This is a genomic window from Corynebacterium sp. TAE3-ERU16 (assembly GCF_019209935.1).
Taxonomy (GTDB): domain Bacteria; phylum Actinomycetota; class Actinomycetes; order Mycobacteriales; family Mycobacteriaceae; genus Corynebacterium; species Corynebacterium antarcticum.
Genome location: NZ_JAHUTN010000006.1, coordinates 1 through 115,343, shown reverse-complemented (window position 1 = coordinate 115,343; position 115,343 = coordinate 1). Strand labels below are relative to the sequence as shown.

Here is a 115,343-nt window from a genome sequence, read left to right as displayed (position 1 = left end):
GCCATCTGCGCGGTGTCGGGCAGGTCGGGGCCGTGGGCGGGCAGCAGGTGGATGCCGTCGCCCTCCTTCTCCAGCATGTGGAGGGTGTCGAGGTAGAGGCCGAGGTCACCGTCGGTCTCCGAGATCATGGTGGTGTGTCGGCCGGCGATCGTGTCACCGGTGACGATGCCCTCCAGGGTCGATTCATGGGGGACGCCGCTCCAGATGAAGAAGCAGGCGGAATCCGAGGTGTGCCCCGGGGTGTGGCGGACCTCGATCTGCGGGGTCACACCTTCGAGAGAGATGACCTCCCGGTCCTCCAGCGGCTCACCCTCGCGGCAGTAGGTCTTGTCGAAGGCCCGGACGGGCGCGCCGGTGAGCTGGCGGAAACGGCCGGTGGAGTCGGCGTGGTCGTGGTGCCGGTGGGTGATCAGGATGAGCGCGACCTCACTGGCCTTGCTGTTGAGGACATTGAGGTGGCCCTCATCCTCCGGCCCCGGGTCGATGACGATGCTCCGTGGATCGCCCTCCGCCCGGATCACCCAGGAATTTGTTCCCTCCAGGGAGGCGTAGGACGGGTTCGGACTGAGGACAACTGCAGCTGACGGTGTTACCGGACGCAGCTGGCTGTAGGCGGGGTGCTCCATGCCCACCAGCTTAACCGTCGACGGCATCCGCGCACGGCGTTACTCCTTGATTTCCACCACAATCTCCACCTCAACGGGTGAGTCGAGGGGAAGTTCGTACACGCCGACGGCGGATCGGGCGTGCCGTCCGGCGTCCCCGAAGATCTCGGCGAGGGCGTCGGATGCGCCGTTGAGGACCGCAGCCTGGGCGTTGAATCCTTCGGCGGAGGCGACGAAGCCGGTGACCTTGAGGACACGGGAGACACTGTCGATGCCGACGAGGGAGTCGACCGCGGCGAGTGCGTTGAGTGCGCAGGTGCGGGCCAGCTGCGCGGCGGTGTCGACGCTGACGTCCGCGCCGACCTTGCCGGTCGCGGCGAGCGCCCCGTCGACGAGCGGCAGCTGGCCGGAGGTCCACACCTGGTCACCGACCCGGATGGCCGGCTGGTAGGACCCTGCGGGGGCGGCGACGGCGGGCAGTGTGATCCCGAGTTCGCGGAGGCGTTGCGAGTTTCCCATTTCAGTCCTTCGGGCGCTTCATGTAGGCGACGACGTTCTCGGGATTGGGGCCCGGAACGACGGTGACCAGCTCCCAGCCGTCCTCACCCCAGGTGTCGAGGATCTGCTTGGTGGCGTGTGTGAGCAGTGGCACGGTGGCGTATTCCCAGGTGGTGTTAGTCATGCCTCACACTTTATGCGAGTCCGGGCGACCCGGCACCAACGAGTGCCCGGGAACGGATCGTGTGCGGTGGGTCGGCGGGGGCGTGTCCAACCCCGGGGTGGGGCAGAGGACGGGTCTGCACCACGCTGCGACGGTGTGGTGCCGTTCCCCGCGGGACCCGGAACCCGGTTCTTCGCGGCTCGTCGGGGACGTTGCCCAGCGGCGGCACGCGGGGGCTGCTCCGCGCTCCACGGGAGGTACCTGTGTGTCGCGGCGGCAGCCGGCTCGATCGGGTCCGCGACGTATCCCGCACCGCGGAAAACCGTTGCGCGTCACGGTCACTGCCGGCTGGGTAGGACGAGCGCAATGATCCCGTGGCCGGGCGCCGGATGGAGGAGCCCGCGCCGACGCTGCCGACGGGCGCGTCCGGGCGCGACGCGGTCGACGTCCGCGCCCCGGTCACCCGGTCACGGGCGTTCCCCATCGACCCCCTGTCCCGGGGACGGGAGCGCCGACCGTTGGCCTGCCGTCGGCTAGATGCCGATCAGTTCGCCGCCGGAGGCGAGGTACTCGGCCCAGTTGCTGATGTGGGGGTTCTTGCGCAGCAGTGCGCGACGCTGCCGTTCGGTGAGACCACCCCACACGCCGAACTCGACCCGGTTGTCCAGGGCGTCGGCACGGCATTCGGTGAGCACCGGGCAGCGGCGGCAGATCACCGCAGCCTTGCGCTGGGCGGCACCGCGGACGAAGAGCGCGTCCGGGTCGCCTTCGCGGCACTTGGCCCGGGTCACCCACTCACCGCGACCCGGAGGGGTTTCGACGGTGGAGGTGTTGCGTGAGTTGCGGGCAAAGTAGGGGTTCGTACGTGGATCCTGGATAAGTGATGCGGTCATCGCTGATCTCTCCTACTGCATGCCTTCATTGACGCATGTAAGTGTATTCACACCATGCACCATATGTCGAATGCGTCACACCTGCGGGTGGAGCCAACTGTTTCCGGGGCGTGGATTTGTTACGTAGGGTAAAGGGGTGTCTCTCGTAAAATCCCTGTCCAAGACCGCCGGCGCCATCGTCGCCGTCGGAGTTCTCGGCGCGGCGGTCGTCGCCCCGGTGGCCGGAATCTCCGGGCTCGCCGTCGCACGGACGCAGGAAGCGATGGAATCCAACCTCGCCGACCTCACCGACGGCGAGGCACCCGGGGTGACCACGATCCTGGACGCCCACGGCAACCCCATGGCCTGGTTGTACAAGCAGCGCAGGTTCGAGGTCACCGGTGACCAGATCTCCCCCGCGATGAAGCAGGCCATCATCAGCGTGGAGGACCGGCGCTTCTACGAGCATGACGGAGTCGACTGGCAGGGCACCATCCGTGCCATGGCGACGAACATCTTCTCCGGTTCGGTTCAGCAGGGTGCGTCCACCCTCGACCAGCAGTACGTGAAGAATTACCTCCTGCTGGTCGACGCGGAGGATGAGTCGGAACAGGCCGCGGCCACCGAGACCAGCTACGCCCGCAAGCTCCGCGAGATGCGGATGGCCTCGGATCTGGAGCAGTTGCTGACCAAGGACGAGATCCTCACCCGCTACCTGAACATCGTGCCGTTCGGAAACGGGGCCTACGGCATCGAGGCCGCGGCCCGTACCTACTTCGGTATTCCGGCGATCGAGCTGAACGTGGCACAGGCCGCGATGCTCGCCGGGATCGTCCAGTCCTCCTCCATACTCAACCCGTACACCAACGAGGCCGGGGTCACACAGCGCCGGAACACCGTGCTGGACACGATGGTCGCGACCGGATCGATCACCCCGGAGGAGGCCGCGGCCGTCAAGCAGCAGCCTCTCGGCGTTCTCCCGGCACCCGATGAGCTGCCCCGCGGCTGCATCGCCGCGGGCAACCGTGGCTTCTTCTGCGACCACGTCCTGCGCTACCTGGAAGACAAGGGCGTCAGTCTCGACCGACTCGAGACCGGCGCGTACACGGTGGAGACGACCCTGGATCCGGTCATCCAGGACATCGCCCACGATTCGGTCACGGCGCAGGTCGACCCCATGGCACCGGGTGTCGCCGAGGTCATGGACGTCATCGAGCCGGGCAGGGAGGATCGCCCCATCAGGGCGATGGTGTCCTCACGCAACTACGGCCTGAACCTCGAGGCTGGCGAGACGGTTCTGCCCCAGACCTCGACGAGGGTCGGAAGCGGCGCCGGCTCGGTCTTCAAGATCTTCACCGCTGCCGCGGCCCTCGAGAAGGGCATGGGCGTGGACACGATGCTCGACGTTCCCACCCGCTACGAGGCGAAGAACCTCGGCACCGGCGGAGCGAGGAACTGTCCACCGAACACGTACTGCGTCGAGAACGCCGGCGTCTATAAGCCGAAGATGACACTCAAGGATGCGCTCGCGCACTCACCCAACACGACCTTCGTCAAGCTCATCGAGACCATCGGGGTGAAACCGACCGTCGACATGGCCGTGAAACTCGGGCTAAGGGACTACGCAGAGCCGGGGAGTTTCGACGGGGAGTCCTCGATCGCGCAGTACATGAAGGACCACAATCTCGGTTCCTTCACGCTCGGCCCGACGGCGGTCAACCCACTGGAGCTCACGAATGTCGCGGCGACGGTCGCCTCCGGTGGAATCTGGTGCGAGCCGAACCCGATCGTGCGGGTCACCGACCGCCACGGCCGACCCGTTTCCCTGGACCAGCCCGACTGCGAACGGGTCCTCGACGAGGGTGTCGCCTACGCCCTCGAGAACGGTCTGTCACAGGACGTCGTGTCAGGCACGGCGGCGGACGCGGCACGGGCCGCGGGCTGGTCCGCTCCCACTGCCGCGAAAACGGGGACGACGGAGTCCCACCAGTCCGCCGCGTTCATGGGCTTCAACAGCGGGTTCGCCGCGGCCCCGTACATCTACAACGACGGCACCACGGTGTCCCCCCTGTGCACCAGCCCGCTCCGGCAGTGCCCCGAGGGAAACCTCTACGGCGGCATGGAGGCGGCGCGCACCTGGTTCGGTGCGGCCAACAGGATTCCGGCCGCCACCGGCGGCAAGCTCGGTCCGTTCGACGACCGCTTCAAGCAGGGCACCGCTGTCGCGAACCTGCCGCAGGTGTCCGGCATGAGCGAGGATGACGCCCGCAAGAAGATCACGGAAGCGGGCTACACGGTGCGCAGCCAGTACGTGTCCGGGAACGGAATCCCGCTCGGACGTGCGGTGAGCGTGGTAGCCGCGAAACAGCCGCTGCTCAAGGGCGATGAGGTCATCCTTCAGCTGTCCGATGGTTCCAGCCCGGCCCCCATGCCGTCGGTTCCGGACCAGAGGACGACCCCGGATCGGGCGCGGAGGCAGGCCCCGGACCCGGTGGACACCGTGGAGGACCTGCAGAACGCGCTCAACGACATTCTGCGCGAGAACGGTTTCTGATCCCTGCGCCGGTCAGGCGCGCTGCAGTCGCTCCCTGACCGCGGTGGAGATCCGCTTGCCGTCGGCGCGGCCCGCGGCGGCGGCCCGGGCGGCTTTCATGACCTGCCCCATCTGCTTCATCGTCACCGGAGCGCCGGTTTCCCCCGCGACCTCGGCCACCGCCCTGTCGACGACCGCGGCCAGGTCGGCGTCATCCAGCTGGGTGGGCTGGTAGCGCGCCAGAATGTCGGCCTCGGTCTCCTCGGCGGCGGCGAGCTCCCCTCGTCCCGCCTCCCGGTAGATCTCCGCCGACTCGCGGCGTTTCTTTATCTCGCGGGCGATCAGCCGGAGGACATCCTCGTCCCCCACCTCGTGCTTGGCGCCGCTGACGGCCTCGGTCTGGATGGCGGCGAGAAGACTGCGCAACGTGCGCTTGGTGTCCTCGTCGCGGGCCTTCATGGCTGCGGTCAGATCCGCACGGACGGCATCAGTCAACGTACTCATGCCGTCCACGATACGCTGGACAGGTGCGATTGAACATGAATCTGATCCGCCGGGCCACCCTGACCGCCACCGGTACCGCCCTCGCCGGGGGCGCCGCTCTCACGGCGTGGGGGAACCGGGAGCTCGAGAACTTCCGGCTCCACGAGGTCACCATCCCGCTGCTTCCGTCGGGAACACTGCGCGGCGAGAGCACTGACTTCCGGATCCTGCATCTCAGCGATCTGCACATGCTGCCCGGGCAGGACGCGAAGTGCGAGTGGGTTTCCTCCCTCATCGACACCGACCCGGATCTCGTGGTCAACACCGGGGACAATCTCGGGGACGCGAAAACCGTTCCCGACGTCCTCCGGGCCCTCGGCCCACTGTTGAGCCGCCCGGGGCTCTTCGTCTTCGGCAGCAACGACTACTGGGCACCCCGTCCGGTCAATCCCCTCGGTTACCTCGTCGGGCGGAAACGGCCGGTCAGCGACGTAGAACTACCGTGGCGCGACCTGCGTGCCGCTTTCGTCGAGCGCGGCTGGCACGACGCCACACACGCCCGGCGCGAGTTCAAGGCGGGCCACGTACGGATCGCCGCGGCGGGGGTCGACGATCCGCACCATGACCTGGACGACTACGCCACCATCGCCGGCCCACCGCACAGGGACTGCGATCTCGCGATCGCGCTCTCACACGCCCCGGAGCCCCGGATCCTGCAGCGGTTCGCCGACGACGGTTATCAGCTGGCCCTGTGCGGACACACACACGGCGGGCAGATCTGCCTGCCCGGTGGGCGTGCGCTGGTCACCAACTGCGGCATCAACGCACGCAGGGCCAGCGGACTCAGCCGCACCGGGCCGATGCACGTCCACGTCTCGGAGGGACTCGGCACCTCCCGCTACGCACCGGTACGCCTGTTCTGCCCGCCCGCGGCGACACTCCTGCGGATCACGGAACTACCCTCCCGATGACTATCAAACACCGTTCCAGCTGCGGTTTTGCCCGGCACAGTCCCGTAAGCTAGAGTATTCCGGGTAGCAGGCGATGCCTGCACACCGGGATATGGCGCAGCTTGGTAGCGTGCCTCGTTCGGGACGAGGAGGTCGCAGGTTCAAATCCTGTTATCCCGACCATCACCCGGTGCGGTGGACCCAATTGAGTCCGCCGCACCGGGTTTTCTTCTTCCCCGGACTTTTCCACCCGGACTACCGTTCCGGGGGAACGTCGGTCACCGCGGGGATCGTCGCGGTGGGGTCATCCGAGGGCCGGTGCCCGGCGACCATTGATGCACTGCCGTCCCGGTCCCCGACCGGATCCCCCGGAACCGGTTCGGGGGGACAGTCCACGGTCGGGGCGAAGCGCCCGACGAGGACCCCCAGTACGACCAGGGCACCGAGTACGGCGACGGCCGTCCACAGGACCGGGCCGCTTCCACCGGTGCCGAACCCGGCCAGTGCCCCGGCCGGGTACGCCGCGGGCATCACCGCCGTGAGCAACCGCCAGAAGGCCGTCGGTTCCTCCCCCACGGAAACACCGGAGAAAACGTGGCCGAGCACACCGACCTGGGCGATCAGCCCCAGAACCAGAGCGATTCGTCCGGCGGTCCCGCCGAGGAGACCGATCACCGCACGTCCGGACACTGCGGCGGCGACGGCGGTCAACGCAACCACGAGGATCGCCCCGGTGAGCGCGACGGAGCCCGCGGGCCTGGCGACGGTGGCCACGAACACCGCACCGACAGCCGCGATTCCGGCGACCGCGAGACCCGGTGCGCCGAACGTCCGCGAGCGGGCACCCCCCGGTTCAGCGGAGGGGCGGCTGAGCAGCCACAGGGAGGTCCCCGCGAGCCAGACGAGAAGCGCCGCGAACAGTGCGCCCATCGGTCCGACCCCGACGCCGGTGTCCAGCTGCGCGGATGCCTGTTCCACGGCTCCCGGAGCAGCACCGGCGGCTCCCCTTGCCGGCAGGCCCGCCTGGATAGCGTCGATCTTCTTCTCGTTGGCCTCCGCCATCGAGCGGACGCGTTCGGCACCGTCACGGATCTCGTCGACTCCGCTCTGCAGCGCCTGTGCGCCCTCATCCAGTTCGCGGAGACCGCTGGTCAGGGAGCGGGAACCGGCGGCGGCGCTGTAGACGCCGTCGTGGAAGGGTTGCCCCGGTGTGGAGAGCTGGTTCGCGACCTCACGGGAACCGTCCCGTAGCTCATTGAGTTGGCCGAGCATCTCGGGGGCGATGCGGAAGTTGACCACCTCGACACGGAGATTGACCAGTTCCATCCGTAGCTTCGGCGCCTCCGGGTGGTCTGATTTCGCGAGGGTGGCGTCGACGTCATCGAGGATCCTGAGCAGCTCGTCCCGGGCTCCCGGCAGAGCCTCGATCTGTTCCACCGCCCGGGAGACTCCGTCGGCGACCCGGGTGGCGCCGTCCCCCAGCTGGCCGGTACCGGCCTGGAGCTGGATCAGCCCATCGGTGAGCTGCTGCGAACCGTTGACCGCGTCCGTGGCTCCCTCGGAGAGCCTCCGGCTCCCGTCGGCGAGCTCCCCGGCCCCATCACTGAGTTCGCCGGTACCGGCGACGAGAAACCCCGCCTGGGTTTCGGCCTCGCCCGCGGCGCGCCGTGCCGCAACGAGATCACCACCACCCCGGACCTCCCGGCGCGCCTCACCGGACGCGGCGGTGTCGTCCCCCTCATTTCCCACCGACGTGGACATGAGATCCGTCCCACTGACGACCGTGCAGACCGCACCCACCATCACCGGCAGGAACAGCAGCAGGGCCAGCAGGACGCGGGTGACGGTTACTCCGGTTCGGCTCATACCGTGAAATCTAGCGTCGATGCCGGGGAAGGTGATGAGCCACACCGAATGAACCACCGGAAGGTGGGCGAATCAGGGGGGCTCTGAGGACCGGAAGATTCGGACCGCGTCCGCCTGCGGCGGTCCACCGGCCGCGTCGGGTGGTCGTGACCGGCTGGTATCGTCTACAAGGGTATGTCTGACCGCAGCATGATACGAATCTCCCCTCGACACTCATCAAGGAACGCAGGTGTGATGCCCAAGTGACGCTGTTCATCGTCCTCGCGTTGGCGGCGCTCGCCCTCGGGCTCGCCCCCTTCACGGTCCGTCTGTTCGACCGTCGTGCCGGCTGGCCCCTGGCGGTGATCTTCCTGATCGCCGCAGGCCTCCTGGCGCGACACATCCCCAGACTGATGGACGGGGAGGTGATCACCTACCGGCACGTCTGGGCACGGGACTTCATCGCCCCCGGGCAGGACGCCGGCTTCGCTCTCCGGGGCGACCCGTTGAGCGTGTTCTTCGCACTGCTCGCCCTCGTCATCGGCGCGATCGTCTTCATCTATTCGGCGTCCTACCTGCACAACAAGCAGTCCAACGGCAGTTTCTACGTCATCATGTCCGCGTTCATGCTCGCGGTCCTGCTGCTGGTCCTCTCCGACGACGTCGTGCTGATGTTCATCGCGTGGGAACTCGTGTCCATCGGGTCGTTCCTGCTCATCGCGCGGGCCGGCTCAGCTGGTGAGGCGGGGTCGGTCCGCACCCTGATCCTGACGTTCACCGGTGGTCTGACGCTCCTCGCGGCCCTGACCATCGCCGCGACCCAGGCCGGCACCACCGACCTCACCGACATCCTCGCCTCCGACTTCTGGACCGAAGATCCACGGTTGGGAACGGCGGTGGGTGTGCTGATCGCCATCTCCGCATTCACGAAGTCCGCGCAGTTCCCCTTCCACTTCTGGCTCCCGGAGGCGATGGCCGCCGCGACCCCGGTGTCCGCGTTCCTGCACGCCGCCGCCGTGGTCAAGGCCGGCATCTACCTGCTGCTGCGCTTCTCCACCGTGATGCACGACAACCACGTGTGGAACCTCCTGCTCATCACCGTCGGCATGTTCACCGCGGTGATGGCGTCCCTGTTCGCGATCCAGAAGACCGACCTGAAGCGCCTGACGGCGTACTCGACGGTGTCCCACCTGGGCTGGATCGTCGCGACCATCGGCATCGGCACGCCCTTCGCGCTGGCCGCCGCCGTCCTCCACACACTGACCCACGCCCTGTTCAAGTCCTCACTGTTCATGCTCATCGGGGTCGTGGACCACGAGGCGGGTTCCCGCGACGTACGCCGCCTCGGTCCGCTGTGGAACCGGATGCCGTTCACCTTCACCGGCGTGCTCGTCGGTTCCCTGTCCATGGCGGCCGTCCCACCGCTGATGGGCTTCATCTCCAAGGAGAGCATGCTGGAGGCGTTCACCGAGGCACCCCTGGACACCGCCGGTGTGTGGCTGCTGCTCGGGGCCGCCGGCGTGGGCGCGGTCTTCACGTTCACCTACTCGGCCCGACTGGTGCTCGGCGCCTTCGTCGACGGCCCGCGCGACATGTCGGAGGTCCACGAGGCCCCGGTCCAGCTGTGGCTGCCCGCCGCACTGCCCGGCCTGGCCTCGCTGCCGCTGGCGTTCGTCGCCGCATCCCTCGACGAACCGCTCGACGCCGTCGTGGGATCGGTCACCACCGCCCCGCACCTGCACCTCGGGCTCTGGCACGGCCTGACCGTTCCGCTCGGGATCTCCGTCCTGGTGCTGGTCGTCGGTGTGCTCGGCGTACTCGCGCGCAGGCGGATCCTCCCGTCCTTCGACGGGCGTGCCCTGCTGCCGTTCACGGGCAACATCGCGCTGCGCCGTTTCGTCGAACTGTGCGGGCGATGGGGCCGTACCGCCGGCCGGATGGCGGACTCCTACTCCCCTGCCCGCCACCTGCTGTACCCGCTGCTGGTGCTGATCGGTTTCGCGGCGATCGTGCTGTTCATGCCCGGCATCGACGGAGTCACCCCCGGGGCCCGGGTCGAGGGCATCGACGATCCGATCGACCTCATCCCGCTGCTCATCGTCGTGGTGTCGGTCTTCGGTCTCACCCGGGCGCGCACCCGACTGGCGGGCGCGGTCCTGCTCGGCACCACGGGCGTGGGCGTCACCCTGCAGATCCTGGCGCTCGGCGCCCCGGACGTGGCGCTGACGCAGTTCCTCGTGGAGACCCTCGTCGTCGTCATCATCATGATGGTGATCCGGCAGCAGCCGGAGGAGTTCCACAAGACCTCCGGACGCCGACGCACCTCCTCCGCGATCCTCGGTATCGCGACCGGTACCGCGGCATTCGCCGCCGTCATGGGCCTGCTGGGCCGGCACGAGCGCCCAGACATCGCCCTGTACTACCTCAGCAACGGCCCGGAGATCACCGGTGGTGACAACGTGGTCAACACGATCCTCGTCGAGTTCCGCGCCTTCGATACCCTGGGTGAGCTCTCCGTCCTGGGTATGGCCGGTGTCGTCATCGCCGCGGTCGTCGGATCCGTTCCGAGGCACCCGTTCCAACGGGGTACCCGACCGCTGTTCCTCCCGGATTCGATCCGGAACGCACTCCCCCTGGAGCAGCTGCGGAGATACCTCCTGCCGGTGCTCGGAATCCTGTCCTTCCTCATTTTCATGCGCGGACACAACTCCCCCGGCGGCGGCTTCATCGCCGCCCTGGTCGCGGGTGGTGCGATCATGGTCGTCTACCTCGCGTACGGCACCGACAAGCCCGTCGTCCGCCCGAACACCCCGTTCCTGCTCACCGGTACCGGCGTGCTGACCGCGGTCGGGTCCGGATTCCTCGGTTTCTTCGAGGGGTCCTTCCTCTACCCGCTGCACGGCCACATCGGCCCGGAGCACGTCAGCACCTCGATGATCTTCGACGTCGGCGTGTTCCTCGCGGTCCTCGGCATGCTCACCCTCGCGATCAACGCACTCGGCGGGTACCTGCGGCCCGGCGCCGACAGGAGACTCCTGCCGTTCCACCGCGGCGGTGAACACCCGCTGCCGGACATTCCCGATGTGCAACCCGACCCGAAGCTCGACGATCCACGCCAACCGGAGACGGCACCGGTCGGAGCCGGTCGCGTCGACGGCGACGACGACCCCTCCGCCGCGGACACCGCAGAGGCCACCGGGGAGCAGAAGGGAGAGAAGCAGTGATCATCGCACTGACCATCGCGTTCCTGCTCGGCGGCGGTGTCTACCTGATCATGCAGCGGGGCATGGTGCGCATCGTGTTCGGCATGGGTCTGGTGAGCCATGCCGCGAACCTCATCATCCTCGCGACCGGCATCGGCGCCTGGCGCGGCGAACCGTTCGGTGGGCGCACCCCTCTCGATGGGGCGGCCGACCCCCTGCCGCAGGCGTTCGTCCTGACCGCCATCGTCATCACCATGGCGACCACCGCCTTCATGCTGGCGCTCGCCGCACTGGGCCGGTCCGACGACACCCGCTCCGCGGAGGACCCCGACGAGGAGTCCCCGCTGGAGACCCGTGGCCGGACAGCTGCCCCGGTCCGCCCCGGTTCCCATCGTGCGGCCCGGGTCGCCGACCGGCTGGCCAAGGAGGAGAAGTAGACAGTGAACAACGATCTTTCCTGGGTTCTCCCTCTCTTCGTCGCCGTGCCTCTGGCGGCCGCCGCGGTCGCGGTGATCGTGCCGTGGCGCGTCGTCCGTGACTTCCTCATGGTCCTTGTCCCCGGGGCCGGGATCATCGCGGGTGGGTGGCTGTTCGCCCGCACCGAGGTAACCGGCACCGTGGCGCACTCGGTCGGACTCTACGACGGTGGTGTCGCGATTCCGTTCGCCGCGGATCCGTTCGCCGCGGTGATGATCCTGACCACGTGCATCGTGGCGCTCGCCTCCAATCTGTTCGCCCTCGTCGCCGGTGAGACCCGGGCCCGGTTCTACTCCGGGCTCGCGCTGATGCTCACCGCCGGCGTCAACGGTGCTCTGCTCACCGCCGACCTGTTCAACCTCTTCGTGTTCATCGAGGTCATGCTCCTGCCGTCCTACGGTCTGATCGCCATGACCGGAACCTGGTCTCGCCTCGCGGGTGGCCGGATGTTCGTCCTGGTGAACCTGACCACCTCCACGGTCCTGCTCATCGGTGTGGCTCTCGTCTACGGCGTGGCGGGCACCGTGAACATGGCGGCACTCGCCGGCGCGGCGGCGGGCAACGGCCCCCTCACCGTGGCGATGGGTGTCGTCGTGATCGCGCTGTGCGTGAAAGCCGGTGTCTTCCCGGTGCACACCTGGCTGCCACGGACCTATCCGGGAACCTCCCCGGCGGTGATGGGCCTGTTCTCCGGCCTGCACACGAAGGTCGCGGTGTACGCGCTGTTCCGCATCTACACCGTCATCTTCGCCCTGGATGAACGCTGGTCCTGGCTCATCGCCGTCGTCTGCATGATCTCCATGCTGGTGGGTGGCTTCGCGGGCCTCGCCGAGCACACCATGCGCCGCGTCATCGCCTACCAGATGGTCAACGGTATGCCGTTCATCCTGGTCGTGCTGGCGTTCGCGACGCTCGACCCGGTCCGCGCTCTCGCGGCCGGCATCCTCTACGCCCTGCACCACATGATCACGGTCGGTTCGCTGGTGCTCACGGTGGGTGCCGTGGAGGAGACCTACGGCACGGGCATGCTGACCCGCCTGTCCGGTCTGATGCGCCGCGAACCGCTCGTGTCCGCGGTGTTCGTCATGGGCGCATTCTCGGTCGTCGGATTCCCCCCGTTCTCCGGTGTGTGGGGCAAGCTCTACGTCACCCTCGCCGTCGCCCGGGAGGGTGACCTGAAGGCGTGGCTGGTCATCGCCGTGATCATCATCGCGAGCTTCGGTGCCCTGCTGTCCATGCTGCGGCTGTGGCGTGCGGTGTTCTGGGGGAAGGACATGAAGGAGAAGGAGTTCCCGGCGACGCTGCTGGTCTCCGGATCGAAACTGGTCCCCGGCGCAGCCCTCGCCGTACTCAGCGTCGCGATGTTCTTCGGGGCCGGGGTCCTCACATCCGTGACCACGACCGCCGCGGAGGGGCTGCTCGACATCGACGGCTACCGGCAGGCCGTCCTCGGCGACTTCTCGACCGCGGTGGGGGTCGTCGACACCGGAGACGTGCCCCTGCCGAGCACTGACGTCCCAGAGGAGGTCCGCTGATGTTCCACGTGATCCGGTTCGGGGTCTGGCTGATCGGTCAGGTGTTCGCGGGAGCGCTCACCGTCGCCCGCGACGTGGTGCGCCGGCACTCACACATGCACCCCATCGTGGTGGCCTACCCACTGCGGGTGACCAAGGATTGGCAGATCGCCGCCCTGTCGACCTGCATCACCATGACCCCGGGGACCCTGTCCGTCGGGCTGCGTCCTGACGCCGACGGGGACGGTCCCGAGATCCTCCTCGTGCAGGCCGTCTACGGGGCGGAGCCGGCCGAGGTGTTCGCCGGCCTGGCGGACATGGAGGAACGGATGGTGCCCTCCGTCAGGGGCATCGACCACGGTGCGCCCGGTCAGGGCGCCGGAGAGGAGAACCGATGAGTGCACTGACCATCATCGTCGTGGTGTGCATCGTGATGATGTCCCTGGCACTGATGTCCAGCCTGGCGCTGCTGCTGAAGGACGGCGGGGACGCGACCCGGGCGGTACTCGCGGACAAGGTCTTCTACACGATGATCGCGATCTTCGTGACGTGGACGATCATCAACCCGACGTCGATCTCCTACGAGATCCCGCTGCTCGCCGGCCTGCTCGGTCTGCTGACCACCGTGTCCTTTGCCCGGATCCTGTCGAAGGGACGACGATAATGACCTTCACCGAGATCATCATCAGCCTGGTCCTCCTGTTCGCCGCGTCGATGACGCTGGTCACCGCCGCCGCGCTGTGGCGTGCCCCGGACGCCCTGACGCGGGCGAATCTCCTGGGCCCGACCATCGGTGTCGCGCTGCCGCTGATCATCGCCGCACACCTGCTGCACGACTGGTCGACGAGCGGTTTCGTCGCCACGGATCTGCTGCGAGCCTGTGTCGCGATCACCGGACTGCTCGTCATCGCCAGCGTGTCCACGTTCTACATGGGACGTTCCATCTTCGCCGTGGAGGACCCGGAGGTGATCACCGTCGAGGCACTGCGCACGGGTGACCACGGAAAGCGGGGGACGGATCCCGCCGGAACTGACGGGGATTCCCCGGATCCATCGGCCTAGGACGACGAAAGAAGGCTCCCCCACCAGGGTTTTCCGGTGGGGGAGTCTCGCGTTGTTCCGGTGGTTGCGGTCAGATCGTGGACAGCTCCGCGGCACCGAACGCCGAGCTGAAGCGCTCGCACCAGATGACCACGCTGTTCGCCGTACCCAGGTCGAGATCGGCCGGGATGGCGTAGTTCTGGTTGCCGTGCGTGGCCTTGAGCGCCCCGAGGGTCACGTATCCCGCATCCCCCAGAGCGGAGTAGTCACCGGAGGCCGGGGTGAGGACGACCTTGAGGTCCGGACCGTCGAGACTCGCCAGATCCTCCAGTCGCAGGACACGGGAGCCGTCCGGGAGCTCCGCGATGAGAGCGGTACCGGAGGTGTCGTGATCCACGGAAATGAACTGTCCCCGCTTCACCTCGACCGGTTGAGCGGGTTCCGCCGTGTCCGCGTCGGTCGGATCCATGTCTTTCCCGGTGGTGGCCGTCTCGTCCCGGGAGGCGGTGGCGACGGTTCCTCCGGGGGCCGGGAACGCCTCATCGACACTGGATGAGGTGAAGGCACGCCACGGCTGGGTGAGTGCCAGGGCGACGCCTATGGCGATCACGAGAATCAGGGCAATTAGGGTGATGTAGACGGGTTTTCTGTCGGAACTATTTTTCAGGGGCATATCCACTGCAACCATAGATGACGCGTCCACATTCCCGGATGCGCAGGTTTTCTTTCCCCCTCACGGGGAACGGCCCCGCGACCGGGGTCGTGGGGCCGTTCCCCGATACGCCAAAACTAGCTGGAGGCGTCGGAACGCAACTCACGCACGCGATTGCCGAGCCATCCGTCGACATTGGTCCAGTACTCGTAGACCTGCTTCTCCACCTCGCTGGTGATGCCGTCCATCGTGCGGGCGATGTTGCCCGCGAGACGCTCACGGGCGGCGTCGTCCATGACCTCGCGGACGAGGGTGCCGGCCTGGATGAAGTCGTCGTCCTCGGGATGCCGGACGTAGGCGCCACGGGTGAAGTCGGTGCCGTGGGTGCTGTCCCACAGGCCGAGGTCACCTGCGGTTCCGACGGTGACACCCGAACCGGAGGTCTCCCCACCGTCGTCCAGATACCCTGCCTGCCGCTCCGTCTGGTTCGGGCTGTAGACGGGCTGCTCCGGAGCGTCGAACTCGTAGGTCATCGCGCCGTCCTTGGAGTAGCTGTTGACCGGGCAGACGGGCCGGTTGACCGGCAGCTGCTCACTGTTCGCACCGACGCGGTAACGGTGGGCGTCCGCGTAGGCGAAGCCGCGGGCGATGAGCATCTTGTCCGGGGAGAACCCGATGCCGCGGACCAGGTTGGAGGGGGCGAATGCGGCCTGCTCGATCTGCGCGAAGAAGTTGCGCGGGTTGCGGTTGAGCGTGAAGTGGCCGACGTGGATCAGTGGATAATCCTTCTGGGACCACGTCTTGGTCAGATCGAAGGGGTTGAAGCGGTAGCTCTCCGCCTCATCGACCGGCATGATCTGCACCTTGACGTCCCAGGTCGGGTAGTCGCCGTTCTCGATCGCGTTGTAGAGGTCCTCGCGGGAGGAGTCCGGGTTGGCGGCGACGGTCTCCGCCGCCTCTGCGTCGGTGAGGGTCTCCCATCCCTGCCGGGTCTTGAAGTGGTACTTCACCCAGAAGCGCTCGCCGGCCTCGTTGACCCACTGGTAGGTGTGGGAACCGAATCCGTCCATGTGCCGGAAGTCCTTCGGGATACCGCGGTCACCCATCAGGTAGGTGACCTGGTGGGCGGATTCCGGGGTGCGGGTCCAGAAGTCCCATCGCATGTTCCAGTCCTGCAGGCCGCTGCCGGGCATGCGCTTCTGGGAGTGGATGAAGTCGGGGAACTTGATGCCGTCGCGGATGAAGAAGACGGGGGTGTTGTTTCCGACGAGGTCGTAGTTGCCCTCGGTGGTGTAGAACTTCAGCGAGAATCCGCGGACGTCGCGCAGTGCGTCGGCGGAACCCTGCTCGCCCGCGACCGTCGAGAAACGGGCCAGCATCGGGGTGACGGTACCGGGCTGGAAGAGGGCGGCGCAGGTGTACTTCGAGACGTCCTCGGTGACGGTGAGCTCACCGAAGGCGCCGGATCCCTTGGCGTGGACGACGCGCTCCGGGACGCGCTCACGGTTGAAGTGGGCGAGCTTCTCCACGAGGTGGAAGTCGCGCAGGTCGATGCTCCCCTGTCGTCCCTGGGTCACGGAGTGGTTCTCGCTGGGCACGGGGGCTCCGGCGAGGCTCGTCGTGGAACCGTGGGCGACCGGGCACTGTCCGGCGGACACGATGTCGTCGACGGTCGGCTCGGGGGTGTTGCCGTTCTGGTTGGTCATGCGGGTGTGTCTCCTCGACTGGGCTGGGGTGAGGGGTAGGTCAAGCAACCCTTAGATTTACCTATCGGTCACTTCTGACTCAAAGTCTATGCCATTTAATTACGGTGCGCCAGAGATATGACCAAATACCAACTTTCGGAGGATGCACGCTTCCGCCACACTCGATCGGGTCGCCCGGAGACATGGAGACGCACCTGTGCGCTGGTATATTCCGGGATGTGAAGTCATCAGGTGAGAGCGATCGGGCGCAGCGGGACGCGCAGGTCACCGAGCTGGCCCTCAGGGCCGGCCGCGGCGACCGCACCGCCCTGGCCGAGTTCGTCTCCGCCACCCAGGGCGACGTCTGGCGCCTGCTCGCACACCTCGGCGGCCCCGACATCGCCGACGATCTCACCCAGGAGACCTATCTCCGTGTCATGGGCGCACTCCCCCGGTTCGCCGCGCGGTCCTCGGCCCGTACCTGGATCCTCTCTCTGGCGCGTCGCGTCTGGGTGGACAACATCCGCCACGACATGGCCCGCCCCCGGAAGTCCGCGGTCGAGTACCAGGACGCGGCCGCGGGGGCGGCGAGCTCTGATTCATGGACCGAGTGGGTCGACGCGCGCATGCTGATCGACGCCCTCCCCGAGGACCGCCGCGAGGCTCTGATCCTAACCCAGGTGCTCGGCTACACCTACGAGGAGGCCGCGAAGATCGCCGGCGTCCGTACGGGCACGATCCGTTCCCGGGTCGCTCGGGCGCGCGCGGACATAGCCGCTGCGGTGCTGGATGACGATGATTCGGCCACGGTCACCGAGCACGTGAACTGACCGTCACCACCGGCGTACCGATGCTGCGACCGCCGATGGAGCGACCGCGCAAGTACGTCCGATGGGATGTGCCCGCGCGGTCGATTGACCGGTGAGTCCGCGGGGGACTCACCCACCTATTCTCCGGAGGTCCGCCTGCGGCGGAGCAGGAAGAAACCGAGGACCATCGACAGGATACCGATCAACGAAATCGACAGAACGTCCGCTCCGGTGTTGGGGAGATAACTCGCGATACCTTTCGACGGGCCCGTCTCCTCCACCACGGGGCCGCCACCGGGCTCCGTGGTGGAGGAGGGGCCGTCGGAGGAGGTGTCGGTGCTGCCGGACGATGAACCTCCGTGGCCGGGAACGGGGATCGGTACGGGGATGGGGATGATCCCACCGGACGAACTTCCTGACGAACCCGGAATCGGCTCGTGGGGCTTGTTCTTCGGCGTGATGGTGACCTCGTAGGCCCAGGAACTGCCCTCCGCATCCGCGACCGGAAGCGTGATGAGGAACGGCGCCGAGATCCGGAATTCCTTCGACGGATCGGCGGGTGGCGTCTCCCGTACCCGATAGAGCCCCTGGGGGAGATCGCTGAATACGGCGTTCCCGTCGGTGTCCGTCACAGCGGAGAAACGGTCGAGAACCTCCGCGGACTCTGTGTCTTCGACACTGAGCGTCCTGAAACTGTCCCACACCAGCGGGTCTCCCAGTGAGTAGCCGCCGAGGCGTTCCAGGGTGAAGGTGGCTCCGGCGACTCCGCCCGGTGGGAGCTCTCCGGGGGGAACATCGTCGAACGGGTTGGGGGCCGCCTTGTGGATGGTCAGCTGGACGGAGCGTCCGGCCTGGATGCCGTCAACCGACAGTCCCGCGTCGTTGCCGGTGACGACCTCAGCGTGCGCCGAGGGGACCATTGCCGCCGACAGTGTCGCAGCCAGGAGTACGGCGGCCGTGCGTGTTTTCATCGTCGATGCAGATTTCACTGTTTCACCGGTTCTCTGTCGTCATTACGTGAAGCGGCGTGCCTACCGCGGGTCGTGGCCCTCGAGCCGAACACTGCCCTCCAGAGCCAGACGAAGAGGAAGATCAACGCGAGCGCTGCTGCGGCGATGGCCGCGATCATCCACCACTGCCACACGATGCCTCCGGTCTCCCGGAAGGCTTCCTGCTCCTCGGCCGGATCAAGGGGGACCCGTGTCCCGCGGACCAGGAGGCGGTGCGAGTTGATCCCGTAGGGGGTGCAGGTGACCAGGGTGACGAGATCCCGGCCCGGAACCGCGCGCAGATCGTCGACCTCCTCCGGCAGAACGACCTTGATCTGGTCCACCTGGTATTTCATCCGCTCACCGAAGGTATTCAGGTAGAAGGCGTCCCCTTCCTTCAGCCTGGTGAGGTTGTCGAAGAGGGTGGCGTTGGTCAATCCGGTGTGGCCGGTGAGAACCGCGTGGGTCCCCTCTCCCCCGACGGGCAGGGCGGAACCGAAGAGGTGCCCCACTCCCTTCTCGAGGGTCCGGTCGTCGGAACCGTGATAGACCGGAAGATTGATCTCGGCTTTGGGGACGACGATCTGCGCCATCGCGAAATCTGTGTTCAACTGATCCAGATATTCCTGATACGCAGCGTTGTCTTCACTCACGCGGGCGAGCCAGGGATCCAGGATCGGCCCGTTGATGTGCTCGTTGTTGTACTGGCGGGCACGCTCAACCTGTTCGCTGAGTTTCTCGGGGCTCTGCTCCTGGATGACCTCCGAGTAGCGTCTCGCGACGTCCGCCTGGCGGTAGTTGTTCCATTGTGTGGACACGACCGGGTAGATCAGGATGGCCACACCCGCGATGACCAGGAGAATCGGGAGCAGGATCGCGGAGAGTTTCCTCCCGGGCTTGTCCGCGGAGTTCTCTCCGGCCGAGACTTCGGTAAGTACTTCTTGCGCCATCAACTACTCCAGATCAGTGAACCAACTAAAAGTGGTGGGGATCAGAGGCTCCCCACGAGCCTTCTCCCGTGGGTACGGCGAGGTAGCCGTACCCACGGGCCCTCGGTTCCACCGGGACCGGCGGAACCGAGGGTTCAGTGACGCAGGGTCACTGGGACTTGCGGGACGCGCGCTTCGCGGCGAACGCACCGAGTCCGAGGATCGAGGCACCGAGTGCCATCAGCAGGCCCACACCGGCGCCACCGGTGGAGGGCAGCTTCGAGGACGTGGACTTGAGGTTGGTGATGTTCACGTCGACGGCGGTTGCGTCCTCCCCGATGGTCCTGACGTCCACGACGACCGGCTCAACGAGCAGTTCGTAACCCTTGGGTGCCTTGACCTCTTCAAGGCAGTAATTGAAGTCATCGCCTTCGCCGGGGACGATGACGGACTTTATTGTGGCCACTCCGGCATCGGTGGTCCAGCTGTCTTCGTCACCGACGGTGAGTGCCTCAGACACGTAGTGGTCCTTGTCCGTGCAACGGTAGATCTTGAATTCTGCACCGGAGAGGTTCTTGCTGGAACCCTCGCCGGTCTTGTTGATCTTGATGTTCGCCCAGCGGCTCTTAACCGCGGGGCTTTCACCGGATGTAGTGCCCGTGGGCTTCTCCGGGGTTTCGGTGGGGGTCTTGCCAGCGGGGTCCTCCGAGGCATTACCAGACGTCTTTTTCTTCAGCTCGTAATTGGCACTACCGACGTTAGCTGCTTTACCGTCTCGCCCTGCTTCGATCTTCTGAACCTCGACGGGGAGAACGGCACTTACGATGGCGTTATCGTCAGCATCCCGAAGTTTGACGAGGCCGCCGTTGGTGAAGTTGATCGCGACGTCCTCGTTCCCGCCCTCTCTGTCATTCGATTTTGTAACGACGTAATCGTCACCCTCCGTCAGAGTCTGATCGCCGATCTTGACGATGACCTTGTGGTCTTCTTCGTTCTTGAGGCGAAGCTCATCGGGGAGGGAATCCTCGAAATTGAAGAAGGTCAGGTAGGAGCGCTCCTTGTCGAACGGGGGGCGATTCGTCTTCAGGGTGTACTCGAGGACGTCACCGGCGTTGGCGTCCTCGCCACCGGAGATTTCCTTGGTCACGGTCATCTTGGTGTTCTTGGGGTAGGCGACGACATCGTAGTTCCATCCGGTGCCCTCCGGGTCAGTCATCGGCAGGAATACGATGAAATCGTCGCCCTTGACGACACCCTCGGGTACGTCGGTTTCCTCGACGAGGTACGCGCCGGGGGTGATGGCGTCCTCATCCGTGGAGAACGTCACGGAACCACTACCATCGCTGGTGGTCTTGGTGTGGACAGGGCCGACCAACAACTCTTGTTTCTTCTCCGGGGAGGTCAGCGCGTCCGGGGTCAGCGCGGCAGCGGCCTGGAAGCCCTCCTTGGTGGTGATGTCCTTGTTGATCTTCTGAATGGAGAACGTCACGCCTCCGAGCGCCGTACCGTTGACCTTGGGATCTTCCTTACCGTTGGGGTCGTTGGTGGTGTTGGCGTTGAGCCGCTTGTTGATTGTCAGGCTAACCTTGTGGTTTGCGTCGATTCCGCTGCTGTAGGCGCCGGTGCTGGCCTCGGGAGCCGGGGGGGTGTTCGTCTCGGACGACACCCCACCGGGGCCTTCCGCGAATGCGGCGGGGGCGCCGATGGATGCGGTGGCGAAAGCCAGCGCGATGACGGTGGCCTGGGTCGCAGCGCGGAGCGTGCGGGTGTTGTTCTTCATGATATTGCCTTTCTGTGCCCCTGCGGGGCCTGCCCAAGTGGGCTGGGTTTGTGCGATCGTTTCGCTCGTGTCTTGCTGGACCGGTCTTGTACCACCGGGCCGGATGAATCTACCTGAACTCGAATGCGGTTCCGGCAACAGCTGGTCCTGCACGTTGCCTGAAGAATACGGGTGCGTTCACGGGATCAGGCCTTTCGCTGTCGGCGGGATATGAACAGTGCTCCGGCGAACAGGATCAGTGCGCCCAAACCGAACGGGGCGATGCCGAGACCTCCGGATTTCGGCAGTTTTCCGTCGAGGGACTTCAGTTGGATGGCCCAGGCGGAGTCGGAGGCCTGGATGTCGCCGATGAAGTCCTGCCGGAATGTCGCGTTCACGGTGGCGGTGTCCACGTGGTAGCTGTCATCGTTGTACCTCATGGCGGACGGGTTCGAGGCATTCCACCAGCAGGTGATGGACTCACCTCGACCGAGAGCTGCTGCAGGACTGACGGCGGCTTCGGGTCCGCTGACGTTCACGGTTGCGTTCTTATCGCACTGCATTTCTCCGATATTCATGCGTTCACCGCTGTCCGCGTTCTCGCCGTACCGGTCGCTGACGATGAAGCTCGCGATGTCACCATTTCCATCGTTGGTAACCCGGTAGGAGATTTTCACGGTCGGCGCACCGGGGATGACTGCCGCGGCTGTCTCCTTCGAGTCAGCCTCTTCGTCGTTGATGAGTTTCTCTACCTTTACAGAGGAGGACGGGAACCTCACCCATGCCTTATCCGATTCCTCCGGTCCGGTCACGGTCATCTCATCCGAGTCATCGTTGGACGGTATTTCACCCGGAGTCTGCCCGACGTTGAGTCTGTAGGTCGGTGTGACGACGACCTCGTCACCGTGGACCCCACCGTAGACGTGTGATCCGAGGTTCTGCAGATGCACCGTTCCGGTACAGGTCACGGATTCACCTGCGGGGAGCGCGGGATCGAAGGTGACGGTGTCGCTATCGGCGTCGTATGTTCCGCGCGCCTTCGTCGAATCGTTTCCGCTGCAGGCGAGTTCCTGAACATTGACTTTGTCGCCGGTCCGGACGCCTGCATCGTCCAGGGCGTAATCTTCCAGCTTGACGGACACGATATCCGAGGGTGGAAGATCCGCATTCGGACGGTCGGCAGAGTACTTCCGACCGCTTCGACTGTCGTTCCGGATCACGTAGGAGACGCTGAAGCTGTCCTTATTCTCGGGGTTGTCGACGGTCTTGCCAGCCTTCTGTTCGGTGACCCCGTCCGCGGGGTTGACCGGGTCCCCTGCACCGTTGATCTTCTTGATCACGGATGTATCGGCGCGAAGGACCGAGTAACACACATCTCGGGTGTCACCCGCAACCGGCGTGAGGCCGCTTCCGGTCTCCACATCCAGTGTGTTGTTCAGTCCGGTGCCGTTGTTCGCACTGCCACGGACCTTCTTGCAGATGTACTTCTCCGATTCCTTACCCTGGAGAACTCTCTCCACCTCGTAGGTGACCCGGAGTCTGAGCTGTCCCTTGGATCTGGGCTTGAACGGAAGGAGATCTCCGGAAGCCAACTTCCAGGAGTTGCCGCTTTCATGTGTCAGGTTGGCGGAACCACCCCGGATGACTTCCTGCTGCGCGGACAGATTTCCGCTCGAGTTTCTATCTATTTCCCTGTCAAAAGCGGTCATTGACACGATTCTCAGACCGGGGGCCGGTTTGGGTGTGTCGATGATCGCGGGGAAACTACCCTCCACGTAGGAGTTGTTTGTGAGGATTATGTTGTAGTCGGCGGTGAACTGCTGTCCGACCTTTCCTGTGATCGTACGCGGTGTACCGGGGTTGTAGCTCTTGAAGATCTGGAGATCCGGCTGCGACTTAGCCCACGCTGCGTCCTTGACCGTCGTCGCCTGAGTGGATTGAGCGCTGGTTTTAGCTGTGACAGTTGCCTCATCACCGAAGAATTTATCCGGAGCCGTGGGGTTGTCGACGTTTCTGAATGTCACGCTGCCGATGTCGAGGGTCTGGGTGCACCTGACGCTCTGGTTTTCGGACACGGGATTATTCGGTGTGATCCTCGCGGTTTTCTTGTCGGAGGACAGGTTCACCTCGGCGCCAGAACAGGTAAGCCCGTCGAGCGACAGTGAATCATCCTCGGAAGAAGGTACCTCCAACTGTCTATCGGTGAGTTCAAAGTATCCGATGGGCGAGACACCCTTGTTGGTGACCACGAAATCCTGACTAAAGCTACCGTGGTCGTTATCGTTACGTAGATCCAGCGCATCTTTTTTGCTGTCCGCTTCCACGGCATCGGTATTCCACGCTTTGACGTACTTCTCAAAAGAGATCTTGGGAGCGGGAGGATTGACCTGGCAGCCTTCAGTCAACTTCTTCAGTTTTACGGCGAGCGCTCCAAACTCATCGATGACTGTGGCTTTTCCGTCACGCGACAGTGATCCAGCAATAAGAGATGGCTGTGACTTACCTTTCGTGAATACGTCTTTCTTTCTTCCGTCGACATCAATTGTGCACGAACCGTTGTGATACAGAATGCCATATCCCGGAACATTATATGTTTCCCGAGAGTTGCAATCAACATTAGCAAGCTCAGATTCTGACAGTGACGGAGCAAAAGCGCTCATCTTTGTCACATCCGAGTACTCCACGCCACGCGGGCGTTGAGTTTTATCGACAAACGAAGCGATGTTCTTTGGTAATCCAATTATAAAACCGACCTGAGTACAAATATTCTTTTCATTTACAACTCTACAATAAGGTAGGTTAACTTCCCGCCTGTCATCATTACCGATAAATATCGGAAATACACTGGTGTATTTACCACCACTCCGCCTATCCGTTATTCTGTCTGCCACCTCCTGAGCCTTTCGCAAGGAAAAACCATTCGGTATTTGAAGGCCACCGCCATTACCATTTGGGGGTGCGTTGGGAACACCATCAGTAATGAAGATTACAGAATCAAAATTCTCACCTTCTACCTGGCGCAATCCCTCATACCAGTTTGTTATGTTGTAACGCTCCCCCGAACCAGTGGTCAGACGATCTACCGCTTGTTTCGCCTGCCTGGCATTTTCAGGGGTCATTACCTGCGGTTCGTATTTCGCGGAAGGCACGGGGTTCGCGTCCGTCGCGAAATTGTAGAGACCGAGAGTGGTCGACGTCCCGCTCAGCTGATCAATCGCTGCCTTAGTGGCGTCTTTTATCTTCTGCAGCCCGTTCGGATCGTTTTCGTTGATACTCGAGGTGACATCGGTGATGATCGCAATCTTCAGACCACATTCCTTGGAAGGGTCGTGAGACGGACCGTTGCCCGCTGCCCGCACGTCGAATCTCTGCACCACGGGCGTACCTTCACGAATGAGCCGCTTCACATCGATTAACTCAAGCTCATCCGGGTGTGCGAGATAGTATTCGCGGAATTCCGAGGCCTCATCCGCCGGCCAGTTCGCCAATGCGTCCTCGTACTCCTGCGGGAGGCGCTCGGCGGGCTTCGGTGTCTGCAGCTCCGGCGCGTTGAGTTCGGTCGCGGTGTCGATGACCGACGGTTCATCCTTGGGGAGATTGCCTGTCTCTGTTCCAACTTCCCCATCATCGGCCTGCGGTACGTCAGACACGTCGATCCCCCCGGAAGCCGGAGCCGACCCATCGGACTCAACGTCCGCGGCCGCCGACTCGGACGGGTGAGAGGCCTGAGCCTCATCCGCGGAGGCGTTCCGGGGGGACATCTGCACTGCCACGATAGCGACCAGCAGAGCCACCACAGAAACCAGCACCAGGGCTCGTTTCATCATGAAGGTGACCCCGTCCGCGAAAAAGTTGCGGTCCTGTTGCTCACTCAAAGTTTCTGTGCCTTTCGACGTGTCCGCCGATGTTGTCTGGCGGCCCGATTGCTTTCGTTCAATTGTCCCTCGCTCTCCGGACGGAGAGAGTCCGTCGGGAAGTGTTTGTTCCGCTATTTGTTTTGCATGGCGGACATTATTGCTGTGCTACACATAATGTGCAGCCGGGGAACATGACACGAAATTATATGTTTAATCATAGCTTTAATCCCGCTCAGGGCCAAGATGTTACATCGAACCGGAGACAACGGACCATTTCCCTCCGGCGAAGATATCGAAACGACACCATATTAATTCGCTTAACCTGCACGTTTAGGAATGCAACAAAAGGACCACCCGTTGAACACGTCAATGACAACGAGTCCGCCCTTCGCCGGCAAGCTTAATAGTCACATTAAGATGCAGCTAAGAATAATGCGCCGAATCATGAAGGATCCACCCCACGGATCGCCATTGTCAGCTGTATCCAATTAAATGCCGCGAAAAAGCGCCGCTCCGGTCAGGAACGGCGCTAAGGGCAAAATGCCGGTCAGACCAGCAGCTCCGCGATCTGGACGGTATTCAGGGCCGCACCCTTACGCAGGTTGTCGCCGGAGACGACGAGCACCAGGCCCCGGTTGTCGTCGACGGTCTGATCCTGACGGATCCGACCGACGAGGGAGTCGTCGCCACCTGTGGCGGCGAGCGGGGTGGGCACGTCGACGACCGTGACTCCGGGTGCACCCTCGAGAAGACGGGTCGCTTCCTCGGGGGTGATGGACCGGTCGAACTCGGCGTGGATGGTCAGGGTGTGTCCGGTGAATACCGGGACACGGATGCAGGTACCGGAGACCTTCAGCTCGGGGATGCCCAGGATCTTCCGGGACTCGTTGCGCAGCTTCTGCTCCTCGTCGGTCTCACCACTGCCGTCGTCGACGTAGTTGCCGGCGAGGGCCACCACGTTGAACGCGATCGGGGCGACGTAGGGGGCGGTGTCCGCGGGGGCGACGGCCGAGGGGTCGAGGGCCAGGGAGGTGGAACGGGAGCCGACCTCCGCGACCTGGTTCGCCAGAGCCTCCACCCCGGCGATACCGGAACCCGAGACAGCCTGGTACGAGGAGACGTGCAGCCGGTTCAGGCCCGCGGCGTCGTGCAGCGGCTTGAGCACCGGCATGGCGGCCATCGTGGTGCAGTTCGGGTTCGCGATGATTCCCTTGACCACGTTCTCCTTGGCCTCCGGATTCACCTCGGAGACGATCAGCGGGACCTCGTCGTCCTTGCGCCACGCGGAGGAGTTGTCCACCACGGTGACGCCTGCCGCGGCGAACACCGGGGCGTACTTCTTCGAGGTGGATCCGCCCGCGGAGAAGAGCGCGATGTCGATCCCCTTCAGGGACTCCTCTGTCACTTCGGCGAGGTCCTCGACCTCGATCTCCTCGCCACGGAACGGCAGCTTGGTGCCGGCGGAGCGGGCGGAGGCGAAGAAACGTACGTTGTCCAGCGGGAAGTCGCGCTCCTCGAGGATGGCGCGCATGACGCGGCCGACCTGTCCGGTTGCGCCGACGACGGCGACGGTGGTCATGGGATCAGAAACTCCTTAGTGCTACATGGTGACGGCCGGTCCGGGGAGACCCTCGGTGGCCGGTGAAGCGGATATTTTTCAGCGCCCGGTACCGGCGTAGACGGTGGCTTCGGTGTCGCCGCCCAGTTCGAACGCGTCGTGGAGGGCGCGTGCCGCGGTCTCGACGTCGGTCTCGCGGATGAGCACCGAGATGCGGATCTCCGAGGTGGAGATGAGCTCCAGGTTGACGCCGGAGTCGCGCAGCGCCTCACAGAACACGGCGGTGACGCCGGGGTGGGACTTCATCCCTGCACCGACGAGGGAGACCTTGCCGATCTGGTCGTCGTACAGGACGTTCTCGCAGGCGCCCTCGGACTGGAGCTTCTTCAGCAGCTCCATCGCCCGCGGCCCGTCGGCGCGCGGGCAGGTGAAGGTGATGTCGGTGCGGTTGTCCTCCAGGGAGGAGATGTTCTGCAGCACCATGTCGATGTTGATCTCGGCGTCCGCCAGAACCCGGAACACACGGGCGGCCTCGCCCGGGGAGTCGGGGATTCCGAGAACGGTGACCTTTGCCTCGGAGAGGTCGGTTGCGACGCCGGTGAGAACTGCTTCTTCCACGGGAATATCCTCCATTGAGCCGGTCACGAGCGTGCCGGGGTCGTTGCTGTAGGACGAGCGTACCCGGATCGGGACGCCGAATGCACGGGCGTACTCGACGCTGCGCAGCACGAGGATCTTGGATCCCACCGCCGCGAGTTCGAGCATCTCCTCGAAGCACAGCCGATCGAGTTTGCGGGCGTTCTTCACGATGCGGGGATCCGCGGTGTAGACACCGTCGACATCCGAATAGATCTCGCAGACGTCGGCACCCAGGGCCGCTGCGAGTGCGACGGCGGTCGTGTCCGAGCCACCCCGCCCGAGGGTGGTCACGTCGCGGGTGTCCTTGTTCACACCCTGGAAACCGGCGACGAGACAGATCCAGCCCTCGTCGAGGGCCTCGCGGACACGGTCGGGCGTGACGTCGACGATGCGGGCGTTACCGTGGCGCTCCGTCGTGAGCACACCGGCCTGCGACCCGGTGAAGGACTGCGCCTTCGCGCCGAAGGACTCGATGGCCATGGCCACCAGCGCGTTCGAGATACGCTCGCCGGCCGTGAGCAGCATGTCCATCTCCCGAGCGGGAGGAACGGGATTGACCTGTGCGGCCAGATCCAGGAACTCATCCGTGGTGTCGCCCATCGCGGAGCAGACCACGACGACGTCGTTTCCCTGCTTCTTCGTGGCGACGATCCGTTCAGCCACGCGCCGGATGCGCTCGGCGCTCTCCAGCGAGGACCCACCATATTTCTGGACGATCAGTGCCACCGCGTCACCTCTCGGGTTTGAAGTCTGTTCCGGCAATAGTAAACACCATCGTACAAGGCGGTACCGCAGCAGCCCGCCACCGGCGTACCGCCGCGCCGCTCGGACGACTGACGCGACCGGTGTGTTCCGGGCGGGATACGGGCGCCCGTGGACGCATCCGCTAGCGTGTAACGGGTGCAGAGCAACGTCATCGCCGTGTTGTTCGCCCTCGCCTCCGCACTGACCATCGCCTGGGGAACCGTCATCCGGCACCGGATCGCTGAGGAGGCCCCGGGCGACGGCACCAGTCTCCGGAGTGCCCCGATCCTCGCGGTCATCGGGCGACCGATGTGGTGGGCGGGTACCTTCGCGGCACTGCTCGGTTACGCGCTCCAGATCGCGGCACTCGGGTTCGGTACGTTGCTCGTCGTGCAGCCGGTTCTCGTCCTCTCCCTCATGTTCACGTTCCCGATGTCCGCGGTGTACGACGGTCGCCGGATCAGCAAGGCCGAGACCTTCTGGTCGCTGATTCTCACCGCGGCCGTGGCGGTCCTGGTCATTCTCGGCAGGCCGAGCCCGGGACTGCTCGAGCCGCCCCTCAACCGGTGGCTTCCGGCGCTCGCCGTGGGCGGTGGACTCCTGTTTCTCATCGACCGGCTCGCCTACACCCGAATCCGGCGCCAGAAGGCGCTCCTCCTCGGCATGGTGACCGGTGGCGTGATGGGTTATGTGGCGGTGCTGTCCAAGGCGTTCGTCGACATCTTCGTCCACCGGGGCTTCACCGGAATCCTGCTGAGCTGGGAATCATACGCACTGCTCGGCGGCGCAATTCTCGGGACCGCGGTCCAGCAGTCCTCGTTCAACGCCGGGGCCTTACGCCAGTCGCTCCCGGCGATGACGGTCACGGAACCGATCTTCGCGTTCGTCCTGGGTTACGCGGTCCTCGGGGAGAAGTTCGCGGTGAGCGGATTCAGCTGGACGTGGATGGCGCTGGCGTTGCTCGCGATGATCGTCTCGACGTTCCTGCTGTCCCGCAAGGGCATCGGGTAGAAGCTCCGTTCCCCCGCCGGACCGCACGGTGACGGTGGGATCGGGACGTCACCACGGTCCGGGCCGTCGGGCGGAATCCGACCGCGTCCGGTACGCGCCCCCGGACCCGGCGAGTCCCCGGGAGAACCATGCTCATCATCCCGGTACCCCTCCCCTTCGTCGTCGAGGGACGCCGTGACACCGGGTCCGTCGGGCACCGACGCCTACGTGGCGTTCGTTGACTGGATCCGGGCCGCGGTCGGCTCCGCGTAACCTACCGGGCCACACCCGTGGATCCCGTTCCCGGGGACCCGGGAGTGGAATCCTTCCCGTCACCGGCGGCCCTCGGATTATCGCTGAATTACCCCCGTTCCCCCGCCGGTTGAATCCGTCCCGGGACTCGGGTGTCGGTGCGGAAAGCGGCGGCCCCCTCACCGCGGAATTTGTGCGGATACACAAATGAAGAGCGTTCCACCTGCAGGTTCGGGGAAAATCCCGCACGATTCCGACGATCCGGGATGACCCCGGCCATGGCTCGGCCGTGATTCCCGCCCACATCACCGATTTCCCACATGATGAGAACCCTTTCCCACCACACGATTATTTTCGATAGACTCCGCCCCATGCAGCGAGCACTTCTCCTTAGCCGCCGCGGCGGGTGGAACAAGGTCTGACACGACCGGCACCCCGTCGCGGAGTAGAGCTCTGCCGCCGGTCGTGACTTCTCCACCACACACCCGACCGGCCCTGTGCAAGGGCCCAGCAAAGGACTGAACCTCTCATGGCCCCCTCTGACGCATTCATTGCAGCGCCCGCTGACATCAACACCCCCTCCGGCCCCCGTGCCGAGGGCCAGGCCCCGTGGAACATGCAGCGCGCCTCCGACATGCCGATCCACCGTTACCAGCCGTTCCACGAGGAAGTGGAACCGATCGAGCTGCCGGACCGCACGTGGCCCAACAAGCGCATCACCCGTGCGCCGCAGTGGTGCGCGGTGGATCTCCGCGACGGTAACCAGGCACTGATCGACCCGATGAGCCCCGAGCGCAAGCGCCGCATGTTCGAGCTGCTGGTCCAGATGGGATTCAAGGAGATCGAGGTCGGTTTCCCCTCCGCGTCCCAGACCGACTTCGACTTCGTCCGCGACATCATCGAGAACGACCGCATCCCGGACGACGTCACCATCCAGGTGCTGGTGCAGGCCCGCGAGCACCTGATCCGGCGCACGTTCGAGGCGTGCGAGGGCGCGAAGAACGTCATCGTGCACTTCTACAACTCCACCTCGAAGCTCCAGCGCCGCGTGGTGTTCCGCAAGGATCAGGATCAGATCAAGAAGCTGGCCACCGATGCCGCGGAGCTGGTCAAGTCCCTGGCCGCGGACTACCCGGGCACCAACTGGCGCTGGGAGTACTCCCCGGAGTCCTTCTCCGGCACCGAGGTCGCATACGCCAAGGAGGTCTGCGACGCGGTGGTCGACGTCCTGGAGGGGACCCCGGAGAACCCGGTGATCCTGAACCTGCCCTCCACCGTCGAGATGATCACCCCGAACGTGTACGCCGATTCCATCGAGTGGATGCACCGCAATCTGGCGAAACGTGACTCCGTCATCCTCTCCCTGCACCCGCACAACGACCGCGGCACCGGCGTCGCGGCCGCCGAGCTGGGGTACCTGGCCGGCGCCGACCGTATCGAGGGCTGCCTGTTCGGCAACGGTGAGCGCACCGGCAACGTCTGCCTGGTCACCCTGGGGCTGAACATGTTCACCCAGGGCGTCGATCCGCAGATCGATTTCTCGGACATCGACCGGATCCGCCGCACGGTGGAGTACTGCAACCAGCTGCGTGTCCCCGAGCGCCACCCCTACGGCGGCGACCTGGTGTTCACCGCGTTCTCCGGCTCCCACCAGGACGCCATCAACAAGGGCCTGGATGCCATGGCCGCCGGCGTCCGCGAGGGTGCCACGCACACCGACGTCTCCCCCGAGGAACTGCGTGGTTCCGTCTGGGAGGTGCCGTACCTGCCCATCGATCCCCGCGACGTCGGCCGCACCTACGAAGCGGTCATCCGCGTCAACAGCCAGTCCGGCAAGGGCGGTGTCGCCTACATCATGAAGACCGACCACGGTATCGCGCTGCCACGCCCCATGCAGGTCGAGTTCTCCGCCACCGTGCAGGCCGTCACCGACTCCGAGGGCGGCGAGGTCAACTCCAAGAACATGTGGGACATCTTCGCCGGCGAGTACCTGGACCGGAGGGCACCGCTGGAGCAGGTCTCCGTCCGCGTCGACGCCGCCGAGACCGAGAACGACCAGGCCACCGTCACCGCGCACGTCATCCACAACGGTGAGGAGCAGACCGTCACCGGGCACGGCAACGGTCCCGTCGCGGCGTACGCCAACGCCCTCGAGACCCTGGGAATCGACGTCGAGGTCCAGGACTACAGTCAGCACGCCCGCACCGCCGGTGACGACGCCGAGGCCGCGGCCTACGTCTACGCCGACGTCAACGGCACCCGCGTCTGGGGCGTCGGCATCGCCGGCTCCATCACCTACGCATCCCTCAAGGCCATCACCTCGGCCGTCAACCGGGCGAACGCGAAGAACCCCGCCTTCACCGGAGCGTAATCGCTGCCCGCGGAGCCCGACGGCGCCACCCACACGCCACGAAACGCCCCGCCCCGGCCATCAGCCGGGAGCGGGGCGTCGCCCATTCCACAGGTTCAGTGCCCCTACACCTCCGGTCGCCGTTCCTCCAGACCGGCGATGATGAAGTCGAGCTTCGCATCCAGGAAGCCCCTGCCGATCCACGACTCCTGGGGTTTGAAGGCGTCATCCTCCCGCGCGTCGGCGACGACCTGCTCGAAACCGGTCCGTCCGTCCTCGCCCTGGTTGCGGAGCGCGGAGATGCTGAGGTGGGTGGAGATGACCGTGTCCCCGATGAAGTCCAGGGCGAACAGGGCCTGGGGTTCGGTGAACCCGAACCCACGCAGGGATTCGATCAGCGATCGCGCCACGCCCTGGACGTGCCGGAACGCGCCGGGGAAGGTGAACAGCACCTCATCGAGACCCGGGTACCGTTCGCACACCTCCCATGAGCTCTCGGCCCACTCGCGCAGCACCTCCTGCCAGGATTCGGAGTTGCCGTTCGGCCACTCCATCGACGCCGCCCCGCGGGCGAGGCAGGCGTGCACGAGATCGTCCCTGCTGTCGAACAACCGGTAGACCGCGGAGGTGGACACCCCTATCCGTTTCGCGACCCGGGCGAGTGTGAACCGCGCGATACCGATCTCCAGGGCGGCGTCGACGACATCATCAACCGTGAAACTCGGCTTCGGGCCGGTTTTACGACCGATCCGGCGTACCGGTCGGCGGGCGGGGCTCGTCGGGGTCATGGCATCCAGATTAGCCGCGAATGACGGCCACCCGCGCGGCCCCACCACCGATCAGCTTAAGATGGAGGTGATGACAACGACGAGGCCAGAGACCCCAGACACTGCGGACGAGCGCTCCCGCGGCAACCGGGACCGCGAACAGCGCATGCGCGACCGCGCGGCGGAGATCTCCGCCGCCCCCTACGTCGCCGCAGCGATCCAGTCCACGGGTATCCATCCCAGCACCGCACGCCTCGTCGCCGTCGATCTCGTCACCTATTCACCGACCGGCGAGGAGGTCGACACCTACCACGCGGTCCTCAACCCGGGTACAGATCCCGGCCCGCCCCACCTCCACGGACTGAGCCCCGCTGAGATCCACGCCGGCCAGCGCTTCGACAACGTGCTGCGCTCGGTGACCAGACTCATCGACGGGCGCACCCTCCTGGTGCACAACGCCCCCCGGGTGTGGGGATTCATCGTCTCCGAGTCCCGGCGCGCCATCCGGAACAACACCAACAGGTCCGGCCGCGGACGGCGGGCCCGTGGCCGGAAACGGAGGCCCGGGCACGTTCCCAGGCCCACGGCGATCATCGACACGCTCGCGACCGCACGCCGGCGGTCCGTCCGACTCGACGACACCCGGATCCGCGGTGTCGCCCGCACCCTCGGTCTCGACGCGCCCACACCGGTGGCCTCCGTGGAACGGGCGGACGTCCGCGAATCCGAGCACACCCGCACCGACAACAGGCTCATCGCGCAGCTCTTCTTCGACGCCTACGGTGGCCCCGCGGCACTCGACGAGAAGCTGCCCTTCGCGCTCCTGGATCCCGGTAACCTGCACGGCGACCGTTTCGGCCTGCAGCGCAGCCACCTCCGGGTCGACGCCGCCGACGCGGAACGTCGCTTCGTCAACCCCGGCCCCTGGCAGCGCGGCAGGCCGTTGACCGAGGGCATGGAGATCGTGGTCTCGCCTGAGATCGCGGCGGATCCGGACGAGATCATCGCCGCGGCCGTCGGCGCGAACCTCAACTACTCCGAGAAGCTGACCCGGGCCACGAGCCTCGTGGTGTGCAACCAGACCGTCGAGCTCTCCGGTAAAGCGATGCACGCCGCGCGCAAGGGTATCCCGCTGATCAGCGACTCCGCGTTCCTTGAGGTCGTCGCCGGCGACATCGTGCCGGGCACTCGGGAGTGAGTTGTGCCGGGCGGTAGACTCGGCAGAATGAAACTCAACCTCCCAGCACCCGTGAAACGGTTGCGCACCAACCTCGCCACCTGCGCGGCGACGGTGGCGACGGTGGCGTCACGGGCCACCGGGCGCGGTGCAGGCGGCATGATCGGCGGTCTCGTCGCCGGTGCCATCGATCCCGCGATCATGGAGGGACTCGGTAAAGGCCGTCCCGTCGCCCTGATCACCGGCACCAACGGCAAATCCACCACCACCCGCATGCTCGTCGCCGCCCTCCGCACCCGGTTCGACGTGGTCACCAACGAGGGTGGCGACAACATGGACGCCGGCATCATCTCCGCACTGCTCAACGGACGGGGTGCGAGCCACATCGTCCTCGAGTGCGACGAGCTGCATGTTCCGGGGGTCACGCGCAGACTCCGTACCGACTGCCTCGTCCTCCTGAACCTGACCCGTGACCAGCTGGACCGCGTCGGGGAGATCAACTCCATCGAGCGCGCCCTGCGGCAGTGTGTCACCGACAATCCGCACATGACCGTCATCGCGAACTGCGATGACGTGCTGATGACCTCCGTGGCCTATGACGCGGAGAACGTCGTCTGGGTCGCCGCCGGCAACGGCTGGCACGGTGACTCGGTCTCCTGCCCGCGCACCGGCGGGCACATCGTCCGTGACGGCGACGACTGGTACGCCGTCAAGCCGCTGGCCGACGGTCGGGAGTTCCGCCGCCCCACACCGACGTGGACGATCACCGATGACGGCCTCACGGGCCCGGACGGTGAGACGCTGCCGGTGAACCTCACCCTGCCGGGTACCGCGAACCGGGGTAACGCCGCTCAGGCCATCGCCGCGGCCGCGGAACGCTACGGTGTCCCCGTCGCGGAGGCACTGCCAGCCGTGGAGGCCGTGGACAATGTCGCGGGCCGCTACTCCACGATCCGCTTCGAGGGCCGTGACGTACACATGCTGCTGGCGAAGAACCCCGCCGGCTGGCAGGAGGCGCTGAGCATGGTCGACCGCTCCGCGGACGGTCTCGTCATCGCCGTCAACGGCCAGGTCGCCGACGGCGAGGATCTCTCCTGGATCTGGGACGTCCGGTTCGAGGACTTCGGGGGACTCTCCGTCGTCGCCGCCGGTGAACGCGGCACCGACCTCGCGGTCCGGCTCACCTACGCCGACATCGACCACACCCTGGTCAAGAACACCATCGACGCGATCCGCGCCTGTCCCGAGGGGCGGGTCGAGGTGCTGGCGAACTACACCGCCTTCCGCGACCTGCGCCGCGCCCTGACCAGACTCACGGAGGACCCGAAATGACCCAGCTGACCATCGGCCTCATCCTCCCCGAGGTTCTGGGCACCTACGGCGACGACGGCAACGCCCTCGTCCTCCGTCAGCGTGCCCGCATGCGCGGCATCCCCGCGGAGATCCACACCATCTCCCTCGGCACGCCCGTGCCGGAGAGCCTCGACGTGTACTGCCTCGGCGGCGGCGAGGACACCGCCCAGATCCTGGCGGCTGAGCACCTCATCAGCGACGGCGGCCTGCGCCGCGCCGCCGACGCCGGCCGACCGATCCTCGCCATCTGCGCGGGACTGCAGGTCCTGGGCACGTCCTTCCGCGCGGCGGGGCGCACCGTCGACGGCGTCGGTCTCCTGGACGCGACGACATCTTCGCTGGCGAAACGCACCATCGGTGAGGTCGCGTCCACCCCCACCGGAGCGGGTTTCACTGCGGCCCTCGACCGGCCGCTCACCGGATTCGAGAACCACATGGGCGCCACCATCCTGGGGCCCGACGCCCGACCCCTGGGAACCGTCACCCGGGGCGTGGGCAACTGCGACGCGGCGGGTGCCGCGGGCACGGGGAACCCCGACGCGCAGACCGGCGCGGAGGGCGCCGTGCAGGGCAGCGTCATCGCCACCTACATGCACGGCCCGGCGCTCGCCAGGAACCCGCAGCTCGCCGACCTCATTCTCGCCCGGGCTCTCGGGATCGGGCTCACCGACCTCGCGCCGCTGGACCTCGGCATCGTCGACAAGCTGCGTGCGGAACGGCTCCGTTAGAGCGTCAACCGGCCGCTGAGCGCCCGGGACAACGTCAGTTCGTCGACGAACTCCAGGTCCCCACCCAGCGGCATGCCCGAAGCCAGTCGCGAGACCGTCAGTCCCGGGAAGTCGCGGAGCAGGCGTGCCAGGTAGGAGGCGGTAGCCTCCCCCTCGGTGTTCGGGTCGGTCGCGAGGATCACCTCGGTGATCTCCGGGGAATCGTCGAACTGCGGCTCCTCCGGGGTCGAATCCGCCAGCTCCCGGTCCGGTAGCACCCCGCCGATGCGTTGCAGCAGCGGGGAGATGTTCAGGTTCTTCGGCCCGATGTTCGCCAACGGGTCCAGTGCACCGCCCAGCACGTGGTACCGCCCGTTGTACTCGCCGGTGCGCTCGATGACCTGGATGTCCTTCGGCTCCTCCACCACACAGATCAGCCCCCGGTCGCGGCCCGAATCCGCGCAGATCCGGCACACCGCCTCCCGGGAGATGTTGCAGCAGATCCGGCAGAACGCCACCCCGTCACGCACGGCCCCCAACGCGTTCTGCAGCCGGGTGACGTCCTCGGGGTCGACGGTGAGCAGGTGGAACGCGATCCGCTGCGCCGATTTCGGCCCCACCCCGGGGAGCCGGGACAGCTCATCGATGAGGTCCTGGAGCGGTCCTTCAAACACCGGCGCGTCTCTTTCCTACTCGGAGGCCATGGACAGGGACCGGCCCGGTTGCGGGTCGGCCGCCCCGCTCAGACTACGGCCGTCGCGGGCGGGGGCCAAAGCACGCGGACCCGGCGCGTGGCCGGGCCCGGACGGTAAACGACACCCGCGCCCCGGTCGCTGTGGGATGCGTGGGTGTCGGGTGAAGCGTGGACCGTCAGCCCATCAGGCCGCCGAAGTCACCGCCGCCGAGGCCCTGGGACAGCGGCCCCATCTTCTCTTCGGCGATCTGCGCGACCTTGCGGTGGGCGTCATCGTAGGCCCCGACGATGAGGTCCTGGAGGGTGTCGATGTCCTCGGGGTCGACGACCTTGGGGTCGATGGTGACGGCGGTGACCTGGCCGTTTCCGGTCATGGTGGCCTTCACCAGGCCGTTGCCGGCCTCGCCGACGACGCTGGAGGCGAGGATCTCCTGCTGGGCGGCTTCGAGCTTGGCCTGCATCTCCTGGGCCTGCTGGAGAATCTGGTTCATGTCGGGCTGAGTCATTGACTGACCTTCCTGGTGTGTTCGTCGGTGTGCGGCGCTGCGCACGCTTTCCCGGGCCCCGGTGAGATCCGGCGACCGTCCGTGGGCAGTCTACCCGCCGGGAGCGGACCCCCTCTAGAGCTGGCGGGCGCCGAGCTCCCCGGCGAGAAGATCCATCGCTACGTCCCTCGCGGTCCGCCGGTCGAGGGTGCCGGGCCCGGTGGCAGCCTCACGGAGCATGTCCTCCTCCTCCTCGTCGGTTGCGTTCCCGGACGGGGTCGGGGCGGATCTCGGCGCATCCGCCGGCGCGGGCGTAGGCTCCCGTGGCTGACCGGAGGGTCCTGACCCCGGCATCCCCTCATCCTCGGGGTAGCCGTAGGGATCATCGGGTGTCGGCGGATCCTCGTCGAAGGGCTCGGGGGGCAACGGTACGCCGCCGGTGAAGCTGTCGGCGTTCCGTCGTGGTTCGGGACGCCGTCCCTGCCTCTGGCTCACCCTGTTGAGCACCTGCTCCCAGGGCCGTTCCCCGGTGTCCGGCTGCGGTCGTCGGACCGGTTCAGCGGGTTTCGGCTCCGGGTCGCGGTCGGTGCCGGTGGCTTCCGGTTTCGGACCGCCGAGCGGAGCCGGCGTCCCCCATCCACCGGTATCGGTGCCGTCCCGGGGTGACGGCTTCTCCGGCCGGTCACCGCCGGATCGTCGGGTCGGGGACTCCGGTGCCGTCGTCGGCTCCGAGGGCTCCCGGGGCGCCGGGTTCTGCCGCGGCGACGGGTCCGAACCGGAGGAATCAGACTGAGTCTGCACGGGGTTCGGGGTAGAGGTGTTCCGCGGGGCCGGGGGCACCGGGTCAAAAGGGGCGGTCCCCACCTCGCATTCGACCTCGAGATCGAGCTGGAGCTCGTTCTTCAGCGCGGCGACGATCGCGCCGTTGTTTCCCGGGGCGTTGAGGCGCGAGGCGAGCGCCCCGGTGTTGTGCCCGATGACGAGGGTCCCTCCGCGGACACCGAGGACCCTGGCCTCGGTCAGCATGATCTCGGCGACCTTGTTGCTCGCGCCGATGGCGGCGCGTAGCTGCGCCCAGTTGCGGCGCACGAGGTCGGCGGGATCCCCGGACGGGGCGGGGGCCGGGGTCTCCACGCCCGCGTCGGAGTCGTCGTGTCCGGGAGCATCGGCGGGCGTGCTCTCGGTGGCGGGCGTGGAGTGCTCCGAATGCGGGGGCGACACCTCCCGTGCGGGTCGTGCGGTCTGCCGTGGCCCCGACCCGGTCCGCTGCTCCGGCTGACGATCCTGTTTCTCCTGCGCGGATCCGGGACGGGAGTCGGATTCAGGCCGCGGTTCCTTCGGTCGGGACTGTTCCGCCCCGGGGCCGGCGTCGGGGCGGGTCCCCCGCCGCCGTTCCGCGCCCTGCCCGACGTCCGCATCAGTTCCGGGACCGGTCTCCGGTTTCGGCGGAGTGGCTGCCGGAGTGTCATCGGCCCGGGGATCGGGCTTCCTTCCCGGCGCCGGCTCAGCGGCCGGCGCCGGATTCGGTTGCGGGGCCTGCCGCTGCTGCCGTTCGGCGCCTCGCCGGGCCAGACGCTCAGCTGCTTCGCGGGCACGACGGGCGCCTTCGCTGACCGACGCCGGGGCCTGATCCTGCGCAGGTGCGTCGGCGGAACCGGGGGCCTCGGACTGCTGCCGACTCTGTTCCTGATTGACGGCCGCGAGTGCCGCGGCCCGGGTCGCGGGCGGGGCGTCGGGAAGCTGGTTCAGTCCCTGCTCGACGAGCTCAAGCCGTTGGCTGACCCCGGCGATGCTGTCGGTGCCCGCGGGCAGCAGCATGCGGGCGCAGAGGATCTCCAGGAGGAGCCGGGGAGCGGTGGCCCCCCGCATCTCGTCGAGTCCGTCGTTGGCGAGGGACGCGAGACGTGCCAGCGCCGACCCCCCGAAGGCCGAGGCCTGCTCGGTGATCACCGGCACCTGTGCAGCCGGAACGTCGACGAGCCCCATGTCGATGGCGTCCGGCACCGCCTGCAGGACCATGAGATCACGGAGCCGGTCGAGGAGATCGGAGGTGAAACGGCGCGGATCGTGCCCTGCCTCTATGACGTCGGCGACGGTGCGGAACATCGTCGCCCGGTCGCCTTCGGCGAGGGCGTTGACGGCGGCGTCGATGAGCGAGGAGTCGGTGACCCCGAGCAGGGGCACGGCCATGTCGTAGGTGAGGCCGTCGGGACCGGCACCGGCGAGCAGCTGATCCATCACCGACAGGGAGTCACGCGGGGAGCCACCACCGGCACGGATGACCAGCGGGTAGACGGCGTCCTCGACCTCGACGCCCTCCGCGGCGCAGGTGCGCTCGAGCAGGCTGCGCATGGCGGGCGGGGTGAGGAGCCGGAACGGGTAGTGGTGGGTCCGGGACCGGATGGTACCGAGGACCTTCTCGGGCTCAGTGGTGGCGAAGATGAACACGAGGTGCGCCGGGGGTTCCTCGACGATCTTCAGCAGGGCGTTGGCACCCGCGGTGGTGATCATGTGCGCCTCGTCGATGATGAACACCCGGTAGCGGGACTCGGCCGGCGCGTAGAGCGCCCGGTCGCGCAGTTCCCGCATGTCGTCGACGCCGTTGTGGCTGGCGGCGTCGAGCTCGGTGACGTCGAGGTTGCCGGGACCGCCCGGCGCGAGGGACACGCATGAGTTGCAGGTGCCGCACGGTGTGGATGTCGGCCCCTCGGCGCAGTTCAATGACCGGGCCATGATCCGCGCGGAGGACGTCTTTCCGCAACCCCGCGGGCCGGAGAAGAGGTAGGCGTGGTTGATTCGACCGGAGTCGAGGGCCACGCTCAGCGGATCGGTGACGTGCTCCTGGCCGATGACCTCGGAGAACGTTGCGGGACGGTACTTGCGATAGAGAGCCACTCCTCCAGCCTACCGGCGGAGGGATGGCTCAGTTCAGCGCCCCAGATCGAGCAGGTTGACGCCCTGTTCCACCATCGCCTGCTGCAGTGCGGGAATGCCGTAGGTCCGGGCGTGGGAGAATTCCTCGTCCGTGAGAAGGACGAGCTGCAGCAGGACGGTGAGCCGGGCGTTCGCGGGCTGTGTGGCCGAATCACCGTCGGTTCCCACCTCCCCGGCCTTCTCCATCATGCGGGGCACGCCCTTCGCCCACACGTAGGGGACGACGAGGAGTCCGTGACGCATGGTGACGCCCGGTTCCGCGACGAGCCCACCGAGCACCCCGACGCCGGGCAGCAGCTGCCCGGGGGCTGCGGGGATCCGCCCTGCGGAATCCCGCAGAAGCGTGGCGGCCGCGGCGACGACGCGGTCCAGGCAGTCGTAGCTGCCGGCCGCGACCGCGAACACCTCGCTACGGACGTCGACGGGCCGGGCGTCCAGATCCCCGGGCTCCGTCGGGACATCATCGGTCGCCGATTCGACGATGCTGTCCATGTCGGTGACCAGCCCGGTGTCCACCCGCCCGAAGTCGAGGGTGGTGGCGAGACGTTCGCCGGAGTCGAGGACCCCGGAGCCGATGTGGAAGTCGCCGATCCGGCACACCCCGAGGGACCCCGGAATGAGATCGTTGATCCAGTAGGTCGTCTCCCTGAGGTCCACCGTGCCCATTCCTTCCCGTCTCACCGTCACATGTCGGTGAGACGAGTATAGGGGGCGGTTAGCCGGCGAACTTCTCGGCCGCCGCCAGCAGCACGCAGGTTGCGACGCCGTCCATCGCCACCTCGAGTTCCTCGACCGGCGGCAGCGAGGGGGCGAGCCGGATGTTCCGGTTGTCGGGGTCCTTGTGCAGCGGGAACGAGGAACCGGCACCGGTCAGCGCGATTCCGGCCTCCTTCGCGAGCTGGACCACACGCGAGGCGGTTCCGTCGACGACGTCGAGGGAGATGAAGTAGCCACCCTCGGGCTTCGTCCAGGTGGCGACGCCGTGCTCACCGAGCCGGGACTCGAGGATGTCGAGGACGGTCGCGAACTTCGGTGCCAGTGAGGCCGCGTGCCTCCGCATGAGCGCGCGGACGCCGTCGGCGTCGCCGAAGTAGCGGGCGTGGGCGAGCTGGTTGACCTTGTTCGGCCCGATACCGCGGACACCCGCGTGCGAGCCGTACCAGTCGAGGTTCTCCTTCGATGATGCGAAGAAGGCCACGCCGGCACCCGCGAAGGTGATCTTGGAGGTCGACGTCATGAACCAGAAGCGGTTCGGGTTTCCGGCCTTCTCCGCGAGGTCGAGCACATTGTGGATGACGGGGAACTCGTCGGTGAGGGTGTGGATCGCGTAGGCGTTGTCCCACACGATGCGGAAGTCCTTCGCCGCGGTCTCCATCTCGGCGAGTTCACGGCAGACCTTCCCGGAGAAGGTGATGCCGGTCGGGTTACCGAACACCGGCACGGTCCACATGCCCTTGACCGACGGGTCCTTGACCAGTTCCCGGACGGCGTCCATGTCGGGGCCCTCGTCGGTCATGGGGACGGTGACCATCTCGAAGCCGAGGTGCTCGGTGATCGTGAAGTGGCGGTCGTAGCCGGGGACGGGGCAGATCCAGCGGACCTTGTCGAGGTCCTTCCACGGGGTGTCCGAGTCGTTGTTGCCCCAGACGTAGGACGCGAGGATCAGGTCGAACATGATGTTGAGGGACGAGGCGTCACCGGCCCAGATCTGATCCACCGGGATGCCGAGGAGATCGGAGTAGATCGAACGGATGTCGGTGATCCCGATCAGTCCACCGTAGTTGCGGACGTCGATGCCGTCGGCGGTGGTGTGCTCCCCCGCACCGGGCTGGCCGAGGAGCTCCTCGGAGAAGTCGAGCTGCTCCGCCGACGGCTTACCGCGGGTCAGATCCAGCTTCAGGTTCCGGGCCTTGAGTTCCTCGTACTTCGCCGAGATCTCCCCGGTGAAGTCGGCGAGAGCCTTCGCATCGAGATCCTGCAACGTCATGGGTGCCACCTTCCGCGGTGAATGGATGTGAAACGTTCCGGACACCGGCCCCGGGGTTTCTCCCCTCACGGGCGGTGTCTCCGGGGTCCACTGTAGCCGCCGGTGCCGAGGCGCACCACGGCTGGAGCACCGTCCGCGAAGGGGGCGGGAGACAAAAAGATGCACCGCCCGGCGTGGAGCGGTGCATCGCGACATCTGAGTTTGAGGGGACCCCGCGCACCCGTCAGAGCTCGCTGACCCTTGCTGCATTCCTGCCCTGGGGGAGTTCACGAGGTGTACGCCGCACGGGGTCCTGACCACAGGGTAGCCCACGATTGACCGGAGACCCAAGCCGGGTCCGGGTTTTGTCCGGAGCGGAGGTTTGGGTATAGTACACCGCAGACATGACGGCGAGAACCGTCGTGCTCTTTCTGGAGGATTCGACTAGCGGCCTATGTCGCACGCCTGGAACGCGTGTTGGGAGCAATCCCTCAGGGGTTCAAATCCCCTATCCTCCGCAGTAGAGACGCCCGTGCCGGGAATTTCCCCGGCACGGGCGTCTCCGCATTTTACGGCAGAGCCGTCCGTTCAGGCCCATTGTCCCCATCCGCGGCCTCCCGGACGCCTGCGACACAGGCCCCGGAAATCCGTCCCGGATTTCCGGGGCCACCACCGAAAGGGACCACGATGTCCGCACCACAGACCCGCACCACACCGAGCCCGACCACGGAAGAGCCGACGGTGAAGGAGCTCCGCCACCGTGCGGAATGGCCTCTGGTCATTCTCGGCCTCACCCTGACAGCCATCGTGACCGTCTCCGCGATCGTGATACTCGTCAGCGGGGATGCCCCCTCCGAATGGGCGATGGGGATTCTGCTGGGGCTGGTGACACCTGTCGTCGCGCTCGTGTTCATCCGCGTGACCTACTGGAAGACAGCGGCCAACAGCATCGAACTCACGGAGAAGCAGCTCCCCGAGCTCTACGCCGTCTACACCGGGCTCGGTGAGCGGATGGGCTTCAACCGCCCGGGCGGACCGGATCTGCCGAAGCTCTACCTGCACAACGGCAACGGCGTGATGAATGCCTACGCGACGAAGTGCCGGGTACACGCCGCCTACATAGTCGTGAACTCCGACATCGTCGACCTCGCCTATGTGCACGGTGATTTCGCGGCACTCCGGTTCATCATGGCCCACGAGCTGGGGCACGTGAAGTGCCGGCACATCTCCCTCTGGAGACTGATCTACACACCCGTCATGACACTGCTCTTCCTGGGCAAGTCGACGACCCGCGCACAGGAGTACACCGCCGACCGGGTCGCCGCGTACTACGCGCCAGAGGATGTGCTGACCATGGTCACCCTGTTCGCCGGCAAGAACCTCGGCCACCGCATCGACGTCGACGAGTACTTCCGCACCAACGCCGCCCACGGCGAGAGCCTCTGGCTGCGCTTCGCCAACTTCCGGGCCGACCACGCCGTCGGTTTCCGTCGCATGGACGCTCTGCGCCGGACGCTCACCGAGGGGTGGAACGTCCACGGGAAGATGCTCTGACGCCGCACACGACCGGCGCCGGTACGGGATATCAGTCCTCGGACAGCCAGGCGGCCAGCTCATCGGCGGCCTGGCGGGTCTGGTGGATCGCCATCCCGAGCTGGGTGTCCTCCGCCGACACACAGAGCAGCAGGTTCCCCACCGGCTCGTAGACGATGCTCACCACGATGAGGATCTCCCCGGGCATGGTCACCGCGACGACGGTCTCCCCGCCGACGGAATCCGGGTGGCCCATCAACTGCACCTGGGCCCCCGCGACACCGAACATCGACGAGTTGAGGGCCGACAGTCGCGCCGCGTCCTCCGGTCCCCCCATACCGAGTGAGCAGACGTGGATGCCGTCACCGGTACCGAGAACGATGGCGCGTACGCCACTGACCTCCTCGCGGATCGTCGAGAGGTACGGCAGCGCCGCTCGGGCGATCTCATTGGCACCGAGTTCCCGGCCGCGGATCCGGCGGTGCCGGGGCCCGGTGGTCCGATCGTGTCCAGCCATCAGTGCTCCTCCGTCAGTCGGATGGCGGCGGTGACGAGCCGAACCATGTCCTCCGGATTCCGTGGATCGGCTTCGACGACCGGCATGGAACCGTATCCCAGCCCGGCGAGCGAGGCGCGCGCCCGTTCGACGGCACCGGGTGCGGTGAAGTTCAGGGCGACCATCATCCGCTCCGCGACGGTCGGTCCGCCTGCTGCGGCGATCCAGTGCTCGAGGGCGTCATCGAGGTCCCCCCGGTCGCCGAACAACCAGACGACCACCCCCGCATCGGGGTTGTGCAGGGGTGCCCGACTGTGGCTGAAACGGTCCTGCCCGGCGGTGCCGAACAGCCCGACGAGGGTGCCGTCACCGCGCTCCCAGATCCCGTAGTCGATACCGACGGTGGTGGTCAGTTTGGAGGTACCCGCGAACGCTGCCGCACCATCGACCATGAGAACCTCCGTGGTGACGGGGGCGGCGCTCGACAGGGTGGTGACGGCGGTGGTCTTCCCGACGCCGGGGGGACCGATGAACACGACCTCCGAGTCCGACGGTGAACCGATGATCGCGTCGTCCGGTATCGCGTTTTCCGGGGTGCCGGATCTCTCGCGGGAATGGGTCACGGGGGCTCCTGAAATGGCGGACAGGGTACAGCTGCAGTTATGATTTTTCAAGCGTTCGGTGATCAGCATAGGTCATGGCAACGGCCACCACGAGAACTGATACCCGGACGCGCTACCATCAGAATAAACAATCCCCCTTTGGAAGGATCACCATGTCCCGTCAGGAAGACCTGAACAACCTCATCGCCAACATCTCCGATGATCTGGACGGCTTCATCGGTGCCTCCGTCGTCGACCTCGACACCGGCATGTCGCTCGCCAGCGCCTCCAAGATGGCGAACTTCGATCTCGACGTCGCGTCCGCCTACAACAGTGAGATGGTCAAGGCCAAGTACAAGACCATCAAGGCTCTCGGCCTCGACACCGGCCTCGAGGACATGCTCCTCACCCTCGACGACCAGCTGCACCTCATCCGGATGCTCGACGACCAGTCCTTCATCTACGTGGCCGTCGACCGGCACTCCTCCAACCTCGCGCTGCTGCGCACCTCCGTGAAGCGACGGGTCGCCGAGATAGCTTGAAGCACCCTGGGCATCCGGGCCGGACTCACGTCTGAGGTGGCCGACCCCCCGGGGGACGGAACCCGGAACCGGGTCTCCGGGGCTGCCGCGGACGCCGCGGCGGAGGATCCGGACATGGAGACAGCATCCGATTCTCCGGCACCGGAGAGCACCGGTTCCGACGCCACGGATCTTCCGGCTGTCCCGGAAGATACCCCTCCCCCGGAGCCGGCGTCCCCGCCGGAACCCGAACCGGAGCCGGACCGGGGACTCGCGAAGCGCGTCTGGCGCCGTTTTCTCGGACGCTGAGAAAGAGACACCGCATTCGGTGTCTCTTTTTTCGTCCGGGTACCACCGGCACAGCGCACGGTGGACGTCGACGGTGTTTCCCGGGGTCCACGTACGGGGCGGCCCCGGCAACGATTCAGCTCCCCCGCTGATCCGGTGCCACCCACACCACATCATCACCGGGGAGGGCAGCGGGATCGAAGCGCTCCAGTAGGCCGGGCATGTCGGAGACCCCGTCGACTCCCACCGACCGGGCTATCCGGCCGCGGATCGCATCGATCGACTCTTTGTCGAGCATCTGCCGCAGAGTCACCGCTCCATCCCGCTTCGCCAGCCGTCTCCCCTCCGACCCCAGCACCAGCGGCACGTGCACGTACCCCACCTCCGGATAACCGAGCAGATGCGCCAGATACGCCTGGCGGGGCGCCGACGACAACAGATCCCGCCCGCGCACGACCTGGTCGACGCCCTGCGCGGCGTCATCGACCGTGACCGCGAGGTTGTACGCCCAGTCCGGGCAACCGCCCCCGCGACGCAACACCAGATCATCGACCTCACCGGTGTACTCACCGGCGTAGTGGTCGTGCACCGTCCATTCCGTGACCTCCGCACGGAGCCGGAGCGCCGGGACACGGTTGTCCGCGGCGAGTTCCGCGCGGCGTCGTTCCCGCGTCACCTCATCCAGATCCCGGCACGTGCCGGGATAGCAGCCGGGGAGAACGTGCGGGGCACCGGACGCCTCCCGGATCTCCCGGCGCGAGCAGTAGCACTCGTAGACGAGTCCGCGGGCACGCAGTCCGTCGACCACGTCCGCGTAGGCGGGATACCGGTCCCGCTGGGACCACACCTCACCGTCGAAGTCGAGTCCCAGCGTGACCAGGTCCTCGATCTGCCGTTCCGCGGACTCTGTCGATGACCGCTGCGTGTCGATGTCCTCCACGCGCAACAGGAAACGACGGCCCGATCGCCGGGCGAACAGCCACGCGAGCACCGCCGTCCGCAGGTTGCCGAAGTGCAGGTCACCACTGGGTGAGGGCGCGTAGCGACCGGCGCCGGACGAGGAATCTGACATGGGACCATGCTAACGGCCGCGGTGATGCGGGCTGCGGTGGGTGACACCGGTAGCCCCTGTGGCACGATGTTCGCCATGACAACACACTCCGAGATCCCGTCTGGGCAGGGCGCTGCCGACACCTCCGCAGCGTCCGCGAACGCCCGTTTCATCCCCGTCCAGCGCTCCTACTACCCCGTGCTGCTGGCACTGTTCGTCTCCGTGTTCGTGATCTCGAACATCACCGCCACCAAGGGGGTGACGCTCGGACCGATCATCACCGACGGCGCCTTCTTCCTCTTCCCCCTCGCCTACATCATCGGCGACGTCCTGGCGGAGTGCTACGGCTTCCGCGCCACCCGCCGCGCCATCTGGACCGGGTTCGCCGCCATGCTCCTCGCCGTCGCCGCGTTCACCGTCGCCATCGCGCTACCCGCCGCAGACTTCTACGACGGCCAGGATTCGTTCGCCAGCGTCCTCGGCGTGGTTCCCCGCATCGTCATCGCCTCGCTCGTCGGCTATCTCGCCGGCCAGCTGCTCAACTCCTACGTCCTCGTCGCCATCAAGAGACGCACCGGCGAGAAAACCCTGTGGGCCCGCCTCATCGGCTCCACGATCGTCGGCGAATTCGGCGACACCCTGCTGTTCTGCCTCATCGCCGCACCCGTCATCGGCATCACCACCGTCGGCGACACCGTCAACTACACTCTCGTCGGATTCCTCTGGAAGACCGCGATCGAGGTCATCATGATGCCGCTGACGTACGCGGCCATCGCCTGGGTGAAGAAACGCGAGAACTACTGATCAACGCCCGCCCACAGGGCTGTCACCGACGACGGCCCCGGTAGGGCCCGACACCGCCCGACCGGAACCACCTACCGTTTCGACGCGTAGTAGCGGCCCATGAACTCGTCCCGGTACACCTCGTAGTCCCCCGACTCGATGGCGTCCCGGATCCCGTCGACGAGACGGATCATGAAGTGGAGGTTGTGCATCGTGCACAGCGTGCCCGCCAGGAACTCCTTCGCCTTGAGCAGGTGGTGGATGTAGGCGCGGGAGTAGTTCTCGCTGACGTAGCCGCCGAGCTCCTCGTCGATGCCCGCGAAATCGCGCTTGAAGCGCGCCCCGGTCAGCGTCATGCGCCCGTCGAGGGTGTAGACGCCGCCGCGGCGGCCGAGGCGCGTGGGCGCGACGCAGTCGAAGGTGTCGGCGCCGGCCTCGATGGCGGTGAACAGGTCATCCGGCTCGGAGATACCCAGCAGGTGCCGGGGCGCGTCGACGGGCAGTTCATCGCACACCCAGCCGACGATGGTGCCGAGACGTTCCTTCTCCAGGGCGCCGCCGATGCCGTAGCCACCGAAACCGCGTTTCCCCTCCGCACGGAACTCCTCCGAGAGCGCCACCAGACCCCGGGTGGCCTGCCTGCGCAGGTCCTCGTACTGTGCCCCCTGCACGACCCCCCACAGGGACTGCAGCGGCTTGCCGACGCGCTGTTCCGTCAGCCGGTTGTGTTCCTCGAGGCAACGGCGGGCCCAGCGGTGGGTCCGCTCGACGGAGGCGTCCTGGTACTCGCGGGTGTCCATGAGGGTGGTCAGCTCGTCGAAGGCGAACATGATGTCGGCCCCGAGCTGGTGCTGGATCTGCATGGACACCTCCGGGGTGAAGCGGTGCTTCGACCCGTCGATGACGCTGCGGAAGTCCACACCGTCCTCGTCGACGTGCGCGAAGCGGTCCTTGCTTCGGGCCTTCACGTCGGCGGCGGTCAGGTTCGTGGTGTCCATTGCCAGGACCTTCTTGAAGCCGACACCGAGGCTCATGACCTGGAATCCCCCGGAGTCGGTGTAGGTGGGTCCGTGCCAGTTCTCGAAGGCGGCGACCCCTCCGGCGGTGTCGACGATGTCGGGGCCCGGCTGGAGGTAGAGGTGGTAGGCGTTGGAGAGGATCGCCTGCGCACCGGTCTGCCGGATCTGCTCCGGGGTGAGGGTCTTCACCGTGGCCTTGGTCGCCACCGGGATGAACGCCGGGGTGGCGATGTCGCCGTGCGGGGTGTGGATCACCCCGGTGCGCCCGTGGGGGCTGGACTCCAGGCGGGTGCCGAGGGTGAAGGTGGTGTCAGTCATGACTGTCACTGTAGTGCCGGTGCGGCCGGGTGTCGGTCAGCGGCGTGTGCCTGCACCCGCCGGGGCGGGTTCATCCGTGGCGGGTGCGCTTTCCTCGAACTGTTCCTCCAGCACGGCACCCTCGATGTCCAGGGTCGGCAGGACGCGATCCAGCCACTTCGGCATCCACCAGGTCGCGCGGCCCAGCAGGAACATCGCCGCGGGCACGAGGCCCATGCGGATGAAGAAGGCGTCGAAGAGGACACCCGCGCCGAGGGCGAAGCCGAAGATCTTGATGAATGGCAGCGGCTGGTCGATGAACGCGGCGAACACGGCGATCATGATGAGCGCCGCCGAGGTGACCACGCGGGCCCCCATGCTGAACCCCTCGATGACGGATTCCTCGACGGCGTTGTAGCGCGATCCCCCGGAACGCTTCCCGCCGGTGGCTATCCAGTGCTCACGCATGCGGGTCACCAGGAACATCTGGTAGTCCATCGCGAGACCGAAGGTGACGCCGATGAGGAAGATCGGCATGAACGAGATGATCGGGGCCGGCGTGTCGACGATGCCCCACAGCCCCTCCTGCCAGAACAGGACGGTGACACCGAAGGCGGCTCCGACCGACAGCAGGAACCCGAGACCCGCGATGACGGGCACCATGATGGAGCGGAACACCACGAGCAGGAGCACGATGGCGAGTCCGACGACGACGGCGAGGTAGATGGGCATCGCCTCGGCGAGCTTCTTCGTCACGTCCCGCTGGATCGGGGTGAGGCCGGTGACGCCGATGTCGATGCCGGTGGCCTCCTCGATCTCGCGGTCGCTCGCACGCAGCGAGCCGAGCAGCTGGGAGGTCACGGTATCGGCGGGGCCGCTGCGCGGGGTGATCAGGAGCTGGGCGGCCCGCGTGTCCTCGGAGAGCCCGATGATCTGGACGTGCTTGATGTCCGGATTCGTGTTGTAGCGCTGCGCGACGTAGGCGTACGAGGCCATCGCCGCCGCGGTCCCGGGATTGAATTCCTCGGGATCTGTCTCACGCTGGGCATCGACGAGGGGGCGGAGGATCTGGGCATCGGGGTCGACGTCATGGGCGTCGATGATCATGAGGAACGGGGAGTTGATTCCCGCACCGAAGCCCTCGGCCAGCAGATCCGCGGATTTCCGTTGCGTGGAGCTCTTGCTGAATGTGCTGTCCGACGGCAGCGCCATCTGCAGGTTGAGGACCGGATAGGACAGCGCGGACAGCCCGAGGACGACGACGGTCAGCACGAGTGCGGGTGCCCGGTGCACGAACGTCACCCAGGTACGGCCCATGGAACGTTTCCGTGGTCCTTCCCCGTCCGCGGATTCGTCCCGTCCCCGACGGTGGCGTGACCCGAGGCCCGGAACCCGGCCCGCGAACGCGAACCGCCCGAACAACCCGAGCAGCGCAGGCAGGAGGGTGAGCGCGACGGCGACCGCGACCGCGACGGTGAATGCGGCGGAGACGCCCATCCAGGAGAGGAAGGGGATGCGGACCATCGTCAGGGCGACCAGGGCGATGATGACGGTGAGGCCGGCGAACACGACTGCGGAACCCGCGGTGCCGACGGCCATGCCCGCGGCGTGTTCCGCGGAGTCTCGCCCGCGCCCGTGCCCCCGTTCGGCGCGGTAGCGGGACAGGATGAACAGGGTGTAGTCCACACCGACGGCGAGACCGAGCATCACAGCCAGAACCGGTGTGACGTTATTCAGGGGCGCGAAGTGGGTGGCGATGAGGATCGCGGAGGAGCCCACGGATATGCCGGTGACGGCGGTGATCAGCGGCAGACCTGCGGCGACGAAGGAACCGAACGTGAACAGCAGCACGAGGAACGCGACGCCCAGGCCGATCATCTCGCTCGTCGATTTGATCACCAGGGGGTCGCCGAAGGCGGGGCCTCCGGTCTCCACCCGGAGTCCGGCCTCGCGGCCGATGTCCATGGCGTGGCGGATGGCGGTACGCTGTTCGTCCGTGACATCGGCGGGAAGGGGCACATCGAGGCTGAAACTGGTGTAGCCGATCCGTCCGTCATCACTGACGAGGGAGAGGTTCTTCGCGTCCGCCTCAGCGGTCTCCTCCGGGAGTCCCGCGGAGACGGACTGCTCGATGACCGCCTTCTGCAGCTGCGGGTTGAGCCTGACAGGGTTGCCGAAACGGTCGCGGTCGATCACACCGGGTACGTGCTCGTCGATGTCGGCGATGACCCGGTCCATGGCCTCCGTGTAGCGGGGCTCGTCGAGCCGTTGCCCCTCCGGGGCGGCGAAGACCATGGTCACGCCCGTGGAGGTCAGCGGGTTGCGCTGGTCCGGGAAGTTCCGGACCAGGGAGTCAGCGGCCGCCTCAGAGGCGGTACCGGGGATGTTGAAGATGTCGTTGAACCCCCGCTGGAGGGCCCCCGCACTGCCGCCGACACCCGCGATGATGATCACCCACGCGACGAGGACGACCCATTTCCGCCGGAAGGACCAGCGTCCGAGTTTATACAGCAGCTTGGCCACAGGTGTTTCTCCTCTGTCACGGCGGGATTCGTCGGCATATCTCAGGATACGGAACCCGCGTGGTCCGTCGCACCACCGCGGCGCGGTACCCGTGCCACTGTAATGGACACCGCGCACCGGCGCGTGGAGCGCCCGAATACACCCGAAACAGAAAAGAGACCCCCGGAACTCCGGGGGTCTCTTCGACTGGCGGTGGCGGGGGGATTTGAACCCCCGGTTGGGGATTACCCAACACTCGCTTTCGAGGCGAGCACCTTCGGCCGCTCGGACACGCCACCGCCGACCAGCCTAACCGCACGGGGCGTCGGGCAACAAATTCCCATGCCAGCCGCGAGGTCGCGGTCTACTTCCTACTTCTTGTCGAAGATGTCCTTGACCTTGTCGGCGGCGTCACGGACGGCCTCCTCGGCCTTCTCGACGCCTTCCTTGATGTCGGACTTGACCTGGTCGGCGCGGCCCTCGTTGGCCAGCTTCTCGTTGTCGGTGGCCTCGCCGACGCCTTCCTTGATCTTGCCGCCGAGGTCATTGGCCTTGCTCTCGAAACCCATGATGAAATCTCCTTTGTCAGTCGGTCGATCGGAAGCCCCATACTAGGTGCGTTCCGCAGATCCGGCACGTTCGGGCGGCAACTTTATCCGGAATGTTATCTGGCACAGCCGTCAAAAAGTATCACTTGAACGGTAGTTCAGGTGCCCCACAGGATCCCCATAGAAATGTGCGCTGAAGTGGGACAACAGTTTTTCCCGACAGGGTTCCGGAAGAGGACTCCGAGAGTCACGGGGAAAACGTCATATGACCAATCACCACGGTTGAGAAAACCCCGGATGTCACCGGAGCCGACCGAAGAAACCGGTCATGAGTTCGGCGCACAGCCCACCCAGGATCCCCCCGCGGACTTCGGGCCAACGCATCGTCCCGGGCGGTCGGAGAACGTCGTGGACACTGCCGCACGCCCCGGTCCTGGGCTCGTGGGCCCCGAAGATGATCTCGTCGACGCGGGCATCCAGGAGCGCTCCGGCACACATCGTGCACGGTTCCAGAGTCACGACGAGGGTGCATCCGGACAGCCTCCACCCGTCGCCGTGGAGTGCCGCGGCACGCCGGATCGCGAGGATCTCCGCGTGCGCGGTGGGGTCACCGTCAGCCTCCCGGCGGTTGGTCGCCACGGCGAGTTCCCGGCCCGAGGAATCGATGACGACCGCCCCGACCGGCACGTCTCCGGGCGGGGTCGTCCGGGCAACCTCGATCGCCCGGTGCATGAGTGTCTCCGCGCGGATCAGCCCTTCCGGGGCGGGTAGGACCGGCATCCGGGCGACCGTCAGTCGATGTCGAGGTCGACGGCGTCCGCGAGCTCGGACTCGAAGCCGAGTTCCGCCGCGATCCGCAGCAGTTGCTCGGAGGCCCACAACTCCGAGTCATCGCAGATGACGGTCATCACCTGTTCACTGACACCCAGATCGGCGAGGATGTCGATGTCCCCCTCCGCCCAGGGATCGACCTTGTCCAGCTCATCGGAGTCCAGTTCCGGAATGTCCGCACCGATCTCCTCCAGCGCACCGGCCGCGAGATCGTCACCGACCGCCATCGTCGCGTCCGACAGCAGCAGCCGGACCCCGCCCGGCGCGGGCCGGAGGATGAGGAAGTACTCGTCATCGACGCAGAGCATCGCGAACGAGGCGCTCTCGCTGCGCAGGCGCCCGACCGCGGCGACGGCATCGTCGATAGAATCGAAGCAGTCGTCGATCTCGCGGACGTCCCACTCCCCGCCAGCCCGGGAAACGGTCACGGCGAAGCAGAGATCATCGTCATGGTCATCGGTGTCGCCGTCGAAGCCGTCAAAGCCATTGGAATCCATACCGGTAACCGTAGTCGCGATATGGGAGGATTGTCAGATGACCACCACCGTAATTTCCCGGCCCGTCTGTGTCCTCGGACTCGGCCTGATCGGCGGCTCCCTGCTGCGCGATCTCGCCGCCTCCGGCCACCCCGTGTTCGGATACAACCGCTCCCCTTCCGCAGCCCACGCCGCAGCCGATGCCGGCTACGACGTGACCGACTCCCTCACCGACGTTCTGAAGAAGGCACAGGAGTGCGGTGCCCTGATCGTGATGGCGACCCCGATGCCCGCGATTCCCACGCTCCTCGAGGCCATCGACAACCACGCCCCCGACTGCGGATTCACCGATGTGGTGAGCGTGAAGGCGAAGGTACTGGAGCTCGTGCGCGAGCGCGGGATGGCCGACCGCTACGTGGGCGGACACCCGATGGCGGGTACGGCGGACAGCGGCTGGACCGCCAGCCAACGGGACCTGTTCAAGGGTGCGGCCTGGGTGGTCACCTTCGACCGCGCCCTCGACGACACTCCCCCGCCGGAGCAGTGGGTGTCCCTCTGGATCGACGTCGTGCACATGGCGACCCGGGTCGGTGCCGAGGTCATCCCGGCACAGGTCGATAACCACGATGCCGCGGTCGCCCGCATCTCCCATCTGCCGCACCTGCTCGCCGAGTCTCTCGCGATCGTCGGCGACAACGGAGGGGCGCTCGCCCTGTCGCTCGCCGCTGGCAGCTTCCGCGACGGCACCCGCGTCGCGGGTAGTGCTCCTTCACTGGTCCGCGCCATGTGCGAAACGAACAACGAGGCACTCCTCGACGCCCTGGATGAGACGCTCGCCCTGCTCAACGATGCCCGCGCGAACCTCACGGACAGGCGCCCCAGCATCGAGGAGCTCGTCGATTCCGGATACCGGTCCCGGATCCGGTATGAGGCACGCTCCGGGATGCACACCGACAACGGCGGCCTCCTCGCCTCTCCACGCCCCGTGATCCGGTTCCAGCCCGGTACGCCCGGCTGGATCAACCAGCTTGCCCACGCGGAGATGCTCGGCGCCCGCATCGAGGTGTACTGATCCGGACACACGCAGAGGCCCGGTACCACTTGGTCACGGTACCGGGCCTCCCACATCTGGTGCGCCCGGAGGGATTCGAACCCCCAACCTTCTGATCCGTAGTCAGATGCTCTATCCGTTGAGCTACGGGCGCATGCCGCCTTGGGGCGTATCAGCCCCGGCAACGAGGTACTACATTACACCCGGCGCGGAAGACTCAACAAATATGCAGGTGAAAGCCCATATCCGACAAAACGAGACGGTCCCACCCGCCATCGGGGTGGGACCGTCTCGTTTTCTGTCTCAACACAGAGTGCGCCCGGAGGGATTCGAACCCCCAACCTTCTGATCCGTAGTCAGATGCTCTATCCGTTGAGCTACGGGCGCTTATTCAGTTGACCCTTGCGGGCGGCGGAGGCGAGAGGATTTGAACCTCCGGTCCTCTGTTAGGAAGACAACTCATTAGCAGTGAGTCCCATTCGGCCGCTCTGGCACGCCTCCATCGACCTCACGAACATCGCACGGATGCAGATGACGTGAAACCAGCGCTGATGTTACCCTGAGCCTCGCTGTCACGGCAAAACCACAGGCCACACACTCCAGATCTACCCGGTTGTAGTGTTGAACGTATGATCCGTAACGATGTCTCCGCCATTCCCGCCTATGTTCCGGGGCGTGCAGCACCGGACGCCCTGAAGCTGTCCAGCAACGAGGCCGCCCACCCGCCACTGCCGAGTGCCGTCGAGGCGATGACCGAGGCCGCCCGCACCGCGAACCGGTACCCGGACATGGGGGTCGTCACACTGAAAGCGGAGCTCGCGGACACCCTGGGGCTCACCCCGGAACGGATCGCCGTGGGCTGCGGATCCTCGGCGCTCTGCCAGCAGATCGTCCAGGCCACCTGCCAAGCCGGGGATGAGGTCATCTTCGCCTGGCCCAGCTTCGAGGCATACCCCCTCTTCTGTCTCGTCGTGGGTGCCAGGCCCGTGATGATCCCCCTCGACGACAACCACAGGCACGACCTCGACGCGATGGTGGCCGCCGTGTCCGACCGGACCCGTCTCATCTTCGTCTGCAACCCGAACAACCCGACCGGCACCAACCTCACCGAAGACGAGTTCACCGAATTCATGGACCGGGTCCCCGATGACATCGTCGTTGTTCTCGATGAGGCGTACATCGAGTACGTCCGCGACGAGAACAACCCGGTCTCCACGGAACTCCTCGACCGGTATCCGAACCTCATCGGCATGCGCACCTTCTCGAAGGCCTACGGCCTCGCCGGCGTGCGCATCGGCTACGCCTTCGGCGGGCCGCAGATCATCGATGCCGTGAATCGCATGGCGCTCCCGTTCAGCGTGAATGCCGTCGGCCAGGCCGGGGCACTCGCGTCCCTGGCCGCAGCGGATGAACTGCTCCGCAGGACAGACGAAGCCGTCGAGCAGCGCGAGGCGTTGGTCGCCCGGATCCCGGAGGCCGTCGACTCGCAGACGAACTTCGTCTGGATCCCCACCACCCGCGCCCGGGAGGTGGCTGAGGCCCTCGCCGAACGCGGAGTCCTCATCCGGGCCTTCGACGAAGGCATCCGCGTCACCGTGACCACCGGTGAAGAACTCGATCAGTTCCTCACCGCATGGGACGACGTCCAGTAGCAGATCACGGTGGTGGAGAGGGGAAGGGCCACCACGATCATGTGGTGCACCCTACCCCTTATCTCGTGTGACCGGTCCCGGCGTCAGACGAATGCCGGTACCGGTCACGCGATCCGGACGCTAGGCCCGTCGCCTACGCCACCGGAGAGACCGACCCCGAGGATGAGGGGCATCAGGCCCGCGAGAACGTCGAACAGAACGTTTGCTGCGGTGTTCGCCAGCAGCTGCACGTTCTCTGACGTAGCTTGCCTGTCTGCGGCTGCCGGACGTCCATCTGAACCTGCGCCTGCTCCTGCCGGGGCTGCGACCGGGTAACGGAGGTCGGGGTCGGAGCCACCGCCGGCGTCGCCCGACACCCCGCGCAGCCCTCCCCGACATGCAGAAGACCCCCCGCGGTGCAGGGGGTCTTCCCGGCGGAAGTAGAGGGATTTGAACCCCCGGTCCGTTTCAAGGGACGCTCGCTTTCAAGGCGAGTGCATTCGGCCGCTCTGCCATACTTCCTTGACCGCGACCGATTCTAGCGGATCACCGCGACGTGGCACCAGCGCGCCCCGGACCACGGTGGTACACCCCGGATCGCCGGACGCGACCGCCGGTTTCCCCTACCCTGGACAGTATGAAGGCAATCACACTGGCAAACCCGGACGACAAGACCTCACTCACCTGGAGCGAGGCACCTACACCCGAACTCAGAACCGGAGAGGTCCTGGTCGAGGTGAAGGCCGTGGGTGTCAACCGCGCGGATCTGCTGCAGGCCGCCGGCCACTACCCTCCGCCGCCCGGAGTGTCCGAGACCATAGGCCTCGAGTGCGCGGGAGTGATCGCGGATCCGGGTGACACCGGCCGGGAGAAGGGCGAACGGGTCGCGTGCCTGCTGGCCGGTGGCGCATACGCGGAGTACGTTGCGGTCCCCGCCGGGCAGCTGCTGCCGATCCCGGAGAGCTTCTCCTTCGCGGAGGCCGCATCTGTCGTGGAGGTGGCGTGCACCCTCTGGTCGAACCTGGTCATGGTCGCGGGACTGCACGCGGGGCAGACGGTTCTCCTGCACGGCGGCGCCGGTGGAATCGGCACCTTCGGCATCCAGCTGGCCAAGCAACTGGGATGCACGGTCGCGGTGACCGCCGGATCCGCGGAGAAGCTCGATACCTGCCGCGAACTGGGCGCGGACATCCTGGTGAACTACCGGGAGGAGGACTTCGCGGAGGTGCTGAAGAACCGCGCCGACGTGATCCTCGACATCATGGGGGCGAAGTACCTCGACCCGAACCTCCGCGCGTTGGCGGTGGACGGGCATCTCGTGATCATCGGCATGCAGGGCGGGGTGAAGGGCGAGCTGAACATCGGGCGCCTGCTGTCGAAGCGTGGATCGATCTCGGCGACCGGTCTGCGCGGCCGGGATCCGGAGGACAAGGCGGGGATCGTGGCGGAGGTCGTCGAACACGTGTGGCCGATGCTCGAGGACGGTCGGATCAGGGTCAGCATCCACCGCACCCTCCCGATCGACCGGGCCGCGGAGGCGCACCACCTCCTCGACTCAGGTGAGGTGACCGGCAAGCTCGTGCTCACCGTCGACTGACGGGAGCACGCGTCACGTCAGCCGAAGGAGGCGACAGCGCGGGTCAACTGGTCGATGTCGGCGGTCGTGTTGAACGGGCCGAGGGACACCGTCACGGAGCCGCCGGCTTCCCCGGCCCCCATCTGCTCCAGGAGCGGATCAGGTGGGCTGACCGTGGTGATGAGCCGGTTGTCCAGCAGTCGCCGGTGGACGACCTGCGCGTCGACCCCGGGGACGACGAGACTGACTCTCGGTATCCGGTCCTGGCGGTAGACGTCGCCAGCGGTCTCGCCCGTGATTCCGAGCAGGTGGAGACCCCCGAGCCACTGGAGAGAGTCGATCAGGTGGAGCGAGAGGAAGTGCATGTAGTCCTCCAGCTCCCCGGCAGATTCGACGAGCCGGTTCCGGCGGCTGCCACGGGCTTCCTCCTTCAACCCCGCCAGGTGATCCACCGCGGGGGCGACACCCCCGATGAGCCCGGTCGGCAGAGGGCCGAGCTCGAGCTTGGTCGCCAGGTGGCCGGGCGCGCCCTCCCAGGCGCCGTCGAGCCGCGGGAACATCGTCGTGTCACGGAACACGAGTGCGGAGACCTGCGGACCGCCGAAGGCCGCGCAGTCCACGAGGACGATGTCCGCGCCCCAGTCGTCCATGTCGATACCCCGGTACAGGGCGATGGCGGAGGCGTCGACGAGGACCCACGCGCGTGACCGGTTGTGCACGATCTCCGCGATCTCCCGGACGGGCGCCACGGTGCCGAGGAGCCGGTGTGCCGCATTGACCACGACGAACCGGGTGGAGCCGTCGACGAGCTCGCGGTACTGCCAGGCGGGCCATTCCCCGGTTCCGAGATCAGGTTCGGCCCACCGGACGGCTACTCCGTCGAGCGCGTCTAGTGCGGTGAACGGACTGTTCAGGGAGGGATCGGCGCACCGCCCCAGAATGACCGAGCCACCTCGGCGCAGCCGTGGGTGGAGGGAATCCGCCAGGGTCCGCAGCAGCGTCTCCCTGTTGGGGCCGAGGACCACCCGGTCCGCGGATGCACCGACGAGATCGGCGATGGCGCGTCGTGCCGATTCGGTGTGCATGTCACCGCGCCGCCCGCCCCCGGGGGCGGTGAGGCCGTGGGTACCGGTGGCGACCTGATTCGAGGTGGCCGATGCGGAGGTCCGAAACGCCGTCGCGACGCCCGAGGCGACCCGCTCCGGGATCTGTGGAAGCTCATGTGCGTTGAGATACGTCCAACCGTCACTCAACGACACGTAGAGTCCGCGCACGCGAGCCACGTCAAGGGCCATGTCGCCTCCTCATTCCGTCCGGTGATCACTCGCCAGTATGCCCGCCTGCCGCGCGCAGCGCACATGGGCCGCTAGGGTGTTCATTGTGTCAGATAGCCATTCAACCAAAGACCTGTCCGGGGACATAGCGCGGCTGGTCCGGGCCGAGGACCCCGGCGAGTGCCGCTCCCGGTCGACCACGTTCGCCGCAGCGTGGTCCGATCTCGTCCGCGGGTTTCTCCAGCATGAGCTGTGGCTTCAGCTTGGCTGGCAGGACATCAAGCAGCGGTACCGCCGCTCCGTCCTCGGCCCGTTGTGGATCACCATCGCCACCGGCGTCATGGCCGTGGCCCTCGGTCTGCTCTACTCCGTGCTCTTCCGGATCCCGGTCGCGGAGTTCCTGCCGCACGTCACCGTCGGTCTCATCATGTGGAACTTCATCTCGGGTGCGATCAAGGACGGATCCGACATCTTCATCGAGAACGAGGGGCTGATCAAACAGCTGCCGAGCGCCCTATCGGTCCACGTCTACCGGCTGGTGTGGCGGCAGCTGCTGTTCCTCGCACACAACATGGTGATCTGGCTCGTCCTGATGATGGTCTTCCCCCGACCACTCGGAATGGAGGGCTTCCTCGCGATTCCCGCGCTGTTCCTGCTGGTACTCAACGGGGTCTGGGTGTCGATGTTCTTCGGCATCATCGCCACCCGCTACCGCGACGTCTCCCCGCTGCTCGAGGCACTGGTGCAGCTGCTGTTCTACATCACGCCCATCGTGTGGACCACCACCACCCTGAAGGATCAGGGTGGGGAGATCTCGGAGCGGGCGAAACTCGCCCAGCTCAACCCGCTGTACCACTACATGGAGGTGCTCCGCGCACCGCTGATCGGCGCGGATCTGCCCGTCTACCACTGGTGGGTCGTCATCGGCTGTACCGTCGCCGGCCTGTGCCTGGCACTGCTGGCGATGAAGCAGTGGCGATTCCGCGTCAGCTACTGGGTGTAAGGAGAACTCACCACATGGTTTCCATCGACACCTACAACGCCTGCGTCGATTTCCCGATCTTCGACGCCAAGTCGCGTTCCATGAAGAAGGCCTTCCTGGGGGCCGCCGGCGGTGCCATCGGCCGGAACTCCGACAACGTCGTCGTGGTCGAGGCACTGAAGGACATCAACCTGCACCTCCGTGAGGGCGATCGGGTCGGTCTCGTCGGACACAACGGTGCCGGCAAGTCGACACTGCTGCGACTGCTGTCCGGGATCTACGAGCCGACCCGGGGCAGCGCCCACATCCGCGGTCGCGTGGCCCCGGTCTTCGACCTGGGCGTCGGCATGGACCCGGAGATCTCCGGGTACGAGAACATCATCATCCGCGGCCTGTTCCTCGGTCAGACCCGGAAGCAGATGAAGGACAAGATGGAGGAGATCGCGGACTTCTCCGAGCTAGGCGAGTACCTGGCGATGCCGTTGCGCACCTACTCGACCGGCATGCGGATCCGTCTCGCACTCGGGGTCGTCACGTCGATCGAACCGGAGATCCTGCTGCTCGACGAGGGGATCGGCGCGGTTGATGCGGCGTTCATGGCGAAGGCCCGGGCCCGACTCGAGGAGCTGGTCGCCCGGTCCGGCATCCTCGTGTTCGCCTCGCACTCCAACGACTTCCTCGCCCAACTCTGTGACACGGCACTGTGGGTCGACCACGGTCAGATCCGACAGGCCGGACACGTCGACGACGTGGTCGAGGCCTACGAGGGCAAGGGGGCCGCGGACCACGTGCGCAACCTGATCCGGCGCATGCAGGATGAGAACACGGGCATCCACGGTCGGGGTCCCGTCCCCGAATGACGGTCCCGGGACGCTGACGGCTCACCGGTTGTCGAGGATGGTCTCCAGCGGAAGATAGTGGTCGCAGACGGCCCGCTCGTAGGCGCGTACGTCGCCCGCCATCGCGGCCTCGAGCATGTCCCCGTGGGCGTGTGCGGTCTGCACCAGCCCCTCGTGCACGGCGAGGCCGAGGGTGGGGACCACCGCCTGGTGGATCCGCCAGAACGAGCTGACGAGTTGTCGGACGACCTCGTTGCCGGCGAGAGCCAGCAGCCCGTCGTGGAACGCCAGATCGGCGTCCGTGAATGTCTCGCCCTTCTCCGCGCTGTCAACCATCGAGTGCACCAGGGCCGTCAGTCCCGGCTGGCTCGTACCGCGCAGCCGACCGCAGAGCGCCTCCGACATGCCTAGGTCGAGGAAGCGGCGCACCTGGATGACCTCCCGCAGTGTGGCGAGGTCGCCCCCGGCGGACAGCGTCGTCCTGAACACGAGCGCCTCCACCAGCGGAGACATCGACAATGCCCCGACGAAGGAGCCCGATCCCCGTCGGACGACGACGATGTCGAGCGCCTCCAACCTGCGCAGCGCCTCCCGGACGGAGGAACGTGAGACATCCAGGGTCTCGGCGAGGCTGGTCTCCCCGGGCAGCGGGTCCCCCGGCCGCAGTCGGTTGTCCAGGATGAACCGCTTGATCGCTTCGCTGGTCGCGTCCTTGCGGTTTCGGGCCGGCTGCGGCCGGGGCGACGCCTGCCCCGCCGACGGGCCTGCCGCCGTATCTGTTCCGGGGTCTCCGGCGCGCATCTTGCTCATGCAGCCAAAGTTATCACGGTTGTCCGACAGGAATGCGTCGATTACCCTCTCTGTGAGTTCCGTCGAGAAGTAGTTCCGGATGTGATTGCGACAATATTGTTGATACGCAGCCGTTTGCTTCACACCACGCATCCATCAGGCAGAATGTCGATAGCACCCCCTTTGAGGGGTGGGCTCCGGAATCAAAAGCACATGTCAGGTATCCAGCATGCACGTTTCGTTATCTTCCGTTTTCGATTTCATTGAGTGGAGTTCACACACCCCGTATCATCGAAACCGTAAGATGTCTGACAACTTCCCGTGCACCCCAATGAGGAGCCCCCAATGCGAGCACCCACTTCACAGCGCACCCTCGCGCGCATGGCCGGTCTGGCCGCAGTCGCCGCTCTCGGTCTGACCGCGTGCGGCGGTGGAACCACCACCGGTGACACCACCGCTGACGGCGGCTCCGGCGGTGGCGACGGCGCGAAGATCATCACCGCCGCCGTCGGCTACGACACCGACAACTACGACCCCGGTACGACCACCTCCGCCCTCGCGCTCGCCGCGAACTGGCACACCATGGAGGGACTCACCGAACTCGACCCGGCCACCCGCGAGGTCTACCCGGCCCTCGCCGCGGAACTGCCCACCAAGGTGGACGACACCACCTACGAGGTCACCCTGCGTGACGGCGCGAAGTTCTCCGACGGCACCGACGTGACCCCGGCCGACGTCGTCGCCGCGTTCAACCGAACCATGAACGGCTTCTACGCCCCCATGCTCGGCTTCATCGACTCCGTCGAGGCCAACGGCGACAACGCCGTGACCATCAGGACTAAGTACCCCTTCTCCCTGGTCAACGAGCGAATCTCCCTGGTCAAGGTCGTCCCCGCGGGACAGACCGACGATGAGCTGAAGTCCGCACCGATCGGCACCGGCCCCTACAAGATGACCGAGGCAGTCAAGTCCAAGCACGTCAAGTTCGCCAAGAACGAGAACTACAACGGCGACCGCCCCGCCGGCGCCGATGAGATGCGCTGGGACATCCTGGTCGACGACACCGCGCGCGTGACCGCCATGAGCGAAGGCTCCGTCGTCGCCATGGAGAACGTCCCCTCGGTGAGCAGAAGCCTGCTCGAGGGCAAGGTCGAGATGGAGTCCGAGCAGGGCTTCAACCTCCCCTTCGTCATGTTCAACACCAGGAAGGCCCCCTTCAACGACGCGAAGGTCCGCCAGGCTGTGCTCTACGGCATCAACGCCCAGGAGCTGATCGACAACACCCTCGACGGCAACGCGAAGGCGGCCACCTCCTTCCTCCCGGAGTCGCACCCGAACTACCACAAGGCATCCCAGGTCTACACCTACGACCCCGAGAAGTCGAAGGAACTGCTGAAGGAGGCCGGTGTCGAGGACCTGCACTTCACCCTCAACACCACCGACCACGGCTGGATCGCCAACATGGCGCCGCTGATCCAGCAGCAGCTGGGTGAGGCCGGCATCACCGTCGACACCATCGACACGCAGGCCTCAGGGGCGATGTACTCGAACGTCACCGATGTCGACGACCCGCAGTTCGACGTGGTCCTCGCCCCCGGTGACCCCTCGGTCTTCGGCAACGACCCCGACCTGCTGATGAACTGGTGGTACGGCGACAACGCCTGGACCCAGAAGCGCTCCGGCTGGAAGGGCTCCGAGGGCTACACCAAGCTCCACGAGCTCATGGACAAGGCCGTCCGCGCGACCGGCGACGAGCAGCAGGATCTGTGGAACCAGTCCTACGACGTCATCGCCGAAGAGGTCCCGATCTACCCGCTGTTCCACCGCAGCGTCACCTCCGCGTGGAACGACGACAAGATCGAGGGTTTCCAGCCGATCGCCCTGACCGGCATCTCCTTCCTCGACGTCAACGTCAAGTAATCCCCTCCCCGGACCATCCCCGTGGCCCCTGCCCCGCACGGTGCGGGGGCCACAGGGGTGCCGGATGGCCCCCGCATTCCGGAGCGCCGTCCGGGACAACTATCTGAAGGTACCCAAGTGTCCAACCTGATCAGGCTCATCGGGCGCCGCCTCCTGGCACTCCCCGTGATGATCCTGGGCATCACGTTCCTCGTGTTCTTCGTGATGTCCTTCAACCCGGTCGACCCGGCGTACGGAGCCCTCGGTGAGGGCGCTTCCGCCGCACAGATCGAGGCGTACCACGAGGAATACGGCCTGAATGATCCGCTCTTCGTCCGCTACTTCGCCTTCCTCGGCGGTCTCCTCCACGGTGATCTCGGAAGCTACACCTCCCAGCGGCTCCCCGTCTCCGGACGTATCGCGGAGGCCTTCCCCGTCACCATCTCCCTGACCTTCTACGGGCTGATCATCGCCGTGGTCATGGCCCTCATCTTCGGTGTTCTCGCCGCCCTGTACCGCGACTCCTGGATCGACCAGGTCATCCGCGTGTTCTCGATCATCTTCGTCGCGACGCCGTCCTTCTGGCTCGCGGTCCTGCTGATCCAGGCGTTCACCATCAACAACGACATTCTTCCGGCGTCCGGCCCCCTGATCGCCTTCGAGTCCGATCCGAAGGCCTACATGATGCGGATGCTCATGCCCGCCTTCGCGCTGGGAATCCCGGTCGCGGGCTCACTGATCCGCGTGGTCCGTACCTCGATGGTGGAGGAACTCGACAAGGACTACGTGCGCACCGCACTCGGTGCCGGCATCCCCAAGCACATCGTCGTGGCCCGCAACGTCCTGCGCAACGCGCTGATCACACCGGTGACCGTCCTCGGTCTCCGCATCGGCTACCTCATGGGTGGTGCCGTGATCATCGAGGTCATCTTCGCCCTCCCCGGCATGGGACAGGCGATCCTCGAGGGCATCCAGTCGAACTACGCGGACCTCGTCCAGGGCGTGACGCTGACGGTGGCGCTCGCGTTCGTGGTCGTCAACATCGTCGTCGACATGCTCTACATCCTCATCAACCCGCGTATCAGGACGGTGTGACATGCGCAGAGAACTCACCACCAAGCTTTCCGGGCCCGGACTGAGGTTCGGCCGCTGGCGGGCGATGTCGGTGCCGTCGCGCATCAGCGTCATCCTGCTCGCCGCGATCATCGTCATCGCCGTGTTCGCACCGGTTTTCGCGACCCACGATCCACTGCTGATCACCCGACCGAACGCGGCACCGGACTCCGAGTACTGGTTCGGTACCGACTACCTCGGCCGTGACGTCTACTCGCGCATGGTCTACGGCGCCCGGATCTCCCTGACCATCGGCATCTGCGCCACACTGTTCGCACTCGGGTGCGCGGCCGTCCTCGGTTCGATCGCGGCGGTCAGTTCGCGCTGGGTCTCCGAGACCCTGATGCGCGTGCTCGACATCATCATGTCCTTCCCGGGGATCGCCCTCGCGGCGGTGTTCATCGCGGTGTTCGGCAACTCGATCCCGATCCTGATCTTCTCCATCGGCTTCCTCTACATCCCCCAGCTGACCCGCGTCGTGCGCGCCAACGTACTCGACCAGTGGGGCGAAGACTACGTCAACGCGGTCGTGGTCTCCGGTGCGGCCCGTACCTGGATCCTCATCAAGCACGTCGCCCGCAACTGCGTCGCGCCGATCCTCGTGTTCGCCACGGTCCTCGTCGCCGATGCGATCGTCTTCGAGGCGTCCCTGTCGTTCATCAACGCGGGCGTCCCGGAGCCCGACCCCTCCTGGGGTTCGATCATCGCCTCCGCCCGTCAGGGTGTGCTCACCGGATTCTGGTGGGCCGCGATGTTCCCCGGTCTCGCCATCATGATCACGGTGCTCGCGCTGAACGTCCTCGCCGAGGGAATCACCGACGCACTGGTCGCGGCCCCGGGTGCCACCAAGATCAACCCGCAGGACACCGACGGCAAGCGGGAGGCGGATCGCCTGGCCTCCGACCCGGTCGCCGCGTACAAGGTCCAGGAGGAGGACCTGAACAGGCGGCTCGCCGAGCTGCGCGAGGTGGAGTCCCGTCGCACGGACCGCTTCATCCCCGACTACTCCGTCCCACCGCTGCTGGAGGTCAGGGATCTCTGTCTCCGGTTCCCGCGGCACGGTGACGTCGACGTCGTCGACCACGTCAGCTTCGAGGTCCGCCCCGGGCAGACGATGGCGCTCGTCGGTGAGTCCGGCTGCGGCAAGTCGATCACGGCACTGACCATCATGGGTCTTCTCGACAGCAGGGCGACGATCAACGGTGAGATCATCTACGACGGCACCGACCTGCTGAAGCTCTCGACGAAGCAGCACGCGGCGCTCCGCGGCCACGAGATCGCGATGATCTACCAGGACGCGCTCTCCTCCCTGAACCCGTCCATGCTCATCAAGGCCCAACTGAAGCAGCTGACCAAGCGCGGCGGGACCCGCAGCGCGGAAGAGCTCCTCGAGCTGGTGGGGCTCGATCCGAAGCGCACCCTGGAGTCCTACCCGCACGAACTGTCCGGTGGCCAGCGTCAGCGCGTGCTGATCGCCATGGCGCTGACCCGCGACCCGAAGCTGATCATCGCCGACGAGCCGACCACCGCGCTCGACGTGACGGTGCAGAAGCAGGTCATCGAGCTGCTCAACGACCTGCAGGACAAGCTCGGCTTCGCGATGATCTTCGTCTCCCACGATCTCGCGCTCGTCGCGGAGGTCGCGCACTCCATCACCGTCATGTACGCCGGCCAGGTGGTCGAACAGGCCCCCACCGTCGAGTTGATGACCGACCCCCGGCACGAGTACACCCGCGGGCTCCTCGGCTCGGTGCTGTCCATCGAGGCCGGATCCGGCCGCCTGCACCAGGTGCCCGGCGTCGTCCCCAGCCCACGGGACTTCCCCCGTGGTGACCGCTTCGCGCCCCGCTCCTCGCACCCGACCGTCGGACTCGACACCCGCCCGGTGCTCACCCGCGCCGCTGGCGAGCACCACTTCTACGCCGTGCAACCCGAACTCGCCGAGAGCGGAAAGTGAGCAATCCGATGTCCAACGACAACGAGCGGGACACCAACGAGGTCGCCCGCACCGAGACAGAATCCGCCCTCGACTCCTTCCAGCAGGAAACCGTCGAGTCCGCGCCGGAACACCCGGACGCAACGGTGCGCGCGCGCCAGGTGGACTCCACCGGACGCGTCGCGGCCAACGACGACGGCACGACGCCCATCATCGAGCTCCGGGACGTCTCCGTGACGTTCCGGTCCCGGTCGGGCGGCATCTTCAAGCCCCACCTGGTGCACGCCGTCCGCGGCGTCACCATGAAGCTGAACGCCGGTGAGACCCTCGGTCTGGTCGGCGAATCCGGCTGCGGCAAGTCCACGACCGCCCGCGTGATGTGCGGCCTGCAGGACCCCACCGAGGGCGAGGTGTACTTCCAGGGCAGGAAGGTGACCAAGCGCTCCGGGAAGGACCGCAGGCAGATCGGGCGCGTGGTCTCCGTCGTCTTCCAGGACCCGGCGACCGCCCTGAACGCCCGCATGATCGTCGCCGAGCAGCTGCTCGATCCGATGGTCGTGCACAAGATCAACAACAAGAGCTACCGCGAGGAGCGGATCCGCGAGCTCATCCACCTGGTGGGCCTCCCGGAGAGCGTGCTCCGGGCCCTGCCCGGCCAGTTGTCCGGTGGCCAGCGGCAGCGCGTCGCCATCGCCCGCGCCCTGTCGCTGAACCCGGACGCGATCATCGCCGACGAGCCGACCTCGGCGCTCGACGTCTCGGTCCGCGCCCAGATCCTCAACCTGTTGTCGGATCTGAAGGACGATCTCAACCTCGGCATGGTGTTCATCTCGCACGACATCCAGACCGTGCGCTACGTGTCCGACCGGATCGCCGTGATGAACGCCGGCACCGTCGTCGAGGAGGGACCCGCCCGACAGATCCTGGAGAACCCCCGGGACGAGTACACGCGTACCCTGCTCGGTGCGGCACCGTCTCTGCTGCACCCCGCGAAGTCCGCCTTCGCCAACTGACGGCCGGTCCGCCGTACCACCCATCTGAGAATCAACTAGGAGCCCACAGTGGAATCCCCCTTCACCGGTGTCATCCCGCCGGTAGTCACCCCCCTCGACGACGCCGGAAACTTCGACCGTGCCAGTTTCGACCGGGTGGTCAACCGCATGATCGACGCCGGGGTGCACGGCCTGTTCTTCCTCGGTTCATCGGGGGAGGTCGTCTTCTCCACCGATGAACGCCGCCGGGAGATCATCGCCGCCGCGGTCGAGACCGTCGCCGGGCGCGTGCCCGTCCTGGTCGGCTGCATCGACACGGAGACGAACCGAGTCATCGAGCACGCCCACGCCGCCGCCGAACTCGGGGCCGACGCCATCGTCGCCACCGCGCCGTTCTACGCGCTCGGCGGGGTCAACGAGATCGAACGGCACTTCCGGAAGATCCACGAGGCTGTCGACCTGCCCCTGTTCGCCTACGACATCCCCGTCTGCGTACACGTGAAGCTTCCCGGTGATCTGCTGGTCAGGCTGGGCGTCGACGGGGTTCTGGCGGGAGTCAAGGACTCCTCCGGCGATGACGTGTCCTTCCGTTTCCTCGCCCGCGACAACACCGCGGCCGGGCGCCCCCTCACCCTGCTCACCGGCCACGAGGTCGTCGTCGACGGCGCATACATGTCCGGTGCCGACGGGTGTGTCCCGGGGCTCGGCAACGTCGACCCGGCCGCCTACGTCCGCCAGTGGAACGCCTACCGTGCCGGCGACTGGGCAACGGTCCGCGCCGAGCAGGACCACCTCACCGAGCTCATGCGCATCGTGCTGGTCACCACCGGGGCCGTGGGCTTCGGCGCGGGGGTCGGCGCCTTCAAGACCGCGCTCATGCTTCTGGGCGTGTTCTCGACGAACCGCATGCCGGAGCCCGTCGCCGCCCTGACCGGTGAGAACCTCACCGCCATCGCGGAGGTGCTGAGGTCGTGCGGCCTGGAGCCGACGGTCGACCCGGGCTCCGTCCGTATCCCCCCCTTCGCCTCCTGATCCACCGGATCACAGCCGCACGCAACGAGAGGACGGTACCCGTGACCACCGACAGTGACGCCGACCGCGTTCTCGCGGTCGACATCGGCGGAACGAAGATCAACGTGGCCCTCGTCGATTCGGACAACACCGTCACGGGGCTGTCCACAGCGGCGACCCCGAGCCGCGAGGACGGTGCCGCCGTCGTCCGCCAGGTGCTGCGGGTCGCGCGCCGCGTGCTCGACTCCGCGCGCGGCCCGGCACCCACGCTGGTGGGCATCGGCAGCGCGGGTGTCGTCAGCCCGGACGGGCGACGCATCACCTCCGCGACGGACGCCATCCGCGGATGGGCGGGAACCGAGCTCGCCGCCGGGGTCGAGGAGGAACTGGGCATCCCCTGTTCCGTGCTCAACGACGTCCACGCACACGCTCTCGGTGAACTGGCCGGTGGTGCCGGTCATGGGCATGATTCGATGCTGATGGTCGCGGTCGGCACCGGCATCGGCGGCGCCGTGATCGTCAACGGCGGACTCGTGCCCGGCGCACACGGCGTGGCCGGGCACATCGGGCAGATCCGGGTCACCACCACCGGCCGGGAGAACTGCGCCGGTTTCACCGACACCCTGGAGAATCTCGCCTCGGGGCCGGGCATGACCCGCTTCTACACGCAGCTCGGCGGGCGGGGAGTGGGCAACGGACACCAGCTCCAGGCGGCCGCCCGAACCGATGCCCTAGCCGCGGACGTGATCATCTCCGCGGGAGCGGTCACCGGACACACGATCGCCTCCCTCGTCAACACGCTCGATCCGGAGCTGGTCGTCATCGGCGGTGGTGTCACCCGGATGGGCGAACTCTGGTGGCGGCCGCTCGAGGAGGCCTACGCTGAAACACTGATGACGCCACTGCGGGGTACTCCCCTGGTCGCCGCCGAACTCGGCGATGACGCCGCCCTCGTCGGAGCGGCGCACCACGCCCGTGCACGTCTGAAACCCCTGAAGTAAGGAGCCCCACCCATGAGTGACATGAGCATCGACGCCCTCCTCGACCGTCTCCGCGGCGGACTTGTGGTGTCCTGCCAGGCCTACCCCGGCGAGCCGCTGCGCCGAGCGGAGATCACCGCCGCGATGGCCCAGGCCGTCGTCGAGGGGGGTGCTCGCGCCGTCCGCGTCCAGGGCGTCGCCGACATCGCCGCAACCCGACAGGCCGTCGAGGTTCCCGTCATCGGGCTGATCAAGCACGGCCACGACGGCGTGTACATCACACCCTCCGTCGCGCACGCCCGGGCGTGTGCACTGGCGGGCGCGGATGTCGTCGCCATCGACGCCACCCTCCGCGAGCGGGGCAACGGTGAATCCTTCGCCGACGCCGTCACCGCGATCCACGCCGAGTTCCCGGGTGTCGCGGTGATGGCCGACTGCGCCTCCGTCCCCGATGCGGTGGCCGCCGCGGAGGCGGGTGCGGACATCATCGGCACTACCCTGGCGGGCTACACCCCCGGCTACGGGCACGCCCGGGAGAAGACCCCCGGCCCGGACCACGACTTCATCGACGAGGTCCTCGCCGCGGTGGACCGGCCCGTCCTCGTGGAGGGACGCCTGCACCGGCCCGAGGATGTCGCCGGGGTCCTCGCACGCGGCGCCTTCGCGGCGTGCGTCGGCACCGCCATCACGCATCCGACGACGATCACCAGCTGGTTCGTGCCGGAGAACTGACCGACTGTCCCCCGGCCCCGCCCAGGACCCGGACCTCACGCGCCGACCCCGGATTTCCACCGCCGGTCGGCGCGTGACGGCGTCGTAGGGGCGTGCCCCTGTGCGACAATGGGCGTATGGCTCTCACCACCTCGGACCGCGTCGCAGCGGTCATCGTCACCCACCGCCGCGCCGACCTCCTGCGCGCCTCCCTCGAGGTCGTCACCGCCCAGTCGGCGCCCGTGGAGTGGATCATCGTGGTGGACAACGGCTGCGAGCGGGCCGTGTCGGACGCGGTTGCGGAGATCGCCGGAGACCGGGGCGTCTACCTGCCGTCCCGCACGAATCTCGGCGGTGCGGGCGGTTTCGCCTACGGGTTCCTCACCGCCCTCGCCCTCGGCGCGGACGCCGTGTGGTGCGCCGACGACGACGGTCGCCCCGAGGGAGCGGAGGTCCTCGCCACGCTGCAGGAGTGCGCGCAGCGGCACGCCCTGGACGAGGTCTCACCGGTGGTGTGCAACCTCGACGAACCGGATCTCCTCGCCTTCCCGCTCCGACGGGGGCTGGAGTGGCGGCGCAGGCGCGGCGAGCTCATCGACCCGGCGAACCCGGACGATGATCTCCTGCCCGGCATCGCCTCCCTGTTCAACGGCGCGCTGATCTCCGCGGCGGCGATGGAACGCATCGGTGTGCCGGATCTCCGGCTGTTCATCCGGGGCGACGAGGTCGAGTACCACCGCAGGCTGACGCGTTCCGGTCTGAAGTTCGGCACCTGCCTGCGCTGCGCCTACCTGCACCCGGACGGGTCGGACGAGTTCAAGCCGATCCTCGGCGGACGGATGCACACCCAGTACCCGGACAACGAGGGCAAGCGGTTCTTCACCTACCGCAACCGCGGCTACCTGATGAACCAGCCGGGTATGCGCCACCTGCTCCCCCAGGAGTACGCCCGCTTCGGCTGGTTCTTCCTGGTCAAGCAGCGCGATCCAGCCGGATTCCGGGACTGGCTGCGCCTGCACCGGATGGGGCGCCGGGAACGCTTCGAACGCCCCTGAGATCCGGGACGACGGCCACGGTCAGCGGACCTTGAAGATCACGGTGCGCTGGACGACGAAGTTCACCACCGTCGCGATGCCCTGCGCGATGACGAATGCGACCACCAGGGAGAACAGGTCGGGGATGTCGCGCTCGACGAGGAACCCGAACAGGTACCTGTACAGCTGGGTATTCAGGATCCAGGTCAGGGCGTAGAGCACGGCCACGGCGACGAACCGGGCTCTCGAGGGCGCGGCCTGGAACGTCCAGCGCCGGTTGATGGCGTAGGCGGTGATCGTTCCGAAGATGAAGCCGATGTTGCGGGACGCGAACGGGCTCAGTCCGAAGATCATCTGGAACAGCCACGTCAGTCCGATGTCCACCACCGCGGAGATCCCGCCGGAGATGATGAACCTGACGCCCTGTGTCTTCACGTCCCGGCCGTCTCCGGACTCGGCCGGGGGAAGTGGACCGGTGTACTCGTCCGCGCCGGCGGCGACCTGTGCCTCCATCTCCTCGGTGGAGACGAAGAGTCCGTCGTCCGGGTCCCCGGTAGCGGACGCGGTGGAGGGGTCGGGGTGCCGCGGATCGCGGGCGTCGGGTGCGGTGTTGTCGTCGTAGTCGGCCACGCCAGGTGATGCTACCCGCTCACCGGAGGCCGGTCAGCGGCGCAGCAGATAGCGGTACAGGTCCAGCCGTTCGACGGGTGGCAGGGCACCGGCGCCGCACCCGCCGACGCCGGTGAGTGCCTGCAGGGATCCGGTGCACAGGTCGCGGATCCGGTCGGCGGTGAGGACACCGTCGTCATCGTCCACCCAGCCGATCTCGGCCATGGTGGCCTCGATGACGTTGTCCCCGAGCTCGGCGTCGACGAGGGAGGACAGGGTGAGCACCGTGACCATGAACGCGTCACGGGCCTCGGGCCCGTGTTCCAGGGGCAGTCCGTCCAGGATGGCGCGCGTCCGTTCGTCGAGTTGCACCGGGCGTGCGAGGTCCAGCGCCTGGAGCAGCGGAATGAAGTCGAAGATGCGGGACCGGTTGATCAGATCCGCGACGTCGTCATCGACGAGGGCGAGGGTGGAGGCTATGGTCTCCCTCCCGGTGAGTTCGGCGTTGATGTCCGCCGGGTCGAAGTCGACGGGACCGGACCCCCCGGGTCGCAGACTCCCCGAACCACCGATGCAGAGTGCCCGCGGCGTTCCCCGGTCACGGGGATAGGAATCGATGACCTCGACGAACATGCGCCACAGTCCCCAGGTGTAGATGGCGATGTCACCCGGGCGGGAGAGAACGTCGTGGACACACCCGTCGGTCCGGAAGGTCTGGGTCCCGGAGGTGAAGGACCAGGGCGCACCGGCACCGTGGCCGTGGAACCCGAAGCAGATGCTCAGGACACGGTGGAGCTCCGTCAGGGACATCGCGTCGTTGAGGCCCACCTGCCGGTGGATCTCCCGGTCCGCGCACCACAGGGTCGCCCGGATGATGAGCGTGCGGGGCTCCCGGTTGCGGTCCGGTCCGCCTGCGGACGCACGGGCGTCGCGGCGGGGCGCGAGCTCGATGACGTTTCCGCGGGCTGGATCGGTGGGCATGGCCCCCAGCGTAGCCAGCTGACGCGGTCCGCGCCGTTCAGGTAGAGGACCGCCTATCCTGTCGCGGAGTTGTCCGGCCGGGACGGCGTCAAGCCAACGGCAGGGGTCGGATGTCCGGGCCGAAGGTCTCCTTCAGGTGGGCGCGACTCCGGCGCTGGGATTCGACCGCGAACCACTGTTCCACCAGATCACCCGCGGCGTGGGCCGTGCACCAGGCGGCGCGGGCGCTCTTTTCACCGTGGAATGAGGCACCGCTGTCGGGCCCGTCATCAGGCAGTGTGACGGCAGGCAGACGGGGCACGGTGAGGTGGGTGTTCTCCTCGTGCGCCTTCTTCGCGGCGGCGCGGATCTCGTCCGCGGCGCGGGTTAGGGCGGCGTGGATCGCGGCGAGTGTCGTCGTTCCGGCGCGGCTGTCGGCACCGGCCACGGCGTCCGGGTCGGTGTCGCCGACGGGCAGCACGACGGTGCCGCGCAGGAGGGACTCCAGAACCGTCACGGGATCATCGGGCTCGTGGTCGTCGGTGTCCCCCGGGGATTCCCCGACGATCCAGGCCCCGCTGTAGCGCCCCGTCGCCGAGTTGGGGTCGGTCTGGACGTGCCAGACGATACGGAGGGTCGGGTCAGTGGCGTCGAGGACCGCGATCGTGGGGTGGTGCACGGGGTCCGCGGTGCCACCGGTGGTTGTTGTGTTCAGCGTGTCGGTCACCGCTTCATTGTCCCATCCGGTGCGGACCCGGGGTTCTCCAGTGCACGGATCCCGAGCAGGATCGGCACGGTGCACACCCCGAGCACCGTGTGGGGTCGGGTGACACCCCGGGAGCGGAGCCAACCGACGAGTGCGCGTGTGATGCGGGCGTCCGCGTAGATGCCCGTGCAGAGGAGAGCCAGTCCGATGACGAGCACCGCCGGGTTGGCCGGACCGGGAGTGTCGTCCGGCGTTTTGACGGGTGCGGTCGCACCGCCGTCGGGTTCCTCCCCCGGGGCCCGGGTCGCGGTGTCGGTGAGAACTGCGGTGGTTGCGGCGGCCGCGGCGAGGACCACTACGTCGGCGCCCCAGCGGATCAGTCGGTGGTGGATGTGGTCGGGCATCGCGGTGACGACGCCACCCGCGACCAGCAGTGGCAGATCGGCGACGATCCCGGCCCGCGGTTCTGTGTGTGGTGCTGCCATGCCCCGCAGCCTACCGGGGTGGCGGGGTACGGGCGGTGGCCCGCGTTGGCTAGACTCGGGCGCATGTTCGGACTGTTCAAGGGCCAGGATCGCGACTCCGGGGAAGAACCGGGGCATATCGCCGCGGAGCGTACCCAGCTGCCGTTGAATCAGCGCATGACGATGCTGATGGCGCAGGAGCTTCCGCTGCTGGACAGCGTCGACCGGGTGCGGGTCTACGAGATCCTGCGGGAGTACGACGGCCCGGAGATCACCTCCCAGGACGAGCTGCCCGCGGAGATCCGTCAGATGATGGACCTGTAGCTCCCGGCTCCGCCCACGGTGCCGGTTGTGCACCCCGTCACGAGCCATGGCCGGCCGTCGTCGTCCACTGTGATTTGCCCAGTGCGACGCCCCTCCCGCATGTGGGATTGTGGGAAATCACACGCTGTTTTCTTCCCGGAAAACTGCCCGATCACGTCCGATTGATCCCCACCCGGCCGGTTCTGGGGGTAGCGTGGACAATCGATGACGAGCGATAAGGGCGCGTCCAGCACCGTTGCTTCGAGCGGTGCCTCCGGGGCCCTGAACACAGAAGCCAAGAAACTGACCGGCTGGGGTCGTACGGCCCCCACGACCGCCGAGGTTCTGTCCACGGAAGACCTCGACACGATCGTCAAGGCAGTGCAGCTGGTCGCTGAACAGAACGAGAACAAGCCCGCCCACCTGCGACGTGGCGTGATCGCCCGCGGCATGGGCCGCTCCTACGGCGATCCGGCCCAGAACGCCGGCGGCCTGGTCGTCGACATGACGCCGCTGAACCGGATCCACTCCATCGATTCGACCTCCGCCATCGTGGACGTCGACGGCGGTGTCACCCTCGACCAGCTGATGAAGGCCGCGCTGCCCTACGGCCTGTGGGTCCCAGTCCTACCGGGCACCCGCCAGGTGACCATCGGTGGCGCCATCGGCCCGGACATCCACGGCAAGAACCACCACTCCGCGGGTTCCTTCGGTGACCACGTCGTCTCCATGGAGCTGCTCGTGGCCGACGGCCGGATCCTCCATCTGGAGCCCGAGGGCACCGCCGATGACCCGGACGGCTCCCTGTTCTGGGCGACGGTCGGCGGCATGGGTCTGACCGGCATCATCGTCCGCGCGCGGATCAGGATGACCCGCACCGAGACCGCGTACTTCATCGCCGACGGCGACATGACCCACAGCCTCGACGAGACGATCGAGTTCCACTCGGACGGCTCGGAGAAGAACTACACCTACTCCTCGGCCTGGTTCGACGCGATCTCGGCTCCGCCGAAGCTCGGCCGCGCCGCGATCTCCCGCGGCTCCCTGGCCACGCTCGCGCAGCTCGAGGAACTCGCACCGAAGCTGGCGAAGGACCCGCTGAAGTTCAACGCCCCCCAGCTGGTGACGGTGCCGGACATCTTCCCGTCCTTCACCATGAACAAGCTGTCCATGATCGCCGTCGGCGAGCTGTGGTGGCTGAAGTCGGGCACCTACCGCAACCAGGTGCAGAATCTGACGCAGTTCTACCAGCCGCTCGATCTGATCGGTGAGTGGAACCGTGGCTACGGCCCCAAGGGCTTCCTCCAGTACCAGTTCGTCGTGCCGCGGGAGGCCGTCGAGCCGTTCAAGGACATCATCCGGGACATCCAGTCCTCGGGCCACTACTCCGCACTGAACGTGTTCAAGCTGTTCGGCGAGGGAAACCGCGCCCCGCTGTCCTACCCGATGCCGGGCTGGAACGTGTGCGTGGACTTCCCCATCAAGCCGGGCCTGGGCCACTTCCTCGACGAGCTCGACCGCCGTGTGATGGAGTTCGGGGGCCGTCTCTACCTGGCCAAGGAGTCACGGACCTCCGCGGAGAACTTCCACAGTATGTACCCGCAGATGCAGTCCTGGCTGGACACCCGCAACGCGATCGACCCGAACGGGGTCTTCGCGTCGGATCTGTCCCGCCGCCTCGAGCTGCACTAGACCGACCCCCACACGACAACGATCAGGAAGTAGAACACGACATGCTCAATGCTGTGGGCAAGGCCCAGAACATCCTGCTGCTCGGCGGCACCTCGGAGATCGGTGTCGCCATCGCCTCCGAGTTCCTCGCCGCCGGGCCGGCCGCGGTCACCCTCGCCGCCCGGAAGAACTCCCCGCACCTCGAGGAGGCGAAGGCGCAGCTCGAACGCGCCGGAGCCAGCGAGATCCGGGTCATCGACTTCGACGCGACCGACTTCGACAGCCATCCCGCCGTGATCGAGGAAGCCTTCTCCACGGGCGACGTCGACATCGCCATCGTCGCCTTCGGCACCCTCGGTGACAACGAGGAACTGTGGCGCAACCAGGCCAAGGCCGTCGCCGCCGCCCAGGTCAACTACACCGGTGCCGTCTCCGTCGGTGTACTGCTCGGCCAGCGCTTCGAGGCGCAGGGCCACGGCACGATCGTCGCGCTGAGCTCCGTCGCCGGCATGAAGGTGCGACGCTCCAACTTCGTCTACGGGTCGACCAAGGCCGGATTCGACGGCTTCTACAGCCAGCTCGGAGAGGCCCTGCGCGGTTCCGGGGCGAACGTCCTCGTCGTCCGCCCCGGCCAGGTCCGTACCCGGATGAGCGCGGACGTCGAGGAGGCTCCGCTCACCGTGGACCGCAGCCAGGTCGCTGAAGCGGTCGTCTCCGCGGTCGACGCCGGCAAGGACACCGTCTGGGTCCACCCGCTGTTCAGGTACGTGATGATGGTGTTCAACCACATCCCGCGGGCGATCTTCCGCAAGCTCCCGTTCTGACCTGATGACGCCTCCCGCCCCGGGTCCGCGACCGTCTTGTCCGGTCCGGGTGTGGGAGACTTGGACACATGACTAGAGCGACGGACGGCTTCACTGGCGCACCCGCCCGGACGGCCCGGAAAAGGGTCTTCTTCGGCCCGACGGCCCCGGCGGGAGGCGCGGACTTCACCTCGGACGCCCTCGGAGGTCGGGCCACCGTCCTCGCGATCGCCGCGGCCGGCATCGGCGGCGGCGCACTGACGCTGATCTGCTGGTACATCCTCAAGATGACCAGTCTCCCCGCGTTCGGCGGTTCCCTGGTCTCCAGGGCCCTGTCCACCGCGGGCACCGTCATGGTCCTCCTGCTGGTGGTCAGCCTCGTCTTCCTGTGGCTGCGCGACGAACACCACGATCGCCGCCGCCGCGAATCGGAGACCGACGAGGTCCGGTCCCTCGCTCGGGGGCCGGGCGCGGCGATCGCCCCGGGCACCGTCCCGGGTGACCCGGAGGAACCCGAACCCCCAGTGGTCGAGTTCCCCGACAGCGAACGGGTGTCCGCCACGCGACCCCGGTGGCGGGTCTGGCTGACCTACGTGGTCTGCTATCTGTCACCCTCGGCACTCGTGGTCACCGCGCTCGCGCTGCCGCTGTCCGCGACCCGCCTGTACCTCGACGGCATCACCGTCGACCAGGGGTTCCGCACCCAGTTCCTCACCCGGTTGACCGATTCCGCGGCCCTGAGCGACATGAACTACATCGACATGCCCTCCTACTACCCGGGGGCGTGGTTCTGGTTCGGCGGCCGCTTCGCCAATCTGCTCGGAATGGAGGGCTGGGCGGCGTTCCAGCCGTGGGCCCTGGTGTCACTGGCCGCCGCCGCATCGATGGTTGTGCCCACCTGGCAACGGCTCAGTGGATCACTCACCGTCGCCACGGGCATCGGGCTGACCAGCATCTGCCTCATTCTCGTGATCTCCCCCGAGGAGCCGTACGCGGCGATCGTCGCACTCGGGGCACCCGCAGCGACCGTCCTGGTGCGGCGTGCCCTCGACGGCAGCCGGCTCGCCATGGTCGGCATGATCATCTATCTCGGCGCCTCGGCATCGATCTACACCCTCTACACGGCGGTCATCGCCCTGTCCGTGGTGACGGTCGCCGGGGTGTTCGCCGCGGTCGTGGACCGGTCCTGGCTCCCGCTGCTGCGGATGGTGCTGATCGGCGTCGCCTCCATGGCGATCGCATCGGTGGTGTGGGGACCCTACCTGCTCGCCATAGTCAGCGGAGAGCCGCACTCCGGCGCGACGGCCATGCACTACCTGCCGTACAACGGCACCCAGGTCCCGATGCCGATGCTCTCCTTCTCCGCGGTCGGGGCGCTCTGCCTGCTGGGTATGGTCTTCCTCGTCGTCCGGGCCGTGGACCGGGATGTCCGCTCCATGGGCATCGCCCTGGTCGTGTTCTACGGCTGGATCGTGGCGTCGATGATCGCGACCCTCGCCGGGAACACCCTGCTCGGGTTCCGGATGGACGCCGTCGTCACCCTGCAACTGGCCACCGCCGGCGTCTTCGCGATCGCGGAGATCCGGCTCCTCGGGCCGGACGCCCTCTATCCCCACCAGATCTCGGCTCGCACGGGACGCAACGTCACGCTCGTCATGGTGACGCTGCTGCTCATCGCGGGTGTCGCCTACGCCCAGACGATCCCGCAGCGCAACCACAACGCAATCGACCTCGCTTACACGGACACCGACGGTGACGGGGTCCGCGCGGACCTCTATCCCCCCGACTCGGGCGCCTGGTACGGGGAGATCGATGAACTGATCCGCGGCAAGGGCCACATCCCCGCCGACACCGTCGTCCTCACCGACGAACACAACTTCATGTCCTATCACCCCTACCGGGGCTTCCAGGCCTTCACCAGCCACTACGCCAACCCACTCGGTGAGTTCGACCTCCGCAACCGGGAGATAGAGCAGTGGGCCACCGCCTCATGGAACGTACTCTCCGAACCCCGGGAGTTCACCGCCGCCCTCGAGGAGTCCCCCTTCACCGCACCCGACGTCTTCATCCTGCGCGGTGACGCCGAGGACAGGGAGGAGGGCTGGAAGTACGACATCGCCGAGGACATCTACCCCAACAACCCGAACGTCCGGTTCCGGGGTGTCTGGTTCAACCCCGGGTCATTCACCGGGGACGGCTCCCCCTGGGATGTCGAGCAGGTCGGCCCCTTCGTGGTGGTGACCCGCAGCCGATGAAGCCGGAGGACAACCCTGACGTAGAATCGTCTGCTGTGTCAGCAACAGCCGTTAATACCCCGCCCACCGCGTCGAGACGGTTGCTCAACCTCGCCATCGTCAGTGGTGTCCTGGGTTTCCTCATGTTCGTGCTCACGCCGTTCATGCCGGTCTCCCAGACCCAGTCCTCCTTCGACTGGCCACAGAACGATTCGCTGAACAGCGTCAACGCCCCGCTGCTCAGCTACGTCCCGCAGTCCGTCGACATCGACATCCCGGTGTCCGCGCTCACGGAACTGCGGGACAGCCAGTCGACCGTCCTCGGCACCCTGCCCGCGGACAGCGAGGACGCGACCACGCGCGGACTGTTCGTCCGACTCACACCCACGGGTCTCGACGTCATCGTCCGCAACCAGGTCCCCTTCGAACTCGACGCCGAGCAGCTCGAGGCGCTCCCCCGGAACGCCGTGCTGCACGTCTCCTCCACCGAGGAGGAGACCACGGCCCGGATCAACGGTGCCCGTGGCCCGGACGGCGAGGAATACAGCGGGACCGTCAGCGGTGACCAGCGTCCCCAGCTGACCGGCATCTACACGGAACTGGACGGCGGGGACGGGGCCACCGCCCGCGAACTCATCGACGAGGGTCTCTCGGCCCACATCGAGATCAACTCCCGCTTCACCTCCGCGCCGAGCGTCCTCAAGTACATCACGATGTTCTCGGGCCTGGTGCTGCTCGCGGTCGCGCTGTGGACGCTGCACCGCATGGACATCCTCGACGGTCGACGGACCCGACGCTTCCTGCCCGTCGGCTGGTTCCGGCCACGACTGCTCGACGGCATCGTCGGCGGCGTGCTCGTCTGGTGGTACATCTTCGGCGCTAACACGTCCGACGACGGATACCTGCTCACCATGGCACGGGTGTCGGACCACTCCGGGTACATGGCGAACTACTACCGGTGGTTCGGTGTCCCCGAATCGCCGTTCGGTGCCCCCTACTACGACCTGCTCGGACTCATGGCGCAGGTCTCCACCGCCTCGGTGTGGATGCGTCTGCCGGAGCTCATCGCCGGTCTGCTGACGTGGATGATCATCACCCGGGAGGTGCTGCCCCGCCTGGGATCCAAGATCAACAACCGCCGGGTCGCGCACTGGACGGCGGCGTTCTCCTTCCTGGGCTTCTGGATGGTCTACAACAACGGGCTGCGCCCCGAGCCGGTCATCGCGGTCGGCGCCCTGTTGACCTGGGTGTCCATCGAGCGGGCCATCGCCACGTCCCGGCTGCTGCCCGCAGCCGTCGCCGTGATCATCGCGACGGTGTGCCTCGGCGCCGGCCCCACAGGTCTGATGGCCGTCGCGGCACTGCTGGCCGGCCTCTCGGGGATGATCCGCATCGGCCTGCGTCGGATGCCGCTGCTCGGAGCCGGTCGGGGCGCACCGAGGAGTGCGTCACTCCGCGCGGCCGCGGCGATGATGGCGCCGTTCCTGGCGTCCGGGACCGCGATCCTGCTCGCCGTGTTCGGTGACCAGACCCTCGGCACCGTCCTCGAGTCCATCCGGGTGCGCTCGGCCAAGGGCCCCTCACTGAACTGGTACGACGAGTGGGTCCGCTACGAGACCCTCATGCAGCAGACCGTCGACGGGTCCTTCGCCCGCCGTTTCGCCGTGCTCATGCTCTTCGTCTGCCTCGCCCTCGTGCTGGCCAGCGTGCTGCGCAACGGTCGTGTCCCCGGCTCCGCCCAGGGTCCGTCGATGCGGCTGATGCTCGTTTTCTTCGGAACCATCTTCTTCATGATGTTCACCCCGACGAAGTGGACCCACCACTTCGGTGTGTACGCCGGCATCGGGGCCGCGTTGGCTGCACTGGCGGCCATCGCGGTATCCAACATGGCGCTCAAGAGTGCCCGGTCGCGCACCCTGTTCATCGGTGCGATCCTCTTCCTCCTGGCTTTCGCGCTGTCGGGGACGAACGGCTGGTGGTATGTCTCCAGCTACGGTGTCCCGTGGTTCGACAAGACGATCCAGTACCGCCACATAGAGGCATCCACGGTGATGCTGTTCATCGCGCTCGCCGTCCTCGCCCTCGGCGCGATCCAGTCCTTCGTCTCCGACGTCGCCACGGCCCGCGCCGCGGCTGAGGGACGGGCCGAGGAGTACGCGGTGGAGAAACAGCGTCGACTGCGTCGCTTCGACGGTCTGGCGGCCTCTCCACTCGCGATCGCCTCCGCCCTCGTGGTGCTGTTCTCGGCGCTGTCCCTCGGTAAGGGCTTCGTCGCCCAGTACCCGGCGTATTCGATCGGGCTCGGTAATCTCCGTTCCCTGGCGGGCGACAGCTGCGCACTGGCCAACGACGCACTCATCGAATCGGACACGAACGACAGTTTCCTCTTCCCCGTCGACGGAACACCGCTCGGCGAGTCCCTGGAGAGCGAGGACAACCGGGGATTCGACGCGAACAACGTCCCACCGTCGATCAACTCCGCGGGCGTGGACACCGCGACCACGGGAGCCGGCTCCATCGCCGGCGCGACCGACGAGGACACCGCCTCCGGTGATACGGGCGGCCAGGACTCCGGTTCAGGCGGCGGTGTCCGCGGCGACGTCGGCGTCAACGGTTCCGTCGCGCAGCTCCCCTTCGGGATCGACTACCGTGAGGTTCCGGTCGTCGGGTCCTACACCGCAGGCCCCCAGTTCCCCGCCGAGATCACCACGTCCTGGTACGAACTGCCGGAGCGTCATCCGGACGCGCCGCTCCTCGTGGTGTCCGCGGCCGGTCGGATCGAGCACAACGACATCAACGGCGTCCGACAGGAGGGGCAGCGACTCGTCATCGAGTACGGCACCCGTGGAGCCGACGGTGAGGTCACGGACGTCAACGAGATCGAGCCCCTCGACATCGGTCCGGCACCCGGTTGGCGGAACCTGCGCGTTCCGCTCGACCAACTCCCACCGGACGCGAACGTCGTCCGGATCGTCGCCACGGACACGAGTCTCGACCCGGAGCAGTGGCTCGCGGTCACCCCACCGAGGGTGCCGACGCTGAAGTCACTGAATGAGGTCGTCGGCTCCGAGGATCCCACCCTGCTCGACTGGTCGGTCTCACTGCAGTTCCCCTGCCAGCGTCCGTTCGACCACTGGGCGGGGGTCGCCGAGACACCGCTCTGGCGGATCTCACCGGACCACGCCGGCAAAGTCACGCTCTCCCCGTGGCAGGACTACAACGGCGGAGGCGTCATGGGTGTCGCGGAAGCCATCAACAAGGCCACCGAACTGCCCAGCTACCTCAAGGATGACTGGCACCGCGACTGGGGCTCCCTCGAGGCCTACGAGCTGCGCACCGATTCCCGCGGGGAGGCCCCCGTCGATGCGGTGATCGACTACCGCACGGTACAGCGTTCCGGTTTCTGGAACCCGGGCAAGATGAAGATCGAGGACTGACCGCACAACCGACGGAAGGCCCCCACCCGCCATTCACCACGCGCGGGTGGGGGCCTTCCGCCATCCGGGGCCCGGGGCGGGTGGAATTGTCCGACGTCCGGTCGCCGGGAAACAGATCCGGAAGCCCGACCGGGCTGCGTCCTCGCCCCTCTCCCGGATTCGGGGTGGAGGGTGCTTCTTCCCGGGAGCTGCACGGGAAACGGCGACGGCCGGCGCCCGGAGCTACCTCGGGTGCCGGCCGTCGCAGGTGTGCCGCAAACGGGGTATCAGCTGTTCTGTTCGGCGAAGTGCTGGGCGTTCCTCAGCAGGATGAGGAGGTCACCGATGGTGTACTCACCGGTCTGCAGCATCGTCTGCAGGTCGGGAACGGGCAGGTCACCTCTGGCGGCCAGCTCCCGGACGCGGTCGACGATCTCGGTGGCGGGGCCGAGATCGATCCCCTGGCTCTGGGCGACGGCGACGAGAGCGCCGACGGCCAGGGCACCCGCCGCGACAGCGAGGATGGCGCCGACGAGTTCCCGGTTGTTGTTGCCCAGCGCCTCGAGCTCGGCGATCCGACCGCCGATGGCGTCGAGGTCGAGCCCCGTGGACAGCACGTCCCCGAGGTTGACGTCGATACCGGCACTGAAGTCGGTGAGCTGCTGTTCACTGCCGTTGAACAGGTTCATGTCGGAGACGGTGACCATCCCGGGTACGACACCGTTGTCGGCGCGCTGCCAGAAGGACATGTGGTTCCAGCCACCGGGGATGTCGGCCGGGGGACGGTTCTCGTAGGCGGCGAGCCAGAGCGGGTAGTCGCTGAACTCACTCGTGTTCGCCATGTTCTCCTGCCAGAAGTACCGGTAGGTGTAGATGATCGGCCTGCGACCGGTGAGGCGCTCGATGTCGGTGAGGAACTCCCGGACCCAGGCGCTGAGCTGGGCCGGTCCGAGGTTCTCCGCGTACTCGATGTCGAGCACCGGAGGCAGCGAGGGCTGGGGCTGCGTCGCGAGCGCCGCGGCGTACTCGGCGGCTTGTATGCTGGCGGAGGAGTTGGGGCGGGCCATGTGATAGCTGCCGACCAGCAGGCCCGCGTTGCGGGCCTGCTTGGAGTCGGCGACGAAGTACGGGTTCATGTAACCGATCCCCTCCGTGGCCTTGATGAAGGCGAACCGGTGTCCGGAAGCGGAGACCTCGCGCCAGTTGATGGCGGCCCCTCCCGGATGCTGCCAGCTGGCGACGTCTACCCCCTGGGGAGAGGTGATGCTGAATGCGGCGGCTCTCGGGGCGCCCAGCAGAGTGACGACCAACGCGAGCGCGGTCATGAGTGCGGTGACGGGGATGGTGACGGCGCGGTGGTGCGTCGCGCGCACGGCAGCGCGATCGTGCGGAGAGAAGTACATGGGCGTAAATCTACAGCAAATTCACATGAGTCACATCTTTAACATCAACAACATGCGCAATTGGCGTGTCACGCTGTCACATCCGGGGTTGACCCCTGTCCACAGGACCGGCACCGACCGCCCCACGTACGACGAAACCACCCTGCTCCAGCTCGCGCAGCGACATCACCGGGCGATCGAGCAGCACATACCCGGCATCCCGCCGGGCGGCACGCCACCCACGAATGAACAGCCAGATGAACAAGGGGTAGATGACGAGCGCGACAGCCCCCATGGAGACCATCGCCGCACGCGTGTCGTCGTACATGATGTTCCAGCAGAAGTGTGCCGCGAACGCCACAGACACCCACAACAGGCCGGTACCCAGCCGCCAGAGGCGACTGCGGTGCGCGGTGAACACGGCCACACCCAACCCCCATCCGGCCATACCGGTGAACAGCACGTGCAGCAACGGGCCGGCCGCGACCCGTACCCCCCAGATCCACAGCATTCCCTTCACGTCACTGACCGGGTCGTACACGGCCCCGATCACCGCGTAGCCGACGTTCTCCACGACCTCGAACCCGAGACCGACGAGAATGCCGGTCACGAGGCCGTGCCACGGCCTCGTGAGCCGACGGAAACTGAACAGGATGATCAGTACCCCCAGGGTCTTGACCGTCTCCTCCGGATAGGCACCTCCCCAGGACGCCTCGAAGTGATCGAGTCCGAGCCTCCCGGGAAGATCCAGGGATGTCGAGGACAGCGGGAAAGCGAGCAGCGGGGACACCGCGCCCCCCCACAGCAGGGCCGCCACCACATAGCCTGCCCCGGCGCGGGGCCACAGCGGACTGGACCGGACCACCAGCAGAACAACCGAGAGTTCCACCACCGCAAGCAACGCACTGAGCCCCATGACACCCATCGACGGCAGCTCACCGTCCGTGGCCAAACCGGCGAACAGCGCCACCACCAGGGCCAGACCCCCTCCGACGAGCAGCCCGATGCCGTCCAGGACCCACAACGAACCCCGCAGGAACCTGTTCACGCCCGCACCTCCGAAGTCAGTCGGGACGGCAGGTCCAGCTCGGTGACATCACGCTCACCGTTGTTGCGGACCTGCGGCCGGATGAGTTCCGTGAAATCGTCGCCCCGTTCCCCGTGGACAGCGACGACCAGCAGCTCCCCCTCGTGGTCCCCGGACCCCGGCAGGGCCAGGCCCGTGAGCTGGTCTTCCCGCTCGTCACCGTCGAACCGTTCCTCGGGCGACACGGCCTGCTCCGGGTGATGCAGTTCGAGGAGGTCACCGTCCCACGCGACCTCGAGGTCCATTCCCCGGGACACACCCATCGCCCGCAGCATCCGGCGCGCGGCGAGTTCCGGATCCGGAACGCCCTCCACCACCAGGGACTTTATGGTGGTTCCCCCGCAGTCCCAGCCACCCTCCAGCATCGCGTCCGGGGACGACTCGCACATGACGGGTTCGCCGTCCGCGTACCGCAGCGGGATCTGCCAGCCGCCGCCGACGGAGTCCCCGAGGATCACCTCGTCCGCGGGCCGCGAGGTCGCCGGCAGCCGGGACGTGATCAGCAGCGGTACGGCCACCAGGAGCAGCAGTACACCGATCAACTGCAGGACATGCGCAGTCCGGAACTGCGGTTTCAGACGGTAGGGCCCCATGCCTGACGACGATACCAAGCGGTCCGGACTCCCCGGCCGGGATCAGGACGAGTCCGGGCGACCGGCATCCACCACACCGGTGGGATCCGGTCCATCCCGCACCTTCGTGCCGGTCATGGTGGCGGCCGCCACCATCCCCGCCGGAGGGGGACACCCACCGCCAGCAGGTCCCGCACCCGGGTGGCATGAGTACCGATCCGGCACGTGTCCGTCGGCACTGACGTCTTCTCTATTTCAGTGTCCCGTGCCGGGAAGCCCGTAGAGTTGGGGGCATGAAGGATCTCTACCGCTATGTCAACGGCCCCTGGCTCGACTCCCACGTCATTCCCGATGACCGTGGTGTCGACGGCAACTTCCACAAACTCCGTGATCGCGCTGAAGAGGATGTCCGCGCCATCGTCGAGGCCGACGATGGCCGCGCCGGAACCCTCTACGACTGCTTCATGGACACCGACGCCATCGAGGAAGCGGGCGTCGCGGTCCTGGATACGGACCTGGACCGGCTCGACGTGGATACCGTCGAGGAACTCGTCACAGCCCTCGGGCGACTCGACCGGGAGGGGGTCGGTGCCCCCGCCGGCTTCTGGGTGGAGAAGGATTCCGCCGGTGAAGAGGCGCTCGCCTACCTGGTCCAGTCGGGCCTCGGGCTGCCCGACGAGGCCTACTACCGCGATCCCTCCCACGCGGAGACCCTGGCCACCTACCGCACGCACGTCGCCACCATGCTCGAATTCCTCCCCTCGGAACGTCTGGGTGGACTCTCCGCGACCGATGCAGCCGGGCGCATCGTGGAACTGGAGAAGCGCATCGCCGCCGGGCACTGGGATGTCGTCGCCACCCGGGACGCGGTGAAGACGTTCAACCCGACGGAATTCACCGATCTTCCGCCGCTCGTCCGCGCCCTCTGCACGGCATCGGGTCTTCCGGAACACCGCCTCATCGTGATGATGCCGTCCTACCTCGGGCACCTGGACGAACTGCTGCGCGAGGCGGATCTCGCGGACTGGAAGCTCTGGGCCACATGGCACATCCTCAACGCCCGCGCGGGTCTGCTCACGGACGAGATCAGCAGGACAAACTTCAACTTCTACGGGACCGTCCTGCAGGGAGCCACGGAACAGCGCGACCGCTGGAAGCGCGGTACCGGCCTGGCCGAGCGCTTCGTCGGCGAGGAGATCGGCAGGCTCTTCGTCGCAGAGCACTTCCCGCCCGAGTACAAGAGGCGGATGCTCACCCTCGTCGACCACCTGATCGGGGCCTACCGTGAGCGGATCACCAACCTCGTCTGGATGACCGAGGAAACCCGGAGGAAAGCCCTGGTCAAGCTCGACAAGTTCAACGCCAAGATCGGCTACCCGGACAACTGGCGCAGCTATGAGGGTCTGGTCTTCGAGCCGGGGGGCACCAATCTCGTGGCGAACGTCCGCCGCGGCAGCGCCTTCCTCCACGACTACGAGCTGAACAAGATCGGGAAACCCGCCGACCGGACGGAGTGGGTGACCACCCCGCAGACGGTCAACGCCTTCTACAACCCCGTCGTCAACGACATCACCTTCCCCGCGGCGATTCTCCGGCCACCCTTCTTCGATCCCGACGCCGACGCGGCGACGAACTTCGGGGCGATCGGGGCGGTGATCGGTCACGAGATCGGGCACGGTTTCGACGACCAGGGCAGCCAGTACGACGGTGACGGCAACCTGAATTCCTGGTGGACCGACGAGGACCGCGCCGCGTTCGAGGAACTGACCGCACGACTGGTCGACCAGTTCAACGGGCGGGTCCCCGGCGTGCTGGCCGGCACCGAGTCCACCGGTGTGAACGGGGAGTTCACGCTCGGTGAGAACATCGGTGACCTCGGAGGCCTCGGTATCGCCGTCGTCGCCTACCGCCGCCACCTGGCGGATCAGGGCCTCGACTTCGACTCGGCCCCCACCGAAACCGTCGACCACGAGGGCGGCGACCCGGACATGGAGGGCCGCGAGTTCACCGGACTGCAGCGCCTGTTCATCTCGTGGGCGCGGGTCTGGCGGACGGCGATCAGGCCGGAGCTGGCCACCCAGTACCTCGCCGTCGATCCCCATTCGCCCGCCGAGTTCCGCTGCAACATCATCGCGGCCAACGTGGACGAGTTCTACCGCGCCTTCGACGTGCACCCCGAGGGCATGATGTACCTGGAACCCACCCGGCGCGTCACCATCTGGTGACACCGGCCCCGAGAGGATGAGACCCGGATGACACACTATCCGCCCCCCTACGGACAGCCCGCGGCACCGACGGAGACACGCCAGCGGAACTGGCCGAACATCGTTCTGGTGATCTTCATTCTCCTCCTCTACGGGTCCATCACCGCACAGGCGGTGACGAGCCGCTCCCTCCTGTCCAGCGCCGCCCGGGACGTCCCCGCGTCCCCGTTGTACGGCTACTCCGCCGTCCGTGACGCGCCGGAGGGATGCCCGGGTGACACGCCGTGTCCACCCATCCCGGAACGCATCACCGACGTCGTCGGCCCGGATGCGGACCCCGTTCCCGTGATCGAGGCGAGCGCCACCCTGGGTACCGGAGAAGGATCACAACGGACCCTGGCGTATCTGCTCGGGGACCGGATCCCGGATGGCCCCGGTCCGGGCGAATTCCTCCTCGATGACCTGACCGCCCGGAAGCTGGGGCTCTCCACGGGGAGCGAGGTTGATCTCCGCGTCACCGCGGATACCGGCACCGAGGCCGGGGTCCGCCTCCGGTTGATCGGAACCTTCCGCCCGGCGGTGGATGAGCGGGCCGAGGAGGCCGGCGATCCGGACGCCGCACGTCAGGTGATTCTCTCCGCCACCGACATCCCGGCACTGGACGGAACACCTCCCACCGGCTGGTGGACGGCCCGGACGATCCCCGGTGGGTTCGGGGCCCTGTCAGTGGTGGGACTCGAGGGCACACGCCAACTGCAGGACAGCTGCGACTTCGCCCCCGAGTACGCACGGGGCCCCGGCTTCGCCTCATGGTGCGAAGCCGGGGCCCCCGCCCCCTCGGGTGGACTGGAGGGCCTGGATGCCCCCTACAACAGGTGGGTCATCCAGAGCACACTGGCGTTTATCGCCGCCATTCTCTGGGGACTGACCGTCCGCCGCAAAATTGCCCTGGTACTGGTTCTCATGCCCTTCTCCGCGATGGGAGGGATTGTCCTCGGGTGGCTCGCCGCCTACCCCATCTCCAGGGTCCTCGCCCCGGTGATCTGGCCGGAAGGCGGATTCGTCTTCGATCACATGGGGCCACTCGGATTCTTCGCTCTGCTCGGCGCCGCCGGCGGAACCGGGTGCGCCGCACTCGTCGGACTGCTGATCGCGGCCGTAGCTGAATCGGTGCGCGCGAAGAACCAGCGGTAGGGACAAATCGCCACTGGCGCCCTCTGACGGGGCCACCATGTTGATTACCAAGTAAGTTACCGGGTAACCTACTTGATGACCACCCCGCCCGATTGTCTAAGGATCCGACGATGTCAATAAAGTTCGCGCTACTCGGACTCCTCGATGACGAACCCTGCGGCGCAGGGAAACTCCGGCAGCGCTTCGAAGACCGCACACAGGGGATCTGGCCGATGAACATCGGGCAGGTCTACCAGACGATCCAACGACTCGACCGCGACGGACTCATCGAGAAAACCGGAACCGACACCACCTCCACCCGCCCCGCCGACATCTACACCACCACCGAGGCCGGACGCGCGGCCCTGGAGCAGTGGTGGAACGAGCCGACCCTCCGACCCCGCAACGACCGCGACGACCTGGTCATCAAGATCGCCGTCGCGACCGTCATCCGGGGGGTGAACAGTCGGGAGCTCATCCAGCGCCAACGCGAGGCCACGATGCGGGAGCTCCGCGAGATCACCCTCACCAAGGCCTCGATCCCCCCGGCCCGCACAGCACAACGTCTCCTGCTCGAACGCCGCATCTTCGACCTCGAGGCCGAGGCACGCTGGCTCGACCACATTGAAACCCTCGCTGACCCGGAAGGCCCCCGATCATGACCACCTCCCCCATCCTCACGCTGGAGAACGTCACCCGACTGCACTCCGACGGCCCCGACACCATCGCCGCCCTCGAGAACGTCAGCCTCTCCGTGGCTCCCGGCGAACTGGTCGCCGTCATGGGACCGTCGGGCTCCGGGAAGTCGACCCTCCTCAACGTCGCCGGAACCCTGGACGCCCCGGACCACGGCCGCGTCATCATCAACGGGCGGGACACCGCAGGTCTCTCCCCCACGGAGCGCGCCGCGATCCGCCGCCGTGACGTCGGTTTCGTCTTCCAGTACTACAACCTGGTCCCCACACTCACCGTCGCGGAGAACGTCGCCCTCCCCCTCGAGCTCGACAACGTACCCCGCCGCGAGGCACGCACCGCGGCACTCGCCGCGCTGGAGGACATCGGCCAGGCCGAACTCGCCGACCGTTTCCCCGCCGAAGTCTCCGGCGGCCAGGCGCAACGCGTCGCCATCGCCCGGGCTCTCGTCGGTGAGCGTTCCCTGCTGCTCGCCGACGAACCCACCGGCGCGCTCGACACCACCACGGCGGAATCGGTGATGGCGCTCCTGCGCTCTCGTATCGACGCCGGCGCAGCCGGCCTGCTGGTCACCCACGAACCCCGCTTCGCCGCCTACGCCGACCGCACCATCTGGCTCCGCGACGGACAGCTCGTCCAGCCCCGCACCGGGAGTGATGCCCGATGAACGCCTGGCTCACCTCCGCCCGGATCGCCCGGCGCGACCTGACCCGCCACCGGTGGCGTTCCCTCGCCGCCGTCCTCCTGTTCGCCCTGCCCGTCATGGCGGTCCTCGTGTTCGCGGGAGCCGTGCTCAGCGAACGCACCACCGACGGAACCGACCCCACCCGCGCCTACGCCACCGCGTGGCTCGATCACACACCCTGCACCGCTGACGGGGACGATCTCTGCGAGGGGCCCGATGCCGCCACCGTCGCGAAGACCGACCACGAACGACTCACCGAGAACCTGGGGATCCATCCCGGTTCCCTGATAGCCGTACTGGACACCGAGGTCCGGATATCCACGCCCCGGGGAACGAGTTCCCGGAGCACCGCGACCGCGCTCCCCGGTACCCTCGACGGGGCACCGGAACCGGGATCCTTCATGATGCCGGGCTCCACAGCCGAAGCCCTCGGCCTGGAGCCCGGCGACCCGGCGACGGTCACGGTTCTGGACGCCGCCGGAGACGCGCACACCCGTGAACTCACCTACGTCGGCTCCACCCCCGGCAGCACCTTCCTCTCCCTCGCCGACGTCCCGGGTTCCGAGAGCATCGGCACCCCCGATTTCACGGGTGCCACCGACGGCACCCCGTGGAGCGTCGGCTACCTCGTTCCCCTGGATTCCGTGCAGTCCTTCGTCGGTCCGGACGCCCAGTCGTTCCGGACGAGCGGCATCTACCTCACCTTCACCGGGGGGCACGACGACACGGATCCGTATGTCGCGCCCGATGTATTCCGGGCACTGATGGACCGCGACGCGATCGTGAACTGGGTCGTGCTGACATTCGCACTGCTGGTCATCATCGCCGTCGTCACCCCCATCTTCGCGGTCGCGGCCCGACGCCAGACCCGGCTCATGGGTCTGCTGTCGGCCACCGGAGCCGCCCCGGTGCACCTGCGCCGCGTACTGCTCATCCAGGGGCTCATGATCGGTGCCGTCGGCGCGGTTCTCGGCAGCGTGCTCTCCATCCCCGTCGAGCGGGTCCTGGTCGGGGCCATCAACCCCGGGGCCGACGTCCACTGGCCCTGGGACCTCGCACTCCTGATCGTCGCCACCTCCCTGCTCGTCGGTGTCGGGGCGGCGCTGCTCCCCGCGCTGAAGACCGGACGGCAGGACCCGGTCGTCGCACTCCGCGGTGGTCGCAGCGTCAGGATCCGGCGATTCTCCCTGCCCATGGTCATCGGCCCGGTGATCATGCTCATCGCCCTCATATTGAGGGCGATCGGAGAATCCCCGTTCATCCACATCCTCACCCAACCGCTGCTCGGGCTGGGGCTCGTGCTCACCGCACCCATCCTGCTGTGGGGGACGGCCGCACTCGCCGGCAGATTCCGGCTCCCCGGCCGGCTCGCGTCCCGCGACGCGCTGCGCTCCATGACGCGAACGGCCCCGGCGGTCGGCGCGATCGCCGGTATCACGTTCGTCTCGACCACGTTCCTCAGCATCCTGTGGTTCCCGGCGACGACACACGACGAGGAGAACAGGCTCCCGGACGCCTCCGTTCTCTTCCTGCCCACGGAAGACGTGGACTTCAACCCGGATGCGGCTCACGGGGGCATCTCCGACATCCTCGACAAGCCCCACGGCGCACAGAGCGACCTCTTCGCTCCCCGGTCCGACGATTGGGGCGCCACCGACTGGGAGGGCCTCGCCGCGGCCGGAACCACGACCGCCGACGACGAGTACTACTTCGACCTCCCACTTTTCCGGGGGTGGGCGGCCCACGGGCTCCCCGGCGTCCACACCAACATCCTCATCAACGACGGTTCCGCCGTCACCGCGCTGGAGGGCCTCACGGACGAACAGCGCACGGCGATCCGCACGGCACTGGACGAGGGCGAGATCGTGGTCACCGACCCGGATCTCACCGTCGACGGTGTGGCGGCATTCGGCAGGACGGTCCGGTCGAACGGCGCATCCGCCGAACACCGGGAAAAGAAGTACGCGGGCCGACTCGAGGCCCACCCCGAAGAGCTGCGCGACCGGCTCGTCGACGAGAGCGGATTCCTCACCTTCCGGAACCACGGCGACACCGCCGAACAGTACGATCCGGGGAACTACGAGGTTCGCACCCACCCGGCGACGGTCGTCCCCCTCGACGGGCCCGGGGTCTCGCTCCTCACCCCGGCGACCGCCGCGAAGATCGGCATGGAGACCACCTACGCGGGCACGCTGGTGACCACCCTCGAACCGGTCAGCACCGTCGACTCCTTCCGGCTCGACGCGAAGGTGACGAGAGAGAAGCCACCCTTCCGGGCTGAAACGGCGAACCGACCACTCTACGAGCTGTTGACCTGGATGATTCCGTCGCTGTTCGCCGGCCTCATCAGCTACGGCATCGTCGTGCTCCTCATGCTGCTCGCCGCAGCGGAATCCCGCAGGGACACCGACATCCTCACGGCGATCGGAGGATCACCGCGGATCCTGGCCCGGTACGTGGGCGCGCAAGGCCTGATCATCGGGCTCGGCGGGGCGCTGGCGGGAACCCTCTTCGCCTTCATCCCCCTCCTGGTGGAGATGGCGAGCACGGACATGGAGTGGTTCCCGAGGTACGTATTCGACGAGATCGGCGTCGGCCCGTGGTCGATTCCCCTGCTGATCACCCTCGTCGGTGTTCCGCTCCTCGCCTGGGCGACCGGGCTGGCCATCGGAGGTTGGATCGCCGGGCACCGGCGTCCGCTGAGCGACCGTCGGGAGTGACCGGGGCCGGAGGCGCGGTGGCGGTAGCATGGGCGATATGAGCGATAGTCGGACGGGCATCGCCGTGCTCCGGCGGACGTGGTTCCACGACGCCCGCCCCTCCGGTCTCGCCGGGGCCTCCGGTTCCGATGACCGGACACCGGCCGGGCACTGTGGGGTACACACGCGATGATCACGTGGCGCGCCAACGCCCGGACAGCCCTGCGTGAGCTCTCCGATCACCGGTGGCGCACCTTCACCGCTCTCCTGCTCCTAGCCCTCCCCGCCCTGGGCGTGATGATCATCGCCGGTGTCTCCGTCAGCGGAACCCGCGATCCCGGGAACGAACCGATGTCGGGGTACCGGCAGGTGTGGATCAGCGACCGGACGTGCCTGCCCTTCCAGCTCAATTCGACATTCGATCCCTGCCTCGACCCGGATCACGGACATCTCCGCGGCACCCCGTACCGCGACCGCCTGGCCGCCGCGATGGGGCCGGACGCCGATGCCGTCGTGACCACGGTGTCGGTCCCGATTCGCGTGACCACCGGTACCGGAACCACCGACAGTGTGTCCGCCACCGCGGTGCCCGAAACACCTCCGCACGCACCACGCCCCGGCACCTTCCTCCTCGACTCCGCCACCGCCGCAGGCCTCGGTATCGAACCGGGCGACGTCGCCACCGTCGGCATCCCCGTGGTCGGTGGGGGAATCCGCGACACGGAACTCACACTGGCCGGGTACTCCACCCGCGGGGCTGCGGTACCGCTGGCGGATCTCCCCGGGGAACGGGCCTTCACCGATCCCGACTTCCACGGGAGCGGGGACGGGGAATCGTGGCCGGTCTCCCACTACCTCCCGGAGACCACAGCCGACCGGATCCTCGCGAACCACGCCGCGGAACTCGAGGCACAGCACGTGATCATCGGGACACCTGTGGAGACTCCGGAATCCGGACGCCACGTGGTCGACGATCTCACCGCGACCCTGACCGACGCCGTTGCCGAATCCGTGGAGATGTGGATCGCGCTCCTCACCGCACTCCTGATGGTCGTATCGGTCATCGCCCCGCTCCTCGCGGTCGGCCCCACGGCCCCGGAGCGCCCCCGCCGCGTTCCGCTGATCAAGGGCCTCATCGTCGGCTCACTGGGCGCAGTAACCGGGATCGTGATCTCCGCCCCCGCGCAGTGGGCACTGCTCGCCGTTCTTCGCCCCGGAGCCGCGATGATCTGGCCCCGGGCCCTCGCGATACTCACCACCGCCGTCGGAACCTGCGTCGGCGCAGCAGCCGCACTCCGGGCGGCACGACACCTCGAGCGGCCGGAGCCGGATACCCCGACGGACAATCCGCCGGCCCGGGCACACCGCTTCCACTGGCCCACGGCCATCGGCCCGGTAATTCTCCTCGCCGCGCTCATCACCGGCCCGACGGACGCGGTCGTGGACACCATCCTGACCGTCCTCCTCGCCGGCGCGGGACTCGTCCTGTCCTCCCAGCTCCTGCTGTGGGGTGCCGCACGGCTCGCCGGACCCGTGTCCCTCCCGGCCGGACTCGCCGCCCGCGAGGCACTGCGCCACCCCGACCGCAGTACCGCGGCGACAGGGATCGTCGCGGGAATGACACTGCTCGCGGCACTGCTCACCGCGGGGATGCCGCCATCCGGCGACGGCGGCACCGGAGCGCTACCGCACGATGTCGTGGCCTTCGAACAGTACGGCCGGGTCCACCTCTCCCCCGACTCCGCGCACGCGTACATCACCGGTCACATCGGCGCCGCCGGGGTCCGCTCCATCAGCGACATCTACGCGACAGCGGACTCGAAACTCCACGGCACCTGGCACGGCGTGCCCGCCACAGAGCACGGTGACCACGCGCGCACCGGCGCAACGGGACAGGGCTGGGATGACGCTCTCCCGCACCACCACAACGGCATCGTCATCAGTGACGGAGCGGCGGTCACCGCACTGACCACCCTCACCGATGCCCAGCGCGACGCGATCCAGAGCGCACTCGACGCCGGTGACGTCGTCGTGACGGATCCCGCTCTCGTCACGGACGGCACGGCCCGATTCGCCCACCGGGAGGGCTACAGCGACGCACCGGCCACCGGTGAACGTGACGGCTCCCCAGTCGGCGCCGGAGAACCCACCATCGTCAGCCGCTCCGCGACCGCGGTACCGGTACCGGGCACCGCAGGCTGGTTCATGACACCGGCCACCGCGGCGGAACTGGGCATCGACCCCCTCTACCGCGGCGCGATCGTGCGCACGGGCTCCCCGATGGGTGTCCTCGACACCATCAGGGTCCGTACCGGCACGCAGCAGAGCGACGGAGTGCCCCTCCGTGTCACCGGCGCGCCCGCCCCGAACACCCTCACGGCGATCGCGACGGTGCTCATCGCGCTGATCGTCGCCTACGGGGCCACGCTCCTCGCACTCCTGCTCACCGCCGCCGAAACACGCCGCAGCACCGGGGTGCCCGGCACGTCACCCTTCCTCCACGCCCGGTACTTCGGCGCGCTGGGGCTGATCACCGTACTCGCCGGAGCCGTACCCGCGACGCTCATCGCCGCGATCATCCTCCGGGACCCGGCCGTCCTCGCGCCAGCAGTCGGGCTTTCACTGCTCGCGTGGCTCAGCGGCATCACCATCGGAGCCCGGCCCACACGACACCGCGGGCGGCGCTGACGGTTTGCGGTCTCAGACCCGGATCCCCTCGACGGCCAGCAGACCCCGCTTGAAATCCACGCCGCCGGCGAACCCACCGATCCGACCACCCGACGCCAGCACCCGGTGACAGGGCACCAGCACAGGCAGCGGATTCGAGGCGCACGCCGACCCCGCCGCACGGAAAGCCGCCGGGCTACCGGCGAGCTCGGCCAACCGGGCGTAACTCACCGTCTCCCCGAAGGGGATCCCCCGCAACGCCGCCTGCGCCCGCTGCGTGAACGTCACCGGCTCCGGCACATCCAGCGACACTCCGAACACCTGACGCCCACCGGCCAGATACTCTCCGATCTCCCGGACCGCCTGTGCGGCGTGACGCGCGGCCGCACCGGAACCGGAAGGATCGTCGACAAGCGCACCGCGGAACAGCACCCGGCGCACACCGGCGTCCCCGGCAACCACCGTCAGCGGGCCGAACGGAGTGTCGAGCGTGCGGAACGCGATCATGTCCATGGCCCGACACTACCCGCCGGTAGCATGGTCACCATGAGCGAGACACCCGACGAACCCCAGGTCATCCACGACGACGCCACCGGACGTGACTTCGTCGTCGGCGGCACCGAAGGCGGCCTCGACGAGGAGGGACAGCTCGAACAACTGGCCTGGTACCTCAACCAGCACCACCCCGCACCCGACCTCACCCCACCCTGGGCCGGCGGCACCGGCGACCGGGACACCTGCGACGACTGGGCCGCGCGCCTGCCCGACCGGCTCACCCACGCCGCCATGCTCATGCTCGGCACCGCCGCCGGCCACCGCATGCCCGGCGTCGACTACCTCGGTGGGGTCACCGCCGACGATCTCCCCGGGCTCGGTGTGGTGTTCACCCCCTCCGAACCCACGGGTGACTGGGCGGTCAGCCTCCACGGCGGCGGATGGTGGCGCGGCGCCGGAAGCTGTCTCGACAACGCCTGGCGACCCGGCGTCGCCGCCGTGGCGGAGCTGTCCGGCACGACCATCATCGACGTCGACTACCCCCTCGCACCCGAACACCCGGTCACCGCGATGCGTGCGGTGACCCGCACCGCCATCGCCCACACCCGTCAGCAGGGTGCCCACCGTGTCGCTGCCTGGGGCGAATCATCCGGTGCTGCGCTGGCCGCCCTCGTCGCGGGCGACGTCGACAAGCTGCTGCTCACCCGCCCCAGCCTGCACCTCGGCGGACTACCCGACGCCGTGCGCGGCGACGCCGAGATCCCCGACCCCGCCACCTGGCCGCGCACCCTGATCCAGGTCGGTGAACAGGACACCACCGTGCCACGCTTCCGGTGGGCGGAACACGTCGCCGAGGTACTGACCTATACGGCACAACACAGCATCGTCACACCCACCGTCGCGCGGAAGATGGCGAAGGACGCCGCGGACTTCCTGCGGGGATAGAGCGCGACCGCGCGGGAGCGGCCGACAAGCGTCCAGGTCCCGGCAGACACATCCACGGCACGGGCGGCCGCCCGCCCCCGTTCGCCGGGACACCAGGTGCCGGAGGCGGGTCGCCGGTTCCCGGACACTTTTGTCTTAGGACCCGACATCTTCTCCACAGCTGGTCGAAGGGACGTCGTCAACACGTGCCAACACACCCGGTCGCGAATGACGTCCTGCGGAAACACGTCTCGCCGGTGCGTGCCAGCACGCGGTGACGAGAACACCGGGCGGCCCGAAGTGGCCACCCGGGTCAACGGGAGTGTCGGTCAGGCGCCGAACTGGCTGAGGTCGATGCCCTCCAGCGGGTCCGCCTCATTGCCCTCCTCCGCGGGCTCGTCGGCCTCGCACAGGGTGAGCGTCGCGCCGGTGGAATCGGCGATGATCAGCATGGTGCCGAACTCGGCCTCGAAGGGTCCGCGGATGATCTCCCCGCCGAGTTCGGTCACCTTCTCCGCCGTCGCGGTGATGTCTCCGACACCGAGGTACGTCTGCCAGAAGCCGGGGATCTGCGGCGGGAACCTGCCCTCCGCGTCCCAGATGCCGGCGAACGGGGAACCGTCGACGTCGATGAGGGTGTAGCGGGCGCCGTCCTCGTCGAGCCGCCGGACGGTCCAGCCGAACAGTTCGGTGTAGAAGTCGACGGCGCGATCGTAGCCACCGGTTGCGGTGAGTTCATGCCAGACGGCGGTACCGGGTTCACCGCCGGACACGAAGCGTTCCTCGCCGGAGGGCTCGATCGCACCGAACATGGCGCCCGCGGAGTCGACGAGAATCGCGACCTGGCCGAGGTGGACGTCGAAAGGTTCGGTGAGGACGGTGCCGCCGAGTTCCCGGGTGCGGGCGACGGTGGCGTCGATGTCGCCGGTGAGGAAGTACGTGATCCACGTGTCGGGCTGCGTGGCGTCCTCCGGCTGTTCGATGAAGCCGGCGACGGGCAGCCCCTGGGCCCGGGCGAGCCGGTAGCCGGGGGCGGCCTCCTCGACGTCCCAGCCGAGGATCTCGGTGTAGAAGTGCGCGGTTTTCCGCATCTCGGAGGTCGTGAGGTCGATCCAGAACGGCATACCGTCCTGTGCCATGAACGCAGGCATTACATGTTCCTCCACTTTTCGGGGTCGAAGTCATCGTTCGCGGTGGCCTCGTCGAAGAAATCGTCGTCATCGTCGCTGCCGGGGGCGGCGACACGCGCCGACGCCCCACCGACGGTGACGACGTCGCCGACGCGCAGGGTGCGCCCACGGCGGGTGTCGGCCTCGCCGTTGACCGTGACCTCACCGGCGGCGATCGCCTCCTTGGCGGCACCGCCGGTCTCCACGAGGTTGGCGAGCTTGATGAACTGCCCGAGTTTGATTGTGTCGTCCCGGATCGCGACGTCGACTGCTTCCATGCGGTCCAGTGTACGGGCGGTCCAGCGGTGCCCCGACACCGCCGGGGCGGGAGACCGTGCGGCTCCGGTCAGCGGAAGCGGACGGCGGTGCCGGTGGCGGCGACGAGCAGCATGTTGCCCTGCCCGAGGACGGCGTACTCGATGCTGACGCCGACGACGCCGTCCGCGCCGAGTGCCGTGGCGCGCTGCACCATCTCACCGAGGGCCTGTTCCCGGGCGGTGGCCGCCTCCTGCTCGTAACCCTGGCTACGGCCGCCGACGATGTTCCGGAACCCGGCTGCGAAGTCCTTCAGGGCGTTGATGCCGACGATGGTCTCGCCCGCCACGACGCGGATGTACTCGCCGATCTCGCGGCCGTCGACGTTCGGGGTGGTGGAAACGATCATGATGTGTGCTCCTCGTTGATTGTGCGGTTCACGGCCGAGTGTAGGGGGTACACGTGACGCCACACAGTTACCTGTGGAGCACGACCGACGGCCCTCAGACGAGCCGGACGGCGGTTCCGGTGAGCATGATCGCGAAGTTCCCGATGGCACCGGTGTAGGGGTGGGAGACCCGGAGACCGATGATCGCGTCGGCGCGCAGCCCGGCGGCCTCCTCCCGGAGCATGTCGAGCGCCTGGCCCCGGGCTTTCAGGGCGGCGGCGGCCTTCTTTTCCCCACTGCCGCGCAGCGTGTAGGCGAAACCGGTACCGGTGACCACGCCGAGATACTCGTGGATCTCGCGTCCCGCGACGGAATCGGTGGTGGTGATGATCATGGTGCGGGCCTCCCGGACGAACAGCTGTGTTTTTGCGAGTCTATCCGTGCCCGACGACCCCGCGGAGGCCCTCGAGGATCATCCAGACTGCGATCAGCGCGAAGATGAGGCCGCTGACCAGCTCGATCAGGGGACCGTTGCGGACGATACGCACGGCGAGCGTCCGCACTGCCAGGGCGAAGCCGACGAACCAGGCGACACCGGTCACGGTGAGCAGTGCCAGTATCGTCGCTCCCGCGACGAACCCGCCGTCCGGGTCGACGAACTGCGCGAAGATGGCGGCGAAGAAGAGGACGGCCTTGGGGTTCGACAGATTCGTGGCCAGCCCGGTCCGGAAGGAGGCGACGGGACGGGCGTGGGCCCCGGTGTCCGTCGGCGCCGATCCCACGGGGGACCGGGAGCGTTCGCGCCTGCCGTGGATCCCGGCCCTGATCGACCTGAACGCGATCCACGCGAGGTAGCTGCCGCCGATGATCTGCAGGATGTGCAGGAGACCCGGGTGGGTGGTCATCAGCGCGGACAGACCGATGAGGCTGGCGACGATCCACAGGGTGTTGCCGGCGCAGATACCGAGTGCGCACCACACGCCGTCGGCCCTGCTCCGGGCACCCAGCCGGATGATCTGGAGGGTGTCCGGTCCCGGGCTGGCGATCGCCGCCATCCAGACGACGAGCAGGGTGGTGAGGGCGGCGAAAGTCATGCGCCTGAGAGTACCGTTCCGTTGCCGCTGTTTTCCGTGCCCGTGGCTACACCTGGTCGGTGGGCATGATGAGCATGGTGTCGACGTTGACGTGTGCCGGCATGGACGCGACCCAGCGGACGGCCTCCGCGATGTCCGCCGCGGTGAGGTTGATCTTCCCGTCGTAGACGGTGGCGGCGCGCTCGGCGTCGCCCTTGAAGCGGTTGAGGGAGAAGTCCGTCTCGACGCGGCCGGGGTCGATCTCGCTGACGCGCAGCGGGGTGTCGGCGGTCTCTATGCGCAGCACCCGCGTGAGTGCGGCGACGCCGTGCTTCGCGGCATTGTACCCGCTGCCGCCGGCGTAGGGGACCCGGGCGGCGACGGAACCGATGTTGATGACCTGGCCGTGCGACCGGGTGAGCCGCTCGAGGAGGGCCTTGGTGACGCGCAGGGTACCGAGCACGTTGACCTCGTACATCCAGGTCCAGTCCTGGATCTCGGTCTCGGAGACGGGGTCGAGCCCCAGTGCCCCGCCGGCGTTGTTGACCAGCAGGTCACAGCGGTCGATGTCGGCGGTGAATTCCCGGACACTCGCGTCATCGGTGACGTCCAGGTGACGGGCGATGCACCCGGTGCGATCGGCGAGCGCCTTGAGCTTCTCCATTCGCCGGGCGCCGGCGATGACGGTCCAACCGTCGCCGACCAGCGCCTCGACACACGCTTCCCCGATGCCTGCGGACGCCCCGGTGACGACCGCGACCCGACCTGAGTTCTTCATTGCGTTCATGGTTTCATTCTGCCAGCGTCCCCGCACAGGTGAGGCCGGGGCCGTCCGCTCCACCGGAACGGGGTTGGCCCGGTTCCACCATGAGGGTGGCGTCGGCTACGGGTCGATCAGGCCGGATGCGCCCCGGATCCGGTTGTCCACCATTCCGACGGCCTCCATGAGGGCGAAGCAGGTGGTGGGGCCGACGAAGGAGAATCCCGCCTTCTTCAACGCCTTGGCGAGAGCGATCGACTCCGGGCTGGTGGTGGGCTGTTCGGCGGCCGATTCGGGTGGGGTCCACGCTGCCGGGGTGAAGGACAGCACCAGCCGGGGCAGCCCACCGCTCTCCCGGAGGGCGAGCGTGGCGCGGGCGTTGGTGAATACAGCTCGGATCTTCGCGCGGTTCCGGATGATCCCGGAACCGGCCAGCAGCCTGTCGGCGTCCGCGTCACCCCAGTCCGCGAGCACCTCGGGGTCGAATCCCGCGAAGGCCTCCCGGAACGCGGGACGCTTGCGCAGGATGGTCTCCCACGACAGCCCCGCCTGGAACCCCTCGAGGCAGATGCGCTCGAACAGTCCCCGTTCATCGGTGACGGGCCGCCCCCACTCGTGGTCGTAGTAGTCGCGCAGGAGTTCCGAGGAGCAGGCCCAGTGCGGCCGGAGTCTGCCGTCCGCCCCACGGATCAGACCCCGGGCGGCGGGATCGTCGGTGTGATTCATGGCTTCACCCTAGGTCAGGGTTTCGCTCGTGCTGATCACCCGGTGGCGGTCCTGTGGACGGACGGGCGGATTTCCCGGCACCCCACAGCGATGTCAGGCGGTGACCTGGCGGACGGTGATGTTGATGCGCCCCTCGGTGAGTCCGCAGCCGTCCGGGGTGGTGTCCGCGATGAGGCGGGGCACCCCGTGGAACGCAAGGCGCGCGGGCCCGCCGAAGACGAGGGCGTCGCCGGACTCGAGGGGGACGTCCCGCCAGGGGCGGGTCTGTCCCGCGACGGTGGCGATGCGGAAGATCGCGGAATCCCCGATGGAGAAGCTCACGACGGGTGCGTCACTCAGCTCGGTGTCATCCCGGTGCATCCCCATCCTCGAACCGGGTGGGTAGTAGTTTATGAGCGCGGTGTCGGCACGGTAGTTCTCCACCCAGGGGCCCAGCTCCGGAGCGTGCCGGGCCGCGGCGGCGAGCGCACCGCGGGCGAGGTCGGAGAGGAAGCCCGGGACCGGTGGCACAGGTGTTTCCTCCGGGGTGCGGGAGCTGTAGCGGTACGGGTCGGTGTGGAACCAGAGCCCGAGGGCGGTCATCCAGACACTCATCTGTCCGCTGCGCAGGACGGGCCGACGCATCGCGGCCGGCCCTCGGGCGTGGGCGCGGGCACCCGTGACCAGCCGGGACTGCGTGTCAGGGGTGAGCCAGACCGGCAGGTGGACGACCCCGGGGATGATGCGGGCGGGCTCGCGGGGCAACGCACCGGGTTCGAACAGTTGTGCCATGGGGTCACCGTAGCAGCGCCCGGTGGATACACTTCCCCCGTGTCCCCCTTCGATCTGACCCGCATCGGTGCCGGGCTCGCGGCGGCGACGGCCGTCGGCACGCTCGGCGACGCCCTGGCCGGGACCGGAGCCTGCGTCGTACAGGCCCCGCCCGGCACGGGCAAGACCACGCTCGTACCGCCGGCCCTGGCCAACATCACCGGCGGAAAGGTGGTGGTCACCGCACCCAGGCGGGTGGCCGTGCGCGCCGCGGCGAGGCGACTCGCCCAGCTGGACGGATCGAAGGTTGGTGACCGGGTCGGGTTCACGGTGCGCGGTGAGCACCACGCCGGCTCCCGGGTCCAGTTCGTCACCCCGGGCGTTCTGCTGCGCCGCCTGCTGGCGGATCCGGAGCTGCGCGGTGTGGACGCGGTGGCCCTCGATGAGGTGCACGAGCGGCAGCTGGACACCGATCTGCTAGTGGGAATGCTCACCGAGCTGCACCAGCTGCGCGATGATCTGGTGCTGACCGCGATGTCGGCGACCATCGACGCCGACACGTTCGCCGGGCTGATCGGGGGCCCGGTGGTGTCCACGGAGGCGGTGACGCACCCGCTCGACGTCCGGTACGTTCCCGGCGGTACACGCCTCGGTGCGCGGGGGGTGGAGTGGGCGTTCCTCGACCACGTGGCCGGGGTGTCCGTGGACGCCGTCGCGGAACTCGGGCATTCGGCGCTGGTGTTCGTGCCCGGCGCGCGCGAGGTCGACCGGGTCGTCGCCGCGGTCCGTGATCTCGCACCCCGCGTGCCCGTGCTGCCGCTGCACGGACAGTTGAGTTCGGCGGCGCAGGATGCTGCGTTGACGCCCTCGGATCGGCCACGGATCGTCGTGGCGACGTCGATCGCGGAGTCCTCGCTCACGGTGCCCGGGGTGCGCATCGTCGTCGATTCGGGGCTCGCCCGGGCACCGCGGCGGGATGCGTCACGCGGCATGACGGGCCTGGTGACCACGACATGCGCCGCATCATCGGCGGACCAGCGGGCCGGGCGCGCCGGCCGTGAGGGCCCGGGAACGGTGCTGCGCTGCTACGAGCCCCGCGTGTACTCCTCGATGCAGCCGCACATCACCCCGGAGATCGCGACGTCGGACCTCACGCAGGCCGCGCTCCAGCTGGCCTGCTGGGGTACGCCCCGTGGTGGGGGACTACCGCTCGTCGACGCTCCGCCCACCGCCGCGATCACGGGAGCAGAGGACGTGCTGCGGCGCCTGGGCGCGGTTGACGACGACGGCTCGGCGACCCCGTTCGGACGGAAGCTGGCGGGCATACCCGCGGGTCCCCGGCTGGCCCGGGCCCTGCTGCTCACCGTTCCGCTGCTCGGTGAGCGGGCGGCGCGCACGGTCGCGCTCTTGGCCGATCAGCCCCGGGGTGACATCACGGCGCAGGCCCGCGCGGAACGGGGCCGGCTCGGCCGGGAGACCACGCGCCTGATGCGGCTGGCCCGCGGCGCGGAACCCGGGACGGGCTATCCGACCACACATCCCGAGGGCCTGGTCACCGCCCTGGCGCACCCGGAGCAGGTGGCCCGGAGAACGGGTGGCGACTGGCTGCTCGCCAGCGGTACCCGGGCGACCCTCCCCGGCGGTACGGGTCTGGATGACGCGGAGTGGCTGGCCGTCGCCGAGGTCACCCGCACCACGGCGCGGGAGGGCCGGACCGGTGCGGTGATCCGGGCGGCAGCCCGGCTGGACGAGGAGACCGCCCTGGCCGTGGTCGGCGTCTCGGAGACCGTGGCCGCGACCCTCGAGGGTGGGCGGATCCGGGCCCGGAAGGTGCGGCGGGCCGGAGCCATCGAACTGAGTTCCACACCGACCTCCGTCGACAGGCAACACGCCTCGGAGGCGATCGCGGAAGGACTGCGGACCGACGGCCTGGGGGTGTTCACCTTCTCGGCGGCCGCGACCGACCTGCGCGACCGGCTCGCCTGGCTGCACACCCACGTCGGCGATCCGTGGCCGTCAGTGGCGGAGAAGGACCTGCTGGCGAATCTGGACGCCTGGCTGGCCCCCGACCTGGAACGCATCGCCCGGGGCACCCCTCCGGGGAAGATCGACATGCACGCCGCGCTGCGCCGGCTGCTCCCCTGGCCCGAGGCGGCGCAGCTGGATGAGCTGGTTCCCCGGCGGCTCACCGTTCCGAGCGGACACAGCCACACGATCGACTACTCGGGGGAGAAACCAGTCGTGGCCTGCAAGCTGCAGGAGTGTTTCGGCCTGGCGGAGTCCCCCAGGATCACCGGGGTCCCGGTGCTTTTCCATCTGCTGTCCCCGGCGGGACGGCCGCTGGCCGTCACCGATGATCTGGCGAGCTTCTGGTCCGGGCCCTACAGCGGGGTGCGCGCGGACATGCGTGGCCGTTACCCGAAGCACCCGTGGCCGGAGGATCCGTGGAGCGCGACAGCGACGGCGCGGACGAAGCGCCGGATGTGACGACGGGAACGGTACAGAACACCGGAAGCCCATCCGGGGGTGAACACTGGTAATAACCGGCTCCGGCTGATAGACCTGAAAGTGCGACATCACCGCTGAGCTGGTGAGAGACCGCGATCCCGCCGGAGCACCCGCCAGCCCGCACGATCGGAGGTATCTCCCATGCAGAAGCCGACCACGCAGCTCTACATCCTGTGGGCCATCACCGTTGTGGCCGCGGTTCTCCTCGCGCTCCACCACTTCATCTTCTTCCCGATCCCGCTCGTCGCGGCGATCGTGGCCTACCGGAAGATGCGGCGCGTCCCGGAACTCCGCACACGGTTCCTCATCGTGCTGTGGGTGAACATCATCGTGCTCATCGCACTCGGCGCCTACGTCGTCGTCAACTTCCCGATGGGCAACCCCGCCGCCGCCTGACCGCACCCACTCCCCCGACCACACCGAGCGACACCACCGCCACAGCGACACCGGCGGTGGTGTCGCTCAACCAGTGAATCCCCAGAATCAGGCGACTCGCCGCCACGGCCACGGTCACGGCGAACGCGGCGGACACAGCGGCCCACCGCCCCGCACGGCGCAGCACCGGCCAGAAGACCACCACGAGGGCTCCGGTGAGGACCGCCGCCCCCGTCACGTGTCCCGACGGGAACGCCGCCGTGGGCTCCACCGCGAGCCGCCACTCCACGGGCGGCCGGGTCCTCCCCACGACGGGCTTGAGCAGATGTGTCACCACCTGGGCGAGAACGACCACGCACCAGAACCGTACGGCGGTGGCCCGCCCGAACCTGCGGAGAAGCAGCACCGCGAGGACCGTCGCGAACACCAGGACATGCCAGGGCCGGAACACCTCCGCGAGAGCCTCACTGGCCGCCACCATCCACGGTGCGCGGTGGGCGACGAGCCACTCCCCGAACGCGACGTCGGGAACCATCAGCCACCGAGGATCTGGGTGTACGTCAGATAGCTCGACATCACGATGACCATGCACAGCAGGGCGGCACGGATGAACCCCGTACCGCCACGCACCACCGTGCGGGCACCGATCTGCGCACCCGCGATGTTCGCCACCGCGAGCACCAGGCCGAGGGTCCACCAGATGTGACCGCCCACGGCGAACACGAGGAGCGCACCGACGTTCGTCGCCGTGTTGACGACCTTAGCCAGGGCGGCGGACGTGAGGAAGTTCTGGCTCAGCACACCCGTGAACACCATGATGAGGAACATGCCGGTGCCCGGCCCGAAGATGCCGTCGTAGCCGGCGATCAGCGCCACTGCGCCTACCGCGATCAGACGCCGAACGCCTTTCGGCGCCTCGCGTGCGACACCCGTCCCGAAGCTCGGGCGGAGCGCCACGAACACACCCGCCGCGACCATCAGCACGATCACGATCGGCCGCATGAGGGACTTGTCGATCGCACTCGCCGCGAGCGCACCGCCCGCGGAGCACACGGCGGCCACCGGCACGAAGCGGATCACCAGGGACCGGTCCACGCCGACCTTCCGGCACAGGGAGAATGCCGCGGACGCCGTCCCCGACACCGCCGCCAACTTGTTCGACGCCAGCGCCGTCACCGGGGCCAGCCCGGGGGCCACTGCGAGAATCAGCGGGATCAGGATCAACCCGCCACCACCGATCACCGCGTCGATCCAGCCGGCGACACCCGCGCCCGCGATCAGGATGAGCCACGCGGGCAGGGCGAGATCCATGGGTACCAGCTTTCTCGAGGATTCCGGGAGGTGACCACTGTCACCCACGGGGGTCGGATGTCAATTATGCACCGATCCGTTCGCGCCCGGTCCCCGATTGGCACAATGGACGAGGGTAAAACCTGACGACCGACGGAGAGGAGAGCCCGTGCACGCCCCGCGCATCGACCGCCGGTGGCTCGCCGTCGTACCGTCGACCGTCATCCTCGGGTGGGTACTCACCCGCATCGGGCTACCCGCGGGCTGGGTGATCGCCGCGATCCTCGTCGCCGCCACCGCAGCCGTCACCACCGGCCGCAGCCTGGACCTTCCGGCCCCCGCGTCCCGGTCCTCCCGGGCCGTCATCGCGATCCTCTCCGCGGCGCCCCTCACGGCCACGCCCGCGGCCGAACTGGTGGACTTCCTCATCCCCGGTACCGTCATCACGGCCGCGACTCTCGGAATCGGTGTCGCCGGCGGTCTGCTCCTGCACCACGCGCACCGGGAGATCAGCCGCTCGACGGGTGTGCTCTCCATGCTCGCCGGCGGCGCCTCCGTCATGCCGTTCCTCGCCCGGGACATGGGCGCCGACTACCGCTACGTCACCCTCACCCAGTACCTCCGGCTGCTGGCCGTGATGCTCTCCCTGCCCCTCGCGGCGATGCTCATCGGCTTCGACACCCACCCCACGGCCGACACGGCCACGGACTTCTCCTGGATCGGACTGCTCGTCCTCCTCATCATCATGGCCGTGGGACAACCCGTCGGGACCCGGCTGCACATACCCGCGCCGTCGATACTCGGGCCGATGCTGCTCACCGTCCTCGCCCACACGCTTCTCGACGACAGGCTCACCCTCGCCCTCCCCGGAGCCGTCACCGCGGTCGCGTTCATGGCGATCGGCTGGATGGCCGGCGGGGCACTGTCCGTCCCGGCGCTGAAATCCTTCGCCCGGACCCTGCCCGCCACACTGCTGTTCATCGCCGCCCTCATGGCCGGCTGCGCCGCCACCGCTCTGCTGCTGACCTGGTGGCTCGGCGTCCCCTACCTCGATGCGTACCTCGCGACCAGCCCCGGCGGACTCGAGACCGTCCTCATCATCGCCGACGAGGCCGACTCCGGGCCCGTCGTCGCCGCGGTCCAGATCATCCGACTGATCGGCGTACTGATCCTCGCGGGCTGGATGCCGCAGGTACTGCACCGGATCGCACGCGTCCGCCACCGGGGTTGAACAGGCGGGACGATAGGGCAGCACCGTATGACTGCCGCCTAGCGGGGCTGTTTACCCACGGGACTCTCTCGAGGCCCACTTCCGCGCCGCAGATCTGCACCCGCACCTCGTCGATCAGGCCAGGCGTGGCGTCCGCAGTGCTCCCTAGCATCCGAACGACGGGTCAGCTAGCCCTCTCCCCGCGCAGGAATAAGACTCGCAACGAGCCAAAAAGGGTGACAGACCGTAAGCGATACACGGACCGTCCGGAACAATTGGTTTTCGAGAAACAGCCCACCTGTAGGCGAACTACTACCGGTTCCAGAGGTGGACAATAAGCTGACTCACAGGTATGGGTTTCTCTACAGCTAGATGCAGGAATACCGACATAATTGGTTCGGTGATTGGCTCGCGTTTTGATGATGAACAGAAGCAGCGTTTGGGTATATCATGACCGAGCCGGAAGAATACGGAACTTGCCGTTGAGGCTGGATTGACCGACGAATCAGCGACCACGGCCATCCTTGAGCACACCACTACGTACGGAAATCAAGTTCTTTTACATCGTCCCCTACTCGCAAGTACTGAAAGACAGCTAAATGCTTCCCCAAAAACCAGATAGATCTTTCACAGCATGGCTGATATCGACAATTTTGACCCGCTTGACGGTGACATCAATCCCGATGGTGAGCATCGTTGGAATATCAGCCGCCGGTGGTTCATTTATCCTCGGAGGAATTACTTCTGGAGCATATGCAATTGGAGAGTCCGTAGGTGCCATCTGGCTTACCCCCTTGCTTTCTCACCAGAAGGTGAAGAAATGCCTGCGTCAGGGTTGTGCCATTTGCGCGCTCCTACTCTTCGGTTCCGGCATCCTTGCCGTTCACGGGACACCCTATAATTATTCTGTACCACTTTTGGTTTTCATAACCGGGCTAATCTCAGCTCCAATACCGGGAATTCTTCGCTCATCAATAAGCCAATCTTCTAGCAGTCCAGACCGAGCAATGAGCCTCGACAACGTTATCAATCAGAGTAGCTGGGTCGTGGGTCCAGTTCTCGGCGTCGCCATGGTCCACACTTTTGGAAGCATGGCCGCTTTTCTTTTACTTGGCTTATTCCTGGGTACTTCAATGATCACGACCCCTAAAGCCATTACAGCCAATTATCATCAGTCAAGTGGATCCAAGTCCAAACCAGACCTACGAATCGTCCTGAATCCGATAATTGCCTCTGCGGTAATAATGGCCGTAACAGCCTCTTTCGATACATTGGTGCCCATACTGCTGACCGAGTGGACTGGCACTGATGTACGCACTGGATGGGTACTCGCCGCCTTGGCCAGTTCTAGCGTTCTGATTTCAGCACTTCTCGGAATCAGAGCAGGCTGGAGCGGAAAGGAAAGCAAATCAGTTTTCTTCACCCTCCTCGTCATTGTCCTCATTGGAGCGACCGGTTTCGCCTATTCTTTCCCATATCTCATAACTATAGCTGTGATACTCGGCGCTTTTCAGGCACCCGCCATGATATTCAGACAGCAAATCATCGCAGACAGAGTTCCCAAAAGCCAGCAGGCTACCGCATTTTCCTATCTCTACGCTGCAGGAGGTATTGGCTATTCACTCACCGCGGCGCTGACCCCGACAATATCGAAGGTCGGAAACCCCCAATATGCGTCACTTTCAGTTGCCTTCATTTGTTTGATTGCACTGGTAGCCAGTCATTTTTACTCGAGAAGAGCCCGTTCCACTAAACGCCAATGATGGACTTTTTCCAGGGTTTTCCTTTCGTAACGGCGCTTGTGGGCGACAGATAGGGCCATGCCAGATGCTGTCTCTCAGCCCTTTGACGTGACCGGGACGTTTCCAGCGGACGCGCACATCACGAATGAGATCAGGAGCAACGTCTACCGCGCGGTCAATTTCCTTGTCGCTTTTCGCGAACGCCGGCCGCACTCCGGGCAGCCTCGGTACGCACGAACCACTTTCACAGGTGTCTCCCGGCCCTTCGGTGGGAGACGGTGTGCCAGTCAGCGTGCGCACTCCGTCGATCATGCCCGCAGCCTGTCGACGCGGTCGTGCTGACGGTGCCGCCTGTAGAAATGCGGGCTGTTCCCGCGACACAGAGGAATGACCACTGGTGCACAAAGGACCCATCGGTAGATGCACGTTGCGGAACACCGCGAAAACCTATGTCCACGCGGCCAGAAATCCAGACACCTAGGGGTCTGGATATAGAGAATCTCCGCAAAATCGGAAGGAAACCTTACACCGCCTACGGCGGAGGGGTTCCTGCACACAGGGCACTCTGACGATCCGCTGATTCTGGTGTTCACCGCCGGGCGCGGCTCGGCCATCTACGGCACCGAAACCCGATCCCGGCCCACACAAGGAATGAGGATGTGGATCTGAGCACTACAGCTCGGACTAGTGCTCGAATCGTTGACCCGAACGTAGCCAAGGCACCCCGTGGTCCCGTGTGGATTGCATCGCAAGGGTGGCGCGTGTACCGGTACTTGTTGCGGTGGGTATTGAGCCCAGGGCCAGCAGCGCACGCGGTCGGCCATAGTAGGACACTTGCGCATCATCCAGGGCAACAACCGTCCTCGGGTCCACGGAAACAGAGACCGAGTGGCTGAGCACAAGTCCCCGATAACATTCCCCGCACACCGACGGCGATCGACTGCCACTTCCGGATGGTATGAATTACCCCACCACGAAGCGTCCCGGCCCGGAGCTCCAGCTTCTAAGACTTGTTCTTTACTTTACCGACATTCCACAACAGGAATGTAACCATTACTGCGCCGACCGTCCCGGCCACAAGCCGGTATCCGGTCAACCACAATGCCGCCTCAATTACGGCGACAACAAGCATGAATGTAAGAAACAGGTACAATTTCTGATTTTCAGAAAAACGGCTCACGGTTCTCCTTCCTGAATTCTACTTCACTCAAGGCCTCAGGACCTGGCGTCACTATGCACAAGGGGAAGATGTACATGACCTAATCAAACTGTCCGGTCGATAGCATCATCCCTTAATAGAAATATATGCCGAGGAAATAATTTGCGCCGGCAGGAATCCCCAAATGGGGGTATGTGGAGATAGGCACCCATTCTGCTACACCCACCAAGTACACAGTCGCGACAATCACACTGGCGCTGACGCGGACCCGTCCATCCGCATCGGCGACGGCGCAATGGTCGTAGTGGACAGCAGACCCCCGGCTTCCTATCGTTGTTGTCCCACTTGTTCTCAAACACGGACCACCAGCCGTTGGGCGATGCGATCCGCCACGCGGTCCCGTCAATCATTGCCTCGTCTATCAGCCAGGAGCCGGTGCCTGAACTCGTGGTCGTCACGGTAAGCGTCGAACAATGCGTTCGCGCGATGCGCCTCCACTACCTCGCTCGGCGCGATGGGGTCACAGCGTGCCACTGGCGAGAGAGCTTCAGAACCCGGCACGTCACCGTCACGGGGATTCCTGCTTCGGCGGACTCAGTCACGAGCGGGTAGCACATTTCCTTGGCAGGTCCGCCTGCGACAGATACTCCGCAGCTTTCCACAGAACCTCGTTGTCCTGCTCGAGGAGTCGGTTCCGTTTCCGCAACTCTCGGCTCTCGACGTCTGCGGTGCGTGTAATGCCGGGTTTCGCGCCGTCGTCGACCGCGGCGCGGCTCAACCAATACTGCGACGTCCACCAAGTGAACGCCGTAGTCTTTCGCGATCTGCTCGATTGTCACTTCAGGTTCACGGTTCCTCGCGACGCGCGCGACATCGTCACGGAACTCACTGGGATAGGACTTAGACACAGCCACATCCTCCCAGTCCCACCCCACGAGCGAGCCAGATCAGATGCCATCTAACCGTGCAGCCGATCCGATTTCTAAATAAATAGTATAGTATTAGCTAATGCATTATGAAAATTTGTTAAAAAATTGAGCCGTGCTTTCCGTCACCTTTGCGACCACAGCGCTTGGTGGGCTGCAACCAGCTGTTGCTATCGAAGGAAACTTGGAGACGGTGCAATTTGTCGAGCCTGACCGGCAAGAATTCGGAGCGAATGATGACGAAGATGTGGCAATGGCTTACATGCCGATCGACCCGACTGTATCTCCCCGTATACTTGAGAACACTGGCGGTTTGACAGAGCAACAGGTCGCGCAGCTTCAGCAGGAAGCTCAATCATGGCCTGAAACACCCTCCTATCCGGTGACCGCTGAAGATGTCGTAAAAAGACAAGGGACTGCGAAAACTGAACGTTCTGGGCGTTCACCCGGTACTTGGGGGAAAACACCGATCTCCGCTCGATGGATAGGCTGCTCCGTGCAACCGATGCAGCCCCCAGGTGTCGTCGTTTCGCCCCACACAATATTGAAGTATGTGGCGCCATTCTTGATCGATACGAGCAGGTCGGTGGCCCAGCATCACCATTTTTATGGCAGGTTGAGCCAATGCGACTCAATCCGGATGGGCGGGGCTATCGATTGGCTCTAGCCAACGGCATTATTTACTGGCCCCCGGAGACCGGAGCGCATATTATTCCCACCCAAGTTTTCGCGGTTTGGAAGAACCTCAGGTGGGAGGCAGGACCTATGGGGTATCCGATTACGGACCAAGATGGACTCTCCTCCAACCCGATCGAGCATATGCAGAAGTTCCAGCATGGCGCTATCGTGCAGAATGCTGTGGGGTTGAACGCGGCAGTGTATGGCCGCATCTACGATCGTTGAATCGAGGCAGGTGGAGTTAACAGTCGCCTCGGTTATCCGATTACAAATGAGTTCGATTCGAAGTCCGGTCGGGGACGGATAAATATTTTCGACCAAGGAGTGATTGTCTGGTCATTGCCCACGGATGCCCACATAGTTGATGGTTTTCCGCTGACAGAGTGGATTTCTACCGACTTTGAGGACGGTAAATACGGATTCCCGATCGATGAACCATACGCGGATGGAATCGGCGAGGCTCAGAAGTTTGAACGCGGTACCGTCAGCATCTCTGCTGCGGACTTTGATACGACCCAAGTCGAGGTTGACGGCAAAAAAGTATACCGAGGCTTTTTGACCTATGAAAACAATGTGGAAAAGTTGACAACAATGTTTCCTAAGATTATCGGGAGCAGTCGGCGACCACCTCAGACCATACCCCCTAAAAAATCCCTAAGGGCGTTTTCGCTAGCTCAATAGGTATCCCAAAAAATTATAAATGGTGCGGCAATAGAAGTGGCGATGCTCTCCATGATTATTGCACTAAGAGCCCTGATATACCACGTATCGGAAATTATAGTTATGTTGCATACAATGCTCTAGATTACCGAGGCGCTTGTGCGATTCATGATCTATGCCACACAGCCTCTAACCGTAATTCAGCGGCTATATTATCGGTACAGAAACGGGTCGATTGTGATGATGAGCTTTATTCAAATCTGAAGAATATTTCCGAAGAGTTTTCCCGTAAATCTTCCACATACCCAACACAAAAATTACTGCGCGCCAATCAGCCACTCAGTATCACGCCGGACTTGTTTTGACTCACAACAAAGCCTATTATCTGGACAGGAAGTCACTCATTAAACCAGGATTGATTGAGCCCGCATTTTGGCATCGCAATCCCGATCATCGGCACTCCGGGAATTGCTCGATAAAAACTCACTCTCGGTAGATGGCAGTTGTGCCGTTGCATGAGTTTCCGCGTGATTGAGGGTTGATTCACTGTGGAGGAAAGGAATGGCAACTGTGGCTTATAGCGGTGTTTCAACGCCCGCGGGTTTCAAGCACTCTGCGCGTGTACTGGGTGTTGTACTGGTGTTGGGTGCGTGGCAGATGCTGCTGTTTACGGGATCAACCCCAGAAAAGCGACGGGCAATCAACGTCGACGACACTTGGTATCGGTACCCGGTTGACGACGTGCACATCACCGCCGGTATACCGCAGGTTGTTTTCTGCGCTGTTTTCTGTCTAGTCACCTGGCTTGCCGCCACCGGGTTTTCCATCGTGAAAAACCGGTTCGTCGCCCCTGCTGTGGTTGCGGGTTTCTGGATTGGCCTGTTTGTTGTGCCGTTTATACTCCGGCAGCAAAAAGGAGAGTCACTGGGGGGTCCTTTTGACGGCCTGGTTGCCGGAATATTGTGGCTTGTGCTGCTCGGAGTTACCTCTGGGTGGCTGCTTTCCTGGTGGTTGACAATGCTGAACGTGGCTGAATCGGCGCTTGTGTTCGCACCAGTTGCGGGATGTGCTTTTGCCTGCAGCCCAGGACTTGCGGCAAGCGGTACCAACAGCTTGTTCGCGATAGGCGCAGGCCTGTGCGCGATGCTCGGCGTGGGGGCTCGACACTCGGCACGCTATCCGGTGCTCGTCGGCCCGGTGGCATGTGTCGGTTTGTGGATGATGTGGCCGGAAACAGTGCTGGCCGGTGCGCCGGAATACACGGCACGGGCTGTGCTGACGGCAGCTTTTGTGCCGATTGTGTGTGAAGCGGTGTACCGCCGCGAACTGGTGTTGCCGCGTGGATCTTCCCCACAGGTAGGAGACGGCACACATGTGCCGCTGGATAGGGCGGAGCTGGATTGGCTGAGTCCACCTCCTAATGCAAGTCGCCGGGATCCGACCAACGGACTCGACCCCCGCGAAGCGGAATCTCGCCACGCGAAAGAACGGGGCCTGGCAACAGGATTGGCCGCATACTGGTGGACCGTTATCGCCCTTGCCGCTGTCACTGTCGCAGTTCCGGCAATACTGATGAGGACGCTGTTTGTCCGGGAGAACGAATTCATCGGTGTTGCGCCGACACCGGACGGGGTTCCGTTCTGGTCGGGCACACTGTTTCCGATGGGCATGCATCAGTCGATCGCTGGCGGAATCACTGTAGGCGCGCCCATGTCCGACAACAGCGACTGGTTTTTCATTGATCCTGCCGCCCAGGATCCGCTCACGGTTGTCTGCGTGCTGGGGGGACTGACCGGACTTGCTGTCATGATGCGAAAACTCAAGCTCATGAACTTCTTGATGGCCGCCTACAGTGTGACCGTGGCCGGTGGCGCATACATCGGATATGCCACGATTGAGGGCATGGAGAGCGATTTCAGGGTTGAACTGACGCTCGTTGCAAGTCTTGTCATGGGGCTGCTTGTCGTCATCCTCCCAGCGGCTGCAAGCGTCGTTTCCCGTAGCAGCGCGGCACACACGGAAAGCTATGCGCCGAGCAAAAGCCTGGTGGCCTTTGTCGTCTGTCTGGCGGCGGTGCTTGTCGCCGGTAGTTCCTCCTGGCTGAGGGCCGGTGTCTTTGACCCGGTGCTCACGGCGTCCGACAAACCGACCGACCTCATCCTCGGGCAGATGTTCACACCGAATCTTGCGTTGGTGACCACCGTGGTTGCGTTGACGGTTGCGGCATCGCTTGGCTGCTGGTGGCTTCTGGGAAGTATGCGGTGGCAGTGGTGTGTGCTTGTGGCTGTCGCCGGGTTGCTGGCGCTGCAAACCGCCGGGCTATTTGCCAGCGGGGTACCCGGGTGCGCTGTTGTTGGTGCCGGGGTTGCCGCCTGGGTTGGCGGGGTGATGAACGTAATAAAAATACCGCGGCAGATCCCCGGGGATCTTGTATCCCGGACAGCACGCGCACTGTAAGTGCCGTCCGGTCCTACGTCTGCTTTCTGTCTCCACCAACGACTCTGCCGTCCCGAGCCGATATGAGGGTTTCAGAACGGCAGGTGTGCTCATGGTGTTTCTATGTGGACCCACAAGTAGATTTAAAGAAAGCCACATCCCCGCAAGGAGCCATTGACTCATTGACCACTACACCGCCGTTATAAACGGGACCACGGACGAGTGTTCATTGCAGATCACAAGCCTTATCTCGCGCCGATAATCTCGACGATCTGAAAGGCCCCCTCCGGGGGAATCTTCATCCTTCCCAATTCAGTCTGTTGGCAAAACGAAGAGGTACACACCTTTGATGGGACAGTAGACGTAGAACACCGCTGCGCCTACCGCAACCGGATCTCCGAGGGGCACGGACGAACAGCGGCGAGATTTCATCGACAAAGAACTACCGATCCAGGACTTCCCACACTTCGACCTGTCCGAGAGGTCCCACAAACTCTGGAAATACTCACTCCCGGAACTAACGCAACCCGAGAAAACAGGCTCATACAAAAACTGCACACAATCCGTTTGGCGTACTTCACATCAAGTGCTGTTTTACTGCCATGTAGCCATAAAACGTAGTGCCACTCGCCAACAATGCCGTACTAACAGCGAAACAAGGGCCTAGGTAGCAAGCGCACCATCGGTACATATGCGGTGGTGCTTTTTTCTTAAGGTGGTTGGTCGCTTGTCGGGTCGACGTATTTTTGAACGGTATTTCTAGCCGCTGTTCGTCTCCCACGGCTTGCGCCACGGTGTAGGCGCGTTCGTAGGCGTCGATTGGAAGATTATCTTTCATTGGCTTGTCGGCGGCGTACAGTCGGTGGCCTTCGGCTAGAGCGTGCGGAATGCTGCTTCATCGCGCGCTGCGCAGCCGAGGCCCATCCAGCGCACTCTAATGCCGTCGATAAGGTCGCACATGGCGTCATCGGCGCCAAGGAGGTCGTTATGAAGCTCGGCAAGCATCCGACCTTGGGCGGCAGCGGCGCGGGCGGCTTCGATGCGCTCCCATCCGCTTGAGTATCATTTATGACACAACATGCATAGGGTGTCATATCAATATCTATATGCGATCAGGACAGGTATACGGTGCTCCGTTTCACCCGCTAGACTTATCCGAAGTTTAGTTCCCACCAGATCGCCGACCGACTTGCGGAGTCCCCCACGTGTATCTTGCCTACGTCGACGATTCGGGGGACTCCAGGTA

At 66.4% G+C, this 115,343-nt stretch carries 102 protein-coding genes, 7 tRNA genes and 1 other RNA gene (1 of these 110 running past the window's edge); 54 read left to right on the top strand and 56 right to left on the bottom strand.

The window, feature by feature from the left end:
- The 4 genes from KRX55_RS07830 to KRX55_RS07815 form a co-directional block, all read right to left on the bottom strand.
- Positions 1–626, bottom strand: the 5' portion of a protein-coding gene (locus KRX55_RS07830; protein ID WP_218407199.1) for an MBL fold metallo-hydrolase. Its footprint begins 190 nt before the window's first position; the window shows 626 of its 816 coding nt (coding positions 1–626); its start codon is at positions 624–626; the stop codon falls past the left edge of the window.
- A gap of 39 nt (positions 627–665) precedes the next feature.
- Positions 666–1,124, bottom strand: a complete 459-nt coding sequence (locus tag KRX55_RS07825; RefSeq protein WP_218407198.1) for a RidA family protein — start codon at positions 1,122–1,124, stop codon at positions 666–668.
- Position 1,125: 1 nt separating this feature from the next.
- Complete coding sequence (locus KRX55_RS07820; protein ID WP_198738921.1) at positions 1,126–1,287, bottom strand: DUF4177 domain-containing protein; 162 nt, start codon at positions 1,285–1,287, stop codon at positions 1,126–1,128.
- A 512-nt stretch (positions 1,288–1,799) separates the two neighbouring features.
- Positions 1,800–2,159: a WhiB family transcriptional regulator gene (locus KRX55_RS07815; protein ID WP_218407197.1), complete on the bottom strand. Its 360-nt coding sequence runs from the start codon at positions 2,157–2,159 to the stop codon at positions 1,800–1,802.
- Positions 2,160–2,295: 136 nt separating this feature from the next.
- Between KRX55_RS07815 and KRX55_RS07810 the strand changes: the two genes are divergently transcribed.
- Positions 2,296–4,692, top strand: a complete 2,397-nt coding sequence (locus KRX55_RS07810) for a transglycosylase domain-containing protein (RefSeq protein ID WP_218407196.1) — start codon at positions 2,296–2,298, stop codon at positions 4,690–4,692.
- Between the two features lie 12 nt (positions 4,693–4,704).
- Here KRX55_RS07810 and KRX55_RS07805 read toward each other — a convergent pair whose 3' ends face one another.
- Positions 4,705–5,175, bottom strand: a complete 471-nt coding sequence (locus tag KRX55_RS07805) for a GatB/YqeY domain-containing protein (RefSeq protein WP_218407195.1) — start codon at positions 5,173–5,175, stop codon at positions 4,705–4,707.
- Positions 5,176–5,210: 35 nt separating this feature from the next.
- Between KRX55_RS07805 and KRX55_RS07800 the strand changes: the two genes are divergently transcribed.
- A complete protein-coding gene (locus KRX55_RS07800) occupies positions 5,211–6,125 on the top strand; it encodes a metallophosphoesterase (protein WP_218407194.1) in 915 nt (304 codons plus the stop codon).
- An 85-nt stretch (positions 6,126–6,210) separates the two neighbouring features.
- A tRNA-Pro gene (locus KRX55_RS07795) sits at positions 6,211–6,287 on the top strand.
- Positions 6,288–6,359: 72 nt separating this feature from the next.
- Here KRX55_RS07795 and KRX55_RS07790 read toward each other — a convergent pair.
- A complete protein-coding gene (locus tag KRX55_RS07790; protein WP_218407193.1) occupies positions 6,360–7,970 on the bottom strand; it encodes a hypothetical protein in 1,611 nt (536 codons plus the stop codon).
- A gap of 242 nt (positions 7,971–8,212) precedes the next feature.
- Here KRX55_RS07790 and KRX55_RS07785 point away from each other — a divergent pair, with 242 nt between their 5' ends.
- Genes KRX55_RS07785 through KRX55_RS07760 form a run of 6 tightly spaced genes read left to right on the top strand, consistent with a single transcriptional unit; the run spans position 8,213 to position 14,205 of the window.
- Positions 8,213–11,173 (top strand): DUF4040 family protein, encoded by a 2,961-nt coding sequence (locus tag KRX55_RS07785; protein WP_218407192.1) that lies wholly within the window; start codon positions 8,213–8,215, stop codon positions 11,171–11,173.
- On the top strand, positions 11,170–11,589 hold the full coding sequence (locus KRX55_RS07780) for a cation:proton antiporter subunit C (protein WP_218407191.1): 420 nt from the start codon (positions 11,170–11,172) through the stop codon (positions 11,587–11,589). Before KRX55_RS07785 ends, KRX55_RS07780 begins: the two co-directional genes overlap by 4 nt.
- A gap of 3 nt (positions 11,590–11,592) precedes the next feature.
- Entirely contained in the window at positions 11,593–13,164 is a 1,572-nt protein-coding gene (locus tag KRX55_RS07775; protein WP_218407190.1) for a monovalent cation/H+ antiporter subunit D family protein, read from the top strand.
- Positions 13,164–13,541, top strand: coding sequence for a monovalent cation/H+ antiporter subunit E (locus KRX55_RS07770; protein ID WP_218407189.1), 378 nt, complete (start codon positions 13,164–13,166; stop codon positions 13,539–13,541). The genes KRX55_RS07775 and KRX55_RS07770 overlap by 1 nt, the downstream gene beginning before the upstream one ends.
- Positions 13,538–13,807 carry a cation:proton antiporter gene (locus tag KRX55_RS07765; RefSeq protein ID WP_218407188.1) on the top strand — a complete coding sequence of 90 codons (270 nt, stop codon included), beginning with the start codon at positions 13,538–13,540 and terminating at the stop codon, positions 13,805–13,807. The genes KRX55_RS07770 and KRX55_RS07765 overlap by 4 nt, the downstream gene beginning before the upstream one ends.
- Complete coding sequence (locus KRX55_RS07760) at positions 13,807–14,205, top strand: Na+/H+ antiporter subunit G (RefSeq protein ID WP_218407187.1); 399 nt, start codon at positions 13,807–13,809, stop codon at positions 14,203–14,205. The genes KRX55_RS07765 and KRX55_RS07760 overlap by 1 nt, the downstream gene beginning before the upstream one ends.
- Positions 14,206–14,275: 70 nt before the next feature.
- On the opposite strand, the gene KRX55_RS07755 is transcribed toward KRX55_RS07760, so the two are convergent.
- Together KRX55_RS07755 and KRX55_RS07750 are read right to left on the bottom strand one after the other, a co-directional pair.
- Positions 14,276–14,857: a DM13 domain-containing protein gene (locus KRX55_RS07755; protein ID WP_255567670.1), complete on the bottom strand. Its 582-nt coding sequence runs from the start codon at positions 14,855–14,857 to the stop codon at positions 14,276–14,278.
- Positions 14,858–14,973: 116 nt separating this feature from the next.
- Entirely contained in the window at positions 14,974–16,542 is a 1,569-nt protein-coding gene (locus tag KRX55_RS07750) for a catalase (protein WP_218407185.1), read from the bottom strand.
- A gap of 218 nt (positions 16,543–16,760) precedes the next feature.
- Between KRX55_RS07750 and KRX55_RS07745 the strand changes: the two genes are divergently transcribed.
- Complete coding sequence (locus tag KRX55_RS07745) at positions 16,761–17,351, top strand: RNA polymerase sigma factor (protein WP_198738908.1); 591 nt, start codon at positions 16,761–16,763, stop codon at positions 17,349–17,351.
- 116 nt (positions 17,352–17,467) lie between these two features.
- On the opposite strand, the gene KRX55_RS07740 is transcribed toward KRX55_RS07745, so the two are convergent.
- From KRX55_RS07740 to KRX55_RS07715, 6 genes are all read right to left on the bottom strand, one after another.
- Positions 17,468–18,301, bottom strand: a complete 834-nt coding sequence (locus tag KRX55_RS07740; RefSeq protein WP_218407257.1) for a pilin N-terminal domain-containing protein — start codon at positions 18,299–18,301, stop codon at positions 17,468–17,470.
- Positions 18,302–18,315: 14 nt separating this feature from the next.
- Complete coding sequence (locus KRX55_RS07735) at positions 18,316–19,269, bottom strand: class C sortase (protein WP_218407184.1); 954 nt, start codon at positions 19,267–19,269, stop codon at positions 18,316–18,318.
- A 148-nt stretch (positions 19,270–19,417) separates the two neighbouring features.
- The gene (locus KRX55_RS07730) at positions 19,418–21,028 is read right to left on the bottom strand and encodes a SpaH/EbpB family LPXTG-anchored major pilin (RefSeq protein ID WP_218407183.1); all 1,611 of its coding nucleotides are present in this window, start codon (positions 21,026–21,028) and stop codon (positions 19,418–19,420) included.
- 185 nt (positions 21,029–21,213) lie between these two features.
- Positions 21,214–24,882, bottom strand: coding sequence for a vWA domain-containing protein (locus tag KRX55_RS07725; RefSeq protein WP_218407182.1), 3,669 nt, complete (start codon positions 24,880–24,882; stop codon positions 21,214–21,216).
- Positions 24,883–25,411: 529 nt separating this feature from the next.
- Complete coding sequence (locus KRX55_RS07720) at positions 25,412–26,443, bottom strand: aspartate-semialdehyde dehydrogenase (RefSeq protein WP_218407181.1); 1,032 nt, start codon at positions 26,441–26,443, stop codon at positions 25,412–25,414.
- A 78-nt stretch (positions 26,444–26,521) separates the two neighbouring features.
- A complete protein-coding gene (locus KRX55_RS07715) occupies positions 26,522–27,787 on the bottom strand; it encodes an aspartate kinase (RefSeq protein ID WP_218407180.1) in 1,266 nt (421 codons plus the stop codon).
- 174 nt (positions 27,788–27,961) lie between these two features.
- Between KRX55_RS07715 and KRX55_RS07710 the strand changes: the two genes are divergently transcribed.
- Positions 27,962–28,816 carry a DMT family transporter gene (locus tag KRX55_RS07710; RefSeq protein WP_218407179.1) on the top strand — a complete coding sequence of 285 codons (855 nt, stop codon included), beginning with the start codon at positions 27,962–27,964 and terminating at the stop codon, positions 28,814–28,816.
- Positions 28,817–29,576: 760 nt separating this feature from the next.
- Positions 29,577–31,418: a 2-isopropylmalate synthase gene (gene leuA, locus KRX55_RS07705; RefSeq protein ID WP_218407178.1), complete on the top strand. Its 1,842-nt coding sequence runs from the start codon at positions 29,577–29,579 to the stop codon at positions 31,416–31,418.
- Between the two features lie 104 nt (positions 31,419–31,522).
- Here leuA and KRX55_RS07700 read toward each other — a convergent pair whose 3' ends face one another.
- Positions 31,523–32,185, bottom strand: coding sequence for a TetR/AcrR family transcriptional regulator (locus KRX55_RS07700; protein ID WP_218407177.1), 663 nt, complete (start codon positions 32,183–32,185; stop codon positions 31,523–31,525).
- 61 nt (positions 32,186–32,246) lie between these two features.
- On the opposite strand from KRX55_RS07700, the gene KRX55_RS07695 reads away from it, so the two are divergent.
- From KRX55_RS07695 to KRX55_RS07685, 3 genes are read left to right on the top strand one after another with little or no spacing between them, the layout of a single operon-like run.
- Positions 32,247–33,362: a DNA polymerase III subunit epsilon gene (locus tag KRX55_RS07695; RefSeq protein ID WP_370625792.1), complete on the top strand. Its 1,116-nt coding sequence runs from the start codon at positions 32,247–32,249 to the stop codon at positions 33,360–33,362.
- A gap of 27 nt (positions 33,363–33,389) precedes the next feature.
- Entirely contained in the window at positions 33,390–34,673 is a 1,284-nt protein-coding gene (locus KRX55_RS07690) for a DUF1727 domain-containing protein (protein ID WP_218407175.1), read from the top strand.
- Entirely contained in the window at positions 34,670–35,422 is a 753-nt protein-coding gene (locus KRX55_RS07685) for a type 1 glutamine amidotransferase (protein WP_218407174.1), read from the top strand. Before KRX55_RS07690 ends, KRX55_RS07685 begins: the two co-directional genes overlap by 4 nt.
- Here the strand turns inward: KRX55_RS07685 and KRX55_RS07680 are convergent.
- The 6 genes from KRX55_RS07680 to ffs all read right to left on the bottom strand — a co-directional run bounded on the left by KRX55_RS07680 (position 35,419) and on the right by ffs (position 41,798).
- Entirely contained in the window at positions 35,419–36,075 is a 657-nt protein-coding gene (locus KRX55_RS07680) for a recombination mediator RecR (RefSeq protein WP_218407173.1), read from the bottom strand. The two genes, KRX55_RS07685 and KRX55_RS07680, sit on opposite strands and share 4 nt — an antisense overlap.
- Before the next feature lie 196 nt (positions 36,076–36,271).
- On the bottom strand, positions 36,272–36,601 hold the full coding sequence (locus tag KRX55_RS07675; protein ID WP_218407172.1) for a YbaB/EbfC family nucleoid-associated protein: 330 nt from the start codon (positions 36,599–36,601) through the stop codon (positions 36,272–36,274).
- 114 nt (positions 36,602–36,715) lie between these two features.
- Positions 36,716–39,475, bottom strand: coding sequence for a DNA polymerase III subunit gamma and tau (locus tag KRX55_RS07670; RefSeq protein ID WP_218407171.1), 2,760 nt, complete (start codon positions 39,473–39,475; stop codon positions 36,716–36,718).
- 33 nt (positions 39,476–39,508) lie between these two features.
- Positions 39,509–40,171 carry a suppressor of fused domain protein gene (locus KRX55_RS07665; protein WP_218407170.1) on the bottom strand — a complete coding sequence of 221 codons (663 nt, stop codon included), beginning with the start codon at positions 40,169–40,171 and terminating at the stop codon, positions 39,509–39,511.
- A 58-nt stretch (positions 40,172–40,229) separates the two neighbouring features.
- Positions 40,230–41,501 (bottom strand): aminotransferase class I/II-fold pyridoxal phosphate-dependent enzyme, encoded by a 1,272-nt coding sequence (locus KRX55_RS07660; protein ID WP_218407169.1) that lies wholly within the window; start codon positions 41,499–41,501, stop codon positions 40,230–40,232.
- A gap of 200 nt (positions 41,502–41,701) precedes the next feature.
- An RNA gene (gene ffs / locus KRX55_RS07655) (signal recognition particle sRNA small type) lies at positions 41,702–41,798 on the bottom strand.
- A 115-nt stretch (positions 41,799–41,913) separates the two neighbouring features.
- Here ffs and KRX55_RS07650 point away from each other — a divergent pair.
- Positions 41,914–41,998: transfer RNA gene (locus tag KRX55_RS07650), tRNA-Ser, on the top strand.
- A gap of 169 nt (positions 41,999–42,167) precedes the next feature.
- A complete protein-coding gene (locus KRX55_RS07645) occupies positions 42,168–43,034 on the top strand; it encodes a M48 family metallopeptidase (RefSeq protein ID WP_255567667.1) in 867 nt (288 codons plus the stop codon).
- Between the two features lie 31 nt (positions 43,035–43,065).
- Here the strand turns inward: KRX55_RS07645 and KRX55_RS07640 are convergent, their stop codons facing one another.
- Both KRX55_RS07640 and KRX55_RS07635 read right to left on the bottom strand, forming a co-directional pair.
- Positions 43,066–43,530 carry a roadblock/LC7 domain-containing protein gene (locus KRX55_RS07640; RefSeq protein ID WP_218407168.1) on the bottom strand — a complete coding sequence of 155 codons (465 nt, stop codon included), beginning with the start codon at positions 43,528–43,530 and terminating at the stop codon, positions 43,066–43,068.
- Entirely contained in the window at positions 43,530–44,132 is a 603-nt protein-coding gene (locus KRX55_RS07635) for a hypothetical protein (RefSeq protein ID WP_218407167.1), read from the bottom strand. Before KRX55_RS07635 ends, KRX55_RS07640 begins: the two co-directional genes overlap by 1 nt.
- A 152-nt stretch (positions 44,133–44,284) precedes the next feature.
- Here KRX55_RS07635 and KRX55_RS07630 point away from each other — a divergent pair, with 152 nt between their 5' ends.
- A complete protein-coding gene (locus KRX55_RS07630; protein WP_218407166.1) occupies positions 44,285–44,653 on the top strand; it encodes a hypothetical protein in 369 nt (122 codons plus the stop codon).
- Between the two features lie 114 nt (positions 44,654–44,767).
- A complete protein-coding gene (locus tag KRX55_RS07625; RefSeq protein ID WP_218407165.1) occupies positions 44,768–44,941 on the top strand; it encodes a hypothetical protein in 174 nt (57 codons plus the stop codon).
- A 115-nt stretch (positions 44,942–45,056) separates the two neighbouring features.
- On the opposite strand, the gene gluQRS is transcribed toward KRX55_RS07625, so the two are convergent.
- Positions 45,057–45,992, bottom strand: coding sequence for a tRNA glutamyl-Q(34) synthetase GluQRS (gene gluQRS, locus KRX55_RS07620; protein WP_218407164.1), 936 nt, complete (start codon positions 45,990–45,992; stop codon positions 45,057–45,059).
- 75 nt (positions 45,993–46,067) lie between these two features.
- On the opposite strand from gluQRS, the gene KRX55_RS07615 reads away from it, so the two are divergent.
- The gene (locus KRX55_RS07615; RefSeq protein WP_218407163.1) at positions 46,068–46,775 is read left to right on the top strand and encodes a queuosine precursor transporter; all 708 of its coding nucleotides are present in this window, start codon (positions 46,068–46,070) and stop codon (positions 46,773–46,775) included.
- Positions 46,776–46,846: 71 nt separating this feature from the next.
- On the opposite strand, the gene tgt is transcribed toward KRX55_RS07615, so the two are convergent.
- The 6 genes from tgt to KRX55_RS07585 all read right to left on the bottom strand — a co-directional run bounded on the left by tgt (position 46,847) and on the right by KRX55_RS07585 (position 52,448).
- Entirely contained in the window at positions 46,847–48,091 is a 1,245-nt protein-coding gene (tgt, locus tag KRX55_RS07610; RefSeq protein ID WP_218407162.1) for a tRNA guanosine(34) transglycosylase Tgt, read from the bottom strand.
- Positions 48,092–48,127: 36 nt separating this feature from the next.
- A complete protein-coding gene (locus KRX55_RS07605; protein ID WP_218407161.1) occupies positions 48,128–50,593 on the bottom strand; it encodes an MMPL family transporter in 2,466 nt (821 codons plus the stop codon).
- Positions 50,594–50,780: 187 nt separating this feature from the next.
- A tRNA-Ser gene (locus KRX55_RS07600) sits at positions 50,781–50,871 on the bottom strand.
- Positions 50,872–50,943: 72 nt separating this feature from the next.
- Positions 50,944–51,141: a CsbD family protein gene (locus tag KRX55_RS07595; RefSeq protein ID WP_200258017.1), complete on the bottom strand. Its 198-nt coding sequence runs from the start codon at positions 51,139–51,141 to the stop codon at positions 50,944–50,946.
- Between the two features lie 279 nt (positions 51,142–51,420).
- Positions 51,421–51,900 carry a nucleoside deaminase gene (locus KRX55_RS07590; protein ID WP_218407160.1) on the bottom strand — a complete coding sequence of 160 codons (480 nt, stop codon included), beginning with the start codon at positions 51,898–51,900 and terminating at the stop codon, positions 51,421–51,423.
- 11 nt (positions 51,901–51,911) lie between these two features.
- Positions 51,912–52,448, bottom strand: coding sequence for a tRNA adenosine deaminase-associated protein (locus KRX55_RS07585; protein ID WP_218407159.1), 537 nt, complete (start codon positions 52,446–52,448; stop codon positions 51,912–51,914).
- Between the two features lie 37 nt (positions 52,449–52,485).
- Here KRX55_RS07585 and KRX55_RS07580 point away from each other — a divergent pair, with 37 nt between their 5' ends.
- Positions 52,486–53,499 carry a prephenate dehydrogenase gene (locus KRX55_RS07580; RefSeq protein WP_218407158.1) on the top strand — a complete coding sequence of 338 codons (1,014 nt, stop codon included), beginning with the start codon at positions 52,486–52,488 and terminating at the stop codon, positions 53,497–53,499.
- Between the two features lie 57 nt (positions 53,500–53,556).
- On the opposite strand, the gene KRX55_RS07575 is transcribed toward KRX55_RS07580, so the two are convergent.
- The 3 genes from KRX55_RS07575 to KRX55_RS07565 form a co-directional block, all read right to left on the bottom strand.
- Positions 53,557–53,632, bottom strand: a tRNA-Arg gene (locus KRX55_RS07575).
- 160 nt (positions 53,633–53,792) lie between these two features.
- Positions 53,793–53,865, bottom strand: a tRNA-Arg gene (locus tag KRX55_RS07570).
- Positions 53,866–53,890: 25 nt separating this feature from the next.
- Positions 53,891–53,979, bottom strand: a tRNA-Ser gene (locus tag KRX55_RS07565).
- A 128-nt stretch (positions 53,980–54,107) separates the two neighbouring features.
- Here KRX55_RS07565 and hisC point away from each other — a divergent pair.
- On the top strand, positions 54,108–55,130 hold the full coding sequence (gene hisC, locus KRX55_RS07560) for a histidinol-phosphate transaminase (RefSeq protein WP_218407157.1): 1,023 nt from the start codon (positions 54,108–54,110) through the stop codon (positions 55,128–55,130).
- A gap of 104 nt (positions 55,131–55,234) precedes the next feature.
- Here the strand turns inward: hisC and KRX55_RS07555 are convergent, their stop codons facing one another.
- Both KRX55_RS07555 and KRX55_RS07550 read right to left on the bottom strand, forming a co-directional pair.
- Positions 55,235–55,486: a hypothetical protein gene (locus KRX55_RS07555; protein ID WP_218407156.1), complete on the bottom strand. Its 252-nt coding sequence runs from the start codon at positions 55,484–55,486 to the stop codon at positions 55,235–55,237.
- Between the two features lie 58 nt (positions 55,487–55,544).
- Positions 55,545–55,631: transfer RNA gene (locus KRX55_RS07550), tRNA-Ser, on the bottom strand.
- A gap of 115 nt (positions 55,632–55,746) precedes the next feature.
- On the opposite strand from KRX55_RS07550, the gene KRX55_RS07545 reads away from it, so the two are divergent.
- Complete coding sequence (locus tag KRX55_RS07545) at positions 55,747–56,706, top strand: NAD(P)H-quinone oxidoreductase (RefSeq protein ID WP_218407155.1); 960 nt, start codon at positions 55,747–55,749, stop codon at positions 56,704–56,706.
- Between the two features lie 17 nt (positions 56,707–56,723).
- On the opposite strand, the gene KRX55_RS07540 is transcribed toward KRX55_RS07545, so the two are convergent.
- On the bottom strand, positions 56,724–57,980 hold the full coding sequence (locus KRX55_RS07540; RefSeq protein WP_218407154.1) for an aminotransferase class V-fold PLP-dependent enzyme: 1,257 nt from the start codon (positions 57,978–57,980) through the stop codon (positions 56,724–56,726).
- 112 nt (positions 57,981–58,092) lie between these two features.
- Here KRX55_RS07540 and wzm point away from each other — a divergent pair, with 112 nt between their 5' ends.
- The gene (wzm, locus tag KRX55_RS07535) at positions 58,093–58,962 is read left to right on the top strand and encodes a galactan export ABC transporter permease subunit Wzm/RfbD (protein WP_370625791.1); all 870 of its coding nucleotides are present in this window, start codon (positions 58,093–58,095) and stop codon (positions 58,960–58,962) included.
- A 14-nt stretch (positions 58,963–58,976) separates the two neighbouring features.
- On the top strand, positions 58,977–59,801 hold the full coding sequence (gene wzt / locus KRX55_RS07530) for a galactan export ABC transporter ATP-binding subunit Wzt/RfbE (RefSeq protein WP_218407152.1): 825 nt from the start codon (positions 58,977–58,979) through the stop codon (positions 59,799–59,801).
- A gap of 21 nt (positions 59,802–59,822) precedes the next feature.
- Here the strand turns inward: wzt and KRX55_RS07525 are convergent, their stop codons facing one another.
- A complete protein-coding gene (locus KRX55_RS07525; RefSeq protein ID WP_218407151.1) occupies positions 59,823–60,590 on the bottom strand; it encodes a FadR/GntR family transcriptional regulator in 768 nt (255 codons plus the stop codon).
- Positions 60,591–60,914: 324 nt separating this feature from the next.
- Between KRX55_RS07525 and KRX55_RS07520 the strand changes: the two genes are divergently transcribed.
- The 8 genes from KRX55_RS07520 (at position 60,915) to glfT1 (ending at position 70,266) form a co-directional block, all read left to right on the top strand.
- Positions 60,915–62,489 (top strand): ABC transporter substrate-binding protein, encoded by a 1,575-nt coding sequence (locus KRX55_RS07520; RefSeq protein ID WP_218407150.1) that lies wholly within the window; start codon positions 60,915–60,917, stop codon positions 62,487–62,489.
- 117 nt (positions 62,490–62,606) lie between these two features.
- Positions 62,607–63,563, top strand: a complete 957-nt coding sequence (locus KRX55_RS07515) for an ABC transporter permease (protein WP_218407149.1) — start codon at positions 62,607–62,609, stop codon at positions 63,561–63,563.
- Position 63,564: 1 nt separating this feature from the next.
- Positions 63,565–65,538, top strand: coding sequence for a dipeptide/oligopeptide/nickel ABC transporter permease/ATP-binding protein (locus KRX55_RS07510; RefSeq protein WP_218407148.1), 1,974 nt, complete (start codon positions 63,565–63,567; stop codon positions 65,536–65,538).
- Between the two features lie 8 nt (positions 65,539–65,546).
- Complete coding sequence (locus tag KRX55_RS07505; protein ID WP_218407147.1) at positions 65,547–66,530, top strand: ABC transporter ATP-binding protein; 984 nt, start codon at positions 65,547–65,549, stop codon at positions 66,528–66,530.
- Between the two features lie 48 nt (positions 66,531–66,578).
- On the top strand, positions 66,579–67,541 hold the full coding sequence (locus KRX55_RS07500; RefSeq protein WP_218407146.1) for a dihydrodipicolinate synthase family protein: 963 nt from the start codon (positions 66,579–66,581) through the stop codon (positions 67,539–67,541).
- Positions 67,542–67,582: 41 nt separating this feature from the next.
- Entirely contained in the window at positions 67,583–68,521 is a 939-nt protein-coding gene (locus tag KRX55_RS07495; protein ID WP_218407145.1) for an ROK family protein, read from the top strand.
- A gap of 21 nt (positions 68,522–68,542) precedes the next feature.
- Positions 68,543–69,232, top strand: coding sequence for an N-acetylmannosamine-6-phosphate 2-epimerase (locus tag KRX55_RS07490; RefSeq protein ID WP_218407255.1), 690 nt, complete (start codon positions 68,543–68,545; stop codon positions 69,230–69,232).
- 116 nt (positions 69,233–69,348) lie between these two features.
- The gene (glfT1, locus tag KRX55_RS07485; RefSeq protein WP_218407144.1) at positions 69,349–70,266 is read left to right on the top strand and encodes a galactofuranosyltransferase GlfT1; all 918 of its coding nucleotides are present in this window, start codon (positions 69,349–69,351) and stop codon (positions 70,264–70,266) included.
- Positions 70,267–70,287: 21 nt separating this feature from the next.
- On the opposite strand, the gene KRX55_RS07480 is transcribed toward glfT1, so the two are convergent.
- The 4 genes from KRX55_RS07480 to KRX55_RS07465 all read right to left on the bottom strand — a co-directional run bounded on the left by KRX55_RS07480 (position 70,288) and on the right by KRX55_RS07465 (position 73,005).
- Complete coding sequence (locus tag KRX55_RS07480) at positions 70,288–70,758, bottom strand: GtrA family protein (protein WP_218407254.1); 471 nt, start codon at positions 70,756–70,758, stop codon at positions 70,288–70,290.
- Between the two features lie 150 nt (positions 70,759–70,908).
- Positions 70,909–71,835, bottom strand: a complete 927-nt coding sequence (locus KRX55_RS07475; RefSeq protein WP_218407143.1) for a hypothetical protein — start codon at positions 71,833–71,835, stop codon at positions 70,909–70,911.
- An 88-nt stretch (positions 71,836–71,923) separates the two neighbouring features.
- Positions 71,924–72,541 (bottom strand): hypothetical protein, encoded by a 618-nt coding sequence (locus KRX55_RS07470; protein WP_218407142.1) that lies wholly within the window; start codon positions 72,539–72,541, stop codon positions 71,924–71,926.
- Complete coding sequence (locus KRX55_RS07465) at positions 72,538–73,005, bottom strand: hypothetical protein (protein WP_218407141.1); 468 nt, start codon at positions 73,003–73,005, stop codon at positions 72,538–72,540. The genes KRX55_RS07470 and KRX55_RS07465 overlap by 4 nt, the downstream gene beginning before the upstream one ends.
- A gap of 63 nt (positions 73,006–73,068) precedes the next feature.
- On the opposite strand from KRX55_RS07465, the gene KRX55_RS07460 reads away from it, so the two are divergent.
- The 5 genes from KRX55_RS07460 to KRX55_RS07440 all read left to right on the top strand — a co-directional run bounded on the left by KRX55_RS07460 (position 73,069) and on the right by KRX55_RS07440 (position 81,432).
- On the top strand, positions 73,069–73,308 hold the full coding sequence (locus KRX55_RS07460; protein WP_218407140.1) for a hypothetical protein: 240 nt from the start codon (positions 73,069–73,071) through the stop codon (positions 73,306–73,308).
- 204 nt (positions 73,309–73,512) lie between these two features.
- Positions 73,513–74,979 (top strand): FAD-binding oxidoreductase, encoded by a 1,467-nt coding sequence (locus tag KRX55_RS07455; RefSeq protein ID WP_218407139.1) that lies wholly within the window; start codon positions 73,513–73,515, stop codon positions 74,977–74,979.
- A 41-nt stretch (positions 74,980–75,020) separates the two neighbouring features.
- Positions 75,021–75,782 (top strand): decaprenylphospho-beta-D-erythro-pentofuranosid-2-ulose 2-reductase, encoded by a 762-nt coding sequence (locus tag KRX55_RS07450; protein WP_218407138.1) that lies wholly within the window; start codon positions 75,021–75,023, stop codon positions 75,780–75,782.
- 68 nt (positions 75,783–75,850) lie between these two features.
- The gene (locus KRX55_RS07445) at positions 75,851–78,016 is read left to right on the top strand and encodes a galactan 5-O-arabinofuranosyltransferase (RefSeq protein ID WP_218407137.1); all 2,166 of its coding nucleotides are present in this window, start codon (positions 75,851–75,853) and stop codon (positions 78,014–78,016) included.
- Positions 78,013–81,432, top strand: a complete 3,420-nt coding sequence (locus tag KRX55_RS07440; RefSeq protein ID WP_218407136.1) for an arabinosyltransferase domain-containing protein — start codon at positions 78,013–78,015, stop codon at positions 81,430–81,432. Before KRX55_RS07445 ends, KRX55_RS07440 begins: the two co-directional genes overlap by 4 nt.
- A gap of 266 nt (positions 81,433–81,698) precedes the next feature.
- Here KRX55_RS07440 and KRX55_RS07435 read toward each other — a convergent pair whose 3' ends face one another.
- The 3 genes from KRX55_RS07435 to KRX55_RS07425 all read right to left on the bottom strand — a co-directional run bounded on the left by KRX55_RS07435 (position 81,699) and on the right by KRX55_RS07425 (position 84,473).
- Positions 81,699–82,814 (bottom strand): glycoside hydrolase family 25 protein, encoded by a 1,116-nt coding sequence (locus tag KRX55_RS07435; protein ID WP_255567666.1) that lies wholly within the window; start codon positions 82,812–82,814, stop codon positions 81,699–81,701.
- A 76-nt stretch (positions 82,815–82,890) separates the two neighbouring features.
- Positions 82,891–83,841 carry a PrsW family intramembrane metalloprotease gene (locus KRX55_RS07430; RefSeq protein WP_218407135.1) on the bottom strand — a complete coding sequence of 317 codons (951 nt, stop codon included), beginning with the start codon at positions 83,839–83,841 and terminating at the stop codon, positions 82,891–82,893.
- Positions 83,838–84,473, bottom strand: a complete 636-nt coding sequence (locus tag KRX55_RS07425) for a hypothetical protein (protein WP_218407134.1) — start codon at positions 84,471–84,473, stop codon at positions 83,838–83,840. Before KRX55_RS07425 ends, KRX55_RS07430 begins: the two co-directional genes overlap by 4 nt.
- Positions 84,474–84,745: 272 nt before the next feature.
- Here KRX55_RS07425 and KRX55_RS07420 point away from each other — a divergent pair, with 272 nt between their 5' ends.
- The 7 genes from KRX55_RS07420 to KRX55_RS07395 all read left to right on the top strand — a co-directional run bounded on the left by KRX55_RS07420 (position 84,746) and on the right by KRX55_RS07395 (position 94,594).
- Positions 84,746–86,677 carry a M13 family metallopeptidase gene (locus KRX55_RS07420; protein WP_218407133.1) on the top strand — a complete coding sequence of 644 codons (1,932 nt, stop codon included), beginning with the start codon at positions 84,746–84,748 and terminating at the stop codon, positions 86,675–86,677.
- A 27-nt stretch (positions 86,678–86,704) separates the two neighbouring features.
- Positions 86,705–87,850 (top strand): hypothetical protein, encoded by a 1,146-nt coding sequence (locus KRX55_RS07415; protein WP_218407132.1) that lies wholly within the window; start codon positions 86,705–86,707, stop codon positions 87,848–87,850.
- A 110-nt stretch (positions 87,851–87,960) separates the two neighbouring features.
- The gene (locus tag KRX55_RS07410) at positions 87,961–88,491 is read left to right on the top strand and encodes a PadR family transcriptional regulator (RefSeq protein WP_198738852.1); all 531 of its coding nucleotides are present in this window, start codon (positions 87,961–87,963) and stop codon (positions 88,489–88,491) included.
- Entirely contained in the window at positions 88,488–89,189 is a 702-nt protein-coding gene (locus KRX55_RS07405; RefSeq protein WP_218407131.1) for an ABC transporter ATP-binding protein, read from the top strand. The genes KRX55_RS07410 and KRX55_RS07405 overlap by 4 nt, the downstream gene beginning before the upstream one ends.
- On the top strand, positions 89,186–91,927 hold the full coding sequence (locus KRX55_RS07400; protein WP_218407130.1) for an ABC transporter permease: 2,742 nt from the start codon (positions 89,186–89,188) through the stop codon (positions 91,925–91,927). The genes KRX55_RS07405 and KRX55_RS07400 overlap by 4 nt, the downstream gene beginning before the upstream one ends.
- Before the next feature lie 37 nt (positions 91,928–91,964).
- Entirely contained in the window at positions 91,965–92,099 is a 135-nt protein-coding gene (locus KRX55_RS11845; RefSeq protein ID WP_255567665.1) for a hypothetical protein, read from the top strand.
- Positions 92,096–94,594 carry a hypothetical protein gene (locus KRX55_RS07395; RefSeq protein WP_218407129.1) on the top strand — a complete coding sequence of 833 codons (2,499 nt, stop codon included), beginning with the start codon at positions 92,096–92,098 and terminating at the stop codon, positions 94,592–94,594. Before KRX55_RS11845 ends, KRX55_RS07395 begins: the two co-directional genes overlap by 4 nt.
- Before the next feature lie 12 nt (positions 94,595–94,606).
- Here the strand turns inward: KRX55_RS07395 and KRX55_RS07390 are convergent, their stop codons facing one another.
- Positions 94,607–95,086 (bottom strand): methylated-DNA--[protein]-cysteine S-methyltransferase, encoded by a 480-nt coding sequence (locus KRX55_RS07390; protein WP_255567664.1) that lies wholly within the window; start codon positions 95,084–95,086, stop codon positions 94,607–94,609.
- Positions 95,087–95,119: 33 nt separating this feature from the next.
- Here KRX55_RS07390 and KRX55_RS07385 point away from each other — a divergent pair, with 33 nt between their 5' ends.
- The gene (locus tag KRX55_RS07385) at positions 95,120–96,013 is read left to right on the top strand and encodes an alpha/beta hydrolase (RefSeq protein WP_218407128.1); all 894 of its coding nucleotides are present in this window, start codon (positions 95,120–95,122) and stop codon (positions 96,011–96,013) included.
- 308 nt (positions 96,014–96,321) lie between these two features.
- Here KRX55_RS07385 and KRX55_RS07380 read toward each other — a convergent pair whose 3' ends face one another.
- The 8 genes from KRX55_RS07380 to KRX55_RS07345 form a co-directional block, all read right to left on the bottom strand.
- On the bottom strand, positions 96,322–97,143 hold the full coding sequence (locus tag KRX55_RS07380) for a VOC family protein (RefSeq protein WP_218407127.1): 822 nt from the start codon (positions 97,141–97,143) through the stop codon (positions 96,322–96,324).
- Entirely contained in the window at positions 97,143–97,439 is a 297-nt protein-coding gene (locus KRX55_RS07375) for an RNA-binding S4 domain-containing protein (RefSeq protein ID WP_218407126.1), read from the bottom strand. The genes KRX55_RS07380 and KRX55_RS07375 overlap by 1 nt, the downstream gene beginning before the upstream one ends.
- A 68-nt stretch (positions 97,440–97,507) precedes the next feature.
- On the bottom strand, positions 97,508–97,825 hold the full coding sequence (locus KRX55_RS07370) for a YbjQ family protein (protein WP_218407125.1): 318 nt from the start codon (positions 97,823–97,825) through the stop codon (positions 97,508–97,510).
- 94 nt (positions 97,826–97,919) lie between these two features.
- Positions 97,920–98,198, bottom strand: coding sequence for a heavy metal-binding domain-containing protein (locus tag KRX55_RS07365; protein ID WP_218407124.1), 279 nt, complete (start codon positions 98,196–98,198; stop codon positions 97,920–97,922).
- Between the two features lie 40 nt (positions 98,199–98,238).
- A complete protein-coding gene (locus KRX55_RS07360) occupies positions 98,239–98,898 on the bottom strand; it encodes a LysE family translocator (protein WP_218407123.1) in 660 nt (219 codons plus the stop codon).
- Positions 98,899–98,944: 46 nt separating this feature from the next.
- Positions 98,945–99,664 carry an SDR family oxidoreductase gene (locus KRX55_RS07355; protein ID WP_248096378.1) on the bottom strand — a complete coding sequence of 240 codons (720 nt, stop codon included), beginning with the start codon at positions 99,662–99,664 and terminating at the stop codon, positions 98,945–98,947.
- A gap of 96 nt (positions 99,665–99,760) precedes the next feature.
- Positions 99,761–100,363, bottom strand: a complete 603-nt coding sequence (locus KRX55_RS07350) for a DNA-3-methyladenine glycosylase I (RefSeq protein WP_218407122.1) — start codon at positions 100,361–100,363, stop codon at positions 99,761–99,763.
- A 93-nt stretch (positions 100,364–100,456) separates the two neighbouring features.
- Complete coding sequence (locus tag KRX55_RS07345) at positions 100,457–101,134, bottom strand: alpha-ketoglutarate-dependent dioxygenase AlkB (protein ID WP_218407121.1); 678 nt, start codon at positions 101,132–101,134, stop codon at positions 100,457–100,459.
- A gap of 39 nt (positions 101,135–101,173) precedes the next feature.
- Here KRX55_RS07345 and hrpB point away from each other — a divergent pair, with 39 nt between their 5' ends.
- Together hrpB and KRX55_RS07335 are read left to right on the top strand one after the other, a co-directional pair.
- Positions 101,174–103,600 (top strand): ATP-dependent helicase HrpB, encoded by a 2,427-nt coding sequence (hrpB, locus tag KRX55_RS07340; protein WP_218407120.1) that lies wholly within the window; start codon positions 101,174–101,176, stop codon positions 103,598–103,600.
- Positions 103,601–103,762: 162 nt separating this feature from the next.
- Entirely contained in the window at positions 103,763–104,017 is a 255-nt protein-coding gene (locus KRX55_RS07335) for a hypothetical protein (RefSeq protein WP_200258115.1), read from the top strand.
- On the opposite strand, the gene KRX55_RS07330 is transcribed toward KRX55_RS07335, so the two are convergent.
- Both KRX55_RS07330 and KRX55_RS07325 read right to left on the bottom strand, forming a co-directional pair.
- Positions 103,983–104,531 (bottom strand): phosphatase PAP2 family protein, encoded by a 549-nt coding sequence (locus KRX55_RS07330; RefSeq protein ID WP_218407119.1) that lies wholly within the window; start codon positions 104,529–104,531, stop codon positions 103,983–103,985. The genes KRX55_RS07335 and KRX55_RS07330 overlap by 35 nt on opposite strands.
- Positions 104,531–105,307: a TSUP family transporter gene (locus KRX55_RS07325; RefSeq protein WP_218407118.1), complete on the bottom strand. Its 777-nt coding sequence runs from the start codon at positions 105,305–105,307 to the stop codon at positions 104,531–104,533. Before KRX55_RS07325 ends, KRX55_RS07330 begins: the two co-directional genes overlap by 1 nt.
- A gap of 148 nt (positions 105,308–105,455) precedes the next feature.
- Between KRX55_RS07325 and KRX55_RS07320 the strand changes: the two genes are divergently transcribed.
- Entirely contained in the window at positions 105,456–106,517 is a 1,062-nt protein-coding gene (locus KRX55_RS07320) for an AbrB family transcriptional regulator (RefSeq protein ID WP_218407117.1), read from the top strand.
- A gap of 574 nt (positions 106,518–107,091) precedes the next feature.
- On the opposite strand, the gene KRX55_RS07315 is transcribed toward KRX55_RS07320, so the two are convergent.
- Positions 107,092–107,277, bottom strand: coding sequence for a hypothetical protein (locus KRX55_RS07315; protein WP_218407116.1), 186 nt, complete (start codon positions 107,275–107,277; stop codon positions 107,092–107,094).
- A 226-nt stretch (positions 107,278–107,503) separates the two neighbouring features.
- Here KRX55_RS07315 and KRX55_RS07310 point away from each other — a divergent pair, with 226 nt between their 5' ends.
- The 5 genes from KRX55_RS07310 to KRX55_RS07290 all read left to right on the top strand — a co-directional run bounded on the left by KRX55_RS07310 (position 107,504) and on the right by KRX55_RS07290 (position 114,118).
- The gene (locus KRX55_RS07310; protein ID WP_218407115.1) at positions 107,504–108,259 is read left to right on the top strand and encodes an MFS transporter; all 756 of its coding nucleotides are present in this window, start codon (positions 107,504–107,506) and stop codon (positions 108,257–108,259) included.
- A 2,179-nt stretch (positions 108,260–110,438) separates the two neighbouring features.
- Positions 110,439–110,990, top strand: coding sequence for a hypothetical protein (locus tag KRX55_RS07305; protein WP_218407114.1), 552 nt, complete (start codon positions 110,439–110,441; stop codon positions 110,988–110,990).
- The gene (locus KRX55_RS12050) at positions 110,948–111,226 is read left to right on the top strand and encodes an LGFP repeat-containing protein (protein WP_218407113.1); all 279 of its coding nucleotides are present in this window, start codon (positions 110,948–110,950) and stop codon (positions 111,224–111,226) included. The genes KRX55_RS07305 and KRX55_RS12050 overlap by 43 nt, the downstream gene beginning before the upstream one ends.
- Positions 111,227–111,682, top strand: a complete 456-nt coding sequence (locus KRX55_RS07295) for an LGFP repeat-containing protein (protein WP_218407250.1) — start codon at positions 111,227–111,229, stop codon at positions 111,680–111,682.
- 540 nt (positions 111,683–112,222) lie between these two features.
- Positions 112,223–114,118, top strand: a complete 1,896-nt coding sequence (locus KRX55_RS07290) for a hypothetical protein (RefSeq protein ID WP_218407112.1) — start codon at positions 112,223–112,225, stop codon at positions 114,116–114,118.
- The last annotated feature ends 1,225 nt before the right edge of the window (positions 114,119–115,343 follow it).

What these genes read in the sequence shown, in the direction of transcription:
- KRX55_RS07825 (WP_218407198.1), bottom strand. Translation starts at nt 1,124, where the DNA reads ATGGGAAACTCGCAACGCCTCCGCGAACTCGGGATCACACTGCCCGCC.
- KRX55_RS07820 (WP_198738921.1), bottom strand. Translation starts at nt 1,287, where the DNA reads ATGACTAACACCACCTGGGAATACGCCACCGTGCCACTGCTCACACAC.
- KRX55_RS07815 (WP_218407197.1), bottom strand. Translation starts at nt 2,159, where the DNA reads ATGACCGCATCACTTATCCAGGATCCACGTACGAACCCCTACTTTGCC.
- KRX55_RS07805 (WP_218407195.1), bottom strand. Translation starts at nt 5,175, where the DNA reads ATGAGTACGTTGACTGATGCCGTCCGTGCGGATCTGACCGCAGCCATG.
- KRX55_RS07800 (WP_218407194.1), top strand. Translation starts at nt 5,211, where the DNA reads ATGAATCTGATCCGCCGGGCCACCCTGACCGCCACCGGTACCGCCCTC.
- KRX55_RS07790 (WP_218407193.1), bottom strand. Translation starts at nt 7,970, where the DNA reads ATGAGCCGAACCGGAGTAACCGTCACCCGCGTCCTGCTGGCCCTGCTG.
- KRX55_RS07770 (WP_218407189.1), top strand. Translation starts at nt 13,164, where the DNA reads ATGTTCCACGTGATCCGGTTCGGGGTCTGGCTGATCGGTCAGGTGTTC.
- KRX55_RS07765 (WP_218407188.1), top strand. Translation starts at nt 13,538, where the DNA reads ATGAGTGCACTGACCATCATCGTCGTGGTGTGCATCGTGATGATGTCC.
- KRX55_RS07760 (WP_218407187.1), top strand. Translation starts at nt 13,807, where the DNA reads ATGACCTTCACCGAGATCATCATCAGCCTGGTCCTCCTGTTCGCCGCG.
- KRX55_RS07755 (WP_255567670.1), bottom strand. Translation starts at nt 14,857, where the DNA reads ATGCCCCTGAAAAATAGTTCCGACAGAAAACCCGTCTACATCACCCTA.
- KRX55_RS07750 (WP_218407185.1), bottom strand. Translation starts at nt 16,542, where the DNA reads ATGACCAACCAGAACGGCAACACCCCCGAGCCGACCGTCGACGACATC.
- KRX55_RS07740 (WP_218407257.1), bottom strand. Translation starts at nt 18,301, where the DNA reads ATGAAAACACGCACGGCCGCCGTACTCCTGGCTGCGACACTGTCGGCG.
- KRX55_RS07735 (WP_218407184.1), bottom strand. Translation starts at nt 19,269, where the DNA reads ATGGCGCAAGAAGTACTTACCGAAGTCTCGGCCGGAGAGAACTCCGCG.
- KRX55_RS07730 (WP_218407183.1), bottom strand. Translation starts at nt 21,028, where the DNA reads ATGAAGAACAACACCCGCACGCTCCGCGCTGCGACCCAGGCCACCGTC.
- KRX55_RS07720 (WP_218407181.1), bottom strand. Translation starts at nt 26,443, where the DNA reads ATGACCACCGTCGCCGTCGTCGGCGCAACCGGACAGGTCGGCCGCGTC.
- leuA (WP_218407178.1), top strand. Translation starts at nt 29,577, where the DNA reads ATGGCCCCCTCTGACGCATTCATTGCAGCGCCCGCTGACATCAACACC.
- KRX55_RS07700 (WP_218407177.1), bottom strand. Translation starts at nt 32,185, where the DNA reads ATGACCCCGACGAGCCCCGCCCGCCGACCGGTACGCCGGATCGGTCGT.
- KRX55_RS07695 (WP_370625792.1), top strand. Translation starts at nt 32,247, where the DNA reads ATGGAGGTGATGACAACGACGAGGCCAGAGACCCCAGACACTGCGGAC.
- KRX55_RS07690 (WP_218407175.1), top strand. Translation starts at nt 33,390, where the DNA reads ATGAAACTCAACCTCCCAGCACCCGTGAAACGGTTGCGCACCAACCTC.
- KRX55_RS07685 (WP_218407174.1), top strand. Translation starts at nt 34,670, where the DNA reads ATGACCCAGCTGACCATCGGCCTCATCCTCCCCGAGGTTCTGGGCACC.
- KRX55_RS07675 (WP_218407172.1), bottom strand. Translation starts at nt 36,601, where the DNA reads ATGACTCAGCCCGACATGAACCAGATTCTCCAGCAGGCCCAGGAGATG.
- KRX55_RS07660 (WP_218407169.1), bottom strand. Translation starts at nt 41,501, where the DNA reads ATGACGTTGCAGGATCTCGATGCGAAGGCTCTCGCCGACTTCACCGGG.
- KRX55_RS07645 (WP_255567667.1), top strand. Translation starts at nt 42,168, where the DNA reads ATGTCCGCACCACAGACCCGCACCACACCGAGCCCGACCACGGAAGAG.
- KRX55_RS07640 (WP_218407168.1), bottom strand. Translation starts at nt 43,530, where the DNA reads ATGGCTGGACACGATCGGACCACCGGGCCCCGGCACCGCCGGATCCGC.
- KRX55_RS07630 (WP_218407166.1), top strand. Translation starts at nt 44,285, where the DNA reads ATGTCCCGTCAGGAAGACCTGAACAACCTCATCGCCAACATCTCCGAT.
- KRX55_RS07625 (WP_218407165.1), top strand. Translation starts at nt 44,768, where the DNA reads ATGGAGACAGCATCCGATTCTCCGGCACCGGAGAGCACCGGTTCCGAC.
- gluQRS (WP_218407164.1), bottom strand. Translation starts at nt 45,992, where the DNA reads ATGTCAGATTCCTCGTCCGGCGCCGGTCGCTACGCGCCCTCACCCAGT.
- KRX55_RS07615 (WP_218407163.1), top strand. Translation starts at nt 46,068, where the DNA reads ATGACAACACACTCCGAGATCCCGTCTGGGCAGGGCGCTGCCGACACC.
- tgt (WP_218407162.1), bottom strand. Translation starts at nt 48,091, where the DNA reads ATGACTGACACCACCTTCACCCTCGGCACCCGCCTGGAGTCCAGCCCC.
- KRX55_RS07595 (WP_200258017.1), bottom strand. Translation starts at nt 51,141, where the DNA reads ATGGGTTTCGAGAGCAAGGCCAATGACCTCGGCGGCAAGATCAAGGAA.
- KRX55_RS07590 (WP_218407160.1), bottom strand. Translation starts at nt 51,900, where the DNA reads ATGCCGGTCCTACCCGCCCCGGAAGGGCTGATCCGCGCGGAGACACTC.
- KRX55_RS07585 (WP_218407159.1), bottom strand. Translation starts at nt 52,448, where the DNA reads ATGGATTCCAATGGCTTTGACGGCTTCGACGGCGACACCGATGACCAT.
- KRX55_RS07580 (WP_218407158.1), top strand. Translation starts at nt 52,486, where the DNA reads ATGACCACCACCGTAATTTCCCGGCCCGTCTGTGTCCTCGGACTCGGC.
- hisC (WP_218407157.1), top strand. Translation starts at nt 54,108, where the DNA reads ATGATCCGTAACGATGTCTCCGCCATTCCCGCCTATGTTCCGGGGCGT.
- KRX55_RS07545 (WP_218407155.1), top strand. Translation starts at nt 55,747, where the DNA reads ATGAAGGCAATCACACTGGCAAACCCGGACGACAAGACCTCACTCACC.
- KRX55_RS07540 (WP_218407154.1), bottom strand. Translation starts at nt 57,980, where the DNA reads ATGGCCCTTGACGTGGCTCGCGTGCGCGGACTCTACGTGTCGTTGAGT.
- wzt (WP_218407152.1), top strand. Translation starts at nt 58,977, where the DNA reads ATGGTTTCCATCGACACCTACAACGCCTGCGTCGATTTCCCGATCTTC.
- KRX55_RS07525 (WP_218407151.1), bottom strand. Translation starts at nt 60,590, where the DNA reads ATGAGCAAGATGCGCGCCGGAGACCCCGGAACAGATACGGCGGCAGGC.
- KRX55_RS07520 (WP_218407150.1), top strand. Translation starts at nt 60,915, where the DNA reads ATGCGAGCACCCACTTCACAGCGCACCCTCGCGCGCATGGCCGGTCTG.
- KRX55_RS07510 (WP_218407148.1), top strand. Translation starts at nt 63,565, where the DNA reads ATGCGCAGAGAACTCACCACCAAGCTTTCCGGGCCCGGACTGAGGTTC.
- KRX55_RS07505 (WP_218407147.1), top strand. Translation starts at nt 65,547, where the DNA reads ATGTCCAACGACAACGAGCGGGACACCAACGAGGTCGCCCGCACCGAG.
- KRX55_RS07490 (WP_218407255.1), top strand. Translation starts at nt 68,543, where the DNA reads ATGAGCATCGACGCCCTCCTCGACCGTCTCCGCGGCGGACTTGTGGTG.
- glfT1 (WP_218407144.1), top strand. Translation starts at nt 69,349, where the DNA reads ATGGCTCTCACCACCTCGGACCGCGTCGCAGCGGTCATCGTCACCCAC.
- KRX55_RS07480 (WP_218407254.1), bottom strand. Translation starts at nt 70,758, where the DNA reads ATGGAGGCACAGGTCGCCGCCGGCGCGGACGAGTACACCGGTCCACTT.
- KRX55_RS07475 (WP_218407143.1), bottom strand. Translation starts at nt 71,835, where the DNA reads ATGCCCACCGATCCAGCCCGCGGAAACGTCATCGAGCTCGCGCCCCGC.
- KRX55_RS07465 (WP_218407141.1), bottom strand. Translation starts at nt 73,005, where the DNA reads ATGGCAGCACCACACACAGAACCGCGGGCCGGGATCGTCGCCGATCTG.
- KRX55_RS07460 (WP_218407140.1), top strand. Translation starts at nt 73,069, where the DNA reads ATGTTCGGACTGTTCAAGGGCCAGGATCGCGACTCCGGGGAAGAACCG.
- KRX55_RS07455 (WP_218407139.1), top strand. Translation starts at nt 73,513, where the DNA reads ATGACGAGCGATAAGGGCGCGTCCAGCACCGTTGCTTCGAGCGGTGCC.
- KRX55_RS07450 (WP_218407138.1), top strand. Translation starts at nt 75,021, where the DNA reads ATGCTCAATGCTGTGGGCAAGGCCCAGAACATCCTGCTGCTCGGCGGC.
- KRX55_RS07445 (WP_218407137.1), top strand. Translation starts at nt 75,851, where the DNA reads ATGACTAGAGCGACGGACGGCTTCACTGGCGCACCCGCCCGGACGGCC.
- KRX55_RS07440 (WP_218407136.1), top strand. Translation starts at nt 78,013, where the DNA reads ATGAAGCCGGAGGACAACCCTGACGTAGAATCGTCTGCTGTGTCAGCA.
- KRX55_RS07435 (WP_255567666.1), bottom strand. Translation starts at nt 82,814, where the DNA reads ATGTACTTCTCTCCGCACGATCGCGCTGCCGTGCGCGCGACGCACCAC.
- KRX55_RS07425 (WP_218407134.1), bottom strand. Translation starts at nt 84,473, where the DNA reads ATGGGGCCCTACCGTCTGAAACCGCAGTTCCGGACTGCGCATGTCCTG.
- KRX55_RS07420 (WP_218407133.1), top strand. Translation starts at nt 84,746, where the DNA reads ATGAAGGATCTCTACCGCTATGTCAACGGCCCCTGGCTCGACTCCCAC.
- KRX55_RS07415 (WP_218407132.1), top strand. Translation starts at nt 86,705, where the DNA reads ATGACACACTATCCGCCCCCCTACGGACAGCCCGCGGCACCGACGGAG.
- KRX55_RS07410 (WP_198738852.1), top strand. Translation starts at nt 87,961, where the DNA reads ATGTCAATAAAGTTCGCGCTACTCGGACTCCTCGATGACGAACCCTGC.
- KRX55_RS07405 (WP_218407131.1), top strand. Translation starts at nt 88,488, where the DNA reads ATGACCACCTCCCCCATCCTCACGCTGGAGAACGTCACCCGACTGCAC.
- KRX55_RS07400 (WP_218407130.1), top strand. Translation starts at nt 89,186, where the DNA reads ATGAACGCCTGGCTCACCTCCGCCCGGATCGCCCGGCGCGACCTGACC.
- KRX55_RS11845 (WP_255567665.1), top strand. Translation starts at nt 91,965, where the DNA reads ATGAGCGATAGTCGGACGGGCATCGCCGTGCTCCGGCGGACGTGGTTC.
- KRX55_RS07395 (WP_218407129.1), top strand. Translation starts at nt 92,096, where the DNA reads ATGATCACGTGGCGCGCCAACGCCCGGACAGCCCTGCGTGAGCTCTCC.
- KRX55_RS07390 (WP_255567664.1), bottom strand. Translation starts at nt 95,086, where the DNA reads ATGGACATGATCGCGTTCCGCACGCTCGACACTCCGTTCGGCCCGCTG.
- KRX55_RS07385 (WP_218407128.1), top strand. Translation starts at nt 95,120, where the DNA reads ATGAGCGAGACACCCGACGAACCCCAGGTCATCCACGACGACGCCACC.
- KRX55_RS07380 (WP_218407127.1), bottom strand. Translation starts at nt 97,143, where the DNA reads ATGCCTGCGTTCATGGCACAGGACGGTATGCCGTTCTGGATCGACCTC.
- KRX55_RS07375 (WP_218407126.1), bottom strand. Translation starts at nt 97,439, where the DNA reads ATGGAAGCAGTCGACGTCGCGATCCGGGACGACACAATCAAACTCGGG.
- KRX55_RS07370 (WP_218407125.1), bottom strand. Translation starts at nt 97,825, where the DNA reads ATGATCGTTTCCACCACCCCGAACGTCGACGGCCGCGAGATCGGCGAG.
- KRX55_RS07365 (WP_218407124.1), bottom strand. Translation starts at nt 98,198, where the DNA reads ATGATCATCACCACCACCGATTCCGTCGCGGGACGCGAGATCCACGAG.
- KRX55_RS07360 (WP_218407123.1), bottom strand. Translation starts at nt 98,898, where the DNA reads ATGACTTTCGCCGCCCTCACCACCCTGCTCGTCGTCTGGATGGCGGCG.
- KRX55_RS07355 (WP_248096378.1), bottom strand. Translation starts at nt 99,664, where the DNA reads ATGAACGCAATGAAGAACTCAGGTCGGGTCGCGGTCGTCACCGGGGCG.
- KRX55_RS07350 (WP_218407122.1), bottom strand. Translation starts at nt 100,363, where the DNA reads ATGAATCACACCGACGATCCCGCCGCCCGGGGTCTGATCCGTGGGGCG.
- KRX55_RS07345 (WP_218407121.1), bottom strand. Translation starts at nt 101,134, where the DNA reads ATGGCACAACTGTTCGAACCCGGTGCGTTGCCCCGCGAGCCCGCCCGC.
- KRX55_RS07335 (WP_200258115.1), top strand. Translation starts at nt 103,763, where the DNA reads ATGCAGAAGCCGACCACGCAGCTCTACATCCTGTGGGCCATCACCGTT.
- KRX55_RS07330 (WP_218407119.1), bottom strand. Translation starts at nt 104,531, where the DNA reads ATGGTTCCCGACGTCGCGTTCGGGGAGTGGCTCGTCGCCCACCGCGCA.
- KRX55_RS07325 (WP_218407118.1), bottom strand. Translation starts at nt 105,307, where the DNA reads ATGGATCTCGCCCTGCCCGCGTGGCTCATCCTGATCGCGGGCGCGGGT.
- KRX55_RS07315 (WP_218407116.1), bottom strand. Translation starts at nt 107,277, where the DNA reads ATGGCACCTACGGACTCTCCAATTGCATATGCTCCAGAAGTAATTCCT.
- KRX55_RS07310 (WP_218407115.1), top strand. Translation starts at nt 107,504, where the DNA reads ATGAGCCTCGACAACGTTATCAATCAGAGTAGCTGGGTCGTGGGTCCA.
- KRX55_RS12050 (WP_218407113.1), top strand. Translation starts at nt 110,948, where the DNA reads ATGCGACTCAATCCGGATGGGCGGGGCTATCGATTGGCTCTAGCCAAC.
- KRX55_RS07290 (WP_218407112.1), top strand. Translation starts at nt 112,223, where the DNA reads ATGGCAACTGTGGCTTATAGCGGTGTTTCAACGCCCGCGGGTTTCAAG.